Source organism: Litoribacter ruber, assembly GCF_018449405.1.
In the GTDB taxonomy this organism is placed as follows: Bacteria; Bacteroidota; Bacteroidia; order Cytophagales; family Cyclobacteriaceae; genus Litoribacter; species Litoribacter ruber.
Genome location: NZ_JAHCMY010000002.1, coordinates 346,029 through 461,371, shown reverse-complemented (window position 1 = coordinate 461,371; position 115,343 = coordinate 346,029). Strand labels below are relative to the sequence as shown.

The following is a 115,343-nucleotide window of genomic DNA, read 5'->3' as shown; positions in this document are numbered from 1 at the left end:
TGTGGCCAAGGTTACCCTTATCCATTCCGATCTCGGGCAGATTTCCAAATTCTTGGAACTTTCCAAAAAATCCGTCAGCGTGATTCACCAAAACCTTTTCTGGGCCTTTATTTATAATATCATAGGCATTCCGATTGCTGCTGGAGTACTTTATCCCGCCTTCGGGTTTCTCCTCAGCCCCATGATCGCAGGTGCGGCCATGGCACTGAGCTCGGTCTCTGTAGTCACCAACAGCCTTAGATTAAAGTAAATGGTAAAATTAAAATGGTCACTAAGGACTTCCGTCATCGGTGCAAAAAAATCACATAAAAACATAAATAGAAACCATGAACGAATTGAAATTCAAAACCAACATCAAATGCGGCGCTTGTGAGGCTGCAGTCAAACCTAAGCTGGACAATTTGGAAAATACAACTTGGGCTGTGGATTTGAAACACCCAGATAGAATATTGACCGTAAAGGGTGATACTGACAGCCAGGCAGTTGTGGATGCACTGAAGGAGGCCGGCTATAAAGGGGAGCCTGTTTGAAACAAATTGAAAGGTTAACGGCTTTATTTTACTAAATTTGTTATTGCCTTAAACTTACCCACATGGGCCAGCTTTACGCTGCGCCCTTTGTCGGTTTAAACCCTTTAATATGATCGCATACGAGAGATTTGTACTTGATAATGGCCTGGAGGTATTGGTCCATGAGGACCACACGACCAAGATGGCCGTGCTTAACATTTTGTACAAAGTCGGCTCACGCAATGAGGTGATAGGCAAAACGGGTTTGGCCCACTATTTTGAGCACCTCATGTTTGGGGGGTCCAAAAACGTTCCCGTATTCGATACCGCTTTGGAAAAGGTGGGCGGGGAATGCAATGCCTTCACCAATACCGACATCACCAATTATTACACCACCGTACCTGCCATCAATATCGAAACAGCTTTCTGGCTGGAGTCGGACAGGATGCTGCACCTCAACCTGTCGGACAAAACCATTGACACCCAGAAAAAGGTGGTCATTGAGGAATTCAAACAGCGGTATTTGAACCAACCCTATGGAAATGCTTTCCACTTGGTGCGGGATATGGCCTTTGACCGACACCCCTACCGCTGGCCAACCATTGGCCAGAGCCTGGAAGATGTGGAAAACTACAACCGCCAGGATGTAGAGGAGTTTTATCTCACCCATTACCGCCCTGTCAATGCCGTGATGGTGGTGGCCGGGAATATAACGTTAGAGCAGGCCAAGCAGCTTTCCAAAAAATGGTTTGAGAGCATCCCGAGTGGAAACATCCCCAAAAAGACCATTGAAAAAGAGCCGGTCCAAACCCGGAAAAAATCGAAAATCTATACAGCAGATGTCCCAACGGATTCCCTTTACAAGGTCTACCATATCCCGGGCAGGCTGCAACCCAAATACACCGAGTGTGACCTGATCACCGACATTCTCGGCTTTGGCAGGTCTTCTCTGCTGGAGCAGCAACTGGTCAAAAACACGGATGTATTTGCCACGGCCAATGCTTACGTGATGGGGAATGTGGATCCCGGCTTGATGGTTTTCAACGGGAAGATGGAAAAAGGAAAAACCGCCGAAGAAGCCGAGCAGCTATTGGATCAGCTGGTACAGGATTTTATCCAGACACCGATTGAAGAGGCTACGCTTGATAAGGTGAAAAACCAGGCAGAAGCCATGAAGACCTTTGAAGGTGTTCAGTTGCTGAATAGAGCCATGAATCTGGCCTACTATGCCCACTTGGGTGATGCAGAACTGTATCAAACCGAATACGAAAAAAAGACAGCAATACCTGCAGCCGACATCCAACAGGCCGCTAAGGAAATACTAACGGAGGAAAATGCTTCCGTTCTTTATTACAAGAAATCATAACACGTAAGACGATTTATAAAATGAGCAATTTTAGAGTTGGTTTTGGATATGATGTCCATCAATTGAAAGAAGGTGAAGAGTTTTGGTTGGGCGGTATCAAGCTGGAACATGACAAGGGAGCGGTGGGCCATTCGGATGCGGATGTCTTGATCCACGTGATTTGCGATGCCTTGCTAGGCGCTGCAGATTTACGCGATATCGGGTTCCATTTTGCCGACACCGATCCAAAATACAAAGGAATAGACAGCAAGATCCTGCTAAAGGAAGTCATGAAATTGCTTCGAAACAATGGGTACGAACTGGGCAACCTGGACACCACCATCTGCTTGCAGCAGCCAAAGGTCAATCCTCATATACCGATCATGAAGCAGTGCCTCGCCGAAGTGATGGAAGTGGAAGAAAACCAAGTTTCGATCAAAGCGACCACCACGGAACGCTTGGGTTTTGTAGGCCGTGAGGAAGGTGTTTCGGCCTATTGCGTGGCCTTGATCAACAAAAAATAATATATGGAAAGGGAAATCAAAATCATCACCACCGAGGATGGGTCCCACTCCCTCTATCTCCCCCACCTCAACGAGACCTACCATTCTTTTCACGGTGCCTACAAGGAATCAGTCCATGTATTTTTGCTCTATGGACTTGAGGCCTGGGCAGCCAAAAATAAGGGAGTCCAACCGATAAGGATATTTGAGGTTGGCTTTGGTACCGGATTGAATGCCTGGCTGGCATTGGTATGGGCTGAGCAGAATCAAATCCCCGTGCTGTATCACACCATTGAACCTTTCCCATTGAAAGAGGAAGTTTACGGTCAGCTAAACTATACCGGGATTGAGGAAAACCTGGAAAGGTTTACGCCTTATTTCAACCTTTTGCACAAAGCGGAATGGAACCAGGGGGGAGCTCTATCGGAGTATTTTAACATGAAAAAGGATTTGACGACATTGGAGGAAGTGCAAATGTACGCTACCGATGTGGTTTTCTTCGATGCCTTTGCCCCAAGCAAGCAACCCGAACTCTGGGAGAAGCCATTGCTGGAAAAAGTGGTGGAAGCTATGAATCCGGGCGGTGTGTTTGTCACCTATTGCGCCCAAGGACAGCTAAAACGTAACTTGAAGGGTTTAGGACTGGAAGTGGAAACCCTGCCTGGCCCTCCGGGCAAGAAGGAGATGACTAGAGGGGTTAAAGTTAAGTAAGATGGGAAAAGTGAGAGGTTAGAAAAAGGTGAATATACCTTGTCTAACCTCTCACTTTTTAATTTCATATCTCAATTACCACCTAGCATTCCTACCAAGTTCTTCCTCCCCCAGGCCTCATCATTCGCATTGGTCCTCCTTCCTGTCTTTGCTGAGGCTTGAAGCTTCCAATATGATAGGTAAAGCTCAACATGGCGTATCTAGTCAAAACTCTAGTAAAGACATCATCAATGGACACATCCGATACCGTTCTGTTGATGCTTTGGTTTTGGCCGAGGATATCAAAAATGTTAAGCTTCAATTCTCCCTTGTTGTCTTTGAGGAATCTGAAACCTGCCTCGACATTCCATAGCCAGATAGATTGGTCCATTCCTTCGGAGAGTCCTCTATACAAGGCATTGTTTACCACATTGGATATGAACAGTTTTCCGTCATTGGGGCTATAATAAAACCTCACGTTGGAGTTTTGTACATAAAAATTATTATTGAGCGTGGTCTGCAGGGAACTGTTCACGATATTATAAGTACCGGTGGTCTGAAAAGTAAAATCGACATCCTTGCTGATATTACTGGTCAAGGTAACACCCTGGCTCAATCCAATATTATCGTTCAAATTGAGGTCATCATTGATCAACCCAGGGGTACGATTGAAGCTAATACTTGAATTCATGTTAAACTGCGACCTCAAAGGCGCCACCGGAGCACCGTAAGTCACAAACAATCTGCTGTTAAACTGCCCATCCAAATTCACAGGCCTCACCAGCTGACCACCCCTTCTCAATATCACGTCCGGGCTGATAGCCGTATCCTGTTGGGCGACAAAGGTACTGTTGCCCATAAAGTTGTCGGTCTTGGAAGCAAAAAGGAATAGGAAGAATGTCCTGGACTTTTCCATGTTGATTTTCGACATGTTGGCAAAAATCGTGTGGTTAAAGCTTTGGCCCAGGTTCGGGTTACCCACGGACATCATCAGCGGGTTGGCGTTATTGACCACGTTCTGCAGCTGGATCACATTTGGCTCGTTGGTGCTTGTGCGGTATCTAATCCTAAATGACGTCCCATTTTCCTTTCTATACTGCATATTCACAGTGGGCAATATGTTGTTGAAAGAGCGCTGAAACTCCGCAGGCACAGGGAAGAAGGCCGCGTTATCCAAAGTTGCATTTTGATAGTCCAAGCTGGCATTTAAGTTCAATCCTTTTTGGTTGTTATATCGGTAACCAAGCCCTGCTCTCTGGGTCAAAAACTGGTTTTCAAACTGGTTACTTAAAGCTGTATCCAATACTACTAAGCCCTGCTCGGCAATCTGGAAAGTCCTTTGGTCAGCGGAAGTCTTGTTGTTCCCAACTTGATAACTTACCGTACCGATAGCTTTGCTGGTCAAAGGCTCCGTAAATGTCAAATTTGCTCTGTAGTTGAATCCATCGGAAAGCGCAAAAGTTTCCTGATTGATGGTGTCAAAATCATTTTGGATGTAATCCCTATTGGCAGCCATCAATTTGGTAAAATCATCCGTCTTATTGAAGGAGGTGAAAAGGTCCGTTGACAAGGTCCTGCCTTGCTTGTCAAATTTATACCGGTAGGTCAAATTATTGCTGATGCTATAAGAATCCGCTGTACCATCGGTAATCGACCTGGTGCTACTGAGCGGATCAAATGCTCCTGTCAGGTTGATGGCATCCCTGTCCATGAAGCTCGAGTTTGATCTAATATTCGCTGATGGAGCTATGATCAAGGCATTCTTTTCATCAATATCATATTCCATCCGAGCATTTACACGATGGGTATTGCTTCTTACATTTTCCAACAAAGTCTCGCGATAAAGCTGGTTTGACGTGGCCAATACCAACTCCCGGTTGGTGTTCTGAAAAACGTTGTTCTGCGTAGAATTGAAGAAATAGCTACCGGTAAAGTTGATTTTATCACCCCATTTGTCGCTATAATTCAAACCCAAGGAGTTGGTGGTGATGATCCCCTGATCCTGTCCAACGGCAAAATTCTGGTTGCCACCCATTCGGCCACCTCCGCCGCCCCAGCCGCCGCCTCCACGGCCACCACGACCACCGCCGCCACCTTCAATTCCCACCATATCTTGGGAAGAAAAGTTTTGCTGGTTGATGTTGTTAAAAAGCCCGATTACAGAGATTCGCTTATCCCCTTTAAAGAAATTGATGTTCCCGCCTGCAGAGTAGCGGTTGTCGGTTCCGTATCCACCATACACCCTTCCAAACTGGCCATTCCGCTTATCCTGCCGGGTCACGATATTGATGGTTCGGCTATAGTTCCCATCGTCAAAACCCGTAAGTCTGGATTGGTCTGACCGCTGATCGAGGATCTCTACTTTGTCTATTACATCTGCTGGGAGGTTTCTAAGAGCCAAAAAGGGATCATTTCCAAAAAACTCTCGGCCATCCACCAGCACTTTCTGCACCTGCTCTCCTCTTGCCTGGATCTCACCATTTTGGATGGTCACCCCGGGAAGTTTCCGCACCATATCCTCAGCCACGGCATTTTCCCTGGTTTTGAAAGCTGCCGCGTTAAAGGAGGTGGTATCACCTTTCATTTCCCCTACCATAGCCTGCCCTTGCAAAACAAATTCATCTAGGAGTTTGGAATCTTCCTTGAGCTGGATCACACCCAAATCTAGGCTTTCACCTCTGCTGAGGGTCTTTTGATATTTCTCAAACCCTAGGTATAAAATCTCTATGACCACGGTTGGGATTCTTGGTCTGTCAATCGAAAAAGTCCCATCCAGATCCGTGATGGCCGATGTCACCAAGGAGTCTGTCACAGTTTTTATTAATACATTCGCCCCTATGAGCGGCTCGTTGGTATTCCCTTCCATTACCTGGCCTCTTATCTGGCCTCCTGGCCCCCGTTGTCCTGTCCCCCTCTGTTGGGCAAACCCATCATTCACACACGCTAACAACAGCAAGAGCCCCAACACTTTAAGTGTAGAAATTTTCATATAAGTAGTTGATATTCGTTTTCTAAAAAATCAGAAAATTGAGATTATTGACTTTTAGACTGCGAATCCAGATGAAGGTTTAATCGGAAATTGAGGGATGTTTTGAATGGGGAATGCGGGTTGCGAGCGGTTAAAAAATAGTTTAAAAAAAGCCCGGCTTTTACACCGGGCTTTACTTCAATCTACTCTATTTACAAACTGGAACTTTCTGATAAAATCTCCTTATAGTTGATTCCCATATGGCTGGTGTCATAGACCGCTTTGCCATCTTTGACCAAAATAACCTGAGGGGATTCATGCTGAACGCCAAACTCCTCGGCGATTTGATTTGAGATTTGCCTGTAGCTGATCAAATCAAGGTAATAAGGCTTGATATGGGAAGTTTCGGATTCCTTCCAACTTCTGGTCAATCGGTCAATGGCCATGCCGCTAATGGAGCATCTGGTGGAATGCTTGAATATCATGATGGGCTGGCTGTGGCTTTCTTTTTTTATATCTTCTAGTTGCGTGGTGTTCTCTAAATTGGTCCAGTTCATTTGTGCATTTTTATGATAACTAACTGCTAACAAAAGTAGCAGGGTTTAAAATTCCCTCCAACCGCAAAATCATGCGATCCGCTGGATTATAGTTTTTTAAGAAAAAAGAAACCTTTGAAATTTGACTATTTTGCGCCACTATCGTTATTCTTGTGAATTAGATGACGATTCGCAATGATGCACTTTGATTGACTGGACGGAAGACCGAAGACCGGTGACCGAAGCTTGGCCGTGGTGGGACCGAAGACGGGAGACGGAAACGGAAGATAGCTCCAGGCTAGCAACGTGCCAAGATTCTGGCAGTTTTAAATAGCGGATATACATAATTAGAAAAAAGACAATGCGCAAATTCTTATATATAGCTTTAATTACTTTTGCATTCAGTGCCTGCAAAGGTATCAATCCTGAAAAACCCAAGTCCTCCCAGGAGGCAGCCCCTTTGCCAGAGGCCAAATCATCGATTTATTTTCCTCTGGAAATACCCTTGAGCTCTATCGAACAAAAGCTCAATCAGGAATTTAAGGACCTCTTGTTTGCCGAAAAGCAGATCCCTGTAGGCAGCGGCCTGACCACAGATGTGGAGGTGACCAAAACCGGCAATGCCAAGCTTTCTCCTTACATGGACAAAAAGCTGATGTTCCAATTGCCCATGCACTTAAAAGGGAAGCTTAATGTGGAGAAGAAGTTATTTGGCCAGACCATTTCCACAGCCATTCCTTTTGACGAAATGCTGGCGCCGGAGATCAGTTTCCGTCCGGAAATTGGAGAGGACTACAGCATACAGTTTGCCGATGTGCAGATTGAGGGATGGGGCCGACCTTTACAGTATGAGCTGTTGGGATATAAATTGGATCTGGATCCCCTATTGAGAAAACACCTGCAAAAACTGCTTGAAAGCCAGCTGGTGGCCAATAATTTCCAAGGTGTGAATTTCAGAGGTGTACTGCAGAGTGCCTGGCAGAATTTCAGCGAGCCGCTGCCCTTTTCCCAAAATGGCCATCAGGCTTTTGTGACCACAAGACCTCACACGTTATTTCTCACCGAAGAGATCAGCGGGCAAAACCTGAAGCTGCATGTGGGTCTGGAAGGAGATGTAGCCACCACCGTTGGCCAAAAGCCAGCGGTAAAAAGCAACCAGTTGCCAAAATTGGCAAAAAATAACCTGTCCAAGAAGGGCGCAGACATCACCCTGCCCATTAGCATCGGGTATGCCCAAATTGATCATTATCTGAACACAGAACTAATTGGCGAGCTATTTCAGATTGAAAAAGGCACGGTTTTGATACCAAAGAAATTTACGACGCAGGATTTTGGAGACAGGGCGCTTGTCAAAATGAATTTTACCGCAAAAAGAACCGGAAAAAAAGACCTGAGTGGAGATTTGTACTTGGTGGGCAAGCCGGCTTACGACAGTGAGCGCGAAGCCATCTATTTTGAAGAAATTGAGTTTGACCTCAACACCAAAAACTTGTTGGCCAACTCGGCCAACTGGCTTAAGCAAAACAAAATCACGACGGAAATTGAAAAAAGAGCCTTTTTCCCAATTGGAGATTATTTGCAGGAGGCCAAAACTGAGATCAGGAAACACAGTGATATTCAGACCGATTTTGCATCTATCTCGATAAAAAATCCTAAATTGGATGTACTTGGAATATATACGACTCCCGAGGATGTGCGGCTATACCTCCACTCTACCGGAGAGGTCGATGTCAGGATTAAACAACTTTAAATGAAAAAGCATTTTTTACTATTTTTTGCCATACTTTTCCCCTTGATCAACATGGCGCAATCCACCACCAGTCAGCAGGAAAAGTTGACTAGGATGAAAACCGTCAACAACGGGGAAAAGGCACCATTGGGTCCCTTGGTGGATGTGAATGGAAACTCAATTAACTTTTCCGAGTTTGAGGGAAAATTGTTGGTTTTGGATTTCTGGGCAAGTTGGTGCGGCCCGTGTATTCAGCAAACCCCATATTTCGAGGCTTTGGCCGAAAAATTCGGGGATCAGGAGGTGGAGTTTGTTAAGATATCCATTGATGACAGGCAGGAATATTGGGGCGATTATGTCACCAAGCGCAATTGGACCACCAACAGTTATTGGATAGGCACCGATGAGTCAAATCCCATTTACCCATTCGTTTATTACAACTATAAAGAAAAGGATTTTGAGGGAGTGGTGATTGCAGTGCCCAGATATGTCATTATATCCAAAGAAGGCAAAATCCTAAACAACCAAGCCTACAATCCAAGCCATCCCAGGCTGGAAAAAGAAATCCAGAAGTACCTCAAGAATTAAATTACGTATTCGGACAGAATGGCGAGGCCGGCTGCCAGCATAATAATGAGCAACTTTTGGAGCTGAAACTTATGCTGCGGGCTACTTTCAAAGATAATGGTGGTAGAAATGTGCAAAAAGCCTCCAGCCACCAAGCCAAACAGCATATTGATTGTACTAGGACCAATCACCGCTTGACTGTAAAGCAAATCCGTCGAAAGCATTCCAAAGGGTGAAGCCAAGGCAAAAACCACTAAAAGAATCAGTACAAGTCGTTTTTTCAACCTGGTAAGCAATACAGCCACTAGAGCAAAGGCTTCAGGGATTTTATGCAAGATCATACCGATCAAAAGCGTCTCACTCCCATGGTGATGGCCTGATAATTCAGGTTGCTTTGACAGAAGGGTCCCCTCCAGAAATGCATGGAGAAAAAGTCCGATCATCAGCGTAGTGACGGTATTGCCTTTGTGGCCGTTTCCATGGGTATGCAGGTGCCCGTGCTCGATACCAGAGGACATAAACTCCAACAATTGCTGTAACAAAAAACCCAACAGAATATAAAGGCCCATGTAATATGCGGACTCCCTATCGGCAAAAAGCTCCGGAAAAATATGTAGGATGGTGATCGAAAACAGGTACGAACCGGCAAAAATCAGGACTTTCTTGAAATCCTGCTCTCGCCAATGGGGCACCAAAATCGCCACTAACCCGGCCAATAAAGCCGAAAAGAAAAGCAAACCAAAATTAATGAGCATGGGTAGGTTTTTGCGCTATAAAAATCATCCTGTCACTTTCGTGAAAACTAAAGGGGTTCAAATCATAATCCCCATAAACTACTTTCAAGTCCAACCCTACTTTTTCAAAGAAGTGCTCAAACTGCTCTTCCCTCAGTACCTGTACTCTCTCCTGAAAATGGTATTCACTGCCATCTTCAAAACTAATATCTTTGACGATAAAGCCATTCTCAACCGCTTTGCGGATTTCAAACTTGACGCCATCCACGTTTTTCACCTCATAAGCCTTCATGGAATCGATCACCTTGTCAGGATTCAAATAATCCAGAAGAAAGTATCCGCCAGGCTTGAGGGCTTCACACACAGATTGGAATACGCGGAGATTATCCTCTTCCTCACTAAAATAGCCAAAGCTGGTGAATAAATTGACTACATGGGAAAATCTGGATTTTGCATACACCTCCCGCATATCATGCACATCAAAATCCAAAAGTTCGTTTTCAAAACTCTTGGCATAGGCAATGTTTTGAGGGGAAAGGTCCAGTCCCGTTACCCGATGGCCTTTTTGATTTAAATAAATGCTATGTCGTCCCTTGCCACAAGCCAGATCCATCACGTGGGCAGAACTGTCAAACTTGAAATAACCATCTACATTATCAATAAACCTTCTGGCTTCGGCAAAATCCCTGTTTTTATATAAAATATGGTAATACGGACTGTCGAACCATTTACCGAACCAATCCTTCTTGTCAACCGCTTCAATTCTATCCATTAATCTCTATCTATAAATGAAATAAATGGTTTTAAACCTTCACTGACAAAGGTCTCCAACTTTCCTTCCTCATCATTGAATATCAAAAGCATCTCAAAGGCTTGGGAGGACTCCTGCAAGGCAATAGCTTCTTCAGTTCCCATTACCATCAAAGCAGTGGCATAGGCATCGGCCAGCATGCAGTTTTCCGCCACTACGGTGGCACTTAGCAGGCTATGTCTTACTGGAAAACCTGTTTTGGGACTTATAGTATGAGAGTATTTGATGCCATCTCTTTCATAAAAATTCCGGTAGTTACCGGAAGTTGCCAACCCTTGGTTATCCAAAGCTATGATACTGAAGAGGTCGTCTTTCGCACCCGTCTCGTCCGGCTGGTTGATGCCAACCTTCCACAGTTCCCCGTTTTCATTGACGCCCCGGGCTACCAATTCCCCCCCGATTTCCACCAGCATGTTATAGATGCCCTGCTCTTCTAAAAAGTCCACCACTACATCCACCCCATAGCCTTTGGCAATGGCACTAAAATCCAAATATACCCCCGGCTTGGTTTTCCACACCTGGTTGCTATCGTATCCGATCAAGTTGAAGTCGACCAGTCGAAGTAAATCCTTAATTTCCGTACTGTCCTTCCGCTGTGCACCTTCAGGGCCAAAGCCCCAAACATTCACCAAGGGGCCTATAGTGGGATCAAAAGAACCCTTCGTCAATTCAAAAACCTCCCGGCTGGATTCCAGCACTTCCAAAAAATACGGACTTTCAAACTCCAAGGTATCCTGACGATTAAATCTGCTGATCTCGGAATCCTCGATATAGGTAGACTGGGATTTGTTAAAAGCTACAAATACGGAATCGATCTGCTTTTTGAAATCTCTGGACTGCTCGTCCAGGTAGACCACTCGGTAGGTGGTGCCCATAGTTTGACCTGTCAAAATCACTCTCCCATCCTGTTCCACGGTGGTTGCCTCGCGTGGATTTTGTTGATTTTGCCTGTAAAGGAATACGATAAAGACAATCAATAATAAAATGATGGAGTAAATGACGTTTTTTCGGGCGTTGTTTCGCATATTCAAGGAAATTTCCTGCAAAGGTAATGGATTCTCAACAATTTTGCCGTTAGGCTTTTCTTAAAGCCATGTGGACGGAAAAATAGTTCCTGCCCGACATTGTTGCTGTGAATGCCCGAGCAGATGCTTATCTTTGTGGTTCCAGAATAAATAAAGCGCATGAGAGAAGATTATTTGAGCGGAGAAAATGAACACCTGAGCCAAAGCGACAGAGAAATAGAAAAGGCCTTGCGCCCGCTTTCTTTCGATGACTTTACTGGACAGTACAAAATTGTAGAAAACCTTAAAATTTTCGTGTCCGCGGCAAAAAAACGCGGGGAATCCCTCGACCACGTACTGCTGCACGGACCTCCAGGTTTGGGAAAAACCACCCTGAGCAATATTATCGCCAATGAATTGGAGTCCAATATCAAGATTACCTCTGGACCGGTGTTGGACAAACCTTCCGATCTTGCCGGTCTTTTGACCAACTTGGATGATGGAGATGTACTATTTATCGATGAAATCCACCGGCTCAATCCCATTGTGGAAGAATACCTTTATTCTGCCATGGAGGACTTTAGGATCGACATCATGCTGGACTCGGGTCCTAATGCTCGTACGGTACAGATTTCATTGAACCCCTTTACCTTGATTGGGGCTACTACCCGATCAGGATTGCTGACTTCACCGTTGAGGGCAAGATTTGGGATCAATGCAAGGCTGGAGTATTATGACGCCAAGCTCTTAACCACCATTGTGAGCCGGTCGGCCCATATTCTAAACACCCCAATCGATGAAATTGCGGCCTATGAAATTGCCCGGAGGAGCAGGGGAACGCCGAGGATTGCAAACAATTTATTGAGAAGAACCAGGGATTTTGCAGAGATCAAGGGGAATGGTAAAATCACCCTTGAAATATCGAAAATAGCCCTTAATGCTCTGGATGTGGATGAAAATGGCTTGGATGAAATGGATAACAGAATCCTGCTGACCATCATCGAGAAATTTAAAGGCGGTCCGGTGGGGCTGGGCACCATAGCCACAGCCTGTAGTGAGGAAGCGGAAACTATTGAAGAGGTGTATGAGCCGTTCCTGATCCAGGAAGGTTACCTGAAGAGAACCAGCCGCGGACGAATGGCTACCGAACTGGCTTATAAGCACTTAAATATCAAATCCAATTTTGGCGGCGCCACAGGCACGCTGTTTTCGGAATAATCATGCCCTTCAACCCTGACCATAATGCACATATCATCAAAAGCCTGGCTCAAGAGCTGGGTTTTGATTTTTGTGGCATTGCCCGAGCCGGCTTTTTGGAAGAGGAAGCTCCCAAGCTGGAAGAGTGGCTATCGCGGAATTACCAGGGCAAAATGGCCTACATGGCCAACCATTTTGACAAAAGGCTTGATCCGAGGCTTTTAGTAGACGGCGCCAAAACGGTCGTGAGCCTGATCTATAATTATTACCCTCCGGAAAGATTGCCAGAGGGCAAGGACGACTATAAAATCGCCAAGTATGCATATGGCAAAGATTATCATTTTGTCATAAAAGATAAATTGAAAGAATTTCTTTTTAACCTGCAGGAAAAGCTTGGCGGGATCAATGGAAGAGCATTTGTGGATTCCGCACCGGTGATGGAACGGCAATGGGCCGCCAAGTCCGGAATCGGGTGGCTGGGAAAAAACAGCCTTCTTTTAAACCGAAAAATGGGAAGCTTCTTTTTTTTGGCAGAACTCATCATCGATCTTGAAGCTACTCCGGACATTCCCATGGCTAAGGATTATTGCGGAAGCTGCACCAAGTGCATAGACGCGTGTCCCACGGATGCCATCACCCAGGCTGGAGTGGTGGATGGCTCAAAATGCATTTCGTATTTCACAATAGAATTAAAAGAAGAATTGCCTTCGGAAATGAAGGGCAAATTTGAAAACTGGATGTTTGGCTGCGACATCTGCCAGGATGTGTGCCCTTGGAACAGGTTTTCAAAACCCCATCAGGAAGAACAATTTTTACCCCACCCAGAATTAGAGGACATGAATAAGCGGGATTGGGAAGAAATAACGCAGGAGACTTTTGGAAGGCTTTTTCAGAAATCCGCCGTGAAAAGAACGAAATTGGCGGGATTGAAGAGGAATATTGATTTTTTGAAGTAAGGAAGACGGGAGACGGGAGCCCGAAGAATTTTAAAGACCGAAGACCGACAAGCATAAAAAAACCTCCTTTTTAGGGGAGGTTTGAAAGTTATTTATGCTGCTATTTGCGTAAAGTGTTTGTTTAGTACTGGTCCGTAAAGGTTGGAGAAGGTGCCGTAACACCATGTTTTGAACTCTTGCACTTCTGACGGAACCAATAAACTTAAGCCTTTTTTCAATTCCTTTTCAAAAAGCTTTTTGTCAAAACTCACCTTTAATAAAATGGTCTTAACGTACTCTATCATGGCTCTCTAAATTTAGGTTTATATTAAATAATATTAAAATCTCATACGGCTTCCCGAACAGTTTGTTACGTTTAAAATATACTTATTAATTTGCAGTTAATAAGTGTAAAGCCGGCTATGAACATAACGTATTTGAAACCCATACTATTACTCCTGATATCCTTTTATTGTCTGCCTCTGCTGGGCCAGGATGTTCGGATAGAACTTGGACCGGATGAAATCGGGGTCAATGAAACGTTCAGCGTAAAAATAGTAATTTCCAATGAAAAAATAAAATCATACGATCAATTTCCTGAAATAAATGGATTTCAAAAGCAAGGAATCTCACAATCCTCTTCCATGAACATCGTGAATGGGCAGATGACGAGCACCAATAGCGTGATCCAATATTACAAACCTATCAGGCAAGGAACTTACCGCGTGGAGCCCTTTAGCATGACAGTGAACGGCACACAGGCCCGCTCAGACGGAAAAAGCGTCACCGTGTCCGACGCCAGGCAATCCCAAAGACGGGGAAGAGATCCTTTTGACGATTTTTTTGGAAGGGAGGAAGAAGTAGAATACGTGGAAGTAGATGATGAGGCTTTTTTTTCCATGGCAGTGGACAAAAATGAAGTATATGTTGGGGAAGGCTTTAATGTCTCTTTAGCATTTTACATGGCCGAATCCAATCAGGCCCCATTCCAATTTTATGAGCCAGGCAGGCAACTTGAAGAGATTATTCGGAAAATCAAACCTACCAATGCCTGGGAGGAAAATTTCAACGTAACCAATATTCAGCCGGAGCGGGTCGAAATCAACGGGAAATTCTGGACACGCTTCAGGGTTTACGAGGCCACATTTTACCCTTTTGCCGAAGGCCAAGTAGAACTCCCACAGGTAGGCTGGCAGATGATCAAATACAAAATCGCCAAAAACCCCTCCTTTTTTGGCAGCAACCGCCAAGAGGATTACAAAACCTTTTATTCCTCGGCAAAAGAGGTTAAAGTCAAAAAACTACCTCCACACCCGTTGAGAAATGAGGTAAGTGTGGGGAATTTCCGACTTCGCGAAAACTTTAGCCGCAAGGAAGCCCAAACCGGCGAGGGCTTGACCTATACTTTTGGCATCACCGGAGAAGGAAACATCAACTCCATCCAGCCACCGCGCATAAACAACCTTCAAAAACTCAATACCTACGATCCAAATGTGCGCCTGCAGATCAACAGGGGACGAGGCAGAGTGACTGGCCTGAAGGAGTTCAGCTACTTCATGAGCCTTAACGAACCTGAGGAGATCCACCTCAAGGACCATTTTGAATGGATATTCTTTAACACGGCCTTGGACAGATATGACACCCTCCGACCGGGAGCCATCCTTGCCGTGTCGGGCGAGAGCAAAACCAACCAGGCCATATCTACAAACCGACTGGGGGGAATCTACGATTTAATCGAAGTAGAGGACAATAAACTTTTAAACCATCGATATAAGTATTATTTTTCCACCTTTATTAATATTCTGTTAGTTGCAGCCGTAATTCTATTGGCTGTGTTGATAGTGAGGAAAAAATAAACTAGATGGGCAATTCATTTGGGAGGGTATTTAGAATCAGCACTTTTGGCGAGTCGCATGGCAAAGCTATAGGTGTGATTGTAGACGGTTGCCCGGCGGGCTTGGAGATTGATGAGGCATTTATTCAGAAAGAGCTGGAAAGAAGAAAGCCAGGCCAATCCAAAATCACCACGCAGCGCAAAGAGGGAGATGAGGTAGAAATCCTGTCAGGGACTTTTGAAGGAAAATCAACCGGCACCCCCATTTCCATGCTGATCCGAAACCAGGATCAAAAAAGCAAGGACTATTCTCATATTGCCGAGAGTTTCCGCCCTTCACATGCCGATTTCACCTATCAGGCCAAATACGGTCTGCGCGATTACCGCGGCGGAGGGAGAAGCAGCGCGAGGGAAACTGCTGCCAGAGTTGCCGCAGGGGCGATAGCCAAGTTATTACTCAAGCATTATGGCGTGCAAATAAACGCCTATGTAAGCCAAGTAGGAGAAATCAAACTCGACAAACCCTATCAGCAACTCGACCTCAGCCAAACCGACTCGAACATTGTAAGGTGTCCCGATGCCGCCCTGGCGGAGCAAATGATTGGCTATATTGACCTGATCCGAAAAGAAAGGGACACGGTGGGAGGAATCGTGAGCTGCGTAGTGAAAAACACGCCTGTCGGCCTTGGCGAACCGGTATTTGACCGGCTACACGCCGATTTGGGCAAAGCCATGCTAAGCATCAATGCGGTAAAAGGTTTCGAATACGGAAGTGGATTTGCCGGGATCGCATTGAGAGGCTCCCAGCACAACGATGAATTTTATACCGAGGAAGGGAAAGTAAAAACCAAAACCAACCATTCCGGGGGCATCCAAGGAGGCATTTCGAATGGCGAGGATATTTATTTCAAGGTGGCTTTCAAGCCTGTGGCCACTATCATGCAGGATCAGGCCAGCATCAATGAGGCTGGAGAAGCTGTCACGGTGTCGGGCAAAGGCAGACATGACCCCTGCGTGGTACCCAGAGCGGTACCGATTGTGGAAGCTATGTGCGCATTAGTCCTAGCTGACCATTTATTGCTCAATAAATTGAATAAATTGTAAACCCAATAGTAATTCAGTAAAAATGCTTAAGAAAATCCCTTTACATACCCAGATCATCATCGGTCTGGTCCTTGGTCTTATTTTCGGATTGGTGGTCATCAAAACAGCCATCCCGCCGCAATTCACCTTGGATTATATCAAGCCGGTGGGTACTATTTTCATCAATGCCCTCAAGATGATCGCGGTTCCATTAGTATTGGCCTCCTTGATTGTGGGGGTTTCAAATCTGGGGGATATTTCCAAACTGAGCAGAATCGGAGGAAAAACCATTTTGACCTACATGTGTACCACGGTGCTAGCCGTTACCATTGGTCTTTTGATGGTGAACATTTTCAAGCCTGGAAAGAGCCTTCCTGAAGACACCCGTGAAAACCTGATGAGTCTTTACGATGACACCGCAGGTTCAAAAGCTACTGAAGCCGAACTGCTTCAGCAACAAAGCCCGTTGCAACCTTTGGTGGACATCGTGCCAGAAAACGTGTTTGCGGCAGCTACTGACAATGCAAGCATGCTCCAGGTGGTTTTCTTTGCCATCATTGTGGGAATAGCCTTGCTTCAATTGCCAAAAGACAAGGCCACTCCGGTGATCGCCTTCTTCGATGGACTCAATGATGTGATCATTAAAATTGTAGGCTACATCATGATGATTGCACCATACGGTGTCTTTGCATTGATGGCTTCCCTGATTGTCGAAATTGCCGGGGACAATCCGGATTCGGCTGTGGAGTTGCTGTTGGCTCTACTTAAATATAGCTTGGTAGTACTGGGAGGCTTGTTTTTCCTCATCTTGGTGGTTTACCCAGGCATTCTCAAATTATTTACAAAAGTACCTTATATCGATTTTTTCAAAGCCATTCGTCCAGCACAGCTTTTGGCCTTTACCACCAGTTCTAGCTCCGCAACTCTTCCTGTCACCATGAAGCAGGTAGAAGAGGAAATTGGTGTGTCTGAGGAAGTCAGCTCGTTTGTACTCCCATTGGGGGCCACCATCAACATGGATGGAACCAGTTTGTATCAAGGAGTGGCAGCAGTATTCATTGCCCAAGCGCTTGGCATGGACCTTACGCTAACACAGCAATTGATGATCGTATTGACCGCCACTTTGGCTTCCATTGGTTCAGCAGGTGTACCAGGTGCGGGGATAATTATGCTTATAATCGTATTGGAATCCATCAATGTGCCGGCAGCAGGTATTGCCCTGATCATCGCCCCGGATAGGATTTTGGATATGTTTAGAACTATCGTAAACGTAACCGGTGACGCCACCGTATGTACAGTAGTGGCAAGTACGGAAAATGAGCTGCCTGACGGGCTGATTAGAAGATCAAATCCCCTTACGGCCAACGCTCCCGAGGAGCAGACCACCCCGGTGGAAGTCGGAAATTCCAAATAAGCTGGGTATTTGCCGGAACTAAAACCGCCATTCTTTCATTAGATAAAATGAATAGATTTTAACAAACAAATATATGCTTCAAGCACAGAAAAGACCGGTACAGATCTACATGGAGGAAAATCCAAACCCAAACTCTTTAAAGTTTGTGGTTAATTTCATGCTGGCCGACGATGGAATCAGCTTTGACTACCCCGATGCGGAAAGTACCGAAAACTCGCCCCTAGCCAAAGAGCTTTTTAATTTTGCTGCAGTGGACCGCGTGTTTATCGCCTCCAATTTTGTGACTGTTACCAAGAAAGAGGATGTTGCTTGGGAAGATATCAGGGACCATGTAAGATCCCAGATAAAGGGATACCTGGAATCTGGTAAGCCAGCGGTCACTCAGGCTTTTGATAAGGATCCGCTATTCGATGAAAACGACAGTGAGACTGTCAAAAAGATTAAAGGGATTCTGGATGAGTATATCAGACCGGCCGTGGAGCAGGATGGTGGAGCGATAGTTTTTCACAGCTTTCAAGATGGGGTAGTGAAGGTGTTGCTGCAAGGCTCTTGCTCAGGCTGCCCATCAAGTACCGTTACCTTGAAGGCTGGAATTGAAAATCTGCTGACCCGTATGCTTCCCAATGAAGTCACGTCAGTAGAAGCCGAAGGCGTCTGATAAAAAAATCTAAGCCGATGCAGTCTCTGACAGCATCGGTTTTTCACCCTTTAGCCCCGATTATCCCAAATCTATGTTTAGAAAAGACTGGGCATGGGCCCTCCTAGGATTGCTTGCCCTCGTCATCCGGTATTTTGCAGCGCAAAACCCGGAGCGTACGGAGGAGATATATTCCAGGACATTTTTCCCTGTAGTCAGAAATGTGATCGACCTCACCGTTTCCAGACTCCCATTCCCTACAGTCTACCTTTTCGTACTTTCTATATTTATTGCAGTTGGCATTTATTTTTATTATTTGCTGACGCAAAAGCCGGGGGTGAAAATGAAAGTGGCCTACACTTTCCGCTCAATTTTCAATTTTTCAGGTGCCCTGATTTTCTTTTTCCTCATCCTGTGGGGGTACAATTATCAACGGGTGCCGATCTTTCAGCAGCTTGACCTCTCCCCCCGTCCCTTGAGTGAGGAGGAGATCATGCGCGAAATTAATTTGACCAGTAACATACTTGTGCAACTTCGTCAAAATCTTACTCTTGATGAAGAGGCAATTGAAGAAACCTTGCCTTACGAGGAAGTGGAGGATATCGTGAGGGCCAACATCCGGGAAAACCTGTACCTGCTTGGGCTCAATTTTACCGGACATCCTCGAACAAAGCTTTTTTACCCTGCTGGATTCATGACTCGCATGGGCATATTGGGCATCTATTTTCCTTTCACTGGGGAAAGTTACATTGATGCTGCCCTTCACCCCCTTGAGCGTCCCTTTACCGTGGCCCACGAAATGGCCCATAGCTACGGGGTAACCGATGAGGGGGAGGCCAACTTTATCGGCTGGGTGATTTGTGCAAACAGTAATGACCCCTTACTCCAGTACAGCGGGCAGTTGAGGCTATTGCGGTACCAGCTCAGTGATCTCTACCGTATTAGCCCAAATCTTTATAGGCAGACATTTTCCAGGCTTAATAAAGGCATCAAAAACGACCTGTCTTCCATCCTCAAAAACAAGGAAGAGGTCAAACCAATCTCCAATGAACTGAGTAAAAGATCAAACGACATCTTCCTGAAAACCCAAGGGGTAAAAGCTGGGGTGATGAGTTATCAGCAGCTGCCCATGCTTGCCAATGCCTGGCGCAACAGGCTCAAAGGCGAGTAAATAGAAGCTTACATGTAATCAGTTCCATTTTTTCTTACCTTTGTATTTTACTTGAGCCATGGTAGTTACTCCCGAAAACATCCTTTTTATCTCTTCAGTATTGCTCATCTTGAGTATTGTGGCTAGTAAGACGGCCGGGAAGGCGGGCATTCCTATTCTCTTGCTCTTCTTGGGAATTGGCATCCTTGCCGGCTCGGAAGGGCTGGGCGGGATTTATTTTGACGACCCGAACCTTACCCAGTTTCTCGGAATTACAGCTCTTACCTACATCTTGTTTTCAGGTGGTTTAGACACCAAATGGGAATCCATCAAGCCCGTACTGGGGCCTGGATTAACTCTATCGACGCTAGGAGTTTTGCTAACTGCCCTTTCGGTCGGGCTTTTTGTTCACGCAATAAGTTCATTCTCCCTGCTGGAAGGCCTGCTAATGGGAGCCATTGTTTCCTCCACTGATGCAGCTGCCGTATTTGGGATTTTAAGGGCCAAAAGCATAGGACTGAAAGGTAATCTGCGACCGATGCTAGAGCTGGAATCAGGAAGTAACGATCCAATGGCCTACTTCCTCACTATCGGCCTCACCTCTATTCTCGCCATTGACAATTTCACTTTCTCAGACCTTATCCCCGTATTCTTCATGCAGATGGCTATTGGCGGAGCCGGGGGCTATTTGCTGGGCAGGGCAATCGTGCTAACCATCAACCGCATCAACTTGGAATATGAGGGTTTATACCCTGTTTTTATGTTGGGATTGGTGGCCATGCTTTATGCAGTTATTGATTTTGCAGGTGGTAATGGCTTCTTGGGAGTTTATGTGGCAGCCTTGGCCATAGGAAACGGCAAAATGGTGCACAAGAAGAGTTTGATCAAATTCTTCGACGGTGTGGCCTGGCTAATGCAGATCGTCATGTTCATCACCTTGGGCCTACTGGTATTTCCTTCCCAAGTATTACCGGTGATTGGTCTTGGAGCTTTAGTATCACTTTTCCTGATATTTGTGGCCCGACCGTTAGGGGTTTTTATATCCTTGGCTTTTTTCAAGTACAAAATACGGGACAAGTTGTTCATCAGCTGGGTTGGTTTAAGAGGTGCAGTACCTATTGTATTTGCCACATTCCCGTTGATTGCCGGCATTGAAAAATCTAACATCATCTTCAACATTGTCTTTTTCATTGTATTGACCTCGGTGGCCCTGCAAGCGACTACGCTATCATTAATGGCCAAATGGCTGTCCCTTGCCGTCCCGGATGGTTTGAAAAGAAGATCATTGTTGGACCTGGAGCTTTCAGAGGATTTCAAAAATGCCTTGGTAGAAGTGGACTTACCGGAGGATTCTGAAATAGATGGGAAAAAGATCTGGGAGCTGGATTTCCCCAAGACTTCCCTGATCGTTCTGATTAACCGAAACGAAAAATTTATCACCCCAAATGGACTCACTGAGTTGAAGGGGGGCGACAAACTGTTAATAATGATGAATACCGAAAGTGAGGAAAATAAGGTGAAGGCTACCTTGGGAGTATAATCACTTCCGATTGCCCACCCAAACGCCCAGAATAACCGCCCCTATGCCCAAATAATGGCCTAAAAGGAGGACTTCACCATCCCAAACTCCCCAAATAATGGCGACTATGGGAATTAAGTAGGTGACTGTGCTTGCAAATACCGGCGAGGCAATCTTCACCAACATGTTGAACAAGATCAGCGCAATTGCGGTACCTAACACACCCAAGATGGTAATGTACCCCGCTGCCAGCATCGCGCCCTCCTCATGGACCAGCTTGAAAGAAAAGTCCGTCCCAAGAAACAAATATAGAGCGGCTACTGGCAAAACCATCATCAGGGAAATAGCCGTGATCTCCACCGGTTTAAGCATGACAAACCAATGCTTGATGAGATTAAGATTTACCCCATAGCAGAGGGTGGCCAAAAGCACAAAAAACGCATAGAAATTGATATCCAACAGGCCACCTACACTGCCGCCTTCTCTGGATAAAATCAACAGGTTCACCCCCACAAAAGCAATCAAGAGTCCAACCGCATTGCGCTGGGTGATCCGGGAATTGAAAAACAGCGCCCCTACTATCACCACAAATAGTGGCGTAAGTGCATTGAGCACACCTGTCAGGGAGCTGGAAAGCTGGGTTTGGGCTTTGGCAAAAAGAAAGGCGGGGATAAAGCTTCCCACAAATCCCACCACTATTAGGTTGAAAACCTGTTTTCTATTGAGCCGCCTCAAGCGAGGGATGGACAGGGGTAATAAAAAGAGCCCAGCGGAAACAATTCTATATGCTCCAACTTCACCTGGCGAAAAAACGAGCAAACCCCTTTTGATCAAAATAAATGAACTCCCCCATATCAGGGCCAATAAAATTAGAAAGAGCCAACTTTTGAGGGCTCTTTCCGGATTAGTTTGTGGTGTCAATATTTTTATAGACTAAAATTAAAATTGATAATCGGCATATACCTCGCCTACCTGATCCAAGATCGAGCAAACATGGTCATACGACTCCGCTGTCACCATTTCGGTTCGGAACGGCTTGAAATTGGGCATACCTCTAAAATAATTGGTATAGTGCCTTCTCATTTCCAATATCCCAAGTTTCTCCCCTTTCCATTTTACGGAAAAATCAAGATGCTTTTTGGTCACTGCGATTCTTTCATCCAGATCCGGGGCAGGCAGATGCTCCCCTGTTTTGAAATAATGCTTGATCTCATCAAAAATCCAAGGGTAGCCTATGGAAGCCCTTCCGATCATCATGCCATCTACATCATACTTTTGACGGTACTCTGCCGCCTTCTCTGGAGAGTCAATGTCCCCATTTCCAAAAACCGGAATATGAAGTCTCGGATTGGCTTTCACTTGATTCAAATAGGACCAGTCGGCAGTCCCTTTGTACATTTGCTTCCTGGTACGCGCATGGATACTGATGGCCTGGATGCCAACATCCTGAAGCCTTTCGGCCACCTCCACGATACGGATGGTGTTTTCATCCCAGCCTAGGCGGGTTTTCACCGTCACGGGAATTTTGACGCTTTTCACAATCTCAGCGGTCATGGAAACCATCTTATCGATATCCAGCAAAATCCCGGCACCGGCCCCCTTACAGGCTACTTTGTTTACCGGACAGCCATAATTGATATCCAGAATATCGGGACCAGCCGCTTCGGCAATTGCGGCAGCTTCCCTCATGGATTCAATTTCGTTTCCGAAAATCTGAATCCCGATTGGCCTTTCGTACTCAAATATATCCAGCTTCTGCACGCTTTTGGCGGCATCCCGGATCAGCCCTTCCGAGCTGATAAATTCGGTATACATCAGGTCCGCACCATTCTCCTTACACACCGCTCTAAAAGGCGGATCACTCACATCTTCCATCGGTGCAAGCAAAAGGGGAAAGTCCCCTAATTCCAAGTTTCCTATTTTAACCACTACTGATTTGTAATTTTGGTGTAAATTTACCGCAATTATGGAGATTTACGAAACCCGAAGCGAAATTGGCAAAAAACACAACTGGTTGTTATCTCTGGTTTTGCTGGTTTTGATCATATTTGGCAGCATGGCCATCATGCAGGGTTTATCCCTGTTTCTGGTCCCTCCCCTGTTTGGCATTCCCGTCGATGATATACTCTATATCTTTGGCGGCAATTACGAACACCCAAATGCGCGACTGGCCTTTCTTTTCATGCAAGGCGTTGGCAGCGGGCTGGGGTTTTTGGTCGGCAGCCTGATTTACATCAAATTTATCGACCGCGGCACGCTGCGGTGGAAACAACAATTGAAGAACACAAAGTTCAACCAATCCATATTAATTGTCCCCATCCTACTGAGTTTTGTCACCGTCAATTCCCTGGTAATCTACTGGAATACCCAGATTAGCTTTCCGGATTTCATGAAAAGCTTTGAGATTTATGCCCAAACCCAGGAAGCGGAAATGATGCGCCTGACTCAATATTTCACAGATTTTGCCAATGTTGGCGAATTTCTTTTGGGGATCCTGGTAATCGGCATATTGGCAGGGGTGGGCGAAGAGTATCTCTTCCGTGGGTTGCTCCAGCCCAAGCTGCACCAATACACCGGCAACCCCCACGTGGCCATCTGGCTTACAGCGGCGATTTTCTCGGCCATTCATTTCCAGTTTTGCGGTTTTTTCCCCAGAATGCTTTTAGGAGCATTATTTGGTTATCTTTACCTTTATTCCGGCAGTCTGATCTACCCGATAGCCGCTCACGTGCTGAACAACGCCTTTACTGTGACAATGGTTTATTTCAGCAAGATAGGCTGGGTGGAGTTTAATATCGAGGACAGCAGCCAGCTGGAATGGCATTATCTAATCATCGGCTTGGTCATCTTTCTTTTCAGTTTTAAAAGATTTATAGATCAAAGCCACAATTCACCTTTTCATGGGAAGATGGCAGACCGTCACCACCATTGAATCGCCTGTAAGGGCAGAAATCATCAAAGGCGTGCTAGAGCAGCACGGCATTATGGCCATGGTGGTCAACAAAAAGGAGTCCGTGTACCATATTCACGGTCATTACGAGATCCTGGTCCCGAGAGACCATGCTCTCCAAGCAGCTAACATCATTAAGAATGAGATCACGTTTTAATATTAGCAATTACAGCAACCTTGCCCAACGCGTCATCACAGCCATTATTGGAGCATCAGCCATTATTGCCGGCACCATTTACAGCGAATGGACCTATTTCCTGATCTTTGGAGTCATTCTGGCTTTCTGCCAAATGGAATTCTACAAACTCTCCGGTCTTGACGGCATGCTTCCGCTCAAGAGTTTTGGAACCTTTATCGGTCTTTGCATATTTATTCTCGTCTTTTTGGTCGAAATGCAAAACCTGCCCGATAAATACTACTTCATTATTTTTCCACTTGTCGCTTTGGTATTCTTTGTAAAGCTTTACCGAAAATCCGACAAGAAACCATTTACAGGAATTGCCTATACATTTTTAGGGATTTTCTATGTAGCCATACCTTTCTGCTTGCTCACCGTGTCGGCATTCGCCATAGACGACACCTTCCATGCGGAGATCATCATAGGCGCATTGCTGATTTTGTGGGCCAGTGACACAGGAGCCTATTTTGCTGGGACAAAATTCGGCAAAACCAAGCTCTTTGAAAGGGTCTCCCCTAAGAAGAGCTGGGAGGGAAGTTTGGGCGGCGCCGTAGCGGCATTCATCACAGCCATGATCTTGGCAAGGTTCTTTCTTGCTTTAGAACAGTGGCAATGGTTCTGCATCACAGCCATCATTGTCATTGCAGGCACTTATGGGGATTTGATAGAATCTTTGTTTAAAAGAAGTATTGCCATAAAAGATTCGGGAAACAAGCTACCTGGACATGGGGGATTTATGGACCGTTTTGACGGCTTATTATTGTCCTCTCCGTTCATTGCAGCTTTTTTGAAAATCTTTTGAAATTGGCCCTATAGATAATAAAAAAGTGCTTAATATTGTATAGTAATTTCAGTTATCAACAAACCAGAACCCAATATGGCTTACATTGAACCGGCTCCGATAAAGGATAAAGAAAATCCTTTGGAGTCAATGATGGAAAGGTTTAACATTGCAGCAGAAAAGTTAGGACTATCAGACGAAGTCTATAACGTGCTGAAGAATCCCGCCAAACAAGTAATCGTCTCCCTCCCCATTACCATGGACAATGGTAAAATCCAAGTCTTCGAAGGCATCCGAGTGATTCACTCCAATATCCTTGGCCCGGCCAAAGGTGGTATCCGATTCGCCCCAGACGTACACTTGGACGAGGTAAGGGCTTTGGCAGCTTGGATGACGTGGAAATGTGCAGTAGTAGATATCCCTTATGGTGGGGGTAAAGGTGGTGTAAGATGTAACCCTAGGGAAATGTCGCCCGGCGAAATCGAACGATTGATGAGGGCTTATACCCTATCCATGATTGACGTATTCGGACCGGACAAGGATATCCCAGCCCCTGACATGGGTACTGGGCCAAGAGAAATGGCTTGGTTGATGGATGAATACTCCAAAGCACATGGCACTACAGTAAATGCTGTGGTAACAGGTAAGCCTTTGGTATTGGGCGGTTCTTTGGGTAGAACCGAAGCCACCGGGCGTGGCGTGATGGTTTCGGCCCTTGCCGCCATGGAAAAACTTAAAATCAACCCTTTCCAAGCTACCTGTGCCGTCCAAGGTTTCGGCAACGTAGGCTCTTGGGCTTCCACTCTTTTGGAGGAAAGAGGCTTGAAAATCGTTGCCGTTTCTGATATCTCCGGCGCTTATCACAACAGCAACGGAATAAATATCCAAGAAGCAATCGCATACAGAGATAGTAATAACGGAACCCTTGAAGGCTTTACCGGCGCTGAAAAACTTTCAGACCCAATGGAACTTCTTGAACTGGATGTAGACGTACTTGTACCTGCAGCAGTGGAAGACGTGATTACCATCAAAAACGTAGAAAAGATAAAAGCTAAACTAATCGTAGAAGGGGCCAATGGGCCTACTTCTGCCAGAGCTGACAATATCATCAACGAAAAAGGGATCATGGCTGTGCCGGATATTTTGGCCAATGCAGGCGGTGTGACTGTTTCTTACTTCGAATGGGTTCAAAACCGTTTGGGTTACAAATGGACTGCCGAGCGGGTGAACAGAAGATCTGACAGAATCATGAAAGAAGCTTTCAACAATGTTTATAAAGCTTCTGTGAAATATGATGTACCTATGAGAATCGCTGCCTATATCGTAGCCATTGATAAGGTTGCCAAAACATATACCTTCCGAGGTGGTTATTAAGCTAGTAGTTTAATCGAAATAAATTTGGGATGCAGTTTTCGGATTGCATCCTATTTTATTTTAAAGGGGATCCCAAATAAGAACCCATCTTTTGGCCTCATTTTCAGCAAAATAATGATATTGGTCAATTTTTTATTTTAACATACCGCAAAATATTCACAAATTGCAGGGTTATTATAATTATCCAAGGATTTCGCAATCTAGGGAATCCAACCAAAAACTGTCAAACTAAACGGTTTTTGTTAACATCAGAATAAAATGACTATACATAAAGAAGGCAAGAAATTACTGTTTTGGATGTTGATGATCTTAGCGGGAATCAATGTTGCCCTTCATCAAATATTCCCTGGCCAAGACACATTGCTCAATGTTGTCTTACTAGCCAGTATTGTCCTGTTTTTGTTGATTCTCCAATTTTTTAGAAATCCAAAAATCTTCACCAATGAAGACCCTACCCTGGTGTATGCGCCGGCAGATGGGAAAGTAGTAGTGATCGAAGAAACGGAGGAGCAGGAATACCTACATGACCGCAGAAAGCAGGTTTCGATCTTTATGTCCCCCATCAATGTCCATATCAACAGGGCACCGATCTCAGGAACTGTGGAGTATTTCAAATACCATCCGGGCAAATATTTGGTAGCCTGGCACCCAAAGTCCAGCTCTGAAAACGAGCGTACCACCATGGTAGTGACTAGAGAAAGCGGTGAAAAGCTTCTAATCAGACAGATTGCTGGAGCCTTGGCCAGAAGAATCAAATGGTACGTCAAAGAGGGCGACCCGATTCAGCAAGGCGGCGAGTTTGGCTTTATCAAATTTGGCTCAAGAGTCGATGTATTTTTACCTCTCGATGCGGAAATATTGGTAGAGCTCAACCAGGTCACCAAAGGAGGTAGAACTCCGATTGCTAAATTAAAAAACTAATAAAAAAGCCCTTTGAAATTATCAAAGGGCTTTTTTATTAAAACTTTTACCTGAACGTATACTTGATGCCGATTCCGGCTCTAAATGAACCACTTCCTGAATCCGTACGGAGAATTGGGCTGGCCTCTAACAGGAATCCAAAATTTCGCGCTTCCGAAAAGGGTTTCAACAATAATCCAAAAGGTACCCCCAGATAGAAATCATCACGGTTGCTGTTTTTTACCCCAAGATGGAATCCACTGTAGAAATTGACCTCCTCCCTTTGCACAAAATTGTAACCTAGCGTACCCTCCAAGCCGATGCGGCTGCCGGTGGCTATTCTGGCCTCACCAAAAACCTTACGGTCAGGATCACTCCCAATCGCTGCAAAGGTATTGGAAGAAAACCTGTACACACCGGCACTGATCTGGGCTTGAGACTCTACAATCGCAATTAGGCAAAAAGCAATAGTTAAAATGGTATACTTCATAGTATTTTATATAAATAGTAAAGAATGTAAGGCACAAACTTACCTAAAAAAATAAAAGGAGACCAACTTGGTCTCCTTTTACTTCTAATCAATTTTCAGCTGTTTGTTTGGCTTTAGCAAAATCACCGGCTTTGATCACATGCATGGCATCCGGATTCAGATGTCTCTGCATGGCGCCATTTATATCTTCAGCGGTTAACCCTTCGATTTTTTCCTCAAGTTCGGCATCCCATTCCATTTTCCTGTCTAGATATAGGTAGTTGTTCAAAGCAGAAGAAAGGTAGCTGTCTTGCGCCCTGCTCACAGTTCTGGACTGCAACCAGCCAGACTTGGCGGCTTTTACCTCATCCTCAGAGAATCCTTCGGTAACCACCTTTTGGATCTCTTCAAAATAAGCTGCTTCCAATTTATCCGCATTTTCAGGTGCGTAAATGGCATAGGCCATGAAGTTTGCAATTGGATCCAATGTACCTGCACTGAAATTGGATCCTACTCCGTAGCTCAATCCTTCTTTCTGACGGATTCTGGTTGCCAATCTGGAGTTCAAGAATCCACCGCCCAGCATATAGTTGCCCAACACCAAGGCCGCATAATCATCATGGCTATCATCCATTTCAAACTGGTATGTAGACACAAAGAAAGCATTGGCCTTGTCAGGAGTTTCCATGTTTTCTCTCAAAGGCTTAACGTCCGCCATTCTGGATTCCATTCTGGTGTACTTCCCTGGGTTTTTCCAGTCTGCAAAAAGCTCTTCTGTCAAGGACTCAATTTCATCCTTATCAAAATCACCCACCACTGCCATGGTACCATTTGAACCACCATAGAAGTTCTTATAGAATTCTTTTACCTGATCCAAGCTCACCGCATTGATATCTTCAATCGACTCATCAAAAGTACCAACATAGCGTGGATCGCTTTTCTCATATGGGGAAGTATGACGCTGCATTCTATTGAACGCCACCGCCTGCGGCTCGCTTCTCTGGGACTCGATGCCGGATATTCTTTCAGCTTTGGCTTTTTCAAACTCATCTTCAGGGAAAATTGGGTCCTGAAGCATTTCAGCCACCAATTTCATCACCTCTGGAAGGTTCGGTCTTGTAGTAGTGATGTTAACAATAGCACTGGATGCACCCCCACCTACATATACATTGGCTTTCAATTTATCCAACCTGGATTTGATTTCCTCACGGGTATGACTGGATGTGCCTTTGTTCAAAAGACCACCTGCAAATGATGCAACGGTTGCTTTATCCTGCAAAGATTCCAAATCACCGAATCTGAAGACCATTCTCGCCTCCACGGATTCTCCTCTGGTCTTCTTTGGCAGCATTGCCAGCTCCATTCCGTTGGAAAGCGTTGTTCTTACTGTTCTAGACTCGATATTGGCTGGTGAAGGGTCAAAGTTTTCACCGGCAGCTACCAATTCACGTCCTTTGTAGTCTTTCACTAACTCCGCCACGTTGGGTGCGGCAGGAATCTCTGCTCTCAAAGGCTGCTCAGTCGGGATAAACATGCCAACAGTTCTGTTATCCGGCACCATATATTTGCTAGCTACTCTCTTCACGTCATCGGCGGTAACGGCTTCCACCCGGTCGCGATTTAGGAAAAACAACCTCCAGTCTCCAGTTCCGATAGCCTCACTCAATGCCAAGCCTACTCGCTCAGAAGAGTTTAGCATCAATTCAGTTTGCTTCAAGATCTCATTTTTGGCCTTTTCAACCTCGTCTTCGGTCGGTGGATTGGTGGAAAGATCTTCAAAAGTGGCCAACATGGCCTCCTTTGCTTCCTCCAGATCTTTCTCCTTCAATACTTGGGCAAATGCCATCAATAGTCCCGGGTCCTTCCATTCGTAGCTTGAGGAACTAGCAGACGTAGCCTTTTTAGTATCCACCAACGATTTGTAGAGCCTTCCGGAAGGATTGGCACCCAGTACCCTGCTGAGCACCTGCACAGCAGCATAGTCCTCATGAGAGCCAGGCGGGATATGGTAAGCAGCCATTACCAGCTGCACATCTCCCACTCTCCTTACGGTTACCGTTCTTTCACCATCCTTTACCGGGTCAAAGGTGTACATTTTGGGAAGCTCACGCTCAGGTCTAGGGATAGGGCCGAAAAACTCATTCACCATGGCCAAGGTTTTCTCCTCATCAAATTTTCCCGCCACTACCAATACCGCATTGTCGGGCTGATAGTACTTTTTGTAAAAAGCCTGTAGCCTGTCAATATCGACATTTTCAATGTCCGCTCTGGCACCAATGGTAGATTTACCGTAGTTGTGCCAATCATACGCTGCAGACATGGTTCTCTGCATCAATACCCTAAAAGGGCTGTTTTCTCCTGATTCAAACTCATTCCTCACCACGGTCATCTCGCTTTCGAGATCCTCTTTGGCTATGAATGAATTGACCATCCTATCCGATTCCAGGTCAAGAGCCCATCTTAGGTTATCCTCGGTGGCATTGAAGGTTTCAAAATAGTTGGTGCGGTCGGTCCAAGTGGTCCCATTGGGTCTTGCTCCTCTTTCGGTGAGCTCTTGTGGGATGTTGGGGTGCTTTGGCGTGCCTTTGAACACCAGGTGTTCAAGCAAATGGGCCATACCGGTTTCACCGTAATTTTCATGCTTTGAACCTACCAAATAGGTCACATTCACCGTGATGGTTTGCTTCGACTCATCCGGAAACAACAGGACCCGAAGGCCATTGTCAAGTTGATACTCGGTAATGCCTTCCACGCTGGTAATCTTTTTGGGAGAGGGCAATTCCTTTTGCTGGGTTGTAGTGGCCGGGCTAGTGCTGACACTGGCTGTCTGTTGAGCATAAACAGCTCCCGAAAGGCCTACCCAAAGAAACAGGGCATAACGCTTTTTCATTATAAAACAGTTTAGGGATACAATAAAACAATACCTCAACCCAGCTCACCCATAAAATGTATGGCAAACTGATGTTAAAGCCATTAAAACTAACCTTTTAAAATTAAATTAAAAAGCTTCGTATAAAAATTATTGCATTAAATGTTAAAAAATTTCATGGGCGTAAATTCTCCGGCCAAGATCATGACTTTTCAAACAGGCTTCAATTATTAGCAAGCCCTCAACAATTTGGCTTGGAAGCACCTCCAGACCGGACTTACCTTGGATAGCCTCAGCTATGTTTTGATAAAACTTCCGGTAGTCACCGGGTATAGTGGGAATCCTTTCCTCAAGGACCTCCCCGTGAAAAATTCCATATGCGCTTTCCTCTTCCACACCCCAGTCAGGAGAATTGGGAATTTTCCCCTCCTTCAGTGCCGCTTCTTGGATATCCAACCCAAATTTGCTGTAGCTTCCCTTTTCTCCTAATATAAGAAACCTGGGAATGGGCGCATTGACATAAATGCTGGCAGTGAGTCTCACCTTGAGCTGGCCAAACATCATACTTATCTCAAAAAAATCATCCATGGCAGCATCAGGCCTTTGCTTGAGAATTTCCGCATACACCCAATCTGGACGGCCAAAAAGCCCCAACGCTTGATCAATCAAATGCGGGCCAAGATCATAAAGCATTCCGCTGCCTGGGTGCTCCTTTTCCTTCCAATGGTTTTTGGGATTAGGCCTGAACCTGTCGAAATGGGACTCAAAATGCACAACCCTTCCCAAACGATCTGAGCTCATGAGCTTCTTTACAGTCAAAAAATCCCCATCCCATCTCCTGTTTTGAAAAACTGAGAGGATCAATCCCTTTCTTTCGGCAAGCTCCTTCAACACTTTGGCTTCCACAGAGGTGACGCACATCGGCTTATCCACCACCACATGCTTATCTGCCTCAAGTGCAGCCTTGGCCTGATCAAAATGCAGATGGTTGGGCGTGACGATCACTACTAGCTCGACTTCGGAGGCAAGCATGGCCTCCAGCGTTTTGAAAACTGTAACCTGCGGGTAGGCTTTCTTGGATTTTTCGTGATGCCTCTCTACCACAGCGAAAAGCTTCAAGCTTTCATTCCAGTGGATCAAAGGAGCATGCATGCCCTCTCCGACTGACCCAAACCCTACTAGTCCAGTTTTGATTTTTTCCATTAAAGAAAGTTTTCAATAATTCTCATGAGCTTTTCCAAATGCTGAGCATCCTCCTCATCAAAATCATTCAATTTATCGCTGTCGATATCAAGTACCAGTGCGACTTTTTCATTCTTAAATGCAGGCAAAACAATCTCTGACTTTGAAGCCGAACTGCAGGCAATGTGCCCTGGGAATGCCTCTACATCAGGCACCAATTGCGTCTTGCCTTCTTTCCAGACCGCACCACATACGCCTTTTCCAAAATTGATCCGCGTACAGGCAATCGGACCTTGGAATGGGCCCAAAACAAGTTGCTCACCTTTTACTAAATAGAAACCAACCCAAAAGAACCCAAACGACTCCCTCAATACTGCGCTGATATTGGCCAAGTTGGCGGTGATGTCCTCTTCCCCTCCGACCAATGCTTCGATTTGCGGGAGGATAACCTCATACTTCTCAGCCTTTGTAGCGGCTTCTGGTATATATAATGATTCTGCCATGTTAATTTTAAATTATGCTAGTCAACATTTTCCTTCTCATGGAGACGGAAGGCCGAAGACCGACTAATGATTAAAGTAATATTCAAGCCTGTCTCCAAAAACACCCTCAATCTTTTGGGCAGGCTTATCTATAATTGGCGCGGGAATTCCGGTGCCAAATGTAGGGCTTCCGGTGAAAACACGTGCTTCGTCCCATAAGTTTGCCGAGATGAGTTTTTGCAACAGAAAACTGCCCCCTTCCACGAGAACGCTCTGAACCTTTTTATCATAAAGGTCCCCAAACAGAGCCTCCATTGAAAATTCTTCCTCCAGCCTGACAAAGGTAAGGTTTTCCATCTCCTCATTCTTCACGTGATTGTAGCAAATCGTCGGAATACTTTTGTCAAATAAATGGCTGTTTGGGTCCAATGTAAGCTTTTTATCAATCACGATTCTCACCGGATTCTTTCCCAGCAAGCCTCTCACGTTTAGTCTAGGGTTATCAAAGTGAGCGGTTTTGGTGCCGACCATGATCCCCTGTTCCTCAGCCCGCCACTTATGGACCTGTTGCCGGCTGTGTGAATTGCTGATCCATTTGCTGTCATAATTGGCCCTTGCCACGAAGCCATCACGGGTCTGTGCCCACTTGAGCAGAATATAGGGCCGCTTTTTCTCCATGAAAGTAAAGAACCTGCTGTTTTGTTGTCTAGCCTGCTTTTCCAACAGCCCCCATTCCACTTGGATTCCGGCTTTTTCTAACTTTTCAATTCCTTTTCCCCCTACCAAAGGGTTGGAATCCACTGCGGCGATTACCACTTTTTTCACCCTTTTCTCTACCAGAAGATCGGCACAGGGTGGGGTTTTCCCAAAATGGGCGCAGGGCTCCAAGGTGACGTACACAGTTGATTCGGTTAGCAAGCGCTGGTCCTCTACATCCCGAATGGCATTTACTTCCGCATGTGGTCCGCCATACTTAATGTGATACCCTTCTCCGATGATGCGATCCTCATAGACAATTACACAACCCACCAAAGGGTTTGGACTTACATAGCCCCTTCCAAGCTCGGCAAGCTCCAATGCCCGCCGCATATACGTCTCATTTTTCATCATGGGGCAATGGCTCTCAGGTTGATTTCCCCAAGGGCATTGGTGGAGTCAATGAAAACCGGAAAATTGATCAGGGTGTCAGCAAACCCGCTTCGAGGCTGAATCAACAGCTGGTACTCCCCTTGGGTCAAACCACGTATTTGAAACTGCCCGGTGGCGAGATTAGTCACCGTACCTAATGTATCTCCTTCCCGAACCGCAAAAATATAGGGAGCGGCCTGAAAGGGCAATACAGTGCCCGAGATGGCAGTCATCCCCCGACTCAAGAACGCGCGACCCACTGGATCAAATGTATATATTTCAGCAGCCGCCCTTGTGATAGATCTGCTCATGTCCAAATCAATATAGTAGTCATAGCTCAACCCACCTTCAATCGTCAAATCCGCAGGAAGAGTCAGTCTCCTAGAGTCGCTATTCAAGAATTGCATATTTACACGCTGACCATTCCGAATCACGTATATCTCCTCGCCCATCAACAGGGTAATCTCAGTCATTTGCCCTACGGGAACTGTACGGCGCCCTACCTGCAGTGAAACACCATTTACCAAGTCGCTCACATTTACCATCTTTCTGGCCGTAACATAGTCTACGAAATGGGCAGTGCCATTAATGACCACTTCAGCGCCCAGCACTTCTACCCAGGCTTGGTCAAAATCTCCTGGAGCATCGATGAGGTTGATGTTGATCAAGCCCTCTGCACGCTCATCATCCTGTCCACAACTGGCAAGGATAAATGGCAGGAAAAAAGCCGATATTAAAGTTTTTAGTTTCATCTCTGCAAATCTGAGGTATAGTATAATCAAACTTAGGAAGGTTTCCTTATTTAGCCAAATCCAGAACCCCTACAACACAAAAAACCCGGCTAAAGTTAACCGGGTTTTTAGATTTAGAATATTCCTTGCATTATTCTTCTGGCGCTGCTTCCAACTCCAACTCCAATTCTCCAAGATCGGTCACCTCGCCTCTGCTTGCAGCTACTTCAGTTAGAATTTTTGAAGCAAATGGTGTTTGTGGATGAATATCTACCTGATATGCACCATTGGTAAGACCCCTTAGCATAAATACACCATTCTGATCTGTGAAAGTACTTACTGTATCCTGATCCAAAATCCCATGTACCAATACGGGCTCTTCACTTGCCTCGACCGGCAATACTTTACCTCTAATTGTCGCAGACTCTTCCGTAATCACACGGATAACCGGCTTCAGGATATGCTGTCCAGAATTGCCAGCCCTCACGATTGAGCGGTCAGCATCAAAATCCAGCATCATATCATATTGTATACCTGCCTGAAGGTCTTTGTTCACCTGCAGCTTTAACCCGCTCTGCTGTGCACTCGGTGTTGTCAAATCATATCTTTCACCATCAATAACAATGTAATTGTTGTCTCCTAAAAGCAACCTGATCTGGGAAAGTCTGCCCGCAGGTACCTCTTCCGAACCAATATAAAGGATCTGATCACCTACCAAGGTCAACAAATCCACCTGTCTGTCATCGGCCTCAGGCACATATGGAATAGAAATCCAGGCCGATCCCTCATTTTCATTTCTGCCGTTTGGCAATACTTCCACGCCTAAGACCTCAATCCACACCTCGTCGTAATCAGCAGGTGCATCCACTAAGGAAATGTTCAACATGGCGTTTCCGTTAAATCGGTCTTCATCCTGGGCACATGAGGCAGCCATAAACAATACAGCCAAACCCAAAATCATACTCTTAAAATTTATTTTACTCATATTGGTAATTTTTTAAAACTTTTTGGCTCAGCACAAGTTTCATGCCACCCGAATTCCTAATTCATTAATGAGATTAGCAAAGAGTTCCCTATTTTTGGGCATGATGAATTGGGAAAACTTATTGAAACCGGGACGTTTTGATCTCAAAGACAAACAGGTAGCCACACTTGACAACTCCAGAAGTGAATTTGAAAGGGACTATGACAGGATCATTTTCTCGGCACCCTTTCGAAACCTGCAGGACAAGACCCAAGTTTTCCCCTTGCCGGAGCATGATTTTGTACACACCAGGCTCACACACAGCCTAGAGGTTTCCAGCGTGGGGCGCTCCTTGGGAAAAATCGCTGGCGAATATTTGCTCTCAACCTACCCGACCCTTTCAGAGCAAGGCATTACATCAGCGGATATTGGTGCCATAGTCGCTGCAGCAGCTTTGACCCATGATATAGGCAATCCTCCATTTGGCCACTCCGGAGAAGATGCCATTTCGGATTTCTTCAAATTCCACCAAGAAGGTCAACAGTGGAAAGGTCACCTTTCCGCTTCCCAATGGGCCGACATGGTCAATTTTGAAGGGAATGCACAGGGTTTCCGCATGCTTACCGCCAAAAACAGTGGACTTAAGATAAGTTTTGCCACTCTAGCGGCATTTACAAAATACCCAAGACCATCTGACCTTCCCGATCCAGAAAAGGGGAGGAGAAGCCAAAAGAAATTCGGATTTTTCCACGATCAACTTGCCTACTATTCCCTGCTGGCCGACAATTTGGGAATTACGGAGATAAGGCCTCAGGTTTGGCTCCGACACCCCTTGGCCTTTCTGGTCGAAGCCGCCGATGACATCTGTTACAGCATCATTGACTTGGAGGACGGCTGTACATTGGGATTGGTAAGCCTGGAGGAAAGCATAAGGATGTTTGCTGCCATCTTGGGAGACAGGTTTTCTGAAGAAAAGTTGAAAGAATACAAAGGCACTTCACAGAAACTTGCCATCCTTCGAGCCATGGCCATCAATAAGCTGGTCAGGGAAACAGCTGATGCCTTTATTGAAAAAGAAGAGGCTATCAGAAAAGGGACCTTTGACCAGGCCTTGACTGATTATATCCCATCTGCCATAGCGCTGGAGGAAATCTCGCGGATCTCGGTGGCCAAAATCTATAGAAGCAAGCCTGTTTTGGAAAAAGAAGCCGCGGGCTTTCAAGTGCTGGAAGGACTGCTGGATGTATTTTCCAAAGCCCTTTATCATAAATTTTACCAACCTGAATTATACTCCGGGCAGGATAAAAGCATCTTGCGCCTACTCCCCGAAGCAATGGACCTGAATGAATATGACGGCTCAGATGCTTATGCCATCCTCCGCGGACTGGTGGACTTCATTTCAGGCATGACTGATAAATATGCGCTATCCCTTTATAGAAAAGTTAAGGGAATTTCCCTACCGGGAGCCTAGGGCAGATAGTCTTTTCTAAAATATTGCTTTAAAAACCAAAGTTGAAAGGCAGGGTCCAAAAACTCATAACCTGAGCCGGTTTCCTGGATCACATCATTGTTAAATAAGATAGTTTTATTCTTGGAAACGTTGCGCGGAGTGCCGAGCCTGTACCTCTCCATTACCGCCGTGCTGGTCAGTTGATGCTCCCCCTGTACCACAGCCTTCAACAGATTCAGCTGGGTGGGGCTGAGTACCTCTACCTCCTTTTGGTACAAAGGCGTATTGGCAAAAATCAACTCTTCCAACGCTTTGTATACAAATGATTTTTCGGCTTTTTCCCCTGTCAGCTGCCAAGTGTAATGCGCCAGTTGCTGCACATACCAGGAATGGTCCTTCATCAACTCAGGGATCAGCGTGGCGATCTGCTTGTCAATAGTTTTTCCAGTCTTTTTAAAGCTCTTGACAATAAAGCTCACCCAGTCGGCCGTGGAGATTTTCTGCAAAAGCATTATATCCCCAAACCTGTAAAACGGCTTAGATGGATTGTTAAAAATATCGGTCATCATATGCCTTTTGCTTCCATATAGGCAATAGGTCACTTTTTTGTGCCTTTGCCAATGGGCACGCATCTTCTTTTCCAATATTTCATAATCTGGATAAGAGGCCAGGTTCTGAAATTCATCCAAACAAATAATAAATTGGATGTTTTTCTGGGTGGCCAATTCTTCGGGAAGGTTTAAAATCTCTTCCTGATGCTGCCTAAGCCCCTCCCAGTCAAAACTCAGACTGAAGTCCCTAAAAGGGTCCACCCCCATATTAATTCTCGGTACCAGTTGCTTGAAGAACTTACGGGCGGCCACTACCCACTCCTCCCATTTGGAGGAAGAAGCTTTGATGACTTCTTTGGCAAACATTTCCAAAAACTCTTCCTCGCTTCCCACCGAAAACAAATCGATCACGATGGTTTTGATCCGCTTCTCTTTTTTGTTGATATCCTTCACGACTTTTTCCACCAACGAGGATTTCCCCCATCGCCGGGGAGAAATCAGCATGGTGTTTATCCCTTGGGTAAGGTTATCATAAAGCTTTTTGGCATCCTTTTCCCGGTCAGTGAAAGCCATTTGGCACACGGTGACGCCATATTTGAAAGGTGACTGATCCATAATTAAATTTTTATACCATTTGGTATTATACCTTTTGGTATTATACCAAATGGTATAATCAAAGGTAATCCTTTTCCTCGGGATTTACAATGTTCAATTTTCCTTTTATTAACTCCCATTTAACCCTTAAAAACCTTAACTTTGTGCCTGCTTTTGAAAGGATTAGGGAATTGAAGCCTTTCTTAAGATGTTGAATGATGGAAGTTTAGCTTCCCAACCTATTGACTTAGCAAAAGAAAACAACGTGAAAACATATCAGGAGTACAAGCAAGTGGATTACCCCGGCATAGGGGAAAGTGTGTTGAAGTTTTGGAAAGAAAATGACATTTTCAAAAAATCAGTTGCCAACCGTGAAGGTGCGGAGACCTTTACTTTTTTTGAAGGCCCCCCTTCCGCAAACGGCACTCCTGGTATCCACCACGTGATGGCCCGTACCCTAAAGGATATCTTTTGCCGGTACAAAACCCTTCAGGGCTACCAGGTCAAGCGAAAAGGCGGATGGGACACCCATGGTCTGCCCGTGGAACTTCAGGTGGAAAAAGAGCTGGGGCTCACCAAAGAAGATATCGGCAAAAAAATCACCGTAGAGGAATACAATAAGAAGTGTAAGGAAACGGTGATGAGATTCAAAGATGAGTGGGACCAGATGACCGAGCAGATCGGCTATTGGGTGGATTTGGATGATCCTTACATCACTTTCGACCCAAAGTACATTGAGACGCTTTGGAGCCTTCTGAAAAGACTTTATGACAAGGACCTTTTGTACAAAGGTTACACTATACAACCCTTCTCTCCTGCGGCAGGCACAGGCTTGAGTTCGCACGAACTTAACCAGCCAGGTTGCTACAGGGATGTGAAGGACACCTCAATTACCGCCCAGTTCAAGGTAAAAGGTGAGGAAAACACCTATATCCTAGCCTGGACCACCACTCCTTGGACACTTCCATCAAATTCGGCTTTGGCCATTGGCGAAAAGCTGGATTATGTAAAAGTAAAAACCTTCAACCCTTACACTTTTGAAGCTGAAGTGGTAATCCTGGCTAAAGCCAGAATGAGCGGCTATTTCAACGCCAAAGCCAAGGATATACAGATAGAAGATTACAAGCCTGGAGACAAGTTGATCCCTTACCATGTGGAAGAGGAACTGAAAGGATCAGACCTACTGGGCATGGAGTACGAACCGCTTTTCCCGATCGAGGGAATCAAGTTGCCACATCCTGCCTACACCATCATCTCTGGAGATTACGTGACTACCGAAGACGGTACGGGTATCGTGCACTTGGCCAAAGCATTTGGTGCGGATGACTTTAGAACATTGGAGCACCACAACATTCCAGGTGTGTTTGTGAAGGATGAAAACGGAACAGATATCCCAGTGGTGGACAGACAAGGAAAGTTTCTACCAGTAATAGGGGAGTACTTGGCGGCCAAAATGAAGGAGCATAACATCGCGGCCCATAAGGAATTTGGCGCCGATGATTTTTATGTAAAGAATTACACCAAAGATGATGAGAGTGCCGCGGATTATAAAAACACCGACATCGTCATTTCCATCATTCTAAAAAATGAAAATAAGGCCTTTAAGGTAGAAAAATACGAGCACAGCTATCCACACTGCTGGAGAACAGACATGCCTATCCTTTACTATCCTTTGGAAAGCTGGTTTGTAAAAACCACGGCCTACAAGGAAAGATTGGTTGAGCTAAACAAGACCATCAACTGGATGCCGGAATCGACCGGGATCGGTAGATTTGGTAACTGGCTGGAAAACCTGGTTGACTGGAACCTTAGCCGTTCAAGGTTCTGGGGAACACCTCTTCCGATCTGGAGAACAGAGGATGGCTCTGAGGAAAAATGCATTGGCTCTATCGATGAGCTAAACGCAGAAATCGCAAAATCAATTGAGAAAGGATTTATGAGCGCCTCCCCATTTCCCAATGGGGAAGCGGACCTGCACAGGCCTTATGTAGACGATGTGATCTTAGTTTCTTCCAACGGAGAAAAAATGCTAAGAGAGCCAGACCTAATTGACGTATGGTTTGATTCTGGAGCCATGCCTTATGCGCAATGGCATTATCCATTCGAAAACGAGGATATCTTTAAAGCCAATTATCCGGCTGATTACATCGCGGAAGGCGTGGATCAGACTAGGGGCTGGTTCTTTACCCTGCACGCACTGGCAGTGATGCTATTTGACAGTGTGGCGTTCAAAAACGTAATAGCCAACGGCTTGGTACTGGACAAAAATGGCAACAAGATGTCCAAACGTCTTGGCAATGCCATTGATCCTTTCAAAACCCTGAAAGAATTTGGACCGGATGCTTTGCGCTGGTATATGCTTTCCAATGCAAATCCCTGGGACAACCTGAAATTCAACCTTGACGGTGTGGGTGAGGTACAGAGACGTTTCTTTGGAACCCTCCAAAACACCTATAACTTCTTCGCCCTTTATGCTAATCTGGACTCTTTCACCTACGACGAATCCAAAAAGATTGCCGTGGCGGAGAGACCTGAATTGGACAGGTGGATCATTTCTAGACTCCAGTCATTGATCCAAGAGGTGGAAAACGCCATGGACAACTATGACGCTACTAAAGCCACTAGAGCTATTATGGGCTTTACCGTTGACCAACTTTCCAACTGGTATGTAAGGCTGGCAAGAAAACGATTCTGGAGAGGCGACCTCAACCACGATAAGCAGGCGGCATATGAAACACTTTATGAATGTCTATTGACTCTTTCCCAATTGATGTCCTCATTTGCACCATTCTATTCGGACTGGTTGTTTAGAAACCTAACGGCCGGAGCCCGTGATGCAGGACAAAGCATCCCTGAATCCATCCATCTTACCGAGTGGAACAAAGCTGATGAGGAATTGATCAATGAGGATCTTTTACAAAGTATGCAGCTGGCTCAGGACATCTGCTCGTTGGTTCACAGCCTAAGAAAGAAGGAAAAACTCAAGGTAAGGCAGCCATTACAAAAAATCCTTGTACCGATCTTGGCTGAAAAAACCAGAACCCAGATCCAGCATGTGGAGGAATTGATCAAAGCAGAAGTGAACATCAAACATATCGAATACATCGATGATACTTCTGGTATTTTGGTAAAAAATGTTAAACCTAACTTTGCTAAGCTCGGTAAGCAGTTCGGCCCTAAAATGAAGCTGGTAGCTGCGGCGATCGGCAAGTGGGGCAAGGATGAGATAGCTGAAATTGAGAAAAACGGTGCCATTTTCATTGATCTGGAAGGGGATAAAGTCACCCTTACCTTAGAAGACGTTCTCATTACTTCTGAAGACATTCCGGGCTGGTCTGTGGCTACAGAAAATGGGGTTACAGTAGCTTTGGACGTAACTTTGACGGAAGAATTGAAGCAGGAAGGCATAGCCAGAGACTTGGTCAACAGGATCCAAAATTTAAGGAAAGATATGGGCCTTGAAGTGCAGGACAAGATTAACATCAAAGTCGCTAAGCATGAGGACCATGTAAATCAGGCGTTGGAAAACTTCTCCAAATACATTCAGGAGGAAACTCAGGCCCTGTCTTTGAGTGTAAATGGCAACCTGGAGCAGGGAACCATTTTGGACATGGATGACTTTGAATTAACGGTTAAGGTGGAAAAGGCTTAGGTCTTTTCCGCATTTGATAAAATAAAAAAGTATATTGGCCCTGCATCCCTGAGAAGCACGCAAAGAGACCTTATGAAGTATTTAAAATATTTTGGCATTGCCTTGTTGGTGATCATCATCGACCAGGTGGTCAAATTACTAGTCCACTACCAAATGGATTTTGGTACCCCGGGCCAGATCAAAGTGATTGGCGACTGGTTCAAGCTCCATTACACCACAAACCCGGGCATGGCATTCGGCATGCAGCTTGGATCCGAATATGGCAAGTTGATTCTTACCAGTTTTCGATTAGTTGCCATGTTCGGCATAGGGTATTACTTATATTATTTGATAGATAAGAAGGCTCACGTGGGCTATATTGTCTGCATAGCCATGATCCTAGGTGGAGCCATTGGCAACCTGATTGACAGTATATTTTACGGCGTACTACTTCAAAACGCCCCTTACAATGCACCATCCCCGTGGTTTCACGGGCAGGTGGTAGACATGTTCTACATTGATATTTGGGAAGGCTTTATCCCGGAGTGGGTTCCACTATGGGGAGGCAGCTATACGGCGCTTTGGCCGATCTTTAACGTGGCAGATGCAGCCATTTTTGTAGGAGTAGCCATAATCCTAATCTTCCAAACCCGATTCTTCGAACACGAAAAGGCACAAGCCGAAAGAGATGTAGAAGAAGAAGATGAAGTCCAGAAACAGTTTCTTAAAGAATCTTGATCAAAATAGTAAACCTCAGCAGAAGCTGAGGTTTTTTTATCCCTTATTTTGTCCAGTTTTCTACCCTTATATTTTGAAGGCGATTGAAATGCTTTTCATTATTTGTCACTAAGGTCAAATTATTCCCAATTGCCGTGGCCCCTATAAGAAGATCCAATTCATCAATGGTTCTCCCTTCTTTATTTAACCTTACTTTTTCTTTGGCGTAAATATCCAAACAACTGATTATTGGAAGAATTTTGAATCTGGCTATAAGTCCGTCAATAATAGGCTTATTTCTTTCTGGATTAGAGCTTTTCTCTACACCATATTTTAATTCCGCAACAGTTATTTCTGAAATAAAGAGATTTTCAAATCCTACCAGCTCCATTTTGTCAACTAGCTCATATCTTCCCTTTAAAAAATAAATACAGATGTTAGTGTCTAACAAATACATCCTTATAAATCTTCTATATCACGCTTAGTATACCTATTCGCTCGAATACCCTCAATTATTTCTTCCGCACTCTCTTCCGATTTCCAAGCCCCAAATAAATTCTTCCAAGAATCATCTGTTTTATCCGAATCTTTTAAAGACTCTTTAATTTTATTAATTAAATCAAGTTTGACATCAGGGCCCAAATCTTTAACCATTTTAAAGATGTTTTCCGCCATATCTATTTTATCTGTTTCCATAATCAGACACATTTAAACTACCTTAAATTAACAAATAATTTTGAGATTTAGATTCTTGAATTAATAAACCCTATCTCTTAGGCCCCCAAAACATTTAAATAAAAAAAAACACCCCGGTTTCCCGAGGTGCTTTCCTAACTAACTCATCTAAATTGAGGATAATCTTAATGCTTGAAATGTCTTACACCTGTCAGCACCATGCTCATTCCTTCGCCATCGCAGAAGTCTATGCTGTCTTGATCCTTAATAGACCCACCTGGCTGCACCACGGCCGAAATCCCTTCTTTGGAAGCAATTTCCACACAGTCAGGGAAAGGGAAGAAAGCATCAGAAGCCATCACCGCGCCGTTGAGATCAAACCCGAAATGCTTGGCTTTTTCGATAGCTTGTTTAAGGGCATCAACTCTTGAAGTTTGTCCAACACCGCTGGAAAACATCTGGTTGCTATTGCTAAGAATAATTGTATTTGATTTGGTATGCTTACAAACTTTCGCTGCAAAAACCAATGCGTCCTTTTCCTCTTCAGTTGGCGCCTTTTTGGTCACCACCTTGAAGTCTGCTTTGGTTTCGGTCTGAAGGTCCTTATCCTGCTCAATTATGCCGTTTAGCAACGTCTTGATCTGCTTGGTACCTTCCAGTTTGGCCTTCTGCTCAAGTAGGATTCTATTTTTCTTTCCTTTCAGCAGATCCAGGGCATCCTGATCAAAGCTTGGTGCAATAAGCACTTCAAAGAAAAGACTGTTCATCTCCTGCGCAGCAGCCAAATCAACCTTTTGGTTGGTAATCAACACCCCGCCAAATGCCGATAAGGTATCGGCAGCAAATGCTTTTTTATATGCGTCCTGAACAGATGACCCGGTGGCCACGCCACAGGCATTGGTATGCTTAAGAATGGCAAAAGCAGTTTCCCCCTCAAATTCAGCGATCAAGTTAACCGCCGCGTCCACGTCCACCAAATTATTGTAAGAAAGCTCCTTGCCGTTCAACTGCTCGAACAGGTCTTCCAGTTTTCCATAGAAATGAGCCTTTTGATGGGGGTTTTCACCATACCTCAAAGCTTTCGCATTGGATTCTGAAACCTTGAGGGCCGGAATTTCCTCTGATTGGTTGAAGTAATTGAAGATATGGGTGTCATAATGGGATGACACTTTAAATGCCTGTGCGGCAAAATACTTCCTGTCTTCCAGAGTGGTCCCGCCACCGTTGGCTTTCAACCTCTCCTCCAACTCCCCATATTGGTCTTTGGAGGCGATGATAGTCACATCCTGGAAGTTTTTGGCTGCAGCCCTGATCAGGGAAATACCCCCTATGTCAATTTTCTCAATAATATCCGCATCAGAGGCACCAGAGGCAACTGTTTCCTCAAATGGGTACAAATCCACAATGACCAAATCGATAGGAGGAATGCCATATTCGGCAGCCTGATCTTTGTCCCCATCATTATTCCTACGGTGTAGAATCCCCCCAAAAACCATCGGGTGAAGCGTTTTTACTCTTCCTCCAAAGATGGACGGATAACCGGTAAGGTCTTCAACTGCGGTAACCTGGGCTCCCTGCTCTTCGATAAACTTCTGGGTGCCACCCGTAGAGTAGATTTTCACCCCTTGCTCTTTAAGCAAAGCCACGATGGGCTCAAGGTTGTCCTTATAAAAAACAGAAATGAGTGCGGATTGGATTTTTTTAACAGCCATGTTTCTTTTATTTACCGCAAGGTGACAAAGGTTCTAAACCTTAATCAAGCGGTCTTTTTATTTATAAATAGAAATAACTTAACGCAGTGCCTCTGCGGTTAAATTTTAAGATGCAAAGGTAAAAAAACCAACTCATTAAAGCAGGCTTTCTATGACTTTCGGGAAATATTTGTGTTCTAAGGCATGGACTTTTTCGGCAATGGACTCCGGATCGTCATTTTGGCTAAGTTCCACGCTTTCTTGAAAGATCACCCTTCCCTCATCATACTTTTCATTGACATAATGGATGGTGATGCCAGTCTCAGCGTCACCCGCTTCTTTTACGGCTTGGTGCACCCTCATGCCATACATACCCTTCCCACCATACTTGGGCAATAGGGCCGGATGGATATTAATGATCTTATCGGGAAAATCCTGGACTAGCTGATCGGGTATTTTCAAAAGAAATCCCGCCAGAACAATCAGATCCACGTGCATCTTGGCAAGTTGATCGCCTACGAGCCCTTCCTCCAAATCGGATTTATCGAAATGAAAAGTGGGGATGTCGTATTTTTTTGCTCTTTCAAGCACAAAGGCATCTTTCTTATTGGAAGCCACTACAGCCACCTTGGCCTTTTCGGAATCCTGGAAGTATTGGATGATTTTCTCGGCATTAGTGCCGCTGCCCGAGGCAAGGATGGCTATTTTTTTCAAAACGTAAGGATAAAAAGGTTTATAGAAACAAATTTAAGAAAAATGGGCACAGGAGAGAAACTTATCATCTTTATCTAATATCAAAGCAACCATCTTACAATTTAAATTTTGTACCAATTTTTAAATCAAATTTTGGTAAATTAAAGTAATGAAAACAAAGGGTGAGAAAAATATCCTCAAAGAACCTGACGCCTCATACAGCAGGTATACTTATGCCGATTATTTGACATGGGAAATGGATTCAATGGTGGAACTGATCAAGGGTAAAATTTTCAGGCAAGCTGCTGCACCTAGAAGGATTCATCAAGAGGTGGCCCTAGAAACTGCAAGAAAGCTAGCAGATTTCCTTGATGATAAAGCCTGCAACATTTTCATTGCACCGTTTGATGTAAGGTTGCCAATCAAATCCCAAAAAGCCGAAGACATCACCACTGTGGTCCAACCTGATATCTGTGTGGTCTGTGATCCTTCAAAGCTGGATGATTTAGGTTGCATAGGTGCTCCTGACTTGATCATTGAAATCCTTTCTCCCGGAAATAACCAAAAGGAACTTATTCATAAATTTGATATCTATGAGGAATGTGGTGTAAAGGAATACTGGATAATCCACCCCACAGAACAGACTTTATTGATTTATACCCTCACTGATGGCAAATTCATACCTTCAAGGCTTTTTACCATCGGTCACACGGTGAGTTCAACAACAATCCATGGTTTTCAACTGGATTTAAAGGATATTTTTAAATATACAGAGGGTTGAAATCATAGCCCTTCAATAAGACTTTTTCTTATACGTCTAAGCGTCTGCGTGACCCTTATCTCAAAGAAACGCCATGCTCAAAATCCCCGTCAGCATCAAGATTTTAGCCAGGAGGCTGAGTTGGGTAAAATGCTTCTTCCTATCCGCATAATATATTCTATACATAAAATAAAAAAACAGGATGCTCAAGCCACCAAAGTAGAAATACAGCAGGTCACTGCCCACCTTGAAGGTGACCACAAGTATAGACATCACGAATAATCCCGCAATGGCAAATATCACCTTTTTGGTAGCCCTGAAGCCGATTACAATGGGCAAGGTGCGGCAGCCATGTTTCCGGTCGCCCTGTCGGTCCTCGATATCTTTGATGATTTCCCTGATCAGATTGATGAAAAACGCAAAAATAGCGTAAGTGAGCACATATAGCTTGGTGGTTTGGTAATAATACCCGATGATCCAAATGGCCATCCCTCCCAGCAGCGCCACGGTCAGGTTGCCTATAAAAGGCATTCTCTTTAGTGTGTTGCTGTAAAGCCAGAGCACAAATGCCGCAAAGAAATTGATTATGGCGATCCTGGGACTGACTAAAAATCCAATCCCTATCCCGGTAAAATTAAAGATGGTGTGCAAGGTCATCACTACCCGTCTGCGCATTCCTTTGCCCACCACCACTTCATGGGGCCTGTTTACATAATCAATCTTTACATCGTAATAATCATTGATCATATACCCTGATGCCGTAAGCAAAACAGTGGAAATGATGATAAGATAAAGATTTGGATCTTGAAGTATAGGTATGCCCGTCCGGGTTTCTTCAATTAGGAAATAGGCGGTCAAAAGCTGCGCCAACGCCACTATCAGCAGATTGGCAGGTCTAATGATCTTCCAAAATGCCTCCATCGTAAACTTCTTAGCCCGCCGCTGTACTTTCATGCCTGTAAATTACAAAAAACCCTATTTGAATCAGCGGGTTACCAAAATTAAAATATCCAGTAAGGTCCAATCCAAGGCTCACGAATTTGCACGAAAACCAATCACAATTATATAAAAACCCAAGAGGGCTAAAAATAACGCCATTTACTATATGTACCTAGTACTCATACAATATCAATTGCTATCAATAATATCCTGACTCACTACCCTATAAATTTCAGCTATGTTTTCATTAAAGGCCAAGAACCTATGGTGATTTTCCAAAGTATCCATATCTTCCCTTTTTGCGGGACCTGTCTGGGCCCGTTTGGCACCGAGTTCAAGGGTTTTGGTCATAGATTCTATGATAAGGGGTTTGAGCATTTCAAAATCCAATCCCTGCCGGTTCATCAACTCCTCGGCAATCCGAACCATGTGGTTGGTAAAATTACTGGCAAAAACAGCCGCAATATGCAAAGCCAGCCTGTCTTTTGATTTCACCACATACTGAAGCGGGGAAATGGACCGCGCCAGTTTCTTGAGTTTGCGCAAAGTATCCGAGTCGTCAGATTCCAGCAATATGGGCACTTGGTGAAAATCAATTTCTTTGCCTTTGGTGAAAGTCTGGAGTGGATAAAAAATCCCGGTATAGGCTGCAGAACTGTAGCCAAGGACCTCCAAAGGCACACTGCCTGAAGTATGCACCAAAATGCTGTCTTCAGGGAGAATGATCTGATCTGCAATATCCGAAATGGCACTGTCACTTACTGCCAACACAAATATTTCGGCTTGGCTATCCGTAAAATCCAGGCTATCCGTAGCCTCTCCCTGGTACACCCGCTCTGTCCACAGTTCGGCTTTGTCGATATCTCTGCCATAAATTTCGGTGATCTCATGTCCTGCATCCTCAAAAGCCGAGGCCAAATGCCAAGACACATTTCCTGTACCTATAATTGCTATCTTGAAATTCATGGTTGAATTTAGGGAATTTTCTGTTGTGAAATACATTTTAACAGCCCCTAGGATGCCAAATTAACTTTAAAACTCGATAAAGAGGTGATAGAAAGAGCTAAGGAATATGCTCAGGATCATCAGGTGAGTTTGCCAAAAATGGTTAAATCTTATCTTGATGCGCTTACCCAACCAAAAGACCTTCCGACCCCATCCCAACCTACATTCTATTCTCCAGCATATTTGGCTATATGTAAAACCTACTATTCAATAACTATTAAGAATATATTCCTTTAATCCAGCCCCATATCACTAGGTCTACAACCCATTTTCACTCTCTACCCAATCCGTCTAAAAACCGAGTGGTAACGAAGAGGAATGGGAGTGGATACGGAGTGGTAGGCCTTAAAGCTTCTCTAAGACCTGTTTTTGGGTTGTCGTCAACTCTTCTAATACCACAGCAAAACTTTCCGTAAATCCTTATCCTTACCCCAATAAAAAACCTCCGGGGGCGCCGGAGGTTTTCATTTATCATTTGATTGGAGGTCTATTCCAACCCTTTGTCGCGCATTTTCACAAACTCATCATATCGCCGGTAGATGGCCACTGCAAATCCGATCAACATGAGGATGGTACCTGCCCAAAGCACGTTTATCTGAGGCTTGACCATGGCTTTCATCACCACATAATCTTTCTGGTAGCGATTTACCTTAAAGCTGAATTTGTTCTCTTCAGGGATGATATTATTCAACTCCACCTTGATACCAAGCTCTTGGTCAGTCACGGGAATCCGCCCCACTTGGTTGCCGCTGATGATGAAAATCGGCTTGATCCTCTTTTCTATATCGTTGTCATAAATCAACAGGTTAGCCTGGACGGCCACATCTCCTTCTTTGAGATCAATGCCTTCCACTTCATCCAATACCTCTCCGCTTTCAAAGGTGGTCACAAAATCACTGATGTGAAACTGCTCCCCTGGCGAAACTTCGTAGAACTCATCGTCTTTCCATTCCGGCTCATCATAATCGTTGATGGCAGAAATGTGGGTGTATAGATCCTTTCCTAAAAACCACTTGGAGTCTGGTGAGGATATCAATCCCATGGTAGGGTTTGGCTGCGACATTGGGTAAAGCGTGAATTGATAGTCATCGCCTTTGTAGTACTCAATCTCAAAATAGCTGTTTTCCTCCAGGACAATTTCAACCTTTTCACCCTTCTTATAATAAGTTTTTCCTTTGGCCTCAATGTCCGCCAATGCAATGGCTCCATTTACTTTTTCAGTACTTTGTAGCTTATTTACGCTAACATAACCGGGAACACCCACCACTTTTTTATGACGGCCCCTATAGATCACATCGTATTCCTTCATCTGGATAGGTTTATTGATCCAAAGAAGCACGTTCTCCTTGTTTAGCTCATCTTCCCAGTCTTTCTTGTAGGTCAAGCCTGACATGTTGGTAGAAATCACCTCGGAATATCCGGATGAGAACATCACCCCAATAAGGATCATCCCCAAACCGATGTGGGCAAGCGAGCCCCCAGTAAGCTTGAAGCTGGACTTTTTCAACAATTGGAAGAGGATGGTGGCATTGGCAACAATGGTAAAGGCACCTGCTACCACAATGACGATATAGCTAAGGTTATAGACTTTGCCCAAGGTAATAATCACCGCAGCGGCTATCATGGCCAAAACATAAGGAACCGTCAAGGCATCCTTCAGGGCTTTTGTATCCATTTTCTTCCACCAGAAAAACTGGCCCACCCCTGTCAAGATCGCCAGGGCCACGGCAAACCACAATTGGAATTTGCTGTAAAACTCTTCCTGATCGGCAGGAGGAGCCATGTTGGAAATACCCCCGAAGCTTTCGATGACGGCATTGAAAACCGGTATTGAAGTCGGCAATATTACCTGGAAGGCCATAAGCCCCAATGTGGTGGCACCGATGAAAATCCAAAACTCTCTAGAATATACCGAAGCCTCTTTTTCCGAAGTTGGAATATGTTTCCAATGCTTGGCTGAAATAAAAATGGCTATGAAGAGGAAAAACAATAAGTAGATCAGCAACTGACCAGAGAGCCCCAAGTCGGTAAATGAGTGCACGGAAGTATCTCCCAACACACCACTTCTTACCAAGAAAGTCGCATACAATACCAAAATAAAAGAAGTAATCACCAGCACAATGGAAGTTTTCAAAGCTGTGCTGCTCTTCTTATAAGTGATCATGGTATGGATAGATGCCACTAGGATCAGCCAAGGCACATAGGAGGCATTCTCCACGGGGTCCCAGTTCCAGTAACCACCAAAATTAAGCGTTACATATGCCCAGTAAGCACCCATCATAATTCCCATTCCCAAAATAAAGGCGGAGAAAATTGTCCATGGAAGGGCCGGACGGATCCATTCTTTATATCTGCCAGTGGCTAAGCCGCCCATCAGATAGGCAAATGGGATTAATGTAGAGGCATAGCCTAAAAACAACGTAGGTGGATGGATTACCATCCAGATATTTTGAAGCAAAGGGTTAAGCCCTGTACCGTCTTCAGGTACGAAGTTGGGGTCAATGCTGAAGATTGGTGCATTGGATACATCTCTCAATAGGATAAACGGGGAGCTACCGATTTTCAGGTCGCCGATCACTACGCCCAGGATCATGGAAACCAAGAAAGCCTGCACCAAGGCAAAAACGACCATTACGGGTCCTTCCCAAGTTTTATTGGTATGGACGAGCACAATCCCCAATACAACATTCCAGAAAATCCAAAGAATAAAACTACCTTCTTGGCCTTCCCAAAAACTGGAAATCATATAGTGGACCGGCAGGGCACGGCTGGCGTGTGAGTAGGCATAAAAATACTCAAACCGGAAATTATAGATGATGTTGAATAGAATAGCTACTACTGCAAAACTTGCTAAGGCGTGCACATAAAAGGCAACCCTACTGAATTTCCGCCAACTCGCTTTCTCAAGTTCATTAGCCAGGGTGTACTTATAATAAGAAAAGGCCGTCACGATCGAACTTACAAATGCTAAGATCACCATGAAGTGGCCCAGGTTACCAACAAAGGTATTAATCATAATTATATGGGATATGCCTCAGGTTTGGGAATGCCCTGAGATATTTTTGACCAATATTAATTTTAAACTTCCTCCTGATACTTGGAAGGACATTTCATCAAGATCTTGTCTGCCACAAAAAGGTCGTCCCTTTTGTAAGACCCAATTACCACCACCTGTTCGGAACGGTGAAAATCTGCGGGAATAGGCTCGTTGTAAAACACCTTTTGCTCCACACCGTCATTGTCCACCATCATAAAATGGAAAGAGGTCTTGTCCTCCCCCACTTCGATGCCTACCACATTGCCGGAGGTATTTTTCTTCAATTCTCCTACCACGTGGATAGCCTTGTCATTGCCATTGATGGCCATGGTGCGGGCGGTGGTGAAACTCTCATAAGTACTGGCGCTGCCCATCATGGTGATGATGATGACAATTGCGATAGCGATGACGCCAATTCCTAAAATATGTCCTTTTTTCATAATTATACTGGGATATAAAAACCTCTAAAGGCCTCAATTATTCAAATGCTCTTCAAGTTTGGCGATCCTTCTTTCGGTGTTGATCAGATATAGGAGTATGCCCCCCATAATGATTCCGATGATGCCCACTACTACGTAGATTTTACCTTCAGAACGCATCACATCGGCCATTTCGATGCGGTCGTTCTGGTAATCTTCTTCTGTAATTCCGATCTTTTCCTGTGCCACTGCGTTCAGGCTAAAACATAGGAAAAGGATTATAAACCACTTTTGCATTTATACTTGGTTAATAAGTTTGTCTTCTAATTTCCTTTCAATTCTTCTGTACCTTACCCTCACCGTGGCAATCCATGCCCCAAGAAGCGTCCATCCAATGATGGCCGGATAGAAAACCATCCTCAGCTTGCTGTCCAGGTCATAAGCATTAAATCCCGGGTTGCCGCCATTGCCAGGATGAAGGCTGTCGGTGAGTCTTGGAAGAACGAAGATCAATGGGATATAAGCCGCAAAGGCAAAGATGTTGTACACCGCCCCAATACGGGCGCGCTGATGAACATCGGTAAGGGAATTGCGAAGGATGAGGTAAGCAAAATACATCAAAAGGGCTATAGCGGAACCGTTTTGCTTTGGATCACCGCTCCAGTACTCGCCCCACGTATATTTGGCCCAAAGCATGCCGGTAGCAATCCCCAACACCCCAAAAAGGATTCCTGCAGAGGTGAATTCAATGGCTAAATCATCGTCACGAAGATCCCCTTTGCGGAGATACTTGATGCTGTAATAAACAGCCACCACGAGCATGATGATCATTCCAAACCACATCGTGACATGGAAATACAGAGCCCGGATCGTTTCATTGAGAATGGCCAAACGGGGTACGTCTAAGAGTAGGCCGGCAATCAGGGTATATGCCAGAAGCACAATTGCCAACACTTTCCACCAGTATGCTTTCATTGTATTTGTTTTGCTTACTAATTGCAAAAGTACGGCATAAGTTCCTGATTTCAGCCCTTTTTGGCTAATATATTACCAATCAACAACTTACCATAAATATCTTAATTTTTGCATTTACTTATGGAAAGTATTTAGGGCTATTCTAATTTAAATCTCTAAATCCATGGGAGCAGGAAAATCAATAAAATCTTCTGATTTTGAGTTTACCAGCCACTTTTCTTAATGTTCTTTAAAAATTTTAACAGAAATGAAAATATAATAATTTATTCTACAAATATTTCTAATCAGCTTCGCCAAATATAGGGAAAGAGAATATAAGCTACCGCAGTGACAATGGCATTGATGGCCAGAAGGGTGATCAGTTTGTCGTAACTCACTCCCCGATCCAGACCATCGATGGCATTTTTCGATATACTGATTGCCATCAAAAGAATCGGGATGATGATGGGAAAACTCAAGATTGCCATAAGGGTGGCATTGTTGCCGGCTTTGGAGGCAATTCCCGACACCATGGTCAGGCAAGCGGAAAACCCAATTGCCCCTAAGGCCAAGTTGACGATAAAGAGCCCCTGATCCTCCACCGGGTTTCCCAGGATAACAGAAAACACCAAATACCCCAAGAGGGCCAGTACCAATGTGAGAAGGGTGTTGTAAATGATTTTGGAGACGATAATAGCTTCAGGTGATGCGATCATGTAATAATACAGCTGCCTACCCTGATGCTCTTGCACAAAGCTTTTTGCCACCGCATTGACAGCCGAAAAGAGTATAATGATCCAATAAAGGGCATTCCAAGTGGGGATAGAAAGCGCCCCCTGTACGCTTAGGTAGGTGATAAAAACAGCACTGACCACATAGAGCAAAATACCGTTGAGAGCATATTTTTGCCTCCACTCCAGAGTCATCTCTTTTTTGATCAATACGGTTACCTGATTCCACATGGGTGCAAAGATAAGAAAGTACGGGGTGGTGACAAACCAAAAAATTCCCCGCCAAAGGAACAGGACGCCTCCTAATATTTGACCGTCCATATAATAAGCAAAGGAAAAATATTAGCTGACAAAATTAATCATTAGTTTGTATTTGCATGGCTAAACTAGTAGTTTAGCCAACCCCATGTCCGGTTTAAGCTCATTTTGATGAATAGAATAATTTTTACCCTCCTGTTTTTCGGTCTTTCTTTCAGTTCCCTTTTTGCCCAACACATTACGGATGAAAAGGAAAAAGATTTTATCAAAGCCGTCCAATTGCTGGAATCCAGTACCGGAATCAAAGTATTGTTTCGCAAAGATTACCTCAGAAGGCTCAACCTGGAACAGGAACAATTCTCCGTATCCATGGAGTTGTTGGACCAAGTGACGGAAAACACATCCATGTCCTATTTTTTGATTGAAGATGCCTATGCTGTAATTTATCCCCGTGCCATGCGTGACCGGTATTTGGCAGGTCGGGCAAGGCGGAGAGCAGACCCTACGGCTTTGCATCAATTTCAGGGAAGGATAATGGATGAGGAAACAGGCCTTCCCATTCCGGGAGCTTTGATGTACATTCCTTCGATGGAGCTGGGTATCACTACGGATGAGCGGGGGCGATTCAGCACAGATCTGCCGGAAGGTACCCATGTGGCGGTATTCAGTGCCATGGGAAAGGAGACAGAGAGACGAATAATCAGGGCCTACGATCCGGTGGAAATGTCCATTTCCCTTTTTGAATCCATGACCCAAATGGATGAATTTATCGTAACCGATCGTTCAATTGACCACAACGTAAGAAGTATAGAATTGGGAGTAAACAGACTCAACATCAGTGAGCTCAAACTCATGCCTCCACTTTTGGGAGAGGTGGACATCATCAGAAGCATTCAGCTGCTCCCGGGCGTTTCTACCGTTGGTGAAGGCGCCTCTGGATTCAATGTACGAGGTGGTGGTGTAGATCAAAACCTGATCCTGATGGATGGGGCGCCAATTTTCAACCCTTCACACATGTTCGGTTTCTTCTCCATTTTCAATGCCGACATGGTTGAAAATGTGGCCCTTCACAAAGGAGACATTCCTGCCAATTATGGGGGCAGACTTTCCTCGGTGCTGGACGTGACCATGCAGGAAGGTAGCAGGGAGAAAATGAAAGCCGAGGGTGGAATAGGTTTTCTCAGCAGCCGACTGAAACTGGAAGGCCCGGTAAACAAAAACACTACCGTGGCCGTGGCCGGTCGTGTGGCCTATCCCAACTGGATCATGCACCGGATCAGAAGTTCTACTTTGCAGTCTAGCAGTTCCTACTTTTACGATGGCAACATCAAGATCAACCATCAAATCAACGACCGCAACAACCTGAAGCTGTCAGGATATGCCAGTAATGACTATTTCAGAGTTGGCGCCGATACAGCATATAGCTGGCAGACCCATTTGGCTTCCCTCAAATGGTCCAGCATAATCAGTGAAAGCCTTGCTTCGGATCTCACGGTGGCTTATTCCAATTACACCTACAGTGTAGAAGGTACGGGAGCACCGCTTCAGTTTCAGATGCAGTCAGATATCGACTACATGGGTATTGACCATAATTTTGAGTGGAACCAGAGCGACCACGCCAACTTTATCTTCGGCTACAACGTGAGCCATTACGCCATGGGCATGGGAGCCATGGAGCCCACCACGGAAAATTCCACGATTCTACCTGAAGTGATCCCCACCGAAAGGGGGCTGGAAGCAGCCCTCTTCGCCACCTCAGAAATCTTCCTCACCGATAAATGGGCAGCCCAACTAGGGTTGAGGTATTCCAACTTTTTCGCATTGGGTCCCAATGAAACCGGCATGTATGAGGAGGGACAGCCCAGAAACCAAAACACCTTTATAGGAAATAGAACTTACGAAAATAACGAGGTAATTACCCGCTATGGAGGTTTGGAGCCCCGATTGGGAATCCGATATGCGACCGGCGAAAACAGTTCATTGAAACTTTCTTTCAACAGAAACCTACAATACATCCACTTACTTTCCAATACCATGGCTTCCGCGCCAGTGGATTTGTGGAAGCTTAGCGACTACCATGTCGGGCCACAGGAAAGTTTACAGTATGCATTGGGCTATTACCAGAATTTCAAGGAAAACATCATTGAAAGCTCTGTGGAAGTATATTACAAAGACTTCCCAAACATTGTGGAGTTTAAGGATGGGGCCACTTTGCTGATGAACCCCAACTTGGAGCAAGAGCTTCTCGGAGGCATCGGCCATGCATATGGCGCAGAGTTTTTCCTGAAAAAACGCCACGGTAAGCTTACAGGCTGGATTTCCTATGGATTTAGCCGTACCATGAGACAGGTTGTGAGTGAATTTGAAGAAGAGACCATCAATCAGGGAGAATTCTTCCCGTCCAATTGGGACCAGCCGCACGACCTAAGCGTGGTAGCCACCTACCAGTTGACCCGAAGACTTTCCTTTTCGGGTAATTTCAACTATAGATCCGGCCGTCCCATCACCCTTCCAACGAGCATTTACACCATCAATGACAATATTGTAATCGATTATAGCCACCGAAACCAAGGAAGAATCCCGGATTATCACCGTATGGATCTTTCTCTTACCTATGATGGCAACCAGAGAAAAAGCAGTACTTACAAGAGTAATGTAACTTTAGCTCTTTACAATGTTTACGCTAGGAGAAACCCGTTTTCCTGGTTCTTCAGCCCCACTGGTGCAGGGACGGTTCCAAGATCTTACCGTCTAGCGGTGATCGGAACGATGATCCCTTCGGTGACTTACAACTTCCAATTTAAGTAAGATGAAAAAGTTGCTTTATACAATTGGGATTATTTGCCTTAGCATGACTTCCTGTATTGATGAGGTCAATTTAAGGACCGAGACTCAGGACACCAAGCTGGTCATTGACGCGTGGATTTCAAATGATCCGGAGATGTCCTATGTCAAGGTATATGAATCCACCCCATTTGTGTCTGGCGATTTTCATTTGCCACTGGAGGATGTACCCATTAGCGGCGCTTGGGTGGAAAACCGGAATGGCTTTGTGACAAGCTTCAGACCGCCGAGTTATCCAAGCCATGGGTTGACAGTCTATTCACCTTTCGAGGAATACGACTTTGAGCCTGGGGATCAATTCAAGCTGATTGTAATTCTTTCAAATGGAGACCGAGTGGAATCTGATTGGCAGGAAGTGCATAATCCAGCAGGTAGAATAGCATTTGATTATGAGTTGTCTTTTCAAACCGTTTTTATAGACAGATGGAACGGGGAGCCCTTTCCCCAACGAAGGGAGTATTGGGATTTCAATGCTAGGATTGAAAAAGCCAATGCGCAAGAAAACCACAATTATTACGTAAAAGCCTCGGGAATTGAGCAGCTTTACACAGCAGGACTAGTGGAAAATTGTACCTGTACTTGCTATTTGTCATACCCAAATCTAAATTATTCGCTTACAGCGGTCAATTCGTCCTCGCCTGCGAGTACTTATACTGTACCCATGGGCCGCATGGAGGCCGGAAGAAATACCCGGTTTTACCTCAAAGCTGATGTTTACTCAGTATCGGAGCAAGCCGCGGCGTACCTTTCCAGCATAGGGGTGCAGCAGACCAATACGGGGAGCATTTTTGACCCCATGCCATTTAAGATTTCTGGTAATCTCCGAAATACAGACAACCCAGAACAAGAAATCTTGGGGCAATTTTCTACAGCTTATCATACCTCATTTGATGAAATGATCAATAGGGCCACCTTATTTTCCGAAAATAGAGATAAGAACATCAAACTCATTTATCCAGCCTCCGTAACAGGGTCTTGCTTAGAGGAATACCCTGAAGCTGACACCAGTCCGCCGGCCCCTTTTAGAATGCAATAGAATGAAGACCTTATGAAATTACGAAAGATAAATATCCTCCCCCTAATTTTCCTTTTGGCTATGACCATGGCAGAAGCCCAGACTTCCAAACCTACAGGTTTTGAAGACATGGCCGAAACTATGAAGATCATGACTAACCAAGACCTCTATTTTGCAGGAGATAAGGTGTGGTTTGGGATGAAGCTGCTCAAAAACCACCATAATTATAAGTACAGCAAACTTTCCTATGTAGAAATCTACGATCCTGAAAACACGATAATCCATAGGGAAATGCTACTTCTGGATGATAAGGAGATGGCCTACGGTGATTTTATCTTACCCGATAATTTGGAACCTGGGGAATACAAAATTTTTGCTTATTCCCAATGGATGACAAATTTCCCCTCTTACAGAATCCCCCAGAAATCTATTTTGGTCACCCAGCTGGGACAGGACCATGAATTGAAAGAAGGCCAGCTCTACTATACCACCAAAGGAGGGGATATGGCAGAACTTACAGTTTTCCACACTTTTGAAACACCTTTAGTAATTGAGGTTGAAGAGTTGGACGGCACGGGCAAGTTGGTGCTGGAGGAGATAGCGCCTTTCGAAATGAAAGATACCAAGGTGATATTTGAGACACCCAAAAGGCTGAAATTTGGAAAGCAAACCATCACCATCCAGCCTGAAAAAGTCAATTTTGACCCCTCCAGGTTTTCGTTGAGTATGATTGAAAAGAATACCCAGGCCACCTATCTGGTAACACATACTGACTTAATGGTTATCGACACGTTAAAAAAAGCCGACTTTTTAGAGAATAAGCTGGCCCTGAAAAGAGAGAATTATACTCAATATCCAGAGTTTCAGATAAGTATTTTTGACAAGGACGACAAGTTGCTAGGCCATCAGCACTTTAACTTGGAAGGCCAAAACAACCTTCAGGTGAATGTAAGTCGTAGCGTTGCCACAGGAAATAAAAGCTCAGCTGTGATAAAGGACGAAGACGCCCAATTTGGCCATGCATTCGCCTGGGTGAAAAGACCAGAACTTCCAGAAGTAGAAAAACTGGCTCAAGTCATAAATGGTCCTCAATGGCATTTGGCAGAAAGAAAGCAGGATTTAAAACAAAACTACTTACTCAGCAGAAAAGAAATTGAGCAAAATGCCAACCCCGAAAAGCAAAAAGATTATTTGCCTCTACTACATTATAACCCTCTAAAAACCAGCCTAAAATCACTTAGACCGGATTTATTTACCTCCAGCTCGGGGGTAAATCTTCCCATGATCGAGGATTATGAGGATTTTGAAATCAAAAGAAGGGTCTTTCATGAGCATTTTGAATATGACACCCGAGTGTCGGTGCCAGTATCCCCTTATAGGGTTGATTTCAGTTACCTGGTCCCCGATTACGAGGGGTATCGGGACATGGAAACATTTTTGAAAGAGATAGTCCCTCAGGTGAGGATCAGGGCAGATAAGGACGGGAATACGGAAATCCGGATGTTTAATCCAAATATGGACAAGGTACATTTCAAGAATCTTCCCCTTCTGATGATCGACCTCCACAGGGTAGACGATCCCGATTTCCTGCTCAATTATGATTATGCGCAAATTGAACGGGTGGAAGTAATATTCCTCAGAAACACCATCGATGAAACCAACTTGGGAAGCAAGGCGGAAAACGGGGTTTTAGCCCTTTTCACCAAGCAGAATGATTATAAGATCAAGCACAACCCCGATGCATCCAAATATATTCTAAGGGAGCTAGAGGTCTCCAGGATCCCGGCAGGCAACGTGCCCCACTTAGAGGCCAACTCAAATGTGGCCCTGAGCAAGCCGCAGTCTTGGAACCCCAGTATAAGACTGACTAGGGGACGCTCAAGAATTAATTTCCAATCCTTGGAGGAGCCTGGAAAACTCCAAGTAGAGGCCTATTTCTTCAACAATGCCAATTGGGGAAGAAAATTTAACCAGGTAAATGTAAATTGACCCCACTGATGAAGTACAGGATTATTTGTGCGCTGCTGGCCATCCTTGTTTTTGGCTGTATTGATGAAGTTCATATACCTAACGATCAAATAGAACCTAAGCTGGTGGTGGACGCATGGGTATCTGATGATTGTAACATGTCCTATGTGAAGATATATCATTCCGCGGTGTTTCAGTCGGGAAGTCGCCATCTACGCTTTGGCCATCCCAAAGTGTATGAGGTTTATGTAGAAAACCAGAATCATGAAAAAACCAGCTTTGTCTACATGGGCCAAAGCTCCTACGACCGAGAGCTGAAATTCCAGCCAAGACCCGATTGGGAATTCCAGGAAAGTGACCGGTATCGATTAAATGTCATCATGGAAAATGGGGACCATATACAATCTGAATGGCAAGCGGTGATGCCAAAGGTCAATATTGGCAGATTTGAGGAAGACATTGTGGAACGGACAATATTCATTACCCCACTCAATGGCAACCCCTTCCCCCAAAAACACCATTACCTTAGGTTAAGGGTAGATATTGAGGTGGACAACCCGCACAACGGGCACAATTATTTTGTAAAAACAAGAGGGATTGAAGAACAGGCCACCATAGGGGAAGGTGACTTCTGCACTTGCACCTGCTTTCAAGAAACTGACAATATAATGGGGTACTTAAACATTCAGCATGCGCCCAACCTGGGCAGCTCGGTAGCCCAGATTAATTTTGCAGAAATGACTTTATTTCGATTGACCCGGTTTTACCTTGACCTGAATGTATATGCAGTCACAGAACCAGCCGCGGCCTATTTGAAAAGAATTTCCGATCAGCAGACCAGCACCGGAAGTATATTTGACCCCATGCCTTTCAAAATCACTGGCAACCTGAAGAATCTCACAAATCCTGAGGAGGAAATATTGGGTAACTTCTTTACGGCAAACAGCAGTAGAAAGGAAGAAATGATAAGAAGAGTGGAGTATCATGCCAAATACCGGCACCTTAATATGCGTAGAGAGAGCCCGCCAACCGTGGAGTCCACCTGCCTGGAGTATTACACGGACAGTTATACCGAAATCCCAATTCCGTTTAGAATGCGATAGGCTGCATTAATGCTTTTTGCACAAAAATAGTCTGGGCTTGCCATCTGAGGTGGTGGTTCCAATCAGGAAGTCATCACCTCCATCCTTTAGCCTAAACTTCTTCTTGATCTCTTCGGGCTTGAGAGGATAGTTGCGGGTGATGATGTTTACTTTTCCGGAAGGAAAAAATCGTTTGAATACCTTCCTGTCTGGCTTTAGCTCCTCCACCACCTGAAACACTCTGCCCGGAATGGATTCTGGCAAAGTAGAAGAGGTATACAGATGGCTATTTGGGTGCAGTTTGGCCAATCCAAATTGTTCGGAGAAGGACTTAAAGCCACCAGCTTTCATAATGGAGGCATTGGGCTCGATGATATATTTTACTACTGTCCCAAAAGAAGCTTTAGCATTTTCCTCCTTGGGAAAATCGAATTGAAAAACCTGTTCCCCATTTCCGGTCAAGTTGATGCAATTGATAATGGGTGCCTGATCTTTGGCAGCGGCTTGCCTTTGGACCAACACCACTTCCTTCACCTCATTTTTGACACTAATCACCATTACCTCATTCACTTCTGGCAATTCGTCCAAAGCCGCCTTGATGTCGAGCATGGGACTGGTTTTGATCATGATGTTGTTGGCGGATTGGGAAAGTAGCTCCCAATTTTCGACCACATCTGGCTCGCAATCGCTAAGTTTATAAAGCTTCTGGTTGTGGTCTCCTCTCCTGGCGGGATCCAGATAGATCCAGTCAAAGACTGAATTTTCCAGCCTCAAATTCTCTAGGCTATCCCCAGTGACGCATCGGATTTTTTCCCCGGCCAACAGGCTGAAGTTGTGGCTGGCTATCTCGCCAAGGGCTGCATTTCTTTCCAAATAAACAGCCTCCTCAAAGTGCTCTGATAGAAAATAAGTATCGACGCCGAAGCCACCCGTCAGATCAATGAGTCTTTTTCCCTTTAGAAAATCAGCTTTATATTTTGCGGTAATTTCGGAGCTGCATTGCTCCAGTGAAATGCTTACCGGAAACAACAAACGCGGATCGCTGGCCCAAGTGGGCAATTTGCTTTTCACCTTTTGCCTGGCGGCAACCTGCTGCACGGCAAATTTCAGGTCAAAATCAATCTTGTTTTGATATTTTAAAAGCAATTGTGCAGGATCCTCATGGAGATGATCCTGCACAAAATTCTGGATTTGCTCTATGTTTCCTTCGGAAATCTTCACTTACACCAAACTGTGGTCTACCAAATACTGGGCGATCTGCACCGCATTGGTTGCCGCACCTTTTCTCAAGTTATCGGCCACTACCCACATGTTAAGGGTATTTGGCTGAGATTCATCTCTTCTCAATCTGCCCACAAACACCTCATCCTTTTTGTGCGCATTTAAAGGCATGGGATAGACATTGTTTTGGGGATCATCCTGCAGGATCACTCCTGGGGCCTTGCCCAGCAGATCACGCACCTCATCCATTTCAAAATCCTGGTGGAATTCCACGTTCACAGACTCAGAATGTCCGCCCATCACGGGGATCCTCACCGTAGTGGCGGTTACCTGGATGTTGTCGTTGCCGAAAATCTTCTTGGTCTCCTTGATCATTTTCATCTCTTCCTTGGTGTAACCGTTTTCTTGGAATACATCAATATGCGGGAGGACATTCAGGTCAATTTTGTGCGGGTACACCATTTCAGGTTCACGACCCTCTCTCTCGGCCATCATTTGATCCACGGCCGCCTTTCCGGTACCGGTTACGGACTGATAAGTGGAAACCACGATCCTTTTGATGCCGTATTCTTCATGCAATGGGGCCAGGGCCAACACCATCTGGATGGTGGAACAATTTGGGTTGGCGATGATCCTGTCGTCAATGCGCAATGTTTTGGCGTTGATTTCAGGCACCACAAGCTTTTTGCTTGGGTCCATTCTCCAGGCCGAACTGTTGTCAATTACAATGGTGCCCGCTTCCGCAAACTTAGGAGCCCAGTCCAGAGAAGTACCTCCACCAGCGGAAAAAATCGCAATATCAGGCTTTTCAGAAACCGCCTGGTCCAACCCGATGATCGTGTGCTCTTTTCCCTTATAGGTGATCTTTTTGCCCACAGACCGCTCGCTGGCCACAAGTAGCAACTCGTCATATTTAAAATCATGATTGGCGATAACCTCAAGAATCTCAGAGCCTACCAATCCGGTGGCGCCCACTACAGCTAATTTCATTTGCCTATTGCTTTTGTTATTTAATATTAATTATCTTTATATAATGCGAACCTTTTTAGGTGTATGGATTTGGTTTGCTTTTTCCATACTAGGTTTTACATTTTTTTCCAAAACCGATTTTTTCACAGGTACTCAGGATTTTGAAAGCAACTTTGAGATTACCAGCCATCCTGAGGAGTTTTTGCCATATTGGTCAGCTAACGACGTAAGATCGACAGCCGCCAGGGTTTTCCAAGCCAAAGGAGAAGGAATCAACCTTTCCACCGCCTTGGGGATTCAAGTCATCAGCACCTTTGACGCTGAAATATTCATCCAAACCTCCTCGGCCCACTTGCTGGACCCTGTGATTACTTTTCAAGCCAAAACCAAGCAGAATGGTTCCGGAAACCGTCCTGTATATCTGTACTATTCCTTCTCCACAGGACTGGATGCGCCCTTTTCTGCTCCCCTTCAGGTGGGCGATGAGGCATCTTTTCCAAACCAAAACACTGAGTATAAGGAATTCGAGGTCAAACTTACGCAGGAATTTTCAAATGTTGAAAGCCTATGGGTGAAGTTGGAGGCAAAATATGGAAATGGCTCGGGGACAGCGGCCAGATTATTTATAGATGAGTTCAGTATACAAGAGGCAGGAAGTGGCAACGAACCGCCCAGTGATGATGAGGAAGAAGAGAAAGCCCTGCAGCTTCTTGGTGTTAAAAACTTTTCTTCCCATGCCTTGGAATTGACTTTTTCATCTGAAAACATACCTCATGATGCTGGCAGCTATTCATTAAACAATCTTTACGGCAATCCTATTGAAGTTGAAGTTGAGGGGCCTAAAGTTAGGTTGAAATTTGAAGACTACCTTTTTTCAAATGAGTATACGCTGAACATTAAGCAAGAAAACCTTGAACTCATCTTTAAGTTCAAGCTGCTGACTCCCACACCAAAAGGGGCAATCTTGATCAACGAGTTCATGGCCGACCCAAACCCCAAATCCCTTACTCCACCCCAACCGACCTTTCCCATCGGATCAACGGATGAATATATAGAGCTGTATAATCCAACTAACCGAGAAATCAGTTTGGATGGGTATACTTATAACAACAGGGAATTGGAACAGACAAAAATACCGGCAAAGTCACATGTAATTTTAGTCCCCATGGCCAAAAAGGAGCTCTTTGAGCCCTACGGCAAAGTGGTTGGGATAAACAGTTTCCAGGCCCTTCCCAATTCCAGTGGCAACATCGTATTGAAAGACAAGCTGGGTTATTTGGTAGATAGCCTCACTTATGATCTTTCCTGGTATAAAAACACCCAGAAAGCCAACGGGGGCTGGTCTTTGGAAAGAATCAACCCGGAACTTAACTGCTCCGACAAGGAAAATTGGACAGCCTCCACTGATCCTAGGGGAGGATCGCCAGGAATCATAAATTCAGTTTTTGATGATAGGTTAGACCCAGATGTATTTTATATACTTGACCATTCATTTCAGGGGGATACCCTCATTGTGTTTTCCTTGAGCCAGCCAATAATAGAGGTGGGAGGAGTGACTATTAAAGTCAATGGACAGCATGCTGCCCTTAAGGATTGGGCAGAAAGAAGCATTGCCATCACCACAGGACGGCCTTTAGAAAGTGGCAAAACCTATGAAATAATCTTTGAGGGATTGATGGACTGCAATGGCAGGCAGCTGAGAGAAAAGCGGATAGAATTGTTGTTTGACAATTCGTTACCAGTGTTAAGGAGGATCAGTCCGATCAGCCCCACCACCCTAAACCTTATTTTTGACAAAAATTTAGGGCCGGTGGACAAATCAAACTTTTCCATCAGAGAAAGTCAGCCCCTTAGTGCTACAAAACTGGACTCCAATCGTGTACAGTTAATATTGGGACAGCCGCTGCGGATCGGGGAAAGTGAAAAATTGTATTTAAATAATGTTTCCGATTCTAGGGGGAATGTAAAAAAGACCCAGCAGTTTGATTTTCTACTCGACGACCAGACGGACTCGGTAATTGTAAAAAGCCCCTATTCCCTAGAAATTAGGTTTGATCAAGGCATTCATCCCAATTCAATCAAACCGCAAAACTTCTGGGTAGACAGAAATACCGGTCATCCCATTGCTGCTTTTGCAGACCATGAGGATGAAAAGCTTATCCATTTAGTATTTGACAAAAGCCTCCCACAGAACAACCTGACCTGGCTCCAGATGGAAAACCTTCAGGATAAAAACAGGGAGTATATTTACACCCTTTCCCGGTCCTTTGTAAGAGACATGCGGGCGATTAATGTTGCACAAGTTCTGGCGCCCAATGATTCCACGCTGTTGGTGACATTCAATAAGCCTTTGCTTCAAAACAAGGCAGAAATCCCAAATCATTACACGGTTGACAATGGCATTCAAAATCCCATTCGGGCAATCCAAACCAGTCCTACCGATGTAGAGCTGGTTTTCAGGCAAAAATTCAGTGAAGGCAAGGAATACCGACTTTCCACCATCGGTCTGGAGGATGTATTTGGTGTCACCATGTCTAGAACCGTAAATACCAATTTCATTTACGACCTTTCTCCGCCAAAAATCATTAGCCATCGTTTTATTTCCCCTTTCGAATTGGCTGTAGAGTTCAACAAAGAGGTTCGTCCTTATCATCTCGACCAGGTGAGCTTGGGAGGTATTTCACCCATTGAAATTTTCAAGGTGAACCCTAGCCAATACTCCTTGCTATTCCAAAATCCCCCAACCAAGCATTCTCTACTGGAACTTTGGGATATTTCTGACTTATTGGACAACTCTGCGGATTATTTGTCAGTCGATTTGGGAGAAAACATTTTGGCTATCGGAAATGCGGAAATCTTGGATCCAAGTGTGGTCAAGCTTACTTTTTCTGATTTTCTGGACCCAAAAACATCCATTTTCCCAGAGCAGTATCTCATCCAAGGATTAAACCCAATCAATGTGATTTTCGAGGAAAATGGATATGAAGTCTCCTTACAACTCAGGGAGGAAATTAACCTGGGTGATTCGGTAAAAGTGGTGATTTCAGCATTAAAGTCGAAGGACGAAACCCCATTCTCAGACCTCCAAGTTGAACTCATATATGATGATGGGGTGCATTTCGTAGAAATTCAGACGGCACATAGTCTTGCCCTACACCATTATGCTCCCATCAATTTAACAGAAAACAACCATTTTAAATTGGAAGAAAGTGATATAACTATCCAGGCCTTTAGAAACCAAACTACTCCGGAGCTCACCCACTTGATCCTATCAAAGCCTTTGGAAGAAAGCCAATCATACAGTCTGATAATTCCCAGAAGGAAAATTGATGAAAGGAATTTCCTGCCCGCTTCACGTAGGCAAATAGTTTTTGACCGCACCCCGCCTCGCGTGGTGGCTGCTGAGGTCTATCTGGAAAATGAGGTTCTGGTGACTTTTGATGAGAACCTTGACCCCATCATGTCGACGGTGGCCAACCATTACCGCTTGGATAATTCAAGCCCGGAAGCTGTAATTCAAACAGAAAACCCAAACCAGGTCTTGCTGCAGTTTGGGTTTAACCTAGAGGATGGTAAAAAATATGAGTTGTTTGTTTTTCGAGTAGAGGACCTTAATGGCAATGCTATAGAGGGTGATTACTTCACTTTTACATTTGAAAAGCCCTATGCCCCTGTATTCAAGGAGCTTGTAATTAATGAGGTGATGGCTGCTCCAAAAGAAGGGCAGACCCTGCCCAATGCCGAATATGTGGAGCTTTTCAACTCTGGTAGTCATCCGGTGCAATTGGCGGGCTTTCGTTTGGCGAATTCCAGAACCTCAACTGTACTTCCAAGATATGAACTGCAGCCCGAGTCGTATATTATCCTTTGTCCCCAAAGCCAAGCCAGCAATTTCAAACCTTTTGGACCCACCTTGGGCCTTTCCAACTGGCCGGCCCTACTTAATGGAGGAGATGAGGTTAAGGTTTACAACCGATCAGGTTTGATTTTGGACAGCTTGGAATATCAAACGTCCAGTTACGGGGGAAGTGAATTTGCCTCAGGCGGTTACAGTCTGGAAGTGGTAAACCCATTTCAAAACTGCCATAGCCTAGCCAATCTCCGGCCTTCAAGTTCGCCGAATCGGGGCACTCCCGGGAAGCAAAACGCGGTTTTTGACCCAACTCCCGATCGCACCAGCCCAGAGGTTATTCATTTGGTGGTACCTGACTCACTTACGGTTTCCCTAACTTTTTCCAAACCCATGCAGGAAACACTCTATGAGCAAATATTTTCAATTGAAGAAAAAGATATCCAGGAGGTGAAGTTCGCAAACAACTCCCGAACCGAAGTAATGATTACCCTAGCCACACCATTGGATAGAAATGTAAAATATAGCCTTGCAATAAAGAACTTTAGGGATTGCATGGGAAATGGTTTGGCCTCACATCACGAGCTTCAGATACTCCTACTTCCCGGAGAGGCGGTTTTGGGAGATGTGATAATAAATGAAGTTCTTTTCAACCCCCTTACGGGAAGTCCCAAGTTTGTGGAGCTCCACAACACTTCCCAGCAATACCTAAACCTCAAAAACTGGAAGCTTGCCAATTTTGCAAATGGCGAAATTTCCAACAGAAGGCTCATCAGTGCCCAAGATCTGATACTGCCGCCCCAAGAATTTTTGGCCATCACTACGGACAGCAAGCAGCTGCTTCAAATTTATCCCAAAGGAGGGAAACTCCTTGAATTGGCTAGCCTTCCAAGTTATCCTATCAGGGAGGGGACGGTGATATTTATGGATGCAGAGGAAGAGTTTATAGAGAGGTTTGACTATCATGAAAAAATGCACAATCCCTTACTCAAGGAAGTGAAGGGGGTTTCTCTAGAAAGGCTGCAACCCATTGGAGAAGGGAACAATCCGGAAAATTGGCAGTCAGCGTCAGGGAATATTGGCTGGGCAACACCCGGCTTTAAAAACTCCCAAAATCTTGAAAGTAGCCCCACCAAGGATAGATTCACGATCAGTCCTGAAATTTTTGCTCCAGACGCTTTGGGCCTGCAACCTTTCACTAGCATACATTACCATATGGATGAGCCGGGTTATTTGGTCAGTATACAGATATTGGGCATCAATGGGCGCCTGATCAGGGAAATTACCCAAAATCAGGTACTGGGTCAAAACGGCTTCTACATCTGGAATGGAACCGACGAGCAAGGTGTCAGGCAACGTCCAGGATATTATATTATTTGGATACAACTGACGCACCCAAAAGGAAGAGTAGAACAAATTCGTAAAACAGTAGCAATAGGAAGTAAATTGCGGTAGAACCATATTTGTATAATCGGGGTTTTATAAGTAAATTCAACCGTTCACCACAAAGCCCCTATACAGTTATGAGTCAAGATCTTATCACCAAAACGTTAAAAACCTATTTCATCAAAAAAGGCAAGAGTCTAAAAGTAATTCAGAGATACTTGAGCGTTAAGTACCGCATGCACATTGAGGAAAAGATCCTCCGCAAGCGGTTGCAAGACCTTAGGGTCAATTAATGGGATAAAAAAAGCCCGAAGCAATAAATTTTGCTCCGGGCTTTTTTTTCAGGATTCGGTCCTTCCTCTGCCGAGTCAGGCAGGCTCCGGTCTCTGGTCCCTTCTCACAAACCCTCATCTTCATCATTATAAATAAAGGTTTTTCCTTCACCCCTGGCCTTTATGAATCCGCGGTACATACCAGCAGAGTTAAATGGCATGGTGATGTTGCCTTCACGGTCGATAGCGATGATTCCACCCTCACCTTTTATATCCACCAGTTGTCTGTTGACCACATCATCGGCAGCATCTTGTAAGGATTTGCCTGCATAGCGCATTTGGGCGGCAATTTCATGAGCCACTACGGTTCGGATGAAATACTCCCCGTGGCCAGTGGCAGACACCGCGCAGGTTTCATTGTCGGCATAAGTTCCCGCCCCGATGATCGGCACATCACCCACACGTCCGTATCTTTTGTTGGTCATCCCCCCAGTGGTGGTGGCAGCGGCAATATTGCCCTCCTGATCTACAGCTACAGCTCCAACAGTTCCAAACTTCCTGTCCTTAAAATAAGGATCCTCAAGTTCCAACTGAAGGATTGCAGAGTGGTCAAGCTGCTGCTTTTCGGTGTCTTTGATCCGCTGAAGCTGCTTGTAGCGTGTCTCGTCCCTGAAATACTCAGGATCCACGATTTCCAAGCCCTGCTCCTCAGCAAATTTCTCCGCTCCTTGGCCCACCATAAAAACATGGGGGGAATCCTTCATCACTGAAAGAGCCGCCGTGATGGGGTTCTTTACTGTTGTAATGCCTGCTACTGCCCCGGCATTCTTGTCCCTACCGTCCATAATGGCCGCATCAAGTTCGTTTTTGCCTTCATTGGTAAATACCGCGCCTCTGCCTGCATTGAACAAGGGGCTGTCCTCCATTACTTTGACGGCTGCGATCACCGCGTCGATGGCCGTGCCGCCTTCATCCAAAACTGCATATCCGGCCTCCAGCGACTCTTCCAGTTTGGCCCGGTATTCCTTTTCCCGCTCAGGGGACATGTTTTCCCGCTTGATTGTTCCGGCCCCACCATGGATGGCCAAAGCCACTTTGTTTTTTCGCTCATTTCCTGCCTGCTGGGCCTGTACCGGCTCAAAGACAAAAAATAAAAGCAAAAATAAATTGAAGAACAAACTGTATTTTTTGATCATAATTCTAGAATTTTATTAAACCTTTGGGTATCAATTTTGCGTTAATTAACATTAAAGCTACGTATCACTATTTTTAGCTTTCAAGGCTTCAAGATAATCAAATATCCAATATTTTTGATTTTAAAAAGTGAAACGTATTTTAGGGAACTTTTTAAACGGTCTTTAGCTGATTTAAAAGAATTAAATTCATTTTAACGTTACGATTATGAGTCAAGAAAAAACATCCTACTCAAAGGAGGAGCTCAAGGAATTCGAAGAGTTGATCAACCAGAAGCTTAAGGTCGCAAAAGAGGAGCTCAATATGCTCAAGGAGACCCTTAGCAAAAGGAATGACAGTGGCACGGACAATACCGCCTCTACCTCCAAACTGCTTGAAGATGGTGCCGATACCTTGGAGAGGGAAAGCTTAAGTCAGCTAGCCGCACGTCAGCAGAAATTTATCATTAACCTGGAAAATGCGTTGGTAAGAATCAAAAACGGCACCTATGGCGTTTGCGTGGATACCGGCAAGCTCATTTCGAAAGAAAGACTGAAAGCTGTGCCCCACACCATGCATTCCATCGAAGCCAAATTAGCCAAAAAGTAACATTGGAGTTTTTACATAAGCAAATCGAAGCACTGATATTCTGCTCCCCAAATCCGTTAGGCGTTGCCGAAATCGGGAAATGCCTAACGGAAATGTTCGAATCGGATGTACCGAAAGAACACATTGAGGATGCCATAAAGGTGCTCCAGCAAAAATACGAACACGACGATTACTCCTTCGGGTTGGTCAACCTGGGCGGAGGTTTTCAATTTTTGACCAAACCGGCCTACCAGTCCAGCATTTCTATACTTCTCAAACAGCAATCCACCAAGCGTCTTTCCACTGCCCAGATGGAGACCCTATCCATCATTGCCTACAAGCAACCCGTCACCAAGGGAGAAATGGAGCAAATCAGGGGTGTGAACTGTGATTATTCCGTACAGAAGCTTCTCGAAAAAGAGCTCATCACCATCAAAGGCAAAGCCGAAACCGTGGGAAAACCCTTACTCTACGGCACCAGCGAGAAGTTTATGGAGTATTTTGGCATCAACAATATCAAGGACCTTCCCCAGCCGAAAGATTTCAGCCAGGATGACAATCAGATAGGGGACCAAAAAGATTAAGCCCCACCCTACAAAATCCCCCATTTCCTCAGTATCTTTGCAGATTGAATTCATCTCAGGTGAACTTTCAGGAATGAAAGCTGTTATGGCTTCAACAATTTAAATCAAATTACAGCAGTGATGTTGCAACAATTCCCGGCACCTACAGAGGGCTGGGTTTAAGGTTGGTGACAGCAATATCCTTGTGTAGGATAATCTAACCGTATTAAAAATGAAAAGGAACAACAGAGGGGGACAGGGTGACAAGAAGTATGGCCGCTCAGATTCATCAAAAGGCCAGTACAAAGGCAGCAACCCTAGAAGCGACCGTGAGGATTCTTCCAGACCAGCAAGACCGTCATCCGGCGGCAAATACAAACCAGCTCCAAGATCAAAATTCGGAAAACCCACATCCCGTGGCAAGTACGGAGAAAACAAGCCGCAGGAGTTTGGTGAAAATCCATTCAAGAAAGATAACCCTTTAAGAAAGGGCGGCTTTGGGAAATCTGACAAGCCATATGGCAGAGAGGAAAGAGATTCCGAAAGACCAAAAAGAGATTATGACAGGCCTCGTCGTGATTTTGACAAATCCGACAAGCCATATGGCAAAGGTGAGCGAGATTCGGAAAGACCGAGAAGGGCTTATGACAAACCACGTCGCGATTTTGACAAATCCGACAAGCCATATGGCATAGGTGAGCGAGATTCGGAAAGACCGAGAAGGGCTTATGACAAACCACGTCGCGATTTTGACAAATCCGACAAGCCATATGGCATAGGTGAGCGAGATTCGGAAAGACCGAGAAGGGATTATGACAAACCACGTCGCGATTTTGACAAATCCGACAAGCCATATGGCAAAGGTGAGCGAGATTCGGAAAGACCGAGAAGGGATTATGACAAGCCAAAAAGAGACTTTGGCAAGTCCGAAAAGCCTTACGGAAGAGGAGAAAGAGATACTGATAGGCCAAGAAAAGATTATGACAAACCGAAGCGGGATATTGGAGGGGAAAGAAAGCCCTACGACAAACCTGAGCGCGGTGATTTCAGAAACTCTGACGATTCAGCCGAATATAAGACTGTGTATAAAGGTAGAGGCAGAAATGAAAAGCCTCAGTTTGAAACCGTACGCAAAGACGAATACGAGCAAAGCAAGCGTAAGAGCTTCAAAAAGCCTTTCTTTAAAGAAAAAGGCAAAAGAGTGGAGCCTACGGAGCAGAAGCCAACATACAATTTCTCGAAGTTTGAAAAGAACCACAGAAAGCATGAGGCTACTGACGAGATCCGTCTGAATAAGTACATTGCCAACTCGGGTATCTGCTCAAGAAGGGAAGCTGACAGCCTCATCGAAAAAGGCCAAATCAGGGTAAACGGCGAGGTGATCACCGAAATGGGCTATAAGGTGCAGCGAAAAGACCGCATCACCCTGAACGGAAAGCCAATAAATCCAGAAAAGCCGGTTTACTTATTATTGAACAAACCAAAGGACTTTATCACTACCACGGATGATCCGTTGGAAAGAAAAACGGTAATGAACTTGGTGCACAATGCCTGCGAGGAGAGAATTTTCCCTGTGGGAAGATTGGACCGTAATACTACCGGTTTGTTGCTATTCACCAATGACGGGGATTTGGCTGCAAAGCTTTCCCATCCATCCAGTGAGATCAAGAAAATCTACCAAGTGACTTTGGACAAGCCTTTATCCAACAAGGATGCGGATGATATAATGGAAGGGTTGACTTTGGAAGACGGCCCAGTAAAGGTGGACGACCTGCAGGTGCTGTCCAAAGACAGAACTATCCTAGGTTTGGAAATCCATGTTGGAAAGAACAGGATCGTAAGGAGGATTTTCGCACATCTTGGATACGAGGTGACGGCACTTGACAGAGTGATGTATGCCGGATTGACCAAGAAGGATATTCCAAGAGGAAATTATCGATTCTTGAGCGAGAAAGAAGTGATCAATCTCAAGTATTTCAAATAAAAACAATTGGAATTGAGCGTATAGCCAATTATATTGGTGTTTTTATTTCCCACCGAAGATTTAGTTTTATAACCTTTTAAAATCGAAGTTTAAAAATAGATATATGCCTTATTTATTCACCTCGGAGTCTGTTTCTGAAGGACATCCGGATAAGATATCGGATCAAATTTCCGACGCACTAATCGACAACTTCTTAGCATTTGACCCCAGATCCAAAGTCGCCTGTGAGACTTTGGTAACCACCGGACAGGTAGTACTTGCCGGAGAGGTCAAATCCGAAACCTACCTAGATGTACAAAAAATCGCCAGAGATGTAATCAACCGAATTGGTTATACCAAGGGTGAATATATGTTTGACGGAAACAGCTGTGGTGTATTTTCGGCCATCCACGAGCAGTCTCCCGACATCAACCAAGGGGTGGATCGTACTACTCCAGAGGAGCAAGGTGCGGGTGACCAGGGGATGATGTTCGGTTATGCTACCAAGGAAACCGAAAACTATATGCCTTTGGCGCTGGATATTTCTCATAGGTTGCTCAAAGAATTGGCTGCCCTGAGGAGAGAAAATAAGGAAATCACCTATTTGAGACCAGATTCTAAGGCTCAGGTGACCATTGAATACAGCGACGACAACGTGCCTCAACGCATTGAAGCCATTGTGGTTTCTACGCAGCACGATGACTTTGCTGAAGAAAAGGAAATGCTCGAGAAGATCAAGCAGGACATCATCAACATTTTGATCCCAAGGGTTAAAAACCAGTTGACTCCAGATCTCCAGAAACTTTTCACCGACAACATCAAATATCACATCAACCCTACCGGTAAGTTTGTAATCGGTGGACCGCATGGTGATACGGGATTGACGGGCAGAAAAATCATCGTGGATACCTACGGTGGAAAAGGTGCCCACGGCGGAGGCGCATTCTCCGGTAAAGATCCTTCAAAAGTTGACCGTTCAGCAGCTTATGCCACCAGGCATATCGCCAAAAACATGGTTGCTGCGGGACTTGCAGACGAGGTATTGGTACAGGTTTCCTATGCAATCGGTGTGGCTCAGCCAATGGCGATCTATATCAACACGTATGGCACTGCCAAAGTGGATATGACTGATGGCGAAATAGCCAAGAAAATAGAATCTATCTTTGACATGAGGCCTTATGCCATTGAGCAACGCTTGAAGTTGAGAAACCCCATTTATGAGGAAACAGCCGCTTACGGCCACATGGGTAGGGAAAGCGAAGTAGTGACCAAAAAATTCTTCTCCCCTGATGGCTCTTCCATCACCTTGGATGTGGAATTGTTTACTTGGGAAAAGCTGGATTTTGTTGATAAAATCAAAAAGGAGTTTGGTCTTTAAGACTAAAACTGACTTATAAAAAAAGAGCGGCAAATTAGCCGCTCTTTTTATTTTTTCACGCTTTTATCCTCAGGTTTCAGGTCCTAGATTTGGCCGTGAAAAAGGAACTCTGCGAAACTCCGTTAAAACTCAGCGGAACCCTGCCTGCGCAGGCAGGTCTGTGTCCCATTTCTTTCCGCGAAGTGGTTTTTATACCGTTTCGGTCTTCTGTCTCTTAAAACATCTCCTCAATCAATTCTGTATAAAATTCTTTCACCTCTTTGCCAATGGCCCTCACCTGTTGGGAAATCAAGCTGGTTTCGGTTTGGCCGGGCACCGTGTTTATCTCAATGAAGAAAAACTTTCCGGTTTCATGCTCCAAAAAGTAGTCAATCCTCACCGCCCCTTTGCAATTTAACTTTTCATAAGCCTTTGCCACTATTCTTCTCACGCGCTCCACTTCTTCCTCATTCATACGTCCAGGGGTGATCTCTTCCGTCACACCTGCCGTGTATTTGGCCTCAAAGTCAAAATACTCCTTGCTGCTCACAATTTCAGTAGCCGGGAGTACGGTGGTTACCCCTTTGGCGGTATAAATCCCAATCGAAAACTCCCTTCCAGAAACAAACTCCTCAACCAACACCTGTTTATCTTCTGCAAAAGCCTTATCCAATGCCTCCTGAAGTTCCTCTTCTGTTTTTACCTTACTCATACCAATGGAGCTTCCCCCATTGTTGGGCTTGATGAACAGGGGCATACTTAGCTCATCCTTCACCCGCTGGGTATTTGCCGGACTGTTGGCAAAAAGCTGTAGGGATTTGGCCACGTTCAGTTCTGGGATGTCATCCACGATGGCTTTTGTGTAGCCCTTGTTCATGGTGATGGCCGAGGTCATCGCATCGCAGGTCGTGTAGGGCAGGCCTATCATATCAAAATATCCGGCCAGCTTGCCATCCTCTCCGGGAGAACCGTGCAGAATATTGAATACGCCATCAAAGGAGATTTTCTGCCCTTCCACCTGGATGGAAAAATCATTCAGATCCACGGGATATTTTTCTCCCGAAGGACTTTCATGATACCAGTCGCCCGGGTAGATCAGGATCTTAAATACGTCATATTTGTCTCTGTCGATAGTTTTTTCCACTACAGTGGCACTTTTGATGGATATGACAGACTCACCGGTAAAGCCTCCCGTGACCAAGGCAATCTTCTTTTTCATAGACCTTTCATTTGGAAGTTAAAATTAAAGGGGATTTTGGAAAGCGCAAGGTCATCCATATAAAAAACACCCCCCACTTCCCCCATATTTATTATATTGTAGCCGAAATTCATTTAACAAACCCTATGTACGATAAAAGAACCGCATACCCCCTGCTGATGGGGCTGCTATTTTTGTTGGCCGGCTTTTCCACACAGGCTCAAGAGAAAAAGCAGATCACGTTGGAAGACGTTTTTAAAGATGCCAGATTCAGCCAACAGTCTGTCACGGGCATCAATTGGATGAAGGATGGCCAATATTACACATCCCTTACCCGCAAGGGAGGCTACCCGAGAGTAGTCAAGATGAATATCACTACCGGCGAAGAGGAGGAAACATTGCTCGACGGGGCCAAGCTCGAGGTGAGTTTCGCCAATTTTTCCCTTAACAAAGAGGAAACCAAAGCCCTCATTGAATCAGATATCGAAAGAATCTACAGAAGATCCTCCAAAGCCGTCTTCCATGTAGTGGACCTTGCCTCTGGGGAGAAGCAGGTGCTCATGGATGGTGAAAAGATCGGGTATGCCACCCTTTCTCCGGACAACACCAAAGTGGCTTTTGTAAAAGACAACAACCTGTCCTGGACAGATCTTTCCACCAACCAGACCACCCAGATCACCCACGACGGGAAAGACAACGAAATCATCAACGGTGCCGCTGACTGGGTGTATGAGGAGGAATTCTCCATGGCCAAGGCTTTTGATTGGTCGCCTGACGGAAAGAAAATAGCTTTCATCAGATTTGACGAAAGTGAGGTCCCTGAATTCAACATGCAGGTGTGGGGCGAGCTATATCCCCAGGACTATGTATTCAAATATCCTAAAGCCGGTGAGAAAAACTCTGATGTCAGCATTCATGTGTATGACCTGGAGGAGGAAAAAACCGCTAAGATGGATGCCGGTGAGGAAAGCGATATCTATCTACCAAGAATCTACTGGACGGGGCAGAACAATACCTTGGCATTCTTGAGGCTAAACAGACTTCAAAATCAGCTGGACCTTTTCTATGCCGATGCCAAAACTGGCGGCAGCGAGGTAATCCTCACGGAGACCGCTGACACTTATGTGGACATGGATTACAATGACAACCTGCTTTTCTTGGAAAACAACAAAGGCTTTATCCGAACCAGTGAGAAGGATGGTTTCAAGCACATTTATCACCATGACAGTAAAGGAAAAGAAATCCGCCAGATCACATCCGGCGATTGGGAAGTGACCCAAATGGTGGGCGTGGATGAGAAAAACGGCAAGATCTATTTTATCTCCACCGAAAAATCCCCAATGGAGCGACACCTTTATGTCATCAACCTTAACGGTAAAGGAAAAAAACTGCTAACCCCTGAAGAAGGCACGCATAGGGTAAACATGAGCCGTGATTTTAAATACTTCGTGAAATACCACTCCACGGCTGATTCTCCCCTTATCGTAACATTAAATCAGTCAAGCGGCAAGGAACTGAAAGTGCTGGAAGACAACCAGGACTTGCGTGACAAACTGGAAAACACGGCCATGCCAAGCAAGGAGTTTTTTGACTTTCAAACTGTCGATGGCACTACTTTGAATGGTTATATCATCAAGCCGGTAAACTTTGACGAGAGCAAGGAATATCCGGTTTTGATGTATGTATATGGAGGCCCCGGTTCGCAGAATGTGACCAACAGCTGGGGAGGTGTGAGAGACTTCTGGCATGCCTACCTCACCACTGAAGGTTATATAGTGGCCTGTGTGGATAACCGCGGGACCGGAGCCAGAGGCCGTGATTTCAAGCATGTTACTTATGCCCAACTTGGCAAGCATGAGACCGAGGACCAAATTGCCGGTGCTAAACACCTGGCAAGCCTACCGTTTGTGGATGCCTCCAGAGTCGGTATTTGGGGCTGGTCATATGGTGGATACATGTCAAGCTTGGCCCTGATGCAGGGCAACGATGTTTTCAAGGCCGCCATTGCCGTGGCTCCTGTGACTACATGGAGATATTATGACACCATCTATACCGAAAGATACCTGCAGACCCCTCAGGAAAACCCTGAAGGTTATGACGACTTTAGTCCCATCAACCATGTGGACAAAATGGAGGGCAATTATTTGTTGATCCACGGTACGGGGGATGACAACGTGCATTTCCAAAATGCAGTGGACTTGGTAGATGCCCTCATAGGTGCCGACAAGCAGTTTGAGTCATTCTACTACCCCAACCGCAACCACGGAATCTATGGTGGCAATACCACTTGGCATTTGTACAACATGATGACTGATTTCATCAAGAGAAAGCTTTGATTACTTTGATTTAAAAAATAATGTGTTAAAGAGAACCTTTTAATGGGGTTCTTTTTTTGTTTAAAGCAGAATCTTTCCTTATAGCACTTTAAAATTTGCAATATTTCATTTGCACAAAATTGAATATCAAATGATAATTTATTAATTTAAACCTCTAACCTTATAACCACTTACACCATGAACACCAAATTCCACACTTACATCCACACCCTAAGCTTTGTGCTGGTGGTTTCCATTGCCGTATGGGCCACAGTGATGGGCACTCTGCAGACTAAAGACTTATTGACCTACCTGATTTTGGTGGTGGCTTTTCTGGAAGCCTTCAGCCTATGGGCAGGCAGGAAAATCCACTCCGAGGCCCACACTTCCTATAAATTAGGCTTGCTGGCCAGTTTGATGATTCTACTGGGAATAAAAAGCATGCTTCCTGCCTTTTTCCCTACCCTTACTGTCACCGTGCTTTCCATTAATTTTGTGTACAATTTCTACATTTCCAACAAGCGGGTAAGACGAGTACAACCCCGTGCCAAAAAACGCCTGAAATTCAAATAAGGATTTTGAAGGGCATAATTTTTGAGCAAGGGCATTGATACGAATGCCCTTTATTTATTTTATGAAAACAATCCTTACCCTACTATTGATTACCCTACCCTTTTTGGGCATGGCTCAGGAAAAACTCAACCGCCTAGTCCAAGAAAGAGAGCAATTACACCAGCAATGGAGGGAGTCTGAAGGCCAAAAATCAGGCATATTTGGCAACCGCACCAAAAAGGACATGATCCAGACCAACGAGTGGATGGAACGCATCATCCAAAAGGACAACCAAATCATGAACGAGCTCAAGATGCTGGGAGAAATTCAACGGGTAGAAGTCATCCACGAAAAGGATGATTATAAATATATTGCCCAAAAGCAGGAACAGGACATTGGCCGATTAAAAAGAGCTTTGGCCGATATGGAAAACTCTGTCCAAGAAAAAAGAGAGGACAAGCGCACCTATGAATGGACCACCCTGATTTTCTTCATTACCACTTTAGTATTTGGAGTTTTGTTTTTCCGAAAGCTTAGGAGCTAATCTATCATCCCATCTTTGGCCGCCCCGGCGCATCTCTTCCATTTTAAAATTGATAACTATACGTTTTTACCTATTTTTGTACCTATGGCAAAACAAGAACAAACACAAGAAATCGCTCAACTGAAAGATATCATCGCCCATGCAAAGGAGTATGGATTTGTCTACCCTTCTTCTGAAATCTACGACGGCCTTCAGGCTGTGTATGATTACGGGGCATACGGGGTGGAGCTGAAAAACAACCTCAAGCGCCTGTGGTGGGAAACCATGACCAGACTTAACGATAATGTAGTCGGAATCGACTCCTCCATCTTCATGCATCCTACTACCTGGAAAGCTTCAGGCCACGTGGATAGCTTCAACGACCCCATGATTGACAATAAGGATAGCAAAAAGCGCTACCGTGCCGATGTGTTGATCGAGGAAAAGGCAGCCAGACTGGAAAAGGAGGGCAAGCTGGAAGAAGCCCAGCAGCTTTTGGCCGCTATGGGCCGACTGCTTGAAGCCGAAGATTTAGCGGGTGTAAGAGACCTGATCATCAATGAGGAAATCAACTGCCCTATCTCCGGTACCAGCAACTGGACAGAGGTGAGACAGTTCAACTTGATGTTTTCTACACAGGTGGGTTCGGTGGCAGAGGATAGCTCGACGATCTACCTAAGACCTGAAACCGCCCAGGGGATTTTTGTAAACTTCCTGAATGTACAGAAAACAGCCAGAATGAAGGTGCCTTTCGGTATCGCCCAGATCGGAAAGGCTTTTAGAAATGAAATCGTGGCCCGCCAGTTCATTTTCCGTATGCGAGAATTTGAGCAAATGGAGATGCAATTCTTTGTTCGCCCAGGCAGCGAAATGGAGTGGTACCAGCAGTGGGCCGAAGCCAGGGTTAAGTGGCACAAAGCCCTGGGGATTCCTGAGTCTAAAATCAGAACCCACGACCATGAGAAGCTTGCCCATTATGCCAATGCAGCCATGGATATCGAGTACGATTTCCCATTTGGGTTCAAAGAGGTAGAGGGTATTCACTCCCGTACTGACTTTGACCTGAAGCAACACCAGGAGTTCAGCAAGAAAAAGCAGCAGTATTTCGATCCTGAGGTGAATCAAAACTACATTCCTTATGTGATTGAGACTTCGATCGGTGCGGACAGGTTATTTTTGATGACGCTTTGCAATGCCTTTGTGGAGGAGGAAAAGGATGGAAAGTCCAGAACTTACCTGAAATTCCACCCGGCCATCGCTCCGGTGAAGGCTGCTATTTTGCCTTTGACCAAAAAGGATGGCCTACCAGAAAAAGCCAAGGAAATTGTGGATGCTCTGAAGTATGATTTCAACATCATCTATGAAGAGGCCGCATCCATCGGAAAGCGCTATACCCGTCAGGACTTGATCGGGACCCCATTCTGTATCGCCGTGGATCACCAGACCCTGGAAGACAACACCGTCACCATCCGTCACCGCGACACCACCGAACAGGAGCGAGTTGCCATCAGCGAGCTGCATGGTAAGCTTGGGGAGGCTTGTAGCTTTAGGAGGGTTTTTGAGAGGATTTAAAGAAAATCCGACGATGAGATGACTGATGAAAGAAAAATTCAAAGAGACACAGCTTGTCCCGAGGAGCTTTTCGCAGATCGGGAGAGTTTCGCAGAGTTTTAAAAGGAGGTTCTCAGAGCTCCTTCTCGGAAAATATAAGAATTTAGAAAATTTAGGACGTGACAAAGGAAGCTGAGTGAATCCGAAGGGAAGCAAAATGATAAAAAAAGCCCAGGAGATCTTCCTGGGCTTTTTATTATATCCTTTTTATTTTATTTACATTTTCCTGTAATTTTAGCATACAAACCAAGATAATAGCTGGAGCCTGTTATGTTAGTAAATGTAACAGTCCCTCCAGTTTCAGTCATTCTTATATCATCGAAATCATCTCTTTCCAATTCCAAAATGGCAGAACTACTATAGAATGCTCCCCACTCATCGAAGGAATAGGCAGGGTCCAAAACGGTGAATGTTACATCAACTTTATAAATCGCATCACCAGGCCCCGTATTTGTTCTACTTCTTTGATAAACAGCTTGTCCAACAACATTTGAACCATCCATTAATTCAAACTTATCAGACTCAAAATCTAGTATACCTTCTCCATTATTATTTCTAGTTACACTTCTAAACCATGTATCAGTACAGGCAACATCACAGGGTTGGATTTCATAAGACATATACATAGACCAATTACCTACACCTTCTGGGTTAAATCTTCTCCCCTGTCCCCATGCAGATTCTTTCTTATACTCAAGAGCTTCCGTCATTTCTTCGTTAAATTTAGTTACATGAATAAGCTCTGCATGTACCGCTATATCAAACTCGCCAGCTTTTATTAATTTTTCCCCTATTTCTAACTCAAAAGTATATTCCTGATTAGCATCAGTGTAGTCAGGTGTGATAGATTCTTTGATGGGAAATTGACCAGGTGCGGGATTGATGATCCCTTTCTTTTGTTTACCTCTAGGATCCGCTAAGAAGTCAGTCTCAGCTTGGCCAAATAAACCATGGATTTTATGGATAAACCAATTACTCTCAGTTATACTTACCGTAACATAGAATTTTTCATTATCGTTGAAAACTGCAACTTTACCAACAGATTGGCTCTGTCCAACTATCAAATCTCGAATCATAGGTGTACCACAAGCATTGTAACCTGTTCCAACCCTCAAATTTGCATCAGTAGTGTTAAATTTTACTGCAATTGCTTCCTGAGCCTCTTTAAGGTCCGAAGCCTCAAAAGTTTCAACATTGCTACACGAAAAAAGTAGCGCGGCGGACATCAGCGTCAGAAATCCCTTCTGCATACTGATAAAAGTGTTTCTTATCATGTTTTCAAAGAATATTATTAAAGAATAATAATGGGTTAAAAATATGAATAAATCCTGAACAAACAAGCTCAACTGCAATTATTTTTATTCAAAATCCATTTTTATGTATTATTTTGCAAGAATGATTATATCAACCCTATCCAAGAACCATTGCAAAATCGCTAACCAACAGTCGAATTTTCTAATCAAAATAAAAAACCTGCCCCAATTAAGGAGCAGGTTCAAAGTGTATGGGTTTGTGTGGTTTATTATTATTCGCAAGTTTTAATCACTGATCTTCCTGCTTGGTTCAAAAGATTTCCGTCACCTTTTACATTGAAAGTAGTGGCAAGGTTGGCACCGCAATCACCGATGAGCTCAAGCTCAAACGTAATCGGCTCACAGGCAGTCAGGGCTCCGTTCCACTCGATAGCGTTGCCACCGTTTCTGGAGCTCCAAGCTTTACCATCCATGGACTTATATGCTACACTTTGAGCAAGTGTCATGGTTATTCTGCCGTTTTCCTCCGTTTCTGACGGGATCAAAGTGAAAGTAAACACATCACCGTTTCTTTCTACAGTTAGGCTATCTTCACAGCCATTGTCATCGCATGGCATCACGATCTGGTAAGCACTCGCATCTAGCACCAAGCAGTTACCTGGAGCACAGGCACCGTGGCCCTCACCGGTTCTTCTTACTTCAAAAGTTTTCATGGAAGCAAATTCCTCGTGGGTTACTTTCATAGCGTGAGCACCATTCTTTTTGTTTACTCTTTCACCGTTGATGTAAAGGATAGCAGTGCTGCTGGTAAAGTCAAGGTAAACAAACTCAGTATCATTGCTTACATTTAAGCTTACGGTCTGCTTGTTTTGGTAAGCACCACTGAATGTAACGGCAGAAGACACGTTACCTTCAAAACATGCTTCCTGAACAATAGCAGAAGATCTCAATACGGACATGTCTTCAGCTTCAAACGAATCAACTTGGCTACAAGCAAAAAGTAGCGATACGGACATCAGTGCCAGAAATCCCTTCTGCAGTCTGATAAGGTTATTTTTAATCATTATCTCAAAGAATTATGGCTCAAATATATGATCAAAAACTTATTTGTCAATATCAAATGCATTTATTTTTATTTAAGACGTATTTTCAAGTATATACACCTAAATAGGTTAAATTAAATTTCTCTATCATTTATCTTGAATTATTTAGAATTTCTATTGGGAATGTGCTAATTCGCAAGTTTTTCGAACAGAAAAAAAAAATCCATGTTATGTCATCATGAGTAAAAAATCCATAGTAATAGGATCTGGAATTGCGGGATTAGCGGCCGCCATCAGACTACAAACCAAAGGTTTCCGTGTACAAGTTTTTGAGTCCAACAGTTTTGCGGGAGGCAAGCTTTCCGAATTTCACCTCGGGGAATACCGATTTGATTTTGGCCCCTCGCTTTTTACCCTGCCGGAAGAAGTTGACGAACTGTTTAAGATCACGGGTAGGGATCCAAAAGATTATTTCGAATATGTACGGCTGCCTGTCAATTGCCATTACTTCTGGGAAGACGGTCAAAAGCTGCATGCCTACGCCAATACCGATAAGTTTGCCGAAGAGGTGGAAACCAAGCTGGGCGAGCCGGCCAAAAAGGTCAAGAGCAACCTGCAACACTCCGCTTACCTCTATGAGAGGCTTGCACCTTTATTCATGCACAGATCCCTCCACAAAGTGAATACCTGGACAAATGGGGATGCCCTCAAAAGCTACTTCCAGCTCAACAAACTAGGCCTGTTTGACACCATGAACGGGGCCAATGCCAAACAGTTTGACAACCAAAAGCTGGTCCAGCTCTTCAACCGCTATGCTACCTATAATGGCTCAGACCCTTACCAGACACCAGCCACGTTGAATATCATTCCCCACCTGGAGTTTAACAAGGGGGCATATTTTCCCAAAAAAGGCATGCATGACATCACCGCCAGCCTTTATAAGCTGGCAGTCGATATTGGGGTGAATTTTCAATTTGACAGTCCAGTGGAAAAAGTACTGGTGGAAAAAGGCATCGCCAATGGGGTAGTGGTGGCAGGAAAAGAGCATAAGGCAGACCTGGTGGTGAACAATATGGACATGGTCAATGCCTACAAAACCATCCTCAAAGACCAAAAGCAACCCAAAAAGCTTCTCGAACAGCCCAAATCAAGCTCTGCCATGATTTTCTACTGGGGAATCAAGCAGCATTTTCCTGAACTCGACCTTCACAACATCCTTTTCAGCCAAAATTATAAAGAGGAATTTGACCATATATTCAAAAAGAAATCCATCTATGAAGACCCCACAGTCTACATCAACATCACCTCCATTTACAAGGCCGATGATGCTCCTAAGGGGTGCATGAACTGGTTTACAATGATTAACGTGCCCAATAATCAAGGGCAGGATTGGGATGAGCTGATTTCAGAGGCAAGGAAGAATGTGATCCAAAAAATAAACCGCACCTTAAAAACCGATATAGAGGCTCTCATAGAGGTAGAGGAAATTGTAGACCCAAGAATCATAGAAAGCAAAACTTCCTCGGCACAGGGGGCTCTTTATGGGAATAGCTCCAACAATAAATATGCGGCTTTTCTGCGGCACGCCAACTATTCCTCCGAAATCAAAAATCTTTATTTCTGCGGGGGTTCGGTACACCCCGGTGGGGGCATACCGCTTTGTCTACTTTCTGCTAAAATTATGAGTGAAATGATTGCTTAAGGTTCCACAAGAACCTTATAGCTTTCAAATAGCCCGTATACGTCTTCCACGTAATTTACCGCCAAATGTCCTTTGGCGTAGCCACTCTTCACCACCGGGTCGCGGTAAATTTCTGGATTGGACTTCTGCTTCAGAAAGATGGCGACATTATCCCATTCGCTTGGATTATAGCCGTCTTTAAGGGCAAGTCTCCAGGCATCATCCACATGGCCATGGCCTACATTATAGGAAGCCAGGATAAACTTGATTCGCTCATTGACTTCCGGTACCCGCTTTTGCCAATACTTATCCAGGTACTTGAGGTAGTTTACGCCGCCCATAAGGCTTTCAAATGGATCGTTAGGGTCTGACACCCCGAAGCGCTCCAAAGTCACCGGCATGAGCTGCAAAAGGCCAGAAGCACCAGCATAGGATATTGCCTCGGTATCGAATCGGGATTCCTTGAAAATCAAAGCTGCCAAAAGGCGCCAATCCCAGCCGATTCCTTCAGCGGCTTTTTTGATCATTTCATCATATGCGGAGATTCTATTCCCGCTGATAGAGGAAAAGGGGCTGTTGCTTCGGAAATAACTATTGGTTTTGTTGACAAAATACTTATCGTAGAGAATGGCCTGATAGGAGGATTTGTTAAAAGTGGTCAACCACTTGTTTACTCCGGCCAACAGTTTGGTGGAGTTGGATCTTACCGCCCAGCCCACCTTGCTGGCAGGGCTGATTTCCAAGGATACATCCAGCTGGGGGTAATAGTTGGAATTTACGCTGGCCACATCTTCATCCACTACGGTGAAATCAATATCTTTTTGAACTACCAGGTTCACCAATCCTTCTGAATCGTAAGGCATCTCCTTAATCCTAAAATCTAGCTGCAGGCTGTCTTTCCACATCTGAAGTTGCTTTTTGTACACAGCTCCTTCACGCACATGAACCGTTCTTCCTTCCAAATCCTTCAGGTCCTGAACCGTACCCTCCTCCCCATTGCGCTGAACAAGCACGGTACGGATTTCATTGGTGGCCTTGGTGAATGAGGCCAAGTCGGTGCGATCTGCGGTCTTTTCGAGATTGATGGCAATGATATCCACCTTCCCCTCGTTCAGTTTCCTGAAAGCCTCATCTATGTCAGAGGCCACGAAGATTTTTAAATTTACACCCAGATCCTTGGAAAGGTTACGCAGCATTTCATACTCATAGCCCATCCTGCGGCCTCTGTAGATGTAGTAACTTGTAGAGGTGTTGTCGACGATGGCGCGGATGAAGCCCCGCTTTTTGATCTCGTCCAAATCCAATTCCACCGTATTTTCCCAAAAATCAACCTGCTTTTCTACGTGCTGTTTTTTGCAGCTCAGCAGGGCGACAGTGGACAACAAAAATATAATGACTCTTGTGAGTAATCTCATACGCATCCTGAATTTCAGGCTTTGGTCCGTTGCAATATTAGCAATAACAAAGCAATCCACCAAAAATCAAATATTGTGCTAATTTTATTTTGCGTAATCAGAGTTCACCTAATAATATTAAAAAACCCGCTGATTTTAGATTTCAACGGGTTTTTCATTTTAGTAAATTGTCTCTTGGGGATTCTGAAAATAAATTTTCCCCGAGAGCCGCATCAACTCGATTTCTGACTCTTTTATATTATACACAGCCTCGATCAATCGGCTCTCGGCCTGCAGCCTGTTGACCTGGGCATCCCTAAATTCAAGGTAACTGGCAATTCCCAATCTAAACCTTTCCAAGGCTATCTCGGAGTTTTCCACGGCTACTTCATAGTTCTCCCTCTCGATCTCCAAAAGGCGCTTGGTATTAGTATAGATATTATAAGAACGGTGTAGATCTGACTTCATCTGGATCTCAAATTGCTCCACGGCAAACTGCTGGTTTCTTTGCTGGACCCTAGCCTGCTGGATGCGCCTATTCAGGGCAAAACCGCTAAACAGGTTGATTCCAACGGTGGCACCGGCAGTAAAACCGTCAACCCTGTTTTCTGCCAAGAATCCAGCATCTGATTCCATAATTGAATTATTATAAGCACCAGTAATAGTTAAATAAGGTAATCTAGCTGCTCTTGCCTCCCTTAATTGGAGATACGCAACGTTTTCCATTCTTTGGGTTGCCAAAAGCTGCTTGTTATCCGTGTAGGCATTTTCCACCAAATCACCCAATCTGATGTTTTCCTGAATGGTAATCGTATCATTTACCACAAACTGTACATCGGGATCTATGGCCAAAATCTCATTCAGGTTAATTCTAGTTGTTTCTATAATCTGCTCCTGGTTTACAAGTGCTGCCAAATCCGCATTGTAATCGACTTGGGCAGCCAAGAAGTCCCTTTTTGATGCCTGCCCAAACTCATATTGAGCTCTTGCTATATCCAATCGCTCTTCAGACAATTCAAGAGCCTTGCTCAACACATCATAGCGCTGCAACTCCAAAACAAGCCTGTAGTAAGAGGTGGCAATAGTGGCCACGGTGTTTTCAATCACCACCTTGGCTTCCAAGTCAGTCACTTCGGCCAGTTTGCCCAACCTTTTCAAAGCCACCACCGCTTCAGGCCTGAAGCCATAAATCGTGGCCATGGTAAAGTTTCGGTTGTAGGTTTGAGCACCAGGTATTATTCTTGGATCAGGTTCAGAAAAAAACCTCTGTTCAGTATCTTCATTTCTATATGTTCCTGTATAAGTAGCATCTAAACTAGGAAGCAAAAGACTCTGCCCCAACAGGCGGTCGTATTCTGCAATTTCGGTTTCGTTGATAGCAATTTTAACTTGGAAGTTGTTATCTAATCCCAATTCAATTGCTTTCTCAAAATCTAGCTTTTCCCTTTCCTGATCTTGGGAAAAAGCCGGAAAACCAATAATCAATAGCGCAAGCGCCAAATAAAAAGATTTATTCATCAAACTCTGGCTAATCTACCTTCTTTAGATGTCAAATATGTATATACTGCAGGGATTACAAATAGGGTCAAAATGGTTGAAAAGGCCATACCCCCAATTACCACCACACCCATAGGCACACGGCTCTCAGCTCCTGCTCCCAAGGCCAGTGCGATAGGAAGAATCCCCAGAATAGTGGAAAGACTGGTCATCAGAATCGGCCTGAATCTCGCCCCTGCTGCTCCCACGATTGATTCATATACGGTCATACCCTGTGCTTTCCGCTGGTTGGCAAATTCCACAATCAGGATCCCGTTTTTAGTCACCAGTCCAATGAGCATAATTATTCCGATCTGGCTGAAAATATTTAGGGTAAAATCAAACATCCACAGCGATACCAACGCACCACATAGGGCCAGCGGTACGGTAAACATGATGGTCAATGGATCAAGGAAGCTTTCAAATTGGGCGGAAAGGACCAAATAGATCAATACCAGCGCAAACACGAAGGCAAAGATCAAACTGTTTGAACTCTCCCTGAATTCTTTGGAAAGGCCTTCCACATCAGTACTATAGCTTTCATCCAAAACGTCAGCAGCAATTATGTCCATTTCATCCAATCCGGATCCGATGGTATATCCAGGGGCAAGCCCCGCAGATACGGTCGCACTTACAAAACGGTTGAATCGATAAAGCTGGGGTGGCGTGCTTCTTTCGGTGATGCTTACCAGGTTATCCAACTGAACCAAGTCCCCATTGGAGGATCTAACATACAGCGTTTGAAGATCAATCGGGTCATTCCTGTCTTCTAACTGCATTTCGCCCACCACTTGATATTGCTTACCGTTCATGATGAAATAATCAAAACGCTGCCCCGAATAAGAGAGCTGAAGCGCTCTGGCGATTTCCTGGACCGAAACTCCGATGTTTCGCGCCTTTTCTCTGTCAATCTCTACTTCAATTTCAGGTTTGGTAAACTTTAAGTTGATATCGGAAAAGCTGAAAACCTCACTGTCATTCACCCTGTTCATGAATTCAGGGATCACTTCCTTGAGTTTTTCCAATGTCTGGGCCTGAATTACAAACTGCACCGGCAGTCCACCCCTTCTATCCCCGATAGATTGGGGTTGGGTGGCAAAGGCCCGCACGGCCGTCTTGTTCTTTAATATACCGGAGACCTGATCGAAAACCTCCTGCTGGGTGCGCTCCCGCTCGGTAGCCTCGGTAAGCATTATTCGGATAAAACCGGAATTCGTACTTGCAGTACCAAAGCCTGGGGAAGTCACGGATATAAAGCCAGATCTTTCAGGGATTTTCTCATCAAACTCCAAGGTAAGCTCATCGATTACCCTGTCCATAAACCCAAAGGTGGCACCCTCGGGGCCACTTAAGTTTATCCTCATTTCACCCCTGTCTTCCACTGGGGCTAACTCTGTGGGGATGGTGTTGAAAAGCGCATAGATGATAATACCCATGCCGGCGATGATCACAAATCCTACCCATCTGACTTTCATAAAGCCCACCAAGGCTCTTTCATATTTCTCATTCAGCCAGACAAAAATGGGCTCTGTTTTCAGGTAAATCCAGTTGGGCTTGTCTCTTTTGCGCAGCAATCGGCTACTGAGCATTGGGGTCATGGTCAAGGCCACAAAGGATGAAATAATCACCGCTCCGGCCACCACGATTCCAAACTCCCTAAACAATCGACCTGTGGTTCCCGTCAGGAAAATTACAGGCAAGAATACCGCTGCCAAGGCTACAGTAGTAGCAATTACAGCAAAGAAAATCTCCTCTGCTCCCTTAATAGCCGCAGCCATGGGTTTTTCCCCTTTCTCGATCCTGGTATAAATATTCTCCAGCACCACAATGGCATCATCTACCACCAATCCGATGGAAAGAACTATACCAAGCAAGGTCAAGACATTGATGGAAAAATCCATCAAATACATGATGAAGAACACCCCAATCAGTGAAATCGGAATCGTCAGCACAGGTATAAAGGTAGTCCTCCAATCCCTCAGAAACAGGAAGATGATCAATACCACCAGAATAAAGGCGGTGAAAATGGTCTGCTGCACTTCGCTAATAGAGGAGCGGATGTATTTGGTGGAATCAAACCCGATTCCCAATTTCACATCCGAAGGCAGGTCTTTCTCTATAAAGGCAAGCCTCTTATAAAATTCATCTACAATTTCAATATTATTACTTCCCGGCAGCGGCACTAGTACTACCCCCACCATAGGGATGCCGTCCCTTTTCAACACAGTCCGCTCATTGAGAGGCGCGAGCTCTGCCCGGCCAATATCCTGAAACTGAACGATGTTATTCCCATCATCCTTGATGATCATGCGGTTGAATTCATCCGGGGTGGCAAGTCTACTTTTGGTTCGAACCGAAAGCTCAATAGAGCTCCCTTCAATTCTACCGGAAGGAAGCTCCACATTTTCACTCTGCACGGTGTTTAGCACGTCCGTCGGAGTGATCCCATAGGAAGCCATCCTCAAGGGATCCATCCGCAACCGCATAGCATATTGCTTTTCTCCCCAGATCTGGACCGTACTTACCCCAGGAATGGTCTGCAATCTTTCTTTGAAAATGTTATTGGCAAGATCAGAGAGTTCCAAAAGATTTCTTCTATCACTCTGCACATTCAGGAACACAATCGGCTGGGAATCCCCATCGGCTTTGGAAACTACCGGAGGATCTGCATCGGGTGGGAGATTTCGCTGGGCGCCGGAAACCTTGTCCCGAACATCATTCGCAGCTGCCTCCAGATCACCCCCTACATCAAATTCAACGGTGATGTTACTCGTACCGTCGTTACTGGTAGATGTTAGGGATTTGATCCCAGAGATACCGTTAATGGCCTCTTCTAGGGGCTCGGTAATTTGGGCTTCGATTACGTCGGCATTGGCACCCACATAGGTGGTGCGCACGTTGATCACGGGAGGGTCCACGCTGGGATACTCTCTCACACCTAAAAATGATATGCCTATTATCCCAAACAACAGAATTGTCAGGGAAAGCACTATGGCCAATACCGGCCGTTGAATACTTATCGTGGATAAGCTCGCCATGATTTAATTGATTTTTGTGACTTCTACGGGCATTCCCGTCCTTACTTGCAACACTCCCGTAGTCAATACCAGGTCTCCTTCATTGAGCCCTTCCAATACCTGTACTTTCCTTTCGGTACGGGTACCGATCGAAACTCTAGCTTCCTCTACTACACCATCTCTGGCCACAAAGACTTTATAACCGTCCAACTCCGGAATAATGGACTCTGCCGGAACCATCAAAGCATTTTCCTGCACATCTAGATTTAACCTTACCCTTACAAACATTCCCGGCAAATACCGTCTTTCCCGGTTAGGACTCTCGGCCCGTAGCTTCAGTGTTCGGGTAGCCGCATCTATGTTTGGTTCTATTGCATACACTGTCCCCACAGACTCCCCTTCTGAGGCATTGGTGGAGAAGTGAACTTTTGAACCTGTCTTCACCCTGTTGGCATAGCGCTCAGGGATAGAAAACTCGATCTTAATGGGATCAATGTTGACTATGCTGGCTATCATGTCTGAAGAACTAATGAAGCTTCCCTCCGAAACCTGCCTCAATCCCAAAACTCCATCAAAAGGAGCCCTGATCACCGTTTTGCGAAGCTGGGCATCAATCAACTGGATGTCTGCTACATTAGTATTAAACTGATTTAGGACAATATCATATTCCTCCTGAGAAATTGCCTCCCTGTCCAAAAGCTGCCGCTGACGGTTTTCTTGGCCTTCAAAAAGCTTTTTTTGGTAATTCAACCTTTCTGCCTGGGCCTTCAATTCATCATCGTTGAGGTACAGCAAGGGGGTGCCTTTCTTTACGTATTCGCCTTCCTTGAAATTGACCCTTTCGACCAAGCCAGAGATTTCTGGCCTTAGGCTTACCATTTCATTGGCTATGATTGAACCAGTAAGGTTCAGGTTGTTTTCCAGTCTTTCAGGCCTTATCTCTACCACATTTACGGGCAAATTGCTGCTCTGACCTTCAGCCGCCTGGGTTTCCGGGTCGGCACTCTCTTGAAACATCTCTAATCTGGGGTAAAAAAACAGCCCCGCTATCACTAAAACAATGACTACAATTAAAGTGATTTTCGTTTTTCTATTCATTCTTGAACTTTATGATGGGCTGCCCTCAAGGCCGCCATTTAGGAATTCTAGTGTTAACCGGTTAAAGGTTTGGGGCTGCTCCACATTTACGACGTGCCCACATTGATGCACGATCTGCAGGAAAGCGCTCGCATGATCCTTTACGATTTTTTTGACAGGCTTAAGGAACATGAAATCCTCCTCGCCCATAACATATAGCGTGGGTATCCCCAGATCTTTTTCCTTGAAGTACCTAAGCAGAGGATTTACTTCTCCGGTCAGTTTAAACCAGCGGATAAACTCTTTTTGACAGAGCCTTTTGGCCTCCCTCACAAAGAGGTTTCGGGATTCCGAATGCCTTTTTCTAGGCATGATCACCCAAGCAAATAAACGATAAAGCCACATATAGGGGATTACGCTTTTGAAAGTATTTCCTAAGCTTACCAAAATCCGGCTTTTCACATTCAGCCTGGTTACGGCCCCGGCCAGCACCATGCTTTTGACCCGCTCAGGCGCCATTTCCGCAAGTTGTCTCACCAGAATGGTCCCCAATGATACCGCCATGAAATGTGCCTGTTGAATTTTCAGGTGGTCCAGCACCTGGATGATATCCTTGGTGACAGCAGGAAAAGTATACTCCTCCTTCCATAAGCTACTTAGCTTGTTGGCAGACCTCCCGTGACCTCTCAGGTCGATCAACAGCAAATTGTAAGATGCTTTAAACTCCTTGATTTGCTTATACCAAATAGCCGACGAGCCGCCGGCGCCATGGATGAGCACAAGCCATTCCTGACTGGTAGGATGCTTATAGGATTTGTAATACAATAGCTGTTTATTATCAGTCATTTCAGACAATTATGGGGAACTTTATCTGATAAGTAAAGGGCAAATTACCTGATAAAGTTCGGAGAAAAAATAAAATAAACACAGGTGGCAAAAGTCAGCTATCAGCGGTAGAAAAAGTTTAAGGCCTTACGGAATGGGTTATGGTTTAAAGTTTAAAGCTTATGGGTTATAGTTTATGGGTTAAAAGTTTAAAGCTTAAGGTTTAAAGTTTAAGGGACTTACTTAACCCTTTAAACCTTAAACTATAAGCCTTAAACCATAACCCTTAAACCATAAACTATTTCATTTCCCCAGTCATATCCTCCGGCTTCACCCAGGCGTCAAACTGCTCGTTGGTCAGCAGGTCTAGAGCAAGGGCGGCTTCACGGAGGCTGGTGCCTTCCTTGTGGGCTTTCTTGGCGATTGCCGCCGCATTTTCATACCCGATATGTGGGTTCAAGGCAGTTACCAGCATGAGGGAATTTTCCAAGTGGCGCTTGATAAATGGCGTATTGGGCTCTATACCCACCGCACAGTTGTCGTTGAATGAAACGCAGGCGTCACCGATCAACCTTGCAGACTGCAACAGGTTGTTGACCATCATTGGCTTGAACACGTTGAGTTCAAAATGACCATTTGATCCACCTATAGACACCGCCACGTCGTTACCCATCACTTGGGCACACACCATGGTCATGGCTTCTACTTGGGTTGGGTTTACCTTACCGGGCATGATAGAGGAGCCAGGCTCATTTTCAGGGATTAGGATTTCCCCGATTCCGGATCTAGGGCCGGAAGAAAGCATCCTGATATCGTTAGCGATTTTCATCAAGCTTACCGCAAGTTGCTTAAGGGCGCCATGCGTCTCCACAATTGCATCATGAGCGGCCAGGGATTCAAATTTGTTTGGGGCAGTCACAAATGGATGTCCTGAAAATTCAGCGATTTTCTTGGCTACCAGCTCAGAATACCCTTTTGGAGTATTTAATCCGGTACCTACAGCGGTCCCTCCAAGAGCAAGCTCGGATAGATGCTCCAAGGTGTTTTTCAACGCCTTCAACCCGTAATTCAACTGCGCCACATAACCAGAAAATTCCTGTCCCAGTGTAAGTGGAGTGGCGTCCATGAAGTGGGTTCTACCGATTTTCACCACATCCATGAATTTGTCTGACTTCTCTTTTAAGGTGTCTCTCAATTTTTCCACCCCTGGGATAGTCGTCTCCACTACCATTTTATAGGCAGCAATGTGCATGGCAGTGGGGAAGGTATCATTGGAAGACTGTGACTTGTTCACGTCATCATTTGGGTGGATCTTCTTTTTCTCATCCTCTAGGCTTCCCCCAAGGTTGACATGTGCTTTATAGGCGATCACCTCGTTGGAGTTCATGTTGGACTGGGTACCGGAACCAGTCTGCCACACCACCAATGGGAATTGGTCATCCAGTTGGCCGTCCAAGATCTCATCGCACACTTTCCCGATGGCCTCCGCCTTATCCTGGGCCAACACGCCCAATTCGGCATTGGTGAAGGCCGCGGATTTTTTCAGGATGGCAAAAGCCCGGATAATCTCGATTGGCATCCTGTTTTTTTCACCACCGATTTTGAAATTATTGATGGACCGCTGTGTCTGCGCTCCCCAAAACTTGTCGGCTGGCACCTCAACAGGCCCCATGGTATCTTTCTCTATGCGGTATTTCATGAAAATTTTATATTTAGGTTATCGTATTTATTCGGCGTGCTAAATTACGAAAAAAAATTTGGGTACTAAGAAATGGGTACCAAGTACCAGGTACTAGGTACTAAGTATTTCTAGGACAGAAGTGGTTTCTGCATTTTTGGGCTTGTTTTGATATTGGGTGCCATGAATACTCGTGGGTGCTGCTGCCGAAGTTTACTTCATTTTTCATTATTCATCATTCGACATTCATTATTGGGATACCCAGTACCAAGCATTCCAGGTCAGACTGGCATTCAGCCATTTGGGCCATGTTTTGATATTGGGCGTCTCCATTACAGACGGGGGGGGGGGTAGTGAAAAAATAAACTTCGTGCTACTTCTTTTAAACTTCGTGCCCTTAGTGACCCATTTTCTTCCGCGAAGAAGCTCTATGAAACTCCTTTTAAAACTCCCCGTAACCCTGTGTCCCTTTACCTTCCGCAATAAAGCCTTTCCCGATACGCTCCGCTACTCGGGACAAGTCGTGCGACTTTTAAACTTATTCGACTTGGTGACCCCATTTTTTTATTCGAGAAGAGTGCTTTGTGAAACTTCTTGTAAACTTTGTGCCCTTCGTGGCCAATTATTTCTACAAAAATATCAACAACAACATCAATACCGCCAAAGCCACCGCTACCCACGCATACGCCTTGTTTCGTTGTGGAAATTCAAATTTGCATATGGGGCAGATGGCTTCTTCATGCTCTACGGGCATGGCGCAACCAGGACATTCTTTAGTATTCATGCGTAAGGGTATAAAATCTTCTCATTCAATTGATTTTGCAATATGCTTAAAACAGTTACAATTCGGCAGTTTCTCGCTTTTTTATTCTTTAACATGCAGAAATATCCTGACAAAATACAACGCTAACCATTTTATATAATATTCTTTCGTCCCTAAATAAAATATAAGTAAATTTGCAGGAAATATTTTTGTATGATTTTATTCTTAGCTACCTTAACCGCCTTTTTCTTCGGGTTCTTAGTTACACCGATCATTATATTTTTCTTTAGAAAGAATAATGTATTGGACGCCCCGGGAGGAAGGAAGATACATAAAGGAATGATCCCCTCGATGGGCGGAATTTCCATCATGTTGGCCACATTCATCGGCCTGGCCACCTGGTTGTCCCTAGACCAGATGGCGACTACCCGGTATTTTCTAATCGCCATGGGCATCATGTTTACTTTGGGCTTAAGGGATGATTTGGTAGAACTCACCGCTTTGCAAAAACTTATCGGACAGTGCATTGCTGCCTTTTTGGTCATCGGCATGGCCGATATCCGTGTCACCAGCTTTTATGGCTTCCTGGGCGTTTATGAAATCCCATTGGCAGTCAGCTACTTCCTGACTTTCTTCACCATCATTGTATTGACCAACGCTTTCAACCTCATCGATGGACTCGATGGTCTCGCTGGCACGATAAGTACTATTACCCTCACCTTTTTAGGCTGGTGGTTTATCACCGCAGGCATGCTTCCTTACGGTATCATTGCCTTTACCATGGTGGGAGCGATCTTGAGCTTCCTGCTTTACAACTGGCACCCGGCCAAAATCTTCATGGGTGACACCGGCTCCCTAAGTATCGGTTTTGTTCTTTCAGTGTTGGTGATTCTCTTTATTGATAAAAACGGCACTATGCTAGGCGCGGAAGGTTTCAAATTCAGTGCTCCGATCGCTTCGGGTGTGGCTTTGCTTATCGTCCCGATTTATGACACGGCAAGGATCTTTACCAAAAGAGTGCTAAACGGCAAGTCCCCACTGGCACCGGACAAGAGCCATGTGCACCACTTTCTGATGAGAATGGGGCTTAAACATGACCAAGTGGCTTACGTTTTGGGCGGGGTCAAATTATTGTTTATCGGCTTGATCTTCCTGGGACAATCCTACAACGACCACGTCATGCTTCCGATCGTGGTGTTAAGTGCTGTTTCTTTGGGCTTGGTCTTGGACCGATACACCCTTATCCAGATTATCAAAATCAACAAAACCAAGCCTACGGTACTTTCCACTAGAATCACCAAAAAGGCCTACAAGAAGCCGGCTCTTTCTAAAGAGGTACTGGATAGGGAGAAGTTGAATATGAATTAAAAAATTGTACTAAGTACAAAGTACCAGGTACCAAGTACACCGTAGGACTGCTGCTTTTTTAAGCCTATTTTGATGTTACCCACATATTTACCGCTGAACGTTGTCCCAAGGCTGTGCCTTGGGACTTCGGAAATTGAGGCCGGCCTTTGCCGATAAGCAGGCTGTGCCTCAAGACCTCATCACCCACGCAGTGGGCTCCCGCAAATACTTCCGCCGCGAATACTTGGTACCCGGTACGTGGTACCTGGTACCCCTACTTAGTACCTAGTACCTAGTACATCTAAGCGCCTCCTTCAAACTATCCCTCCAATGAGGAATTTCAATCCCTAACGCCAGCTTAATCTTCGTCTTATCCAACACGCTGAAATGCGGCCGCTGGGCTGGAGTTGGGTATTGGGCAGAAGGGATAGGCTTTACTTTAACTTTGAGGCCAGCCAAATCAAAAATGCTGTGTGCAAAACCGTACCAGCTGGTCACTCCTTCATTGCTGAAATGATAGACCCCGGCAGGAATCCCTCCCCGGTCCACAATCTGGATGATAGCCTTGGCAAGATCCCCCGTATAGGTGGGCGTACCGATCTGGTCGGCCACCACATTGAGTTCCGACCGCGTCTCTGCAAGCCGCAACATGGTTTTCATAAAATTATTGGCATAGCTCCCATACAGCCAGGAAGTCCTCAAGACCACGGCATTTTTGGCTGTTTCCAACAATGCTTTTTCCCCATCCAATTTCGTTTGGCCATATACACCCAAAGGACTGGTAGCCACATCTTCTTTGTAGGCGATGTGAGAAGTCCCGTCAAAAACAAAGTCTGTGGACACATGGATGATGAGCTTGTCTTTCGCCAGTTCAGCAAGATTTCTCACCCCATCCACATTTATCGCTTTTGCCATTTCTTCATCCTCCTCAGCTTTATCCACAGCCGTATAAGCGGCACAGTTGACAATGATATCGGGATTGACTTGCTCGAAAAATGTCTCGAGCTTTTCCCTATCGGTAATATCCGCCTCCTGGCTTGATGCAAAAATCCAATCCCCATCATGTCCAGAATCCCTCACTAGTCCCTCCAACTCCTGGCCCAACTGACCCTTACCACCTGTTACTAATATTTTCATATCGTTAAAGTTTTAAAGAGCCACAAAGGCTCCAAGATACCAAGATTTTTTCTTTGCGCCTCCGCGCCTTAGTGGCTTTACTCTGTGAAATCCGAGTAATCTGTGTTTTTTTTGGCCACAAAGGCCCCAAGACACTAAGTTTTTTCTTTTGCGTCTCCGCGCCTTAGTGGCTTTACTCTGTGAAATCAGAGTAATCTGTGATTTTATTATAGCCACAAAGGCTCCAAGACGCTAAGTTTTTTCATTTGCGTCTCCGCGCCTTAGTGGCTTTACTCTGTGAAATCAGAGTAATCTGTGATTTTATTATAGCCACAAAGGCTCCAAGACGCTAAGTTTTTTCATTTGCGTCTCCGCGCCTTAGTGGCTTTACTCTGTGAAATCAGAGTAATCTGTGATTTTATTATAGCCACAAAGGCTCCAAGACGCTAAGTTTTTTCTTTTGCGTCTCCGCGCCGTAGTGGCTTTACTCTGTGAAATCCGAGTAATCTGTGTTTTTTTTTTAGCCACAAAGGCTCCAAGACGCTAAGTTTTTTCTTTTGCGTCTCCGCGCCTTAGTGGCTTTACTCTGTGAAATCCGAGTAATCGGTGTTTTTTTTTTAGCCACAAAGGCACCAAGACGCTAAGTTTTTTCTTTTGCGTCTCCGCGCCGTAGTGGCTTTACTCTGTGAAATCCGAGTAATCGGTGTTTTTTTTTTAGCCACAAAGGCACCAAGACGCTAAGTTTTTTCTTTTGCGTCTCCGCGCCGTAGTGGCTTTACTCTGTGAAATCCGTGTATTCTGTGTTTTTTTTTGGCCACAAAGATTCAAAGACATCAAGTTTTTTCCCTTTGCGCCCTCGCGCCTTAGTGGCCATCTTTTTTTAATACTCAAAGGGCGACTCAAAATCCCCGAGCATGGGCAGGTTCCTATCCTTCTCCGAAAGCAGAATCTCCGATTCATCCATCTGCCAGTCAATCTTCAGACTCGGGTCATTATAATAGATCCCCCCATCTGAAGGTTGATTATAGTAGTTATCACATTTGTAGAAAAACTCGGCAGACTCAGAAAGCACCAAAAAACCATGGGCAAACCCTCTTGGCAGGTAAAACTGCTTCTTGTTTTCCGCACTGAGAACTACTGCGTGGTGCTGACCAAAAGTGGGGGAGCCCTTACGGATATCCACAGCCACATCCAACACCTCACCACTTATTACCCTTACAAGTTTGGCCTGGGCGAACGGAGGAGCCTGAAAATGCAACCCACGGAAAACCCCTTTCTTGGATTTGGATTGGTTGTCCTGCACAAACTCCGGCTTGATACCGGTAACTTTTTCAAAGGTTTTGACATTGAATGACTCATAAAAATAGCCCCTCTCATCCCCGATCACATCCGGATCAATCTCAAAACAGCCCTCTAAGTTGGTTTTAATGATTTTCATCCTGCAAAATTAAGGAAGTTTCTGTACTTAAGGTATTCGCAAGTGCGAAATTAGAAGGACGAAGGACGAAGTGCTTCTTCGCGGAAAGAAAAGGGTCACAGAGTTCCGCAGAGTTTAAATGGAGTTTCACTGAGTTCCTTCATCGCGGCAGAATTATTTGATCAAAATCGTCACTTAGTATTAGGACTGACAACGAAGGCCTTTTCGAGATTGCTTCGGTTCACTAATACCCAATCCTAAGAGCGCAGCTCGAAGGGAGGGCTACGAGAGTAAAAACGCAGGATTGCTTCACAAGAGTAAAATGGCCACCAGCCAACATCTGCTGCTCGAATACTTGGTACCTGGTACGTGGTACTTGGTACCCACTCGTAAGCACGAAATTAGAAGTACGAAGTGAAGACACGGAATGTCGCACACCGCTCCCATCTTAGTACCTAGCACCAAGGGCGAAGTGGGATAAAAGGGACACGGACCTGCCTGCGCAGGCAGGGTTTCGCAGAGGATTCATGGAGTTCCACAGAGCTTCTTCGCGGAGGATTGTGTAAAAAGTTCAAGAAAAATTTGCTGATACCCCATCCGAAGAGCGCAGCTCGAAGGGAGGGCCACTAGAATAAAGACGCAGGATTGCTTCATCAGGGCAAAATGGCCAACAGCCAGCCTCTGATGCTCGAATACTTGGTACGTGGTACTTGGTACCCACTCGTAAGCACGAAATTAGAAGTACGAAGTGAAGACACGGAATGTCGCACCACCGCTCCCATCCTAGTACATAGTACTTAGTACCTAGTACAATATTTAACCTCCTGACTCAAAACATTTTACCCCTTTTTCACTTTACACTTTTAGCTAATTCCCAATTGCTAAAATTATGAAAAAGGTTTCCACTTTATTGCTCCTCATCGGGATTTTCTGGACCGCACTTCAGGAAAGTACGGCCTGCACCCGAGTGGTCTATCAGGGACCAAATGGCAACATCATCACCGCCAGAAGTATGGACTGGAAGACGGAAATTCCGGCAAACTTGTGGATTTTCCCGCGGGGAATGCAGCGCAATGGGCAGGTTGGCGATAACTCCATTTCTTGGAGCTCCAAACATGGAAGCATTATCACCAGCTCTTGGGATATTGCCTCTTCCGACGGCATGAACGAAAAAGGGCTGGCCGGAAACCTACTGTGGCTGGTAGAATCCCAGTACCCGGAATTCGAAAAAGACAGCAATCAACCAGGGCTTTCTATTTCAATGTGGCTGCAATATGTACTGGACAACTTCGAAACAGTGAAAGAAGCAGTTGGCGAACTCTCCAAGGAGGAGTTTGTGGTGGTCAGCTCCCATATTCCAGGCACGGAAACCTTTGCCACCGTACACCTTTCCTTATCCGACAAACATGGCGACAACGCTATATTTGAATACATAGATGGAAAGCTTGTCATTCACCATGATAAATCTCATGTGGTGATGACCAACTCACCTATTTTTGAGGAGCAGTTGGCCATCAACGCCTACTGGAAAAGCATCCCCGGCACGATCATGCTGCCAGGCACAAATAGAGCCGCCGACAGGTATGTCAGGGCCATTTATTACATAGACGCAATTCCTAAATCAGAGGACAGGAGGGTTGCAATCGCCAGCGTGTTCAGCGTGATCCGTAACTGTTCAGTTCCTCTTGGGATCTCCACCCCTGATCAGCCCAACATATCCTCCACCCGGTGGAGAACTGTGGCCGACCACAAGAACCTGGTCTACTATTTCGAGAATGTGTTAAACCCTAATGCGATATGGGTAGCCTTCGAAAACATAGATTTCAGCGAAAATGCCGAAGTCAAAAAAATATCCCTAAGCGACAATGAAAACTATTCTGGCGAATCCTCCGCGGAATTCGAGGCGGCGAGTCCGTTTGATTTTGCGGGGTTGGAGTGAAAAGAAAACATGATTGGAATATCTAATCTCGCATTCTCTTTACCCTCTTAACCCATGCTTCAGGAGCTCTGCTAGTATGAAACACACCGATTATTAATATGAGGCTATCTCTTAAAATATAAACTATATGAAAAGGAAATCTTTTCACCAGCTTTCTTCTCACATCTTTAAATTGTGGAGAACAGTGCATTGGATCTCGTAAGATTTGATTAATCGCTGATTCAATGCATAGCACGAAATCATTTCCCAAACCAGCCTTTCTCAGATTGTACCAATTGAAAGAATCTTGAATATCTAGCCTTGCCTCCCCGGTAAATTCAAGCCGAAAATTCATTTATGTTCTTTTAAGCTATCCTTAACCTCGGACCATGAATAAGTTGTTGATTCTCCTCTGTCGTATTTATCTATACGCCTTTTGATCTCATCTTTTTGCTCTGTAGTAAACTCAGGTTCGGACTCCTCAGGTAGTGAATCCCAAATAGCTTCTGCTATTAATATTCTTTCAGCCTCACTGAGTTGCAATATATCTTTCAGAATCTTTTCCATATATGAATATAACGATAAATCTTCATTTTTGGCTAAATGTTTAACCTACAGTTCTCGCATTAAAGCCTCCTCAAACCATTATTAAAACATACCAGCGTGGAACCAGATCCTCCTCAGGAGGATCTGTGGTAAAACCTTTTCTTTTTAAAACTTCACCCCATAAGACACTGTCGGCAAAATAGGAAACAATGAAAACTGCCTAAAGCCGATTGATTCACCTGTCTTCTCGGTATAGATAAAATAGGCATTCTGACGATTGTAAGCATTGTACACATTCACAGAGAAAGTCCTTACCCAGTTGTTCCTCCACCTTTTACGATGGCTCAAAGCCAAATCCAAACGATGGTAATCCGGCATGCGGTAATTGTTCATATCCCGTACCAAAAGAACATCCTCAAAAAAAGTAGGATTCGGGTTCGGAAGATCAAAATTTGCCGGCTGATCGGCATAGTTCGCCAAAGAGATACGGTGGTTGTTGATGGCATTATAAGTCTGGGTGCCCAATGTCATCGGCTGGCCAGTTTGATACGTCCAGAGCAGAGAAAGCGTAGTTTTCTGGTTCAACCTCACCAGAGAGGTCAGGGTAATATTATGGGGTCTGTCAAAATTATGGGCAAATACCTCCCCGCCGTTCAGCTCATCAAAGCGCCTGAGTGATCTTGAGAAAGTATAATTTCCCTCAAACCTGAATTTTTCATACTGCTTATCCCCAGAAATCTCAAAACCATATGCCTGACCAAAACCATTATGGGCAAACTGCTCGTCCCAATTTTCTCTAATAGTCCCAAATCCCGAACTTTGGTTGAACTCGATCAGATTCTGCATTTCTTTGTAAAACATCCCCATTTGAACACTGGCGCGTTGAGGTTCCCATTCTTGTGAATAAGAAAACGACACCTGGTCACTGATAGCAGGTCTCAGCCTATCCGTCACGGGAATCCATATATCTGGAGTCAAAGATGTCCCCGAAGAATTCAAAGAATGTACAGTCTGTCCCATCCGGGCATAATCCGCCTGAATAGTTTTATCCGGAGCTAGATCGTAGGCTGCATTGAATCTTGGTTCCAACAGCAAAAACCCATCAGATTCCGGTAGAAAATATTTGCCTGCCCGAATGCCTGGATGAAGTTGTAGTCTATTATTCAATAGTGAAATGTCGCTTTGCAAATAAACAAACCCATCAAAAGCATTTAACTCTACAAAGTTTCGATTTTCATAGCTGCCAAGCCCCTCCAGTTCAACTCTACTTTGCTCCCAGTCAAGAGGCTGAAAATGGTGGGCCGTCAGGTGCAGACCGGCCTTAAATTTAACCTGATTCGAAAAGTTAAAATCAAAATCATTTTTCAATACGAAATCCCGGACCGCTACACGGTAATGATAGCTGTTATTTAAATTAATCTCTCCATTATCCAACACCTCATCTTCATTGGAAAGATTATAGCCAAAATCAGAGTATGCAAGAGTAAGATTATAAAACAAATTGCCCCCCAATACCCTGTTCCACCTTAAACTGGCAAATCTGTTACCCCAGTCGTTCCTATAAGAACTGTTGTAGGTCCTCAACACATTTTCTCTTGCCAGGAAGGTGCGTGAGCCCACTGTGCTGATTTTATCTCCTCCTGAATAAAAGCTAAAAAACAGCCGGTTCTTTTCATCCACAATATGATTGAGTTTTACATTCAAGTCATGATAATTGTAGTTGAACTTATTTTCAGTATTTTGTTGCAAAGCATACATTCCTTGTAGAAACAAATCAATAGTAGATCTACGGAAGGAGACCAAGAATGAACTTTTATCCTTTACAATCGGACCTTCCAAGGCAATTTTACCTGAAAACAACCCGATGTTTGCCTCCCCATGATACGACTGCAGATCCCCCTCCTTCAAATAGATATCCGTTACTGAAGAAATTCTCCCGCCGTACTGCGCGGGAAAACCTCCCTTGTAGAAGGTCATGGAATTAATAGCAAAAGGATCAAATATGGATACAAACCCTGCCAAATGCCCTGTATTATAAAGCGGGATATTATCCATAAGGATCAGGTTTTGGTCATTATTGCCCCCTCGGACAGAAAACCCAATTGACCCTTCAAGCCCCGGCTGTACTCCCGATTGTTGTTGCAATACATTTAATATATCCACATCAGGTTTAAATGAAGGATATTCCAACAGAGCTGGCGCATTGAAGTTTACTTTGCTAATGGATTTTTTTTCGATCTTTTTATCACCTATCACTACCACTTCTTCCATAAGCTGTGGTGTCAATCTAAAATTAATGGCGGTATCCTTTTCCGCCAAAAGGGTCAGGGTTTGACTCTTATATCCTACGTAACTTACTCTTAAAGTGACCTCATGGCCCCTCCTTTCTTTAAGTGAATAAAACCCATATTCATTGGCAGATGCCCCACTACTTGATTGCGGCAGAAATACTGATGCACCGATAAGGCTTTCCCCAGAAGCAGCATCGGTGATAATGCCATTTATCCTTACTTGTTGACTTTGGGAATTAAAGTGGATGCCAAGAAAAACTAATATCAAAAGGTAATATTTATTCACAGACATTTCCATTCAGATTACATGTTGTAAGTAATTCACTCCTACTGACACCCGCAAAAATTCCAATCCCACCCTCTATATTGGAGTAAACTGGCTGGATCTGCTTAAAAATATTGGGTAAGTAAGCATCAGAAAGTGTAAAGGAGTTTGGTCCCCCAATCGCGTCCACATGATTAACCAAAGATTTTTTATAGTTATAATACTCCTCTGAAACTGTTAATAATACAGGAAAAAAATCATCAAAAAAAGGATTGCCAATCGTACTGTCAAAAGCAAGACTGATTTGGTCGGGATCACCTGCCTCTTTTTGAAATACAAATGCATGTAGATAATTCGATGGAAGGTTTTCCCTCAAAATCAACTCATCGTTATTATAGGTTTTAAGTAGGTTGTATATGGGGTCTTCATCATCTTCCACATTCCAATAGTCAGTATAAATAAAAGCTTCAAAAAATTGATCATCATTTGAGTAAGCTTCAAGATCAAAGGAAATTCGAAAATAAGGGCCACTCCTAGTTTCTGTATCCATAAAACCTGCTGGAAATATCAACCTGCTAGAGAGGATCGGTACTGCATGGGGCACAACGGTGGTTGCGGATAGAGTCCCCTCAGGTGTATCCACATGTAAATGATATTTATTCCCTTCAAACACTTCGGCATTACCCATATAAAAGGAATCAATTTTCACCAATTGCTCAGAAATTAAATTGCCATTTTCATCCTCCCAGCTGAGGGTTACATCCAATATGTCATCAACCTCAGATACGGAAGATTTGTATAGATGGCTTTTGGAAATGTAAATAGTAGGTAATTGCCCATGCTCAAGGATTCCATTGACTACATATACAGATTCTTCAATATCAAGGCCTTTGGGTTGAAAATCTGTGGTACATGAAAATAAAATAAATAGGAGGGGGTAAAGATTTTTAAGCAACTTAATTTAGGATTATCATAGGTTCCGGGTCACCGTCGGATTCACCTATACTATTTAACATAAAAGAAATGCCGAAAGGCATTCCCATACTTTTTATCTCCGAATGAAAACCATGTCATTTCTACTAATATCTCCATTCTTATGGATAAGATTCATCACCAGGCTATCAGCATCAACTTTTTTGAGAAAGAACTTATAAGTCTGAATCTTGGATAGGTCATTGATATACAATGTATCTGATTTAATATGCCACCTACCGACTTTATCAAACATCTTGTGCTCTTTATAATCGGCAAAGTAAACCGTATCATTTTGAAAATTATAATAAGTATTGTCTAAAACGAACTGAAAGGTCTCCTCAATTTTATACCTCTCTTCCTCACTGGCCTCATAGTGTCGCGGAGAAGAGATTATACTAGTAAATGCTTCAAATGAGACCATTTGCCAATAACCAACTATATCATTTTTCATTAAACTTAAGGGTAGGAAAAAGAAAAATAAGATTTTCATTATTTCGGTCTTTTAAAAGTTCGAGGATGAATGGCTACGGTACCATTCCTTAAAATTGACTTGAGTAAAAACTCTTCATGATCAAGCTTGGTGACCAAATATCTATAGGTTGCTATTTTCTCAAAATCATTAATAATTAAGGTGTCTTGATCTAAATGCCATTTCCCATATTTTCGAATAATCTTACCGCCTTCCAAATTCGTAAAGTATACAGTATCGTTGGAAAATTAATAATAGGTAGAGTCCATATATAGGTTGTAATTATCCACCATTTTCAAGTATTCATCAGGTTCCAAAGCTTGATTTCTGGTAGAGCTGATGAGCTTATCATACCCCGAAAATGATACTATCTCCCACCGACCTCTTAATAATGCGGGATTAATCAATAAAACTATGCAAACAACTACACTAAAAAGATTCATACTAAATTTTGATATAATCAAATGATGCCGAGATTGACTAACAGGCTTGTCATGATCATCCTTACAATGATGGAATAAAGCTTCTGATCATAAATCCCTAAATTAACTAACACACATCATTATGCAAAAACTTTTAGATCAAGCTATACAGTTTCTAGACGAAGACGCTGGACTGAGATGGCAACTTTAAAACAAAAAAAACCAGCCCGGAATCAGACTGGCTTTCAAAATCAACAACTTCGTACCTAGTACTTCTAATTTCGTACTTATTCCTTTGTAACCTGACTTACCGCTGCCAGTACCGATCCCGCCACTACGGCGTATCCCGCTGCTGTAATGATTGCCGCCGGCAGGGAAACTGGCGCGGCCAATAGGGTTCCTCCCACTGCAGCCAGCATCATCCCGGCATATTGCAGCCTCTTGAAAAACGGCGGCGTAGGAGCCTGCCATCTGTTTTGGATTTCGTTCATTTTGTTTTAGTTTAATGTTTAAGATTACGTTGTTATCATGGTTGTCCGCTTTTCCGACGCTGCGCATCGGAATTCGCCGTTGTCATGGTTGTCAGATGGAGCATCTTGGCGGGCCACTTTAGCCATTTTTTCCTTTCCGGATTTTTAAATGCTCAGTGCTCAGTGCCCAGCGCTCAGTGCTCCGCTTCGCTGCGGTTCCCGATTGGCCCCGATAGCTATCGGGACTGCTCGGGACTATGCGAGAGGACGACGTGTGGTGCAGTGCCCAGCGATGCGTCCTCAGTGCCCAGTCCTTTCCGTGCATAGAACAATGACAACCCGACAACAACCCAGGGAGGCGAAGCCGACCCACGGGTGGATAACCCTGACACCTCCTAACTCACTTTCTCCAACACCTGAATCCTATTCCTCAGCATCGTCAGCTGCGTCTGCACCATAGATTTCAGTACCAATTGCTCGCCTTGTAAACTGGCCACCCCGACTTTAACCTCCACCAGTTCACTCTTCAATTCCCGCAGGTCCTGGACCAGGTACCTGAGCAGGAAACCGGAGATGGAAAGGAGGACTGATACCAGTCCCCCCATTCCTACTAAATACACTCCGACGTCCATAAAGGCTGAGTTATACTCAGATTCAAAGCTTCCTCAGGTTGACTAACAATTTGAAGCTTCACTTCCTCACCTCTTTCAAGAGCCTCGAAAACCAAATCCCTAAATCGCTTAGTCGCCAGAACTGAATGAATCCCCTTTCCTTCACCGGTATGGCTAATAACCAAAGCAATACAACCCCGGAGTTCCTTCAGCGCATCATTGGCCGAATGAAAAAGGATGAAGGATCTATCCTTTACTGCCTTGACCATAACATGCCAACCCCATCGTTCGGAATAGCGCTTCTTAAGTCCATAAAGACCTTCCGGAATACAAGAAAAGCTTCTCCTGTTATCTCTCCAGGGCAGTTCAATGGTTTTGACCACCTCAACGCCCTGGTGACTAATCACGCCATTGGTACCATTAGGCCAGTAGGCCCTGGTAAGCAGTAGCTTCATCAATCTCTGTCGGTATAAAACACCATCCCCGAATTGAACTCCATTGTATTCAAAGGATACTCCACACCATTAATGATCTGGGTGTATTCCATACCCACAACGAAAAGCCTTCTGGAACCCAAAAGCTGGGTCTTGTCAATGCTCATCGTCACCTCAGGAGAGGTCAGCCCCTTTGCAATCAACAAGCTTGTTTCCCGGACATTATTCTTGGTTGCATCCTCAAAATTGATTGAGGCCCCTAGGAGATACAGCCTATAATGGGTAGTGCCAGTGGGGAATTTAAGCACCTCTTCCTGTCTGAACTCCGGAATAGTTAGGGTTACATTGTCCCCATCGTCATTAAAGGTAAAATCCTCCCTCATGGATTTGCCAAACTCATTACCTGCATTGAGTTCAATCCCCCGGATAAGGCCCCACTCACCCAACATTACTTTGCGTTCTCCTCTGATACTACTAGGATCAGACTGAACCACCCTCAAAAGGGAGGTCTGGAAGCGGCGGTGTACCTTGGAATCCCCACTTCGATGAATTGCAGGTGCAATGGCCCTTCTGATCAGCTTGGCCGCTCCCGCCGCTTCAGCAAACTCCTTTAGATTTTCCCTAGTCCGTGCGTACTTTGGATCGGTCATGATCCGTTCCTTGGTCACACCACCCTTTTGTCTGGCTTGGTAATCACCATTTTTTGTTTTGTAGAAATTCAACCTTCCTACATTGCCCTTAAGCGTGATAAAACTTGTTTGTTCTGCCATGTTTTTTTATGGTTTTAGATGAAACATGGTGCTAATATGGAAGGTAACTTCATGGCTTTCAAATGAATGAGCGCATCTGGACGTACTGTTCGCATTCAAGCGTTTTATACGTAAAAAGTAGAGGGTTCAAGGGTTTCATTGTTCAGGGTTAAATTGTTCAAGAGTTCAAGTGTTCAGTGCCGAAACTTTGAACGGCAAAGCCTTAACCCCTGAACGGCGAAGCCATTGAACAGCGAAGCTTTAAACCGCGAAGCGCCTCACCTTGACATTATCCTATGAATTCTTAGAATATAGCGATATACTAACGAACCTATGGGAGACCTATGGGACATCCATGGGACACCCATCAGATATCCTAGGCGGAGAGTTATTGGTCAATGGGATTAGACTGCCCCCACTTTGAAAATTAGAACACAAAAAAATGGTTGGCGGAGCTGCCAACCATAATTTAAAATAAGTAAATTACAGGGAAGTGTTAGTCCAGGTATTCCATTATACGGGGTATAGGAATGCTGCTGAACTTGGAAAAATCCTCTACGGTAATGAACTCGTCTTTTGTTTTGTTAAAAAAGTCTCTGATTTTCTTCAGAGCTTTCTGGCCGTAGCGGGCACTTTTTCCTGTAATCCTCGCTATGTCCTTGGCGTAAACCACACAACGTTTCTTCATACTAACATTTGCTTTTTAAAATGGAACATGAGCATTGAATTTTGCAACCTGTCGAGATAATTCGACAGCACCTTCCTCTTGGCCTTGAGGGACAACCAGCCATTAAGCAATTTCCAGACAAACCTGGCATCAGACCGTCTCATAGTGAAATGGGCGGGAGATGGGTAATCATTCAAATAAGCTGTAATCATGAACATTAATTGGGGAAAAGTGAAAATTTACATACTTGCATAGAAAAATAAACGGTTGGTTTAAATAACTTTAGCATCTACTAAATTGTCAATTAATATTTTTATTGACTAAAGCCCCGCATAGCAATCTCTAACCTTTCTTTAGATCACTACTCATTTAAATGGATAGTAACCCTATGAATCAAACAATTAAATCATTAATAAACAATTATTTTAGACCAACTTAAACGTTTTTTAGACGAAGCAAGAAAATTCTTAGAAATTAATATTCTTTGGGTGATGTGCTTTCGTCTAAGGATATTCATTTTTCATCTAAAGAAGTTGAATACATCAACTTTCCTATCTAATTTGGGCTAAACAAAAATTTACCCCTATGAAAAAAACGTTAACATCCCTAATCTTAAGCGCTGCCATCCTAGTAGCCTGTAACCGGGAAGATGATACCCCTGTAATTCAAGCCAATTTTGATGTAGAGAATGAATTCTTGGCCATTGATCATGACCTTCAGTTTTCCCAAATTCCCACAAGAGCTGTTCAATATAATTGGGACTTTGGTGATGGACAAACTTCCTCGGAGCAAAACCCCAGCGGAATTAGTTACGAAAACCCGGGAAATTATTCAATTACCCTGACCACTATGTCAGAAGGTGGGAGTTCCTCCTCTTTTCAGAAAGATGTCCAGGTGGGCAGGTTTCACGCCTATGAAATAACTGTGGAACAATTTAGTCCCGGAACGATTGAATCAACAGATAGCCCTTTCGAAGCTATTATCCAAGTAATTAGTGTCAATGATGGAAATCAGGAAGTAATATTCGAAAGTGAACCACAAGAGGATATTTCTGAAGAGAGTTTACCGTTTACTTTCGATGTAAATGAATTAGCCTTGGGTGGAAATGGATTACCTATTTATGACAACCCTCTTATTCATCTTAGAAATAACACTTCTCAGGAATTAATAGCTGCTTCTGGCTATTTATATTCCTCCACTGTTTCAAATTCCTACGATTTTGAGTCTAATGAGGGGGAATTCAATGTTGCTACTGGATCAATATTGTCTGTAAAATATAGGCTTATCTATCCCGATTAGTGAGTGAAAAAATAGCTATTCCATAAAAATGATTATGGGATAGCTATTTTTATGGTTTTTTGAATGAGTTATCACCATCACCTTAACCAGCCATTTATCTCCTTAATAATAGCTCCTCTATAAGCTCCACCAATAATTATCTCCTCTCCAATAGTGGTCTCAATAGAGTTTCCTTCAATTGCCTTAATGCAGGATTTTTTTACAATGTAGGACTTATGAACCCTTATGAAATCTGATTCAGGAAGTATCTCCATAATCCTTTTGAGGGTTTGATAAGTAATGATTTTTCTATCATTGAGATAAATCTGGACGTAATCCTTCATTCCTTTTACAACCTGTACCTCTTCAAAAGGCACATAAATAAGCTTCCCATTTTCTTTGGCCCAAAAGTAGGTAGGGGATGAGCTGGACCTTATGGCGGGTTGGAGATTCTTTTTAGCTTTGTTAACTGCTTTTACAAACCGGTCAAAGGGAATGGGTTTGAGTAAATAGTCCGTTACCTCAAGTTCAAACCCCTCCAATGCATGTTCGGAATATGCTGTGGTAAGTATGATTTCTGGCCTATGTTGCCGCAAAATCCTAATCAGGTCAAGCCCGTTCATCTCTGGCATTTCAATATCCATAAATACCAAGTCGGGCTTCAACTCCTCAATATCATTTAACCCCTCCACTGCATCATTTGACTTCTTCAACAGCTTCAGGAATGGAATTTTCTTAATATACTCTTCGATGATTTCCTGCGCATAAGGTTCATCATCTATGATCAGGCACTCTATCAGGTTATTCATGCTAAGTTTATTTCTAATTGAACCGAATACAACTCTTCAACATTTTCAATATTAAGCTGATGCTTATCAGGATACAAAAGCATTAACCGTCGGGTTATATTATCCAGGCCCTTGCCACCTGATTGTCGAGTGGTTCGCTGGAGTTTTGGTTTACTGTTTGTTACCTCAAATCTAATAAAATTGGCTTCTTGAACCAGCTTAATTTTGACCCAAGACTTACCCCTAGTTTTATTGACCCCATGTTTAAAAGCATTTTCAATGAAATTAATAAATAGCAATGGGGCCAATTGAGTTTCTTCATTATCTATGGTGCTGAAGTCATAATCAATCTCCACATGATCATGGTGCCTGATTTTTTCAAGTTCAATATAGTCCTCAAGGTATTTAAGCTCAACCTTTAAAGGAATCAGTTCGGTTTTGCTTTGATATAGTGTAAAGCCCATCAAGTCCGATAATTTACCTATCACATCCCCTGCTTTTCCATTCTCTTTAGTCAATTGTTGAAGATTATTGAGGGTATTCAATAGAAACTCAGGGTGAATTTGGGACTTGAGGAGATCCAATTGCTGGTTGGCATTTTTGAGCTCCAGGTCAGTAACTTTCTTCATGGACTCGATATACCGAAAGACCATGGACCCCGCAAAAAATAAAAATAAGAAAAAATATAATTGTTCCGCTAAAAATGATGAACCTCGAAGTGACAGCAATCTCTTATAAGATGTAATATATAACCCCTCGTAAAGAAATTTAATTTTTTGGTGATCTGGGTATCGGAAATGCATGAATTTCAGAGGGGTTGTCAGGGTATAAAGTGAACAAAAATAAAGCAATACTATGACGATGATGAATAATGGCCACTTAAAAGGAATTTTGATTTTAAAAATAATTGTAGAGAGGATAAAATAGTTAAACCAAACTGTAAAGAATGTAATTACCGTATAAAAAATTACAACATCATTTAATAAAGGGCTTTCTAACCTACGAGAATCCAAAGCCCAAATCAATAGAAAAATACCTGCAAATAAAATCACCTGCATAAACTTGCTATACTTATTAACTAGCTTTTTCATATAGATTCCAATAAACTCAATACAGGTTAATTGTTAAATTGACCTTATAATTAACTTTATCTTCATTTATTAACAATTTATATTTATCCGGGTATAAAATATCAAGTCTTTTTTTGATATTGCTTATACCCAGTTCATGTAAAGAGAGGTTATTTGGGGTAATGGGTACACAATTGGTAATTTGAAAAAACAAGGATTGCTTGGACTGCTTCAATTTAATCTGAACCAAAGAATTATCAATAGATTTATTTACCCCGTATTTAAGTACGTGGTCTACAAAACTGAACAAGATCATCGGGGCTATGAAGCTTTCAATATTTTCAATTTGCCTAAAATCATAACGGATATCGACTTTGCTACCATGATTTATTTTTTCCAATTCAATATAATTTTTCAGGAACTTGATTTCCATTTTAATGGGAATGGCCTTTTTATTGGCTTCGTACAAATTAAATCGTAATGTCTCAGATAGTTTTAAAACGACCTCCCCAGCTTTTTCGTTGTCCATTACAAGTCGGTAAAGGTTATTAAGGGTGTTGAATAGAAAATGGGGATGGATTTGTGACTTTAGGAGGTCAAGTTCCTGGTTAGCATTGATTACACTCAACTCTGATATCCTTTTCAAGGATTGGGTGTACTTAAGTAGCATGGATGCTACGAAAAACAATACCAAATGAATATATAATTTATAAATTAAGAAAATCTGAGTGGTATAATTGAAAAGGTTTTTTAATGAATGGATATTAAAATATTCATATACATACATCAATAATTTATCATCAGGATAAATCCCCACCATGTATTTAAGCGGAAAATTTAAAACATAACGAGCTAAAAGAGAAAGTGAAAGAAATGCAAGGATAAATACTACCCATTTAATAGGGCTTCGGATCGATGTAATTATTTTCGATAATACATAATATATTATAAAAACAACAATAAAGTTAAATAAGGAATAGGTAAAAAAAGTAAGATTGATAAAGCTATATCGAAATAAAACTAAATTCATTACCCACACCATGACGAATAGTCCTGTCAATAGGATAATACGTAATGACTTCTCACTCAGTACTGAAATTTCCTTCATAAATGCTTGCCTGCTTTGCTAGACTACTCGATTTTAAACAATGATAACTAAATAACGCATAGCCTACAAACGATCTATCTGAAAGTTAGGTCCACAATTAACCTCGGGAAAATAGCTTGACTACCTAAGTTGCTCACAAGAATAGCCCACCTAATCCTAAAAAAAACCACGCATCACTCCCCCAAATATGGGTAAGCAATGCGTGGTTAAAAAAGTTATGATCATTTACTTAGGATCGTATAACGTAGCGCTCGTTGCAAAATTCGCTGTGTTCGCCGCGTGAAATTCTTTAAATCATTCCCCGGCAAAAGGAAATACCTGCATCATAACACTTCTATGGGATTTTTCGGGGAGGTCATCAATTCTCACTATCCAATACGACCAATTCATAGTTTTCAATCACCTTGTCAGGTACGATTATACGGGCAAGGATGATTTGATAATCTGTGATTCTTACAATCCTGTAGGGCCGCTTTAAACCGGTTAAGTTAACGTCAATGAATACAAATCCATTTTCCTCATATGGCTCATCTAGGGTCATCGGCTGCTGGGCATGCAGCATGGAGTCCGTAGTAGGGCCAAATTTGTTGCGGTTGTAGCGCGTCTTTGTACGGGGCTGGAAAGTATTCCCTTGGGCCATTTCTTTGGCTTTATTGACGGTAACGGGCTCCTTCACGTATGGAGTAGCCGTGTAGGCAACTTGCACAGGGGAGTAAAATTGAACCCCTTTTTGATAATTGTTTGAAATGTAAACTACATCTGCACCAAGCATGGCAGCCTCCACCTTGAGTTTCCGCATGGCACGCTGGTTTACATTGTTGATGGCTGCAAAAATCGTCACCCCGCGGGCCTTGCTGTAAATCTGCGGCATTGCCTGCAAGCCATCCAACTGGGATTCAAAATCGGCAACGCCAATCTCTGTCCACCTCTTATAGGCATTTTGATTGAGACCCTGGGAAAAGGCAGAAATACTCACCGCCATAAAAGCCAAAATGGCAAAAACTACTTTATACATATATTTAGAAATTGGGTTTCTTTTAATCAAATTGGGTTGGCGCTCCGGTGTCACATCCTAAATTTACTTGACACTTTTTTCTCAAACATTTCTATTTTTCTCCGCGAAGTGGCCTTTCCCGATCCGCCCTCGATTGTCCCGATGGCTCTCGGGAGGGCTACTCGGGACAAGTTGTGAAACTTCGTGAAAACTTGGTGGTCTTTGTGGCCATTATCGGTCTTCCGTCTTCCGTCTTCTCTCTCCCTCCCATACGTCAAAACTAAAACAATTGTTCATAAAAAAAGCGCTTCCAAGTGGAAGCGCTTTAATATTTTCAGTTATCGTCTGATAATGATACTGTTATTAGTTGAACAGATATCTTACACCAACCTGCATTCTCCAAACGTTAGCTAGAGAGTTTGACAATCTGAAGGTTTCAGTTGGGAAGTCAGTAGTAGAAGGATTAGGGTTCATTCTGTAAACTGGCTGTCCTGCATCGTTAACACCTCTGTAGTTCAAGAGGTTGTTCTGCCACTGGAATTGAGGGATACCCCACTCAGAGTTGAACATGTTACCTATGTTAGTGAAGTCCATAGAAAGCTGAAGTCTATGCTGACCATCTTTCGCTACGTGGATATCCTGAAGGATTCTCAAGTCAAATCTGTGAACGAAAGGAGAAACAGCTCCATTTCTTTCAGCCAACTGGCCTCTTCTACCGCTCAAATATTCAGACTGGTCGATGTAAGCATCAAGCACTTGTCTTTGCTCCGCTACAGTCACCGCTCTACCATCAAGTGTGAATTCTTCAAAATTTAATTCATTAGCTGAGTTAGGAACGTACATCAATCTGTTAGAACCGTCACCAAAGTTACCAGAATAAGTGTAGCTATATCTACCTGCGTTTCCACCTTCGTAGAATACCCCGATTGTGGTATTGTTAGTCTGATAAGAGAAACTTGCAATCAATCTATGAGGCTGATCGAAGGCTGCATATCCAAGCTCAGGAGCATTTCTGTCTACCTGAACCGTGTTTGGCCATAGAGAGATCGCCTGGCTTCCGCCTGATGCATCCAAATCTCTAGATCTAGATCTTGTATAAGCTACGCTGGTGAAGAAACCACCGTCAAACTGCTTGCTCAATTGAGCGGTCAAGGAGTAATAATCTGCTTTCTGAGATGCGTTAGTCAAATAAAATACGTTTCTGAAATCAGGGTCATTTGAATAGTTAGTACCATTCCAGAAAGGTCTGTTATCAGGACCAGCTAATGTACCATCAGGAGATCTAAGAATTGCGTTATAGGCAATTGGAGTAGTTACATCCTGAGAGTAGATGAAGTCAAACGTACCGATGATTCCGAAAGGAAGCACTTGGTCAACACCAAGGTTGGTTCTCCAAACCTGTGGAAGTCTGAAGTTTCTATCTGTCAAGTTAAGCTCGTTAGATAGAGTAGCTGCAGGATTTTCTGGAGTATAAGCTGTTACGTCTGGGTTGAAAATGATACCAGCATCGATTACATCCTGTCCTTCAAGACCGTAACCACCTCTGATCACACCTGAACCGTTCACTTGGTTAGACATCCATACGAAAGGTATACGTCCGGAGAATACACCTGTACCACCTCTTACTTGAGTAGTTCTGTCACCTGTTACATCCCAGTTGAAACCAACTCTCGGAGAGAACAATGGGTTAACTTTAGGGAACTGGCTAACATCAGGAACGAATGTGTTGCCGTCAGGACCAGTGAAAGTTTTGTTCAAATCATCCAACAATTGGTTATTAGGAATATTTACTGGGTAGAAAGGAAGATCAACTCTCAAACCACCTGTTACTTTCAATTGAGGAGTAACTTGGAATTCATCCTGAACATAGATACCAAGCTGTGCAAATCTTGTCTCATCAGTTGGAGGAGTTGTAGATCCGTCCAAAGCAAATCCTTTAGAGAATGCAATTGGATGAACGTTCGGGTTTCTGTTGATAACACCTTCCACGAAATCGTCATAAGAACCATATCTGTAGAATCCGTTGAACACAGGGTTAAACGCGTTGTCAAACGTCATGTATTCGAAGTTACCACCGATAGTGTAAGTATGTCTTCCTTTGTAAATTGAGAAGTTGTTGGTGATGTTCAATACATTGTTTTCAAGCAGGTTACCTACTGTAAACAATTCGTTACCCATTGACATGTAGTAAAGTGGGTTTCCAGAAGCATCTGGCTGCATTACTTCGATGAATGGGAAATCCTGTCCACCTGGAACACCTCTTTTAGGGTCAGTGATTGAAGTATAACCAATGTTCAACTGGTTAGACATGTTGTTGCTGATTCTAGAAGTCAATTCAGCTACCATGGACTGTACTCTTCTGTCGTTGGTATAGTTGGCATTTCTGAAGTTGATACCTTCTACACCAATTCTA

Annotated in this window: 100 protein-coding genes and 1 pseudogene (2 of these 101 cut by a window edge); 43 read left to right on the top strand and 58 right to left on the bottom strand. The window is 44.2% G+C overall.

Annotated features, from left to right (window positions below; translation table 11 throughout):
• The 5 genes from KI659_RS06620 to mnmD form a co-directional block, all read left to right on the top strand.
• A protein-coding gene (locus KI659_RS06620) for a heavy metal translocating P-type ATPase (RefSeq protein WP_213944572.1) crosses the window boundary here: on the top strand, positions 1-250 show its final stretch. It extends 1,934 nt beyond the left edge of the window; the window shows 250 of its 2,184 coding nt (coding positions 1,935-2,184); the start codon falls outside the window, past its left edge; the stop codon is at positions 248-250.
• Between the two features lie 76 nt (positions 251-326).
• Positions 327-530, top strand: coding sequence for a heavy-metal-associated domain-containing protein (locus KI659_RS06615; RefSeq protein ID WP_213944571.1), 204 nt, complete (start codon positions 327-329; stop codon positions 528-530).
• Positions 531-639: 109 nt separating this feature from the next.
• Positions 640-1,875 (top strand): M16 family metallopeptidase, encoded by a 1,236-nt coding sequence (locus KI659_RS06610; RefSeq protein WP_213944570.1) that lies wholly within the window; start codon positions 640-642, stop codon positions 1,873-1,875.
• A 20-nt stretch (positions 1,876-1,895) separates the two neighbouring features.
• Positions 1,896-2,378 (top strand): 2-C-methyl-D-erythritol 2,4-cyclodiphosphate synthase, encoded by a 483-nt coding sequence (gene ispF, locus KI659_RS06605; protein WP_213944569.1) that lies wholly within the window; start codon positions 1,896-1,898, stop codon positions 2,376-2,378.
• 3 nt (positions 2,379-2,381) lie between these two features.
• A complete protein-coding gene (gene mnmD, locus KI659_RS06600; RefSeq protein ID WP_213944568.1) occupies positions 2,382-3,068 on the top strand; it encodes a tRNA (5-methylaminomethyl-2-thiouridine)(34)-methyltransferase MnmD in 687 nt (228 codons plus the stop codon).
• 91 nt (positions 3,069-3,159) lie between these two features.
• Here the strand turns inward: mnmD and KI659_RS06595 are convergent, their stop codons facing one another.
• Both KI659_RS06595 and ytxJ read right to left on the bottom strand, forming a co-directional pair.
• Positions 3,160-6,036: a TonB-dependent receptor gene (locus tag KI659_RS06595; RefSeq protein ID WP_213944567.1), complete on the bottom strand. Its 2,877-nt coding sequence runs from the start codon at positions 6,034-6,036 to the stop codon at positions 3,160-3,162.
• Between the two features lie 191 nt (positions 6,037-6,227).
• Entirely contained in the window at positions 6,228-6,572 is a 345-nt protein-coding gene (gene ytxJ, locus KI659_RS06590) for a bacillithiol system redox-active protein YtxJ (protein WP_213944566.1), read from the bottom strand.
• A gap of 340 nt (positions 6,573-6,912) precedes the next feature.
• Here ytxJ and KI659_RS06585 point away from each other — a divergent pair, with 340 nt between their 5' ends.
• Both KI659_RS06585 and KI659_RS06580 read left to right on the top strand, forming a co-directional pair.
• Positions 6,913-8,301, top strand: coding sequence for a DUF4403 family protein (locus tag KI659_RS06585; protein WP_213944565.1), 1,389 nt, complete (start codon positions 6,913-6,915; stop codon positions 8,299-8,301).
• Positions 8,302-8,868, top strand: a complete 567-nt coding sequence (locus KI659_RS06580; protein ID WP_213944564.1) for a TlpA family protein disulfide reductase — start codon at positions 8,302-8,304, stop codon at positions 8,866-8,868.
• Here the strand turns inward: KI659_RS06580 and KI659_RS06575 are convergent.
• From KI659_RS06575 to KI659_RS06565, 3 genes are read right to left on the bottom strand one after another with little or no spacing between them, the layout of a single operon-like run.
• Positions 8,865-9,602, bottom strand: a complete 738-nt coding sequence (locus tag KI659_RS06575; RefSeq protein WP_213944563.1) for a ZIP family metal transporter — start codon at positions 9,600-9,602, stop codon at positions 8,865-8,867. The two genes, KI659_RS06580 and KI659_RS06575, sit on opposite strands and share 4 nt — an antisense overlap.
• Complete coding sequence (locus tag KI659_RS06570) at positions 9,592-10,353, bottom strand: class I SAM-dependent methyltransferase (RefSeq protein ID WP_213944562.1); 762 nt, start codon at positions 10,351-10,353, stop codon at positions 9,592-9,594. Before KI659_RS06570 ends, KI659_RS06575 begins: the two co-directional genes overlap by 11 nt.
• The gene (locus tag KI659_RS06565; protein ID WP_213944561.1) at positions 10,353-11,417 is read right to left on the bottom strand and encodes an FAD:protein FMN transferase; all 1,065 of its coding nucleotides are present in this window, start codon (positions 11,415-11,417) and stop codon (positions 10,353-10,355) included. Before KI659_RS06565 ends, KI659_RS06570 begins: the two co-directional genes overlap by 1 nt.
• A gap of 159 nt (positions 11,418-11,576) precedes the next feature.
• On the opposite strand from KI659_RS06565, the gene ruvB reads away from it, so the two are divergent.
• Both ruvB and queG read left to right on the top strand, forming a co-directional pair.
• Complete coding sequence (gene ruvB / locus KI659_RS06560) at positions 11,577-12,614, top strand: Holliday junction branch migration DNA helicase RuvB (RefSeq protein ID WP_213944560.1); 1,038 nt, start codon at positions 11,577-11,579, stop codon at positions 12,612-12,614.
• Between the two features lie 2 nt (positions 12,615-12,616).
• Positions 12,617-13,549 carry a tRNA epoxyqueuosine(34) reductase QueG gene (gene queG / locus KI659_RS06555; protein WP_213944559.1) on the top strand — a complete coding sequence of 311 codons (933 nt, stop codon included), beginning with the start codon at positions 12,617-12,619 and terminating at the stop codon, positions 13,547-13,549.
• A 92-nt stretch (positions 13,550-13,641) separates the two neighbouring features.
• Here queG and KI659_RS06550 read toward each other — a convergent pair whose 3' ends face one another.
• Entirely contained in the window at positions 13,642-13,833 is a 192-nt protein-coding gene (locus tag KI659_RS06550) for a hypothetical protein (RefSeq protein WP_143959582.1), read from the bottom strand.
• A 117-nt stretch (positions 13,834-13,950) separates the two neighbouring features.
• On the opposite strand from KI659_RS06550, the gene KI659_RS06545 reads away from it, so the two are divergent.
• The 6 genes from KI659_RS06545 to KI659_RS06520 all read left to right on the top strand — a co-directional run bounded on the left by KI659_RS06545 (position 13,951) and on the right by KI659_RS06520 (position 21,186).
• A complete protein-coding gene (locus tag KI659_RS06545; protein ID WP_213944558.1) occupies positions 13,951-15,384 on the top strand; it encodes a BatD family protein in 1,434 nt (477 codons plus the stop codon).
• Between the two features lie 5 nt (positions 15,385-15,389).
• Positions 15,390-16,466, top strand: coding sequence for a chorismate synthase (gene aroC, locus KI659_RS06540; protein WP_213944557.1), 1,077 nt, complete (start codon positions 15,390-15,392; stop codon positions 16,464-16,466).
• Positions 16,467-16,488: 22 nt separating this feature from the next.
• A complete protein-coding gene (locus KI659_RS06535; RefSeq protein ID WP_213944556.1) occupies positions 16,489-17,859 on the top strand; it encodes a dicarboxylate/amino acid:cation symporter in 1,371 nt (456 codons plus the stop codon).
• Between the two features lie 73 nt (positions 17,860-17,932).
• Complete coding sequence (locus KI659_RS06530) at positions 17,933-18,517, top strand: NifU family protein (protein ID WP_213944555.1); 585 nt, start codon at positions 17,933-17,935, stop codon at positions 18,515-18,517.
• Between the two features lie 73 nt (positions 18,518-18,590).
• Positions 18,591-19,667, top strand: a complete 1,077-nt coding sequence (locus KI659_RS06525; protein WP_213944554.1) for a DUF3810 domain-containing protein — start codon at positions 18,591-18,593, stop codon at positions 19,665-19,667.
• Positions 19,668-19,725: 58 nt separating this feature from the next.
• Positions 19,726-21,186, top strand: coding sequence for a potassium/proton antiporter (locus KI659_RS06520; protein ID WP_213944553.1), 1,461 nt, complete (start codon positions 19,726-19,728; stop codon positions 21,184-21,186).
• Here KI659_RS06520 and KI659_RS06515 read toward each other — a convergent pair whose 3' ends face one another.
• Positions 21,187-22,086, bottom strand: a complete 900-nt coding sequence (locus tag KI659_RS06515) for a DMT family transporter (protein WP_213944552.1) — start codon at positions 22,084-22,086, stop codon at positions 21,187-21,189. It abuts the gene before it with no gap.
• A gap of 18 nt (positions 22,087-22,104) precedes the next feature.
• Entirely contained in the window at positions 22,105-23,094 is a 990-nt protein-coding gene (gene dusB / locus KI659_RS06510) for a tRNA dihydrouridine synthase DusB (protein ID WP_213944551.1), read from the bottom strand.
• A gap of 37 nt (positions 23,095-23,131) precedes the next feature.
• Between dusB and KI659_RS06505 the strand changes: the two genes are divergently transcribed.
• From KI659_RS06505 to KI659_RS06485, 5 genes are all read left to right on the top strand, one after another.
• Complete coding sequence (locus KI659_RS06505; RefSeq protein ID WP_213944550.1) at positions 23,132-24,097, top strand: CPBP family intramembrane glutamic endopeptidase; 966 nt, start codon at positions 23,132-23,134, stop codon at positions 24,095-24,097.
• Positions 24,066-24,272, top strand: coding sequence for a putative signal transducing protein (locus tag KI659_RS06500; protein ID WP_213944549.1), 207 nt, complete (start codon positions 24,066-24,068; stop codon positions 24,270-24,272). The genes KI659_RS06505 and KI659_RS06500 overlap by 32 nt, the downstream gene beginning before the upstream one ends.
• The gene (locus KI659_RS06495) at positions 24,256-25,095 is read left to right on the top strand and encodes a phosphatidate cytidylyltransferase (protein ID WP_213944548.1); all 840 of its coding nucleotides are present in this window, start codon (positions 24,256-24,258) and stop codon (positions 25,093-25,095) included. The genes KI659_RS06500 and KI659_RS06495 overlap by 17 nt, the downstream gene beginning before the upstream one ends.
• Positions 25,096-25,170: 75 nt before the next feature.
• Positions 25,171-26,448 (top strand): Glu/Leu/Phe/Val family dehydrogenase, encoded by a 1,278-nt coding sequence (locus KI659_RS06490; RefSeq protein ID WP_213944547.1) that lies wholly within the window; start codon positions 25,171-25,173, stop codon positions 26,446-26,448.
• Between the two features lie 258 nt (positions 26,449-26,706).
• On the top strand, positions 26,707-27,369 hold the full coding sequence (locus KI659_RS06485) for a phosphatidylserine decarboxylase family protein (protein ID WP_213944546.1): 663 nt from the start codon (positions 26,707-26,709) through the stop codon (positions 27,367-27,369).
• Between the two features lie 46 nt (positions 27,370-27,415).
• Here KI659_RS06485 and KI659_RS06480 read toward each other — a convergent pair whose 3' ends face one another.
• From KI659_RS06480 to KI659_RS06450, 7 genes are all read right to left on the bottom strand, one after another.
• Positions 27,416-27,838, bottom strand: coding sequence for an outer membrane insertion C- signal (locus KI659_RS06480; protein WP_213944545.1), 423 nt, complete (start codon positions 27,836-27,838; stop codon positions 27,416-27,418).
• Between the two features lie 88 nt (positions 27,839-27,926).
• On the bottom strand, positions 27,927-30,707 hold the full coding sequence (locus tag KI659_RS06475) for a M16 family metallopeptidase (RefSeq protein WP_213944544.1): 2,781 nt from the start codon (positions 30,705-30,707) through the stop codon (positions 27,927-27,929).
• A 144-nt stretch (positions 30,708-30,851) separates the two neighbouring features.
• Entirely contained in the window at positions 30,852-31,889 is a 1,038-nt protein-coding gene (locus KI659_RS06470) for a Gfo/Idh/MocA family oxidoreductase (RefSeq protein ID WP_213944543.1), read from the bottom strand.
• On the bottom strand, positions 31,889-32,371 hold the full coding sequence (locus KI659_RS06465) for a GAF domain-containing protein (RefSeq protein WP_213944542.1): 483 nt from the start codon (positions 32,369-32,371) through the stop codon (positions 31,889-31,891). The genes KI659_RS06470 and KI659_RS06465 overlap by 1 nt, the downstream gene beginning before the upstream one ends.
• Before the next feature lie 63 nt (positions 32,372-32,434).
• Positions 32,435-33,460, bottom strand: coding sequence for a bifunctional diaminohydroxyphosphoribosylaminopyrimidine deaminase/5-amino-6-(5-phosphoribosylamino)uracil reductase RibD (ribD, locus tag KI659_RS06460; RefSeq protein ID WP_213944541.1), 1,026 nt, complete (start codon positions 33,458-33,460; stop codon positions 32,435-32,437).
• A complete protein-coding gene (locus KI659_RS06455) occupies positions 33,457-34,260 on the bottom strand; it encodes a DUF4382 domain-containing protein (protein WP_213944540.1) in 804 nt (267 codons plus the stop codon). The genes ribD and KI659_RS06455 overlap by 4 nt, the downstream gene beginning before the upstream one ends.
• 100 nt (positions 34,261-34,360) lie before the next feature.
• Positions 34,361-35,194 (bottom strand): DUF4382 domain-containing protein, encoded by an 834-nt coding sequence (locus KI659_RS06450; RefSeq protein WP_213944539.1) that lies wholly within the window; start codon positions 35,192-35,194, stop codon positions 34,361-34,363.
• A gap of 67 nt (positions 35,195-35,261) precedes the next feature.
• Here KI659_RS06450 and dgt point away from each other — a divergent pair, with 67 nt between their 5' ends.
• Complete coding sequence (dgt, locus tag KI659_RS06445) at positions 35,262-36,644, top strand: dGTP triphosphohydrolase (RefSeq protein ID WP_246535306.1); 1,383 nt, start codon at positions 35,262-35,264, stop codon at positions 36,642-36,644.
• Here the strand turns inward: dgt and KI659_RS06440 are convergent.
• Positions 36,641-37,789 (bottom strand): AAA family ATPase, encoded by a 1,149-nt coding sequence (locus tag KI659_RS06440; protein ID WP_213944538.1) that lies wholly within the window; start codon positions 37,787-37,789, stop codon positions 36,641-36,643. The genes dgt and KI659_RS06440 overlap by 4 nt on opposite strands.
• A 244-nt stretch (positions 37,790-38,033) precedes the next feature.
• On the opposite strand from KI659_RS06440, the gene ileS reads away from it, so the two are divergent.
• Both ileS and KI659_RS06430 read left to right on the top strand, forming a co-directional pair.
• Complete coding sequence (ileS, locus tag KI659_RS06435; RefSeq protein ID WP_213944654.1) at positions 38,034-41,420, top strand: isoleucine--tRNA ligase; 3,387 nt, start codon at positions 38,034-38,036, stop codon at positions 41,418-41,420.
• Between the two features lie 72 nt (positions 41,421-41,492).
• Entirely contained in the window at positions 41,493-42,137 is a 645-nt protein-coding gene (locus tag KI659_RS06430) for a lipoprotein signal peptidase (protein WP_213944537.1), read from the top strand.
• 43 nt (positions 42,138-42,180) lie between these two features.
• Here KI659_RS06430 and vapC read toward each other — a convergent pair whose 3' ends face one another.
• The 4 genes from vapC to purN form a co-directional block, all read right to left on the bottom strand.
• Entirely contained in the window at positions 42,181-42,573 is a 393-nt protein-coding gene (vapC, locus tag KI659_RS06425; RefSeq protein WP_213944536.1) for a type II toxin-antitoxin system tRNA(fMet)-specific endonuclease VapC, read from the bottom strand.
• A 2-nt stretch (positions 42,574-42,575) separates the two neighbouring features.
• On the bottom strand, positions 42,576-42,812 hold the full coding sequence (locus tag KI659_RS06420) for a hypothetical protein (RefSeq protein WP_213944535.1): 237 nt from the start codon (positions 42,810-42,812) through the stop codon (positions 42,576-42,578).
• A gap of 164 nt (positions 42,813-42,976) precedes the next feature.
• Entirely contained in the window at positions 42,977-44,503 is a 1,527-nt protein-coding gene (gene purH, locus KI659_RS06415; protein ID WP_213944534.1) for a bifunctional phosphoribosylaminoimidazolecarboxamide formyltransferase/IMP cyclohydrolase, read from the bottom strand.
• Positions 44,504-44,638: 135 nt separating this feature from the next.
• Positions 44,639-45,196: a phosphoribosylglycinamide formyltransferase gene (purN, locus tag KI659_RS06410; protein ID WP_213944533.1), complete on the bottom strand. Its 558-nt coding sequence runs from the start codon at positions 45,194-45,196 to the stop codon at positions 44,639-44,641.
• Positions 45,197-45,344: 148 nt separating this feature from the next.
• On the opposite strand from purN, the gene KI659_RS06405 reads away from it, so the two are divergent.
• The gene (locus KI659_RS06405; protein ID WP_213944532.1) at positions 45,345-45,956 is read left to right on the top strand and encodes a Uma2 family endonuclease; all 612 of its coding nucleotides are present in this window, start codon (positions 45,345-45,347) and stop codon (positions 45,954-45,956) included.
• Between the two features lie 60 nt (positions 45,957-46,016).
• Here KI659_RS06405 and KI659_RS06400 read toward each other — a convergent pair whose 3' ends face one another.
• Positions 46,017-46,889 carry a geranylgeranylglycerol-phosphate geranylgeranyltransferase gene (locus tag KI659_RS06400; protein ID WP_213944531.1) on the bottom strand — a complete coding sequence of 291 codons (873 nt, stop codon included), beginning with the start codon at positions 46,887-46,889 and terminating at the stop codon, positions 46,017-46,019.
• A gap of 174 nt (positions 46,890-47,063) precedes the next feature.
• Complete coding sequence (locus KI659_RS06395) at positions 47,064-47,840, bottom strand: Rossmann-like and DUF2520 domain-containing protein (protein WP_213944530.1); 777 nt, start codon at positions 47,838-47,840, stop codon at positions 47,064-47,066.
• Between the two features lie 63 nt (positions 47,841-47,903).
• Here KI659_RS06395 and KI659_RS18580 point away from each other — a divergent pair.
• Positions 47,904-48,116: pseudogene (locus KI659_RS18580) on the top strand (DUF6364 family protein); the annotation flags it as partial.
• 250 nt (positions 48,117-48,366) lie between these two features.
• Here the strand turns inward: KI659_RS18580 and ccsA are convergent.
• The 5 genes from ccsA to KI659_RS06370 all read right to left on the bottom strand — a co-directional run bounded on the left by ccsA (position 48,367) and on the right by KI659_RS06370 (position 53,251).
• A complete protein-coding gene (gene ccsA, locus KI659_RS06390) occupies positions 48,367-50,895 on the bottom strand; it encodes a cytochrome c biogenesis protein CcsA (RefSeq protein ID WP_213944529.1) in 2,529 nt (842 codons plus the stop codon).
• A gap of 62 nt (positions 50,896-50,957) precedes the next feature.
• Positions 50,958-51,356 (bottom strand): cytochrome c maturation protein CcmE domain-containing protein, encoded by a 399-nt coding sequence (locus KI659_RS06385; RefSeq protein ID WP_213944528.1) that lies wholly within the window; start codon positions 51,354-51,356, stop codon positions 50,958-50,960.
• 33 nt (positions 51,357-51,389) lie between these two features.
• Entirely contained in the window at positions 51,390-51,632 is a 243-nt protein-coding gene (locus KI659_RS06380; protein ID WP_213944527.1) for a CcmD family protein, read from the bottom strand.
• Entirely contained in the window at positions 51,633-52,337 is a 705-nt protein-coding gene (locus KI659_RS06375) for a cytochrome c biogenesis protein (protein ID WP_262898490.1), read from the bottom strand.
• Between the two features lie 257 nt (positions 52,338-52,594).
• A complete protein-coding gene (locus KI659_RS06370; RefSeq protein WP_213944525.1) occupies positions 52,595-53,251 on the bottom strand; it encodes a heme exporter protein CcmB in 657 nt (218 codons plus the stop codon).
• Positions 53,252-53,449: 198 nt separating this feature from the next.
• Here KI659_RS06370 and KI659_RS06365 point away from each other — a divergent pair, with 198 nt between their 5' ends.
• The 4 genes from KI659_RS06365 to KI659_RS06350 are packed head-to-tail and all read left to right on the top strand — an operon-like array spanning position 53,450 to position 60,208.
• Positions 53,450-56,086: a TonB-dependent receptor gene (locus tag KI659_RS06365; RefSeq protein ID WP_213944524.1), complete on the top strand. Its 2,637-nt coding sequence runs from the start codon at positions 53,450-53,452 to the stop codon at positions 56,084-56,086.
• A gap of 1 nt (position 56,087) precedes the next feature.
• A complete protein-coding gene (locus KI659_RS06360) occupies positions 56,088-57,158 on the top strand; it encodes a DUF4249 family protein (protein ID WP_213944523.1) in 1,071 nt (356 codons plus the stop codon).
• 12 nt (positions 57,159-57,170) lie between these two features.
• Entirely contained in the window at positions 57,171-59,126 is a 1,956-nt protein-coding gene (locus tag KI659_RS06355) for a hypothetical protein (protein WP_213944522.1), read from the top strand.
• Between the two features lie 8 nt (positions 59,127-59,134).
• A complete protein-coding gene (locus tag KI659_RS06350) occupies positions 59,135-60,208 on the top strand; it encodes a DUF4249 family protein (RefSeq protein WP_213944521.1) in 1,074 nt (357 codons plus the stop codon).
• A gap of 6 nt (positions 60,209-60,214) precedes the next feature.
• Here KI659_RS06350 and KI659_RS06345 read toward each other — a convergent pair whose 3' ends face one another.
• Entirely contained in the window at positions 60,215-61,408 is a 1,194-nt protein-coding gene (locus KI659_RS06345; RefSeq protein WP_213944520.1) for a THUMP-like domain-containing protein, read from the bottom strand.
• A complete protein-coding gene (locus tag KI659_RS06340) occupies positions 61,409-62,398 on the bottom strand; it encodes an aspartate-semialdehyde dehydrogenase (protein WP_213944519.1) in 990 nt (329 codons plus the stop codon).
• 43 nt (positions 62,399-62,441) lie between these two features.
• On the opposite strand from KI659_RS06340, the gene KI659_RS06335 reads away from it, so the two are divergent.
• Together KI659_RS06335 and KI659_RS06330 are read left to right on the top strand one after the other, a co-directional pair.
• Positions 62,442-67,682 carry a lamin tail domain-containing protein gene (locus tag KI659_RS06335; RefSeq protein ID WP_213944518.1) on the top strand — a complete coding sequence of 1,747 codons (5,241 nt, stop codon included), beginning with the start codon at positions 62,442-62,444 and terminating at the stop codon, positions 67,680-67,682.
• Between the two features lie 68 nt (positions 67,683-67,750).
• The gene (locus tag KI659_RS06330) at positions 67,751-67,906 is read left to right on the top strand and encodes a hypothetical protein (protein WP_213944517.1); all 156 of its coding nucleotides are present in this window, start codon (positions 67,751-67,753) and stop codon (positions 67,904-67,906) included.
• Between the two features lie 104 nt (positions 67,907-68,010).
• Here the strand turns inward: KI659_RS06330 and KI659_RS06325 are convergent, their stop codons facing one another.
• Positions 68,011-69,081: an isoaspartyl peptidase/L-asparaginase family protein gene (locus KI659_RS06325; protein WP_213944516.1), complete on the bottom strand. Its 1,071-nt coding sequence runs from the start codon at positions 69,079-69,081 to the stop codon at positions 68,011-68,013.
• A 205-nt stretch (positions 69,082-69,286) separates the two neighbouring features.
• Here KI659_RS06325 and KI659_RS06320 point away from each other — a divergent pair, with 205 nt between their 5' ends.
• The 4 genes from KI659_RS06320 to metK all read left to right on the top strand — a co-directional run bounded on the left by KI659_RS06320 (position 69,287) and on the right by metK (position 73,550).
• Complete coding sequence (locus KI659_RS06320; RefSeq protein WP_213944515.1) at positions 69,287-69,667, top strand: TraR/DksA family transcriptional regulator; 381 nt, start codon at positions 69,287-69,289, stop codon at positions 69,665-69,667.
• 2 nt (positions 69,668-69,669) lie between these two features.
• Entirely contained in the window at positions 69,670-70,230 is a 561-nt protein-coding gene (gene scpB / locus KI659_RS06315) for an SMC-Scp complex subunit ScpB (RefSeq protein ID WP_213944514.1), read from the top strand.
• Between the two features lie 211 nt (positions 70,231-70,441).
• A complete protein-coding gene (locus tag KI659_RS18755) occupies positions 70,442-72,193 on the top strand; it encodes a pseudouridine synthase (protein ID WP_213944513.1) in 1,752 nt (583 codons plus the stop codon).
• 103 nt (positions 72,194-72,296) lie between these two features.
• Positions 72,297-73,550, top strand: a complete 1,254-nt coding sequence (metK, locus tag KI659_RS06305; RefSeq protein ID WP_213944512.1) for a methionine adenosyltransferase — start codon at positions 72,297-72,299, stop codon at positions 73,548-73,550.
• 214 nt (positions 73,551-73,764) lie between these two features.
• On the opposite strand, the gene KI659_RS06300 is transcribed toward metK, so the two are convergent.
• Positions 73,765-74,748 carry a D-alanine--D-alanine ligase gene (locus KI659_RS06300; protein ID WP_213944511.1) on the bottom strand — a complete coding sequence of 328 codons (984 nt, stop codon included), beginning with the start codon at positions 74,746-74,748 and terminating at the stop codon, positions 73,765-73,767.
• A 125-nt stretch (positions 74,749-74,873) separates the two neighbouring features.
• On the opposite strand from KI659_RS06300, the gene KI659_RS06295 reads away from it, so the two are divergent.
• The 4 genes from KI659_RS06295 to KI659_RS06280 all read left to right on the top strand — a co-directional run bounded on the left by KI659_RS06295 (position 74,874) and on the right by KI659_RS06280 (position 79,689).
• A complete protein-coding gene (locus tag KI659_RS06295) occupies positions 74,874-77,063 on the top strand; it encodes a S9 family peptidase (RefSeq protein WP_213944510.1) in 2,190 nt (729 codons plus the stop codon).
• A 177-nt stretch (positions 77,064-77,240) separates the two neighbouring features.
• Positions 77,241-77,615, top strand: coding sequence for a hypothetical protein (locus tag KI659_RS06290; protein WP_213944509.1), 375 nt, complete (start codon positions 77,241-77,243; stop codon positions 77,613-77,615).
• Positions 77,616-77,676: 61 nt separating this feature from the next.
• Positions 77,677-78,138 (top strand): Clp protease ClpB, encoded by a 462-nt coding sequence (locus tag KI659_RS06285; protein ID WP_213944508.1) that lies wholly within the window; start codon positions 77,677-77,679, stop codon positions 78,136-78,138.
• 84 nt (positions 78,139-78,222) lie between these two features.
• Positions 78,223-79,689, top strand: a complete 1,467-nt coding sequence (locus KI659_RS06280) for a glycine--tRNA ligase (protein WP_213944507.1) — start codon at positions 78,223-78,225, stop codon at positions 79,687-79,689.
• 251 nt (positions 79,690-79,940) lie between these two features.
• On the opposite strand, the gene KI659_RS06275 is transcribed toward KI659_RS06280, so the two are convergent.
• Complete coding sequence (locus KI659_RS06275; protein ID WP_213944506.1) at positions 79,941-81,074, bottom strand: hypothetical protein; 1,134 nt, start codon at positions 81,072-81,074, stop codon at positions 79,941-79,943.
• Between the two features lie 179 nt (positions 81,075-81,253).
• A complete protein-coding gene (locus tag KI659_RS06270; RefSeq protein WP_213944505.1) occupies positions 81,254-82,045 on the bottom strand; it encodes a hypothetical protein in 792 nt (263 codons plus the stop codon).
• 217 nt (positions 82,046-82,262) lie between these two features.
• Here KI659_RS06270 and crtD point away from each other — a divergent pair, with 217 nt between their 5' ends.
• Positions 82,263-83,726 (top strand): 1-hydroxycarotenoid 3,4-desaturase CrtD, encoded by a 1,464-nt coding sequence (gene crtD / locus KI659_RS06265; RefSeq protein ID WP_213944504.1) that lies wholly within the window; start codon positions 82,263-82,265, stop codon positions 83,724-83,726.
• On the opposite strand, the gene KI659_RS06260 is transcribed toward crtD, so the two are convergent.
• From KI659_RS06260 to KI659_RS06230, 7 genes are all read right to left on the bottom strand, one after another.
• On the bottom strand, positions 83,723-85,120 hold the full coding sequence (locus KI659_RS06260; RefSeq protein WP_317195930.1) for an MltF family protein: 1,398 nt from the start codon (positions 85,118-85,120) through the stop codon (positions 83,723-83,725). The genes crtD and KI659_RS06260 overlap by 4 nt on opposite strands.
• A gap of 159 nt (positions 85,121-85,279) precedes the next feature.
• Positions 85,280-86,617, bottom strand: a complete 1,338-nt coding sequence (locus tag KI659_RS06255; RefSeq protein ID WP_213944502.1) for a TolC family protein — start codon at positions 86,615-86,617, stop codon at positions 85,280-85,282.
• Complete coding sequence (locus KI659_RS06250) at positions 86,617-89,673, bottom strand: efflux RND transporter permease subunit (protein ID WP_213944501.1); 3,057 nt, start codon at positions 89,671-89,673, stop codon at positions 86,617-86,619. Before KI659_RS06250 ends, KI659_RS06255 begins: the two co-directional genes overlap by 1 nt.
• Before the next feature lie 3 nt (positions 89,674-89,676).
• Positions 89,677-90,750, bottom strand: a complete 1,074-nt coding sequence (locus KI659_RS06245) for an efflux RND transporter periplasmic adaptor subunit (protein ID WP_213944500.1) — start codon at positions 90,748-90,750, stop codon at positions 89,677-89,679.
• Positions 90,751-90,759: 9 nt separating this feature from the next.
• Positions 90,760-91,575 carry an alpha/beta fold hydrolase gene (locus tag KI659_RS06240; protein WP_213944499.1) on the bottom strand — a complete coding sequence of 272 codons (816 nt, stop codon included), beginning with the start codon at positions 91,573-91,575 and terminating at the stop codon, positions 90,760-90,762.
• 277 nt (positions 91,576-91,852) lie between these two features.
• Positions 91,853-93,253: a class II fumarate hydratase gene (fumC, locus tag KI659_RS06235; RefSeq protein WP_213944498.1), complete on the bottom strand. Its 1,401-nt coding sequence runs from the start codon at positions 93,251-93,253 to the stop codon at positions 91,853-91,855.
• Between the two features lie 607 nt (positions 93,254-93,860).
• A complete protein-coding gene (locus KI659_RS06230; protein WP_213944497.1) occupies positions 93,861-94,016 on the bottom strand; it encodes a hypothetical protein in 156 nt (51 codons plus the stop codon).
• A gap of 192 nt (positions 94,017-94,208) precedes the next feature.
• On the opposite strand from KI659_RS06230, the gene KI659_RS06225 reads away from it, so the two are divergent.
• Complete coding sequence (locus tag KI659_RS06225) at positions 94,209-95,363, top strand: glycosyltransferase family 4 protein (RefSeq protein ID WP_213944496.1); 1,155 nt, start codon at positions 94,209-94,211, stop codon at positions 95,361-95,363.
• A 264-nt stretch (positions 95,364-95,627) separates the two neighbouring features.
• On the opposite strand, the gene rfbD is transcribed toward KI659_RS06225, so the two are convergent.
• Complete coding sequence (gene rfbD, locus KI659_RS06220; RefSeq protein ID WP_213944495.1) at positions 95,628-96,479, bottom strand: dTDP-4-dehydrorhamnose reductase; 852 nt, start codon at positions 96,477-96,479, stop codon at positions 95,628-95,630.
• An 859-nt stretch (positions 96,480-97,338) separates the two neighbouring features.
• Positions 97,339-97,896 (bottom strand): dTDP-4-dehydrorhamnose 3,5-epimerase, encoded by a 558-nt coding sequence (rfbC, locus tag KI659_RS06215; protein ID WP_213944494.1) that lies wholly within the window; start codon positions 97,894-97,896, stop codon positions 97,339-97,341.
• Positions 97,897-98,764: 868 nt separating this feature from the next.
• Between rfbC and KI659_RS06210 the strand changes: the two genes are divergently transcribed.
• Complete coding sequence (locus KI659_RS06210; protein WP_213944493.1) at positions 98,765-99,814, top strand: linear amide C-N hydrolase; 1,050 nt, start codon at positions 98,765-98,767, stop codon at positions 99,812-99,814.
• 22 nt (positions 99,815-99,836) lie between these two features.
• On the opposite strand, the gene KI659_RS18750 is transcribed toward KI659_RS06210, so the two are convergent.
• The 11 genes from KI659_RS18750 to KI659_RS06155 form a co-directional block, all read right to left on the bottom strand.
• Positions 99,837-100,148, bottom strand: coding sequence for a type II toxin-antitoxin system RelE/ParE family toxin (locus KI659_RS18750; protein WP_213944492.1), 312 nt, complete (start codon positions 100,146-100,148; stop codon positions 99,837-99,839).
• The gene (locus tag KI659_RS06200) at positions 100,145-100,360 is read right to left on the bottom strand and encodes an addiction module protein (RefSeq protein WP_213944491.1); all 216 of its coding nucleotides are present in this window, start codon (positions 100,358-100,360) and stop codon (positions 100,145-100,147) included. Before KI659_RS06200 ends, KI659_RS18750 begins: the two co-directional genes overlap by 4 nt.
• Before the next feature lie 144 nt (positions 100,361-100,504).
• The gene (locus KI659_RS06195; protein WP_213944490.1) at positions 100,505-102,898 is read right to left on the bottom strand and encodes a TonB-dependent receptor; all 2,394 of its coding nucleotides are present in this window, start codon (positions 102,896-102,898) and stop codon (positions 100,505-100,507) included.
• A 10-nt stretch (positions 102,899-102,908) separates the two neighbouring features.
• Positions 102,909-103,850, bottom strand: coding sequence for a DUF4249 domain-containing protein (locus KI659_RS06190; protein WP_213944489.1), 942 nt, complete (start codon positions 103,848-103,850; stop codon positions 102,909-102,911).
• A 93-nt stretch (positions 103,851-103,943) separates the two neighbouring features.
• Positions 103,944-104,321, bottom strand: coding sequence for a lipocalin family protein (locus KI659_RS06185; RefSeq protein ID WP_213944488.1), 378 nt, complete (start codon positions 104,319-104,321; stop codon positions 103,944-103,946).
• A gap of 266 nt (positions 104,322-104,587) precedes the next feature.
• Positions 104,588-104,782 (bottom strand): hypothetical protein, encoded by a 195-nt coding sequence (locus tag KI659_RS06180; RefSeq protein WP_213944487.1) that lies wholly within the window; start codon positions 104,780-104,782, stop codon positions 104,588-104,590.
• A 266-nt stretch (positions 104,783-105,048) separates the two neighbouring features.
• A complete protein-coding gene (locus KI659_RS06175; protein WP_213944486.1) occupies positions 105,049-105,252 on the bottom strand; it encodes a hypothetical protein in 204 nt (67 codons plus the stop codon).
• Between the two features lie 374 nt (positions 105,253-105,626).
• Positions 105,627-105,863, bottom strand: a complete 237-nt coding sequence (locus KI659_RS06170) for a hypothetical protein (protein ID WP_213944485.1) — start codon at positions 105,861-105,863, stop codon at positions 105,627-105,629.
• Complete coding sequence (locus tag KI659_RS06165) at positions 105,842-106,297, bottom strand: DUF5675 family protein (protein WP_213944484.1); 456 nt, start codon at positions 106,295-106,297, stop codon at positions 105,842-105,844. Before KI659_RS06165 ends, KI659_RS06170 begins: the two co-directional genes overlap by 22 nt.
• The gene (locus tag KI659_RS06160; protein WP_213944483.1) at positions 106,297-107,046 is read right to left on the bottom strand and encodes a hypothetical protein; all 750 of its coding nucleotides are present in this window, start codon (positions 107,044-107,046) and stop codon (positions 106,297-106,299) included. The genes KI659_RS06165 and KI659_RS06160 overlap by 1 nt, the downstream gene beginning before the upstream one ends.
• A 475-nt stretch (positions 107,047-107,521) precedes the next feature.
• Entirely contained in the window at positions 107,522-107,713 is a 192-nt protein-coding gene (locus tag KI659_RS06155) for a hypothetical protein (RefSeq protein ID WP_213944482.1), read from the bottom strand.
• Positions 107,714-108,277: 564 nt separating this feature from the next.
• Between KI659_RS06155 and KI659_RS06150 the strand changes: the two genes are divergently transcribed.
• Positions 108,278-108,991 carry a PKD domain-containing protein gene (locus tag KI659_RS06150; RefSeq protein WP_213944481.1) on the top strand — a complete coding sequence of 238 codons (714 nt, stop codon included), beginning with the start codon at positions 108,278-108,280 and terminating at the stop codon, positions 108,989-108,991.
• A gap of 77 nt (positions 108,992-109,068) precedes the next feature.
• Here KI659_RS06150 and KI659_RS06145 read toward each other — a convergent pair whose 3' ends face one another.
• The 5 genes from KI659_RS06145 to KI659_RS06125 all read right to left on the bottom strand — a co-directional run.
• Positions 109,069-109,779 carry a LytR/AlgR family response regulator transcription factor gene (locus KI659_RS06145; protein ID WP_213944480.1) on the bottom strand — a complete coding sequence of 237 codons (711 nt, stop codon included), beginning with the start codon at positions 109,777-109,779 and terminating at the stop codon, positions 109,069-109,071.
• A complete protein-coding gene (locus tag KI659_RS06140) occupies positions 109,776-110,849 on the bottom strand; it encodes a sensor histidine kinase (protein WP_213944479.1) in 1,074 nt (357 codons plus the stop codon). Before KI659_RS06140 ends, KI659_RS06145 begins: the two co-directional genes overlap by 4 nt.
• 16 nt (positions 110,850-110,865) lie before the next feature.
• Positions 110,866-111,648 carry a sensor histidine kinase gene (locus KI659_RS06135; RefSeq protein ID WP_213944478.1) on the bottom strand — a complete coding sequence of 261 codons (783 nt, stop codon included), beginning with the start codon at positions 111,646-111,648 and terminating at the stop codon, positions 110,866-110,868.
• A gap of 646 nt (positions 111,649-112,294) precedes the next feature.
• On the bottom strand, positions 112,295-112,951 hold the full coding sequence (locus tag KI659_RS06130) for a hypothetical protein (protein ID WP_213944477.1): 657 nt from the start codon (positions 112,949-112,951) through the stop codon (positions 112,295-112,297).
• Positions 112,952-113,293: 342 nt separating this feature from the next.
• A protein-coding gene (locus tag KI659_RS06125; protein WP_213944476.1) for a TonB-dependent receptor crosses the window boundary here: on the bottom strand, positions 113,294-115,343 show its 3' portion. The gene runs 1,214 nt beyond the window's last position; only the last 2,050 of its 3,264 coding nucleotides appear in the window; the start codon falls outside the window, past its right edge; it ends in the stop codon at positions 113,294-113,296.

Excerpts from the sequence above, each read along its gene's own strand:
- KI659_RS06210 (WP_213944493.1), top strand. The coding sequence starts at position 98,765 with ATGAAAAAGGTTTCCACTTTATTGCTCCTCATCGGGATTTTCTGGACC.
- KI659_RS06330 (WP_213944517.1), top strand. The coding sequence starts at position 67,751 with ATGAGTCAAGATCTTATCACCAAAACGTTAAAAACCTATTTCATCAAA.
- KI659_RS06395 (WP_213944530.1), bottom strand. The coding sequence starts at position 47,840 with ATGAATTTCAAGATAGCAATTATAGGTACAGGAAATGTGTCTTGGCAT.
- KI659_RS06570 (WP_213944562.1), bottom strand. The coding sequence starts at position 10,353 with ATGGATAGAATTGAAGCGGTTGACAAGAAGGATTGGTTCGGTAAATGG.
- KI659_RS06230 (WP_213944497.1), bottom strand. The coding sequence starts at position 94,016 with ATGAATACTAAAGAATGTCCTGGTTGCGCCATGCCCGTAGAGCATGAA.
- KI659_RS06160 (WP_213944483.1), bottom strand. The coding sequence starts at position 107,046 with ATGGCAGAACAAACAAGTTTTATCACGCTTAAGGGCAATGTAGGAAGG.
- KI659_RS06130 (WP_213944477.1), bottom strand. The coding sequence starts at position 112,951 with ATGTATAAAGTAGTTTTTGCCATTTTGGCTTTTATGGCGGTGAGTATT.
- KI659_RS06175 (WP_213944486.1), bottom strand. The coding sequence starts at position 105,252 with ATGAACGAAATCCAAAACAGATGGCAGGCTCCTACGCCGCCGTTTTTC.
- KI659_RS06200 (WP_213944491.1), bottom strand. The coding sequence starts at position 100,360 with ATGGAAAAGATTCTGAAAGATATATTGCAACTCAGTGAGGCTGAAAGA.
- KI659_RS06475 (WP_213944544.1), bottom strand. The coding sequence starts at position 30,707 with ATGAAAAAGCGTTATGCCCTGTTTCTTTGGGTAGGCCTTTCGGGAGCT.
- KI659_RS06380 (WP_213944527.1), bottom strand. The coding sequence starts at position 51,632 with ATGCAAAAGTGGTTTATAATCCTTTTCCTATGTTTTAGCCTGAACGCA.
- rfbC (WP_213944494.1), bottom strand. The coding sequence starts at position 97,896 with ATGAAAATCATTAAAACCAACTTAGAGGGCTGTTTTGAGATTGATCCG.
- KI659_RS06320 (WP_213944515.1), top strand. The coding sequence starts at position 69,287 with ATGAGTCAAGAAAAAACATCCTACTCAAAGGAGGAGCTCAAGGAATTC.
- KI659_RS06145 (WP_213944480.1), bottom strand. The coding sequence starts at position 109,779 with ATGAATAACCTGATAGAGTGCCTGATCATAGATGATGAACCTTATGCG.
- KI659_RS06490 (WP_213944547.1), top strand. The coding sequence starts at position 25,171 with ATGGCTTACATTGAACCGGCTCCGATAAAGGATAAAGAAAATCCTTTG.
- KI659_RS06165 (WP_213944484.1), bottom strand. The coding sequence starts at position 106,297 with ATGAAGCTACTGCTTACCAGGGCCTACTGGCCTAATGGTACCAATGGC.
- KI659_RS06240 (WP_213944499.1), bottom strand. The coding sequence starts at position 91,575 with ATGACTGATAATAAACAGCTATTGTATTACAAATCCTATAAGCATCCT.
- queG (WP_213944559.1), top strand. The coding sequence starts at position 12,617 with ATGCCCTTCAACCCTGACCATAATGCACATATCATCAAAAGCCTGGCT.
- fumC (WP_213944498.1), bottom strand. The coding sequence starts at position 93,253 with ATGAAATACCGCATAGAGAAAGATACCATGGGGCCTGTTGAGGTGCCA.
- KI659_RS06520 (WP_213944553.1), top strand. The coding sequence starts at position 19,726 with ATGGTAGTTACTCCCGAAAACATCCTTTTTATCTCTTCAGTATTGCTC.
- KI659_RS06615 (WP_213944571.1), top strand. The coding sequence starts at position 327 with ATGAACGAATTGAAATTCAAAACCAACATCAAATGCGGCGCTTGTGAG.
- KI659_RS06335 (WP_213944518.1), top strand. The coding sequence starts at position 62,442 with ATGCGAACCTTTTTAGGTGTATGGATTTGGTTTGCTTTTTCCATACTA.
- KI659_RS06270 (WP_213944505.1), bottom strand. The coding sequence starts at position 82,045 with ATGATTAAAAATAACCTTATCAGACTGCAGAAGGGATTTCTGGCACTG.
- crtD (WP_213944504.1), top strand. The coding sequence starts at position 82,263 with ATGAGTAAAAAATCCATAGTAATAGGATCTGGAATTGCGGGATTAGCG.
- aroC (WP_213944557.1), top strand. The coding sequence starts at position 15,390 with ATGGGCAATTCATTTGGGAGGGTATTTAGAATCAGCACTTTTGGCGAG.
- KI659_RS06255 (WP_213944502.1), bottom strand. The coding sequence starts at position 86,617 with ATGAATAAATCTTTTTATTTGGCGCTTGCGCTATTGATTATTGGTTTT.
- KI659_RS06400 (WP_213944531.1), bottom strand. The coding sequence starts at position 46,889 with ATGAAAGTACAGCGGCGGGCTAAGAAGTTTACGATGGAGGCATTTTGG.
- KI659_RS18755 (WP_213944513.1), top strand. The coding sequence starts at position 70,442 with ATGAAAAGGAACAACAGAGGGGGACAGGGTGACAAGAAGTATGGCCGC.
- KI659_RS18750 (WP_213944492.1), bottom strand. The coding sequence starts at position 100,148 with ATGAATTTTCGGCTTGAATTTACCGGGGAGGCAAGGCTAGATATTCAA.
- rfbD (WP_213944495.1), bottom strand. The coding sequence starts at position 96,479 with ATGAAAATATTAGTAACAGGTGGTAAGGGTCAGTTGGGCCAGGAGTTG.
- KI659_RS06500 (WP_213944549.1), top strand. The coding sequence starts at position 24,066 with ATGGGAAGATGGCAGACCGTCACCACCATTGAATCGCCTGTAAGGGCA.
- ccsA (WP_213944529.1), bottom strand. The coding sequence starts at position 50,895 with ATGATTAATACCTTTGTTGGTAACCTGGGCCACTTCATGGTGATCTTA.
- mnmD (WP_213944568.1), top strand. The coding sequence starts at position 2,382 with ATGGAAAGGGAAATCAAAATCATCACCACCGAGGATGGGTCCCACTCC.
- KI659_RS06360 (WP_213944523.1), top strand. The coding sequence starts at position 56,088 with ATGAAAAAGTTGCTTTATACAATTGGGATTATTTGCCTTAGCATGACT.
- KI659_RS06325 (WP_213944516.1), bottom strand. The coding sequence starts at position 69,081 with ATGATCAAAAAATACAGTTTGTTCTTCAATTTATTTTTGCTTTTATTT.
- KI659_RS06585 (WP_213944565.1), top strand. The coding sequence starts at position 6,913 with ATGCGCAAATTCTTATATATAGCTTTAATTACTTTTGCATTCAGTGCC.
- KI659_RS06185 (WP_213944488.1), bottom strand. The coding sequence starts at position 104,321 with ATGAAAAATGATATAGTTGGTTATTGGCAAATGGTCTCATTTGAAGCA.
- KI659_RS06505 (WP_213944550.1), top strand. The coding sequence starts at position 23,132 with ATGGAGATTTACGAAACCCGAAGCGAAATTGGCAAAAAACACAACTGG.
- KI659_RS06610 (WP_213944570.1), top strand. The coding sequence starts at position 640 with ATGATCGCATACGAGAGATTTGTACTTGATAATGGCCTGGAGGTATTG.
- KI659_RS06150 (WP_213944481.1), top strand. The coding sequence starts at position 108,278 with ATGAAAAAAACGTTAACATCCCTAATCTTAAGCGCTGCCATCCTAGTA.
- KI659_RS06430 (WP_213944537.1), top strand. The coding sequence starts at position 41,493 with ATGAAGTATTTAAAATATTTTGGCATTGCCTTGTTGGTGATCATCATC.
- ispF (WP_213944569.1), top strand. The coding sequence starts at position 1,896 with ATGAGCAATTTTAGAGTTGGTTTTGGATATGATGTCCATCAATTGAAA.
- ytxJ (WP_213944566.1), bottom strand. The coding sequence starts at position 6,572 with ATGAACTGGACCAATTTAGAGAACACCACGCAACTAGAAGATATAAAA.
- KI659_RS06180 (WP_213944487.1), bottom strand. The coding sequence starts at position 104,782 with ATGAATCTTTTTAGTGTAGTTGTTTGCATAGTTTTATTGATTAATCCC.
- KI659_RS06530 (WP_213944555.1), top strand. The coding sequence starts at position 17,933 with ATGCTTCAAGCACAGAAAAGACCGGTACAGATCTACATGGAGGAAAAT.
- KI659_RS06290 (WP_213944509.1), top strand. The coding sequence starts at position 77,241 with ATGAACACCAAATTCCACACTTACATCCACACCCTAAGCTTTGTGCTG.
- KI659_RS06470 (WP_213944543.1), bottom strand. The coding sequence starts at position 31,889 with ATGGAAAAAATCAAAACTGGACTAGTAGGGTTTGGGTCAGTCGGAGAG.
- KI659_RS06595 (WP_213944567.1), bottom strand. The coding sequence starts at position 6,036 with ATGAAAATTTCTACACTTAAAGTGTTGGGGCTCTTGCTGTTGTTAGCG.
- KI659_RS06365 (WP_213944524.1), top strand. The coding sequence starts at position 53,450 with ATGAATAGAATAATTTTTACCCTCCTGTTTTTCGGTCTTTCTTTCAGT.
- KI659_RS06385 (WP_213944528.1), bottom strand. The coding sequence starts at position 51,356 with ATGAAAAAAGGACATATTTTAGGAATTGGCGTCATCGCTATCGCAATT.
- dgt (WP_246535306.1), top strand. The coding sequence starts at position 35,262 with ATGAGATTAGCAAAGAGTTCCCTATTTTTGGGCATGATGAATTGGGAA.
- KI659_RS06525 (WP_213944554.1), top strand. The coding sequence starts at position 18,591 with ATGTTTAGAAAAGACTGGGCATGGGCCCTCCTAGGATTGCTTGCCCTC.
- metK (WP_213944512.1), top strand. The coding sequence starts at position 72,297 with ATGCCTTATTTATTCACCTCGGAGTCTGTTTCTGAAGGACATCCGGAT.
- KI659_RS06295 (WP_213944510.1), top strand. The coding sequence starts at position 74,874 with ATGTACGATAAAAGAACCGCATACCCCCTGCTGATGGGGCTGCTATTT.
- KI659_RS06245 (WP_213944500.1), bottom strand. The coding sequence starts at position 90,750 with ATGAATAGAAAAACGAAAATCACTTTAATTGTAGTCATTGTTTTAGTG.
- KI659_RS06250 (WP_213944501.1), bottom strand. The coding sequence starts at position 89,673 with ATGGCGAGCTTATCCACGATAAGTATTCAACGGCCGGTATTGGCCATA.
- KI659_RS06535 (WP_213944556.1), top strand. The coding sequence starts at position 16,489 with ATGCTTAAGAAAATCCCTTTACATACCCAGATCATCATCGGTCTGGTC.
- KI659_RS06420 (WP_213944535.1), bottom strand. The coding sequence starts at position 42,812 with ATGGAAACAGATAAAATAGATATGGCGGAAAACATCTTTAAAATGGTT.
- KI659_RS06225 (WP_213944496.1), top strand. The coding sequence starts at position 94,209 with ATGATTTTATTCTTAGCTACCTTAACCGCCTTTTTCTTCGGGTTCTTA.
- KI659_RS06550 (WP_143959582.1), bottom strand. The coding sequence starts at position 13,833 with ATGATAGAGTACGTTAAGACCATTTTATTAAAGGTGAGTTTTGACAAA.
- KI659_RS06575 (WP_213944563.1), bottom strand. The coding sequence starts at position 9,602 with ATGCTCATTAATTTTGGTTTGCTTTTCTTTTCGGCTTTATTGGCCGGG.
- KI659_RS06135 (WP_213944478.1), bottom strand. The coding sequence starts at position 111,648 with ATGGTGGGGATTTATCCTGATGATAAATTATTGATGTATGTATATGAA.
- KI659_RS06350 (WP_213944521.1), top strand. The coding sequence starts at position 59,135 with ATGAAGTACAGGATTATTTGTGCGCTGCTGGCCATCCTTGTTTTTGGC.
- purH (WP_213944534.1), bottom strand. The coding sequence starts at position 44,503 with ATGGCTGTTAAAAAAATCCAATCCGCACTCATTTCTGTTTTTTATAAG.
- KI659_RS06565 (WP_213944561.1), bottom strand. The coding sequence starts at position 11,417 with ATGCGAAACAACGCCCGAAAAAACGTCATTTACTCCATCATTTTATTA.
- KI659_RS06480 (WP_213944545.1), bottom strand. The coding sequence starts at position 27,838 with ATGAAGTATACCATTTTAACTATTGCTTTTTGCCTAATTGCGATTGTA.
- KI659_RS06580 (WP_213944564.1), top strand. The coding sequence starts at position 8,302 with ATGAAAAAGCATTTTTTACTATTTTTTGCCATACTTTTCCCCTTGATC.
- KI659_RS06450 (WP_213944539.1), bottom strand. The coding sequence starts at position 35,194 with ATGAGTAAAATAAATTTTAAGAGTATGATTTTGGGTTTGGCTGTATTG.
- ribD (WP_213944541.1), bottom strand. The coding sequence starts at position 33,460 with ATGATGAAAAATGAGACGTATATGCGGCGGGCATTGGAGCTTGCCGAG.
- KI659_RS06285 (WP_213944508.1), top strand. The coding sequence starts at position 77,677 with ATGAAAACAATCCTTACCCTACTATTGATTACCCTACCCTTTTTGGGC.
- ruvB (WP_213944560.1), top strand. The coding sequence starts at position 11,577 with ATGAGAGAAGATTATTTGAGCGGAGAAAATGAACACCTGAGCCAAAGC.
- KI659_RS06155 (WP_213944482.1), bottom strand. The coding sequence starts at position 107,713 with ATGAAGAAACGTTGTGTGGTTTACGCCAAGGACATAGCGAGGATTACA.
- KI659_RS06280 (WP_213944507.1), top strand. The coding sequence starts at position 78,223 with ATGGCAAAACAAGAACAAACACAAGAAATCGCTCAACTGAAAGATATC.
- vapC (WP_213944536.1), bottom strand. The coding sequence starts at position 42,573 with ATGTATTTGTTAGACACTAACATCTGTATTTATTTTTTAAAGGGAAGA.
- KI659_RS06260 (WP_317195930.1), bottom strand. The coding sequence starts at position 85,120 with ATGAGATTACTCACAAGAGTCATTATATTTTTGTTGTCCACTGTCGCC.
- KI659_RS06355 (WP_213944522.1), top strand. The coding sequence starts at position 57,171 with ATGAAATTACGAAAGATAAATATCCTCCCCCTAATTTTCCTTTTGGCT.
- KI659_RS06300 (WP_213944511.1), bottom strand. The coding sequence starts at position 74,748 with ATGAAAAAGAAGATTGCCTTGGTCACGGGAGGCTTTACCGGTGAGTCT.
- KI659_RS06405 (WP_213944532.1), top strand. The coding sequence starts at position 45,345 with ATGAAAACAAAGGGTGAGAAAAATATCCTCAAAGAACCTGACGCCTCA.
- KI659_RS06440 (WP_213944538.1), bottom strand. The coding sequence starts at position 37,789 with ATGGATCAGTCACCTTTCAAATATGGCGTCACCGTGTGCCAAATGGCT.
- KI659_RS06340 (WP_213944519.1), bottom strand. The coding sequence starts at position 62,398 with ATGAAATTAGCTGTAGTGGGCGCCACCGGATTGGTAGGCTCTGAGATT.
- KI659_RS06545 (WP_213944558.1), top strand. The coding sequence starts at position 13,951 with ATGAACATAACGTATTTGAAACCCATACTATTACTCCTGATATCCTTT.
- KI659_RS06495 (WP_213944548.1), top strand. The coding sequence starts at position 24,256 with ATGAGATCACGTTTTAATATTAGCAATTACAGCAACCTTGCCCAACGC.
- KI659_RS06465 (WP_213944542.1), bottom strand. The coding sequence starts at position 32,371 with ATGGCAGAATCATTATATATACCAGAAGCCGCTACAAAGGCTGAGAAG.
- KI659_RS06170 (WP_213944485.1), bottom strand. The coding sequence starts at position 105,863 with ATGGACGTCGGAGTGTATTTAGTAGGAATGGGGGGACTGGTATCAGTC.
- KI659_RS06140 (WP_213944479.1), bottom strand. The coding sequence starts at position 110,849 with ATGAAAAAGCTAGTTAATAAGTATAGCAAGTTTATGCAGGTGATTTTA.
- KI659_RS06370 (WP_213944525.1), bottom strand. The coding sequence starts at position 53,251 with ATGTGGAATCAGGTAACCGTATTGATCAAAAAAGAGATGACTCTGGAG.
- KI659_RS06485 (WP_213944546.1), top strand. The coding sequence starts at position 26,707 with ATGACTATACATAAAGAAGGCAAGAAATTACTGTTTTGGATGTTGATG.